This window comes from Ningiella ruwaisensis (assembly GCF_004798935.1).
Lineage (GTDB): Bacteria > Pseudomonadota > Gammaproteobacteria > Enterobacterales > Alteromonadaceae > Glaciecola > Glaciecola ruwaisensis.
In genome coordinates this window covers 346,029-461,371 of sequence record NZ_RAHT01000002.1, presented here as the reverse complement: position 1 = coordinate 461,371, position 115,343 = coordinate 346,029, and the positions used below count along the sequence as shown (strand labels likewise).

The following is a 115,343-nucleotide window of genomic DNA, read 5'->3' as shown; positions in this document are numbered from 1 at the left end:
CCAAGGAGATTGACTGACATAGGCAAAAGAAACCGCGCCTAAAGAAAGTGAAACCCACGCCAAAAGAACGGAGAAATACCAGTTTGGCACATAAAACGCAGCAATAGCGCATAAAACTGATAGCAAGATGTAATACTTAATAATAAACACGAGTCTTGAGTCCTTTTTTACTTGTTATCAACAGCAGGTCTGAAGAAAGCCTGAATGTTTTTATTTGCGGTATTTATTGCAGGTCTTGCAAGTCTCGCTCCAAGTAAAAATCAAATTAATTACATAAAAATCATATAGATATTCAGTTAGTCGGTATCAATTGTGAGCTTTTTAAGAAGGATAGTGGCCGAGATGAGAAACTTTTACACACAAAGCTCACATAAACCCTCATTACTTGTATTAACATACTGTTAAAAGATTTTGCGTCCTGATTCTGCTAGACTCGCGCGCATCTTAAAAACAAGACAGAGAAAATATGTTTAATATTATCAATGGCACAGAGGGCAACATTAAAAACGATGTGCTTTCAGGAATTACCGTTGCTCTAGCCTTGGTGCCTGAAGCGGTTGCCTTTGCTTTTGTGGCAGGTGTTGAGCCTATGGTAGGCCTCTACGCGGCCTTTATGATGGGTCTTATTACCTCTGCCATTGGCGGACGTCCCGGCATGATTTCAGGCGCTACCGGTGCAATGGCAGTCGTAATGGTGGCACTTGTTGCGCAGTATGGCGTGCAGTATTTATTTGCAGCGGTAGTATTGGCTGGCGTGTTGCAAATACTTGCAGGCGTTTTTCGGTTAGGTAAATTTATTCGCCTGGTGCCGTATCCTGTCATGCTCGGATTTGTGAACGGCTTGGCAATCGTTATATTTTTAGCTCAATTGGGCCAATTTAAAGTTACCAATAGCTTTGGTGAGCTTACCTGGATGAGCGGCAGCATGCTTTACTGGATGCTGGGTTTGGTTTTGCTTACGATGGCCATCATTTATTTGCTGCCTAAATTAACCAAAGCGGTGCCAGCATCCCTCGTCGCCATCGTTACGGTAACCTTGCTTGTACACGGCTTGGATTTAGAAGCGCGCACCGTAATTGATTTTGTTAGGGATATGGTTCCAGAAACCGAAAAAGCGACGGTAACATTGGCCGGTGAATTACCATCTTTCGCGATCCCCATGGTGCCTTTCACGCTTGAAACGCTTTACATCATTCTGCCAACTGCCGTTATTCTCTGCTTGGTTGGATTAATCGAATCGCTACTCACCCTAAGCCTGATAGACGAAATGACTGACACTCGTGGTCGCGGAAACAAAGAGTGTGTGGGGCAGGGTGTTGCCAATACCGTTAATGGTTTTTTTGGTGGAATGGGCGGTTGTGCCATGATTGGTCAGAGCATGATCAACATTAACTCAGGCGGACGCGGAAGATTGTCTGGTATCACAGCGGCAATGGTGCTGCTTGGATTTATTCTGTTTGCAGCTCCTCTGATTGAAATGATCCCGCTTGCTGCGCTTGTTGGCGTAATGTTTGTGGTTGTGATTGGGACCTTTGAATGGGCCAGTTTTAGAATAATCCGCGGCGTAAATAAAGAAGATGCCTTTGTGCTTTTCCTCGTTACGGCGATTACCGTTATTGCGGATTTGGCTATAGCGGTGGTTGTGGGTGTTATCGTATCAGCGCTTGTGTTTGCATGGAAGCATGCCACTCATATTGCTGCTCGCACTCATACCGATGAAGATGGTTGGAAAGTTTATGATTTAGATGGCCCACTGTTTTTCGGCTCTGTTAGCCACTTTAAGGACATTTTTGACCCGCAAAATGATCCGGAAGACGTTGTTATTGACTTTAAAGATTCAAGAATTTGGGATTCTTCGGGCGTTGATGCACTCGATAGCTTGGCGGATAAATATAAAGAACAGGGAAAAACACTGCATATTCGCCATATTAGCAATGATTGTCGCGTTCTGCTGAAAAAGGCAGGTGAGTATGTCGAAATCAACGTAAATGAGGATCCGCGATACAAAATTGCCTCTGATGAACTAGGCTAAATTACCAAGCCTAAGAAATCAAAGCCAAGAAATTAAAGTTCAAAACTAAAGCTCAGCACCAGGTCTCTTATCCAGCGTTACTTGAGCATAAAAAAAACGGACAGGTCAATACACACTGTCCGTTTTTTCTTTCTGTTTGCTTATTTTTGCTCAGCCAGCCATGCGATAAGATCAACAATTTCATCCATCGTTTGCACACTGCCTAAATTGACTTGATATTTACCGTTGACAATAAAGTTTGGAACACCGCTCAAATGTTCGCGATATTCACTCACAGCGTTGTTATTTCGAGCTACAAGGCTATTGACACTAAAACTTTTCGCCTGCTTGTCAAAATCCTCAGCTTCTACACCATTGACGATAAACACTTTTCGTAGATCGTCTAAACCGGTCACCGTTGCTCGCTGTTCATGAATGTAGTTGAAAATAGCGCCTGCAAGTTGATCTTGCTTCTTGAGACTTTTTCCAATCATCATTGCTTTTGTTGCAGCATCCTGAACATCGGCTCCTGCAAAGCGCATGAAATTGACGTGAACTTTCTCAAACTTTACCCCTTCAGGTAACGCTTTTTTGATTTCAGGTACAACGGCCTCAAAGCGATAACATGCTGGGCACCAAAACGAAAAAAATTCTTTCACTTCAGGTTTTGCTGTGGCTTCTTCTGCAATCACTTCATAATGCTTACCTTCTTCCCACTGCATAACCTGAGCGAATGCATGAGCAGATAAACCAAGCGCCATAAGTGAGGCGAAAGTCATAGCGACCAAATACTTCTTCATTTTTAAGTTCCTTAACTAACGAGCCTTTAAGAGTTAATTTTTACACATAAGTTCATAAAAAGCATAGCATAAGCTTTAACCCAAGTAGATACCAGAATACTCGCTTATGCACACAGGTGATTCCTACCAGTCGTATCTTGCCCTGGCAAATATTCGCCGAGATTCTCCGCTAAAACCCACCACATCTTCATATTCGGTGTCTAGCGCATTGCTTACACGCAACGAAAAGGTCCATTGCATATTTGGTTTATATCGGTAGTTTGCGCTCAAAAGCCAGTAATTATCGAGATTAATTATTTGTGCGGCCTGCGGGAAAGGTGGGAAAAAGCGGTCTTTTCTTTCTCCTGTATAATCTGCCTGCAGGTATATTTGGTGCGTGGCAGTAATATTGTAGCTCAGCCACATTGAACCGCTGTGGCGCGCGCGTCTCAATTCGGTACTCGCTTGGCCTTCAGCGTTTTGCTCCGTTGCATCTAAATAGGCATATGAAAGCGCCCAATCAACATCCCCTGTGCTTAAGCTCATTTCCAATTCAATACCTTCCCGTTCGCTATCGTTCAATGCATTTAGAGCAGTAAACAGGCCGCTTTCTGGATCAAACTCAAAACCCAGTATTTCATCTTCCAGAATAGCCTGATACCAGGAAACCTGAATACTCCCTGATCTTAATTGCGCCCTTAACCCGGCCTCAAATGAGGTGGATGACTCTGGCGATAGCTCAGCATTGCCTAAAAAAGTGCCGGGGAAAAAGCCAAACCGTTCGGTAAAAGAAGGGTTTTTCACAGCTTTACCAACGCTAGTAAAAGTGTTGATATGCGAACTAAAACTATAATTAATCCCAAAGCGATAGCTACTTGCGTTATCAAAAATTTCGTTGTTGTCGTAGCGATAGCTTGCATTTAAGGCAAGTTGCTCAGTAAGTTGCTGTGCACTATCGGCTATAAACGAAAGACTTGTGTTGCTTTGATTTTGGTTAGGATCGCCAAAGCTTACTGGTCCGCTTTGGGAAAATTGCTCATCAACCCCCTCAAGGCCAAGGTTGAAGTGGCCATTAGAAAAGCCAAAGTGATGATAATAGATCATTCGCCATTTTTCACCGCTTGTGCTGCCGGTAAAACTATCATTGGCAAAATTGTCGTTGCTTTGCTGCGAATATTGAAATGATAGATTCTGAGACCAGAGAAAAGGAGCGTTTGCCTGATTTTGTTTTACTAAATTAAGATACCAATCCAAGCCAAAAGAAAGTTGTTCGCCACGACTGATGTTGTTGGCATCTGCAATTAAACCGCTACTAAAATCCGTCTCGTCAAAATCGCTTTTATAGTCAACGATACGCATGTTAGTACTTACTCGGTTATCAGGCGAGAAAGCATAATTAAGCTTTGCGAAAACACTGGCGTTTCGATAGCCATCTGCTTCATCGCCTTCACGCGCAATGTTTTCACCATCGGTATCAATAAGGTTTGCGCTTAGACTATAGGACAGTTTTTGTTGCGTGTTTGACATGCCAGCACTTATTTGGGTGCTCGCTGCGCTCCCTACGCTTCCCTCAAGGAAGGCATTGTTTTTATTTGCAGTTTTACTGGTAATACTGATGATGCCGCCGACAGCGGCGCTCCCCCATACGGCGCTTTGCGGACCCCTGAGAATTTCTACGCGTTCAATATTTGCCAGTAGAATGTGTGATAAATCGATTAAACCGCCTTGTCCCAAGTCGTTAATTTCGACCCCGTCTATTAGCACTAATACGTGATTGGATTCTGACCCTCGAAGTCTAAGCTCACTGAGCGTACCTAAGGGGCCCGATTTTGAAATGTTCACCGATGGAATGCTACGCAATAATTCGCTTAAGCTAATCGCGCCAGATGCTTTAATTTGCGCCTCATCAATGACGCTTATGGCACCGGCAACTTGATAGTGAGGTAATGCTGTTCTTGAACCGCTAATACTAATAATCTCGGTATCAACACTATTGTTTAGATTGGCGTATCCGCTTGATTGCAGAAAAATGGAACCTAGCGCCGCTGCTTTTGCCAAAAGCAGAGCGTTTTTGTTATTAAAAGTCATGATAATCCTTGTGATTGCTCCCGCCGAGCAAACTGACAATTTAAAGCCCCTTTCTTTTTCTCTGTATTTACAACAGGGTATAAAGAAGAGGCTCGCTTACAAGGCCGGTATCCGGACTCTTAACATTCATGCAAAACCTTCCCACGATCTTGACGCATTTAAAAAAGTCACAGCTGACTCAACGCGCGTAAGATCACAGTGGATGACCTATTGATTATTTTTACAATATATCTGCTGAACTGGCATTTCTGCCTGTTAATTACCGTTGCGGGGGCAGTACAGGTTTTTCACCTGTTTCCCGTTTACCTTTTGCTGACTGTTCATAACACTCAACAAAAGCACCTTGATGCTGCGCAATATAAAAGAATGCCTTAACAATTACAACGACAACGTTTTATCGCAAAGAATGACATTTGCAATACTTTCACAAGTTTAGGCTTAAATTTCATAGTATGACTGATTCTCGAAAAGAATGAGAAGCATAAGTTTCTGAAAAATATAAGTTATCTATATTCAGCCTTAGGAATATGTTTTGCTTATCGAAGACTAGTATCAGTTTTCTAACAAAGGACGCACATGCATAACTATAGATGCTTCAGCCACATCCTCATTTCTCTCACTTTGTTAATGGGTAGTCACAACCTTTATGCTCAGGACAGTCATCATAGGCAGGCTGTTTCTATTGACTATTTGGACGGTTCATCCAATCTTCAGGGAACGAGACTAGCCTACCGACCCTATACGACTGACGTTTTTGAAATTCCAATCATTGGACAATCCCGCCTGTATTGGGAGGCAAGTGTGAATTTTTGGAAAACAGAGAACAATTTTTTTGACGATGCGTCATGGGCGCTCGCGCTCTCTCCTGTATTTGTAAAAAAATTAACGGATATTGACCAGCGCTATCCGCTTTTTCTCGAATTTGGAATAGGCGTAAGTTATGTGCACGATGAGAAATTTGCCGGACGGGATATCGGTTCAAACTATCAGTTTGAAGATCGCATTGGCTTTATTTTAGGTCTGGATAAAGAGAATCGAAATCAAGTTTTTATTCGATACATGCATTATTCAAATGGCGGATTCAATACGAAAAACCCGGGCTTGGATTTTTTAAGTCTAGGCTATTCTTATCATTTTTGAGTGTTTCGCGATAAGCGACAAGCACAAGCAGCCAACAGAGAGGAAAGGTATGAGCGCTAAAATCAAGGACACAAGTCAATTACCTGACGAAGGCATATTTAAAGATATAAACGCCACGTTTCACGAGCAGTATGCTGTGATGAAAGAAAAGATTAAAAAGCGACTAATGACAGGTGAAGTGCTCATTATCATCAAAATGGATAGTAGACTAATCGCAAAATGTGGAGAAAAAGAGCATAGTTACGAAATAAATGGTCGCTATTATCATCACTTAAAAGCGCTAGCTCATCTTCCCATGGCCTGCTATTTCGCTTTAACGCAAAATCGGGCGGGCCAGGTCAAGTCGGCAGTTGACCTTTGGTCAAAGCAGGTTTTGGAGTTTATCGATAAGGGCTTACAAGCGCAGTTGCAAGAAGCGACCGCGAAATTTCTGGAAGAAAATGATAACAGCGATACGATTTGTCACAATTCGTTTTTAACCTACACGCGCTGCCTTGAGCCAATATTTGCGCGACTTCTATCCCTAAGTGCAGATGACGAAGTTGAGCGCCTGGTAAGTAGTTTGGATACCATTGATGCAACCTACAACAAAGCAAGTTCAGATATCTTCCTTATTGTGTTTGGCGCGCATCAACCGCGTTATAAAGAGCTTGCCAAGATGGTGTTTCGAAAGTGGTTTAGTGAACGCAACGATCATTTAATTGATTTAGAGCATCATGTTCGTTACAGCGAAACAGGACAATCCATTGATGATGCAATTGATTTGGTTGTAACGGCTGCAGCGGATAAGGAAATTGCTCAGATGTTTTTAGGTGACGCTAAGGGGCTGAATCAGGATGTGCTTGGCATTGTTGCTAAAGACGCTATAGCGCGATACTGGGAGAATAAATCTTCTGAATGAGCCGCTTGGACTGAATCAAATTGAGTGATAGATACCGTCATTCTGGCGTGCATCAATACCCAAGTTTTAAGACGGGCTCATTTAATGCGGCATACTGTTCTTTAAGCGCCAGGATTTGCCCTTCCCAATATTTATCTTCTCCAAACCAGGGAAATGCTTGGGGGAAGGCAGGATCTTGCCAGCGCACCGCTAACCATGCCATATAATGTACCATGCGCATTGCGCGCAAAGGTTCAATAAGGTGAAAAGAGGCGTAGTCAATATCATGAAATTCTTCGTAGGCTGAGATTAGCGTATCTAATTGAATGAGCTGTTGCTGTCTGTCGCCGCTTAACATCATCCATAAATCTTGAATGGCTGGACCATTTCTACAGTCATCAAAATCGACAAACATAGGCCCATCGCGCCAAAGTATATTTCCGGGATGCACATCACCATGTAATCTTATTTCATGCTCTAGCCTGGAGACCGCTTCGTTATAGCAGTGGCTGGTGCGGGTGATAAGCTGTTCAATAATCGTAAAAAAAGCCGTCTGCAAATGATGGGGAACAATATTGTAGGTTTTAAGTGTATTTAAGGGCTCTACTAAGTGAGTGTTTAAACTAAAAGCAGGACGATGTGTAAATGCTCTGGTGTGCGCCAGACGATGCATTTTACCGATACTTCTGCCTACCCATTCAAGCTGGTCCAGGTTATCCACTTCAAATTGTCGTCCACCGACCGATGGAAATAACGCAAAGCGATACTCATCCAGACTATGCAGGGAATTACCCTTGAAACTAAGTGGCGCAACAACTGGGATATCTTCATCTCTTAACAGTTGACTAAACTCGTGCTCTTCCAGAATTTGCTCATTGCTCCATCGCTTGGGGCGATAAAACTTGACTACAAAGCGCTGATTGTCCTCGTCTGTAAACTGGTAAACACGATTCTCATAGCTATTTAGGGCAAGCAAGCCTGAGGCGACACGCACTCCCAAGCTTTCTATCCCATCGAGAATCAGTTCGGGACTTAATTTAGTGAAATGAAATTCAGACACCGGTAAAAATAAACGTACTGGGTTCTTCGGTTTCCACTACATCTCCTTTTTCGTCAGCTGTGCTGACATGGAAATAGATTTTTTGCGTGCCTATTTCCAGATTTTCTGGCGCGGTTGCAACGCTAACGGGCAGGGTAAATACTTCACCGCCAGCAACATCCACGATCTCGTTGCCTATAAATCTGGCACCAACTAAACCTTTTACCTGAATAGCATAGCTTCGATCAATCTGGGATTTATTTAAAATTTTAAGGGTATACACATTTTCAATAAGGCCCTCGTTTGTCTCTCTAAACAAGGTGTTTCGGTCGCGGATGATATCAACTTCAAGCGGAACGCGCGTTGCGATATCCGCAATTAAAAGCCCGACCATTACGCAAAGTACCACCGCATACCCTAGCAACTTGGAGCGAAATATGTGCGTTTTTCCACCCTTAAGTTCATGTTCGGAGGTAAAGCTAATGAGATTTTTTTCATAGCCCATTTTCTCCATCACGCCGTTACAAGCGTCTACGCATGCGCCACAGTTGATACACTCGTATTGAAGACCGTTTCGAATATCTATGCCGGTGGGACAAACCTGCACACACAGGTTACAGTCAATACAATCGCCCAAGCCTTTCGCCTGAACCTGTTCAGGTGTCATTTTGCGGGTGCGTGGGCCGCGTTTTTCACCTCGCTGCGCATTATAGGCAACAGTATAGGTATCTTTGTCAAACATGGCTGACTGAAAACGCGCATAAGGACACATGTGCGTGCACATTATTTCTCGCATATAACCTGCATTGGCGTAAGTACAGAAGGTGAAAAAGAGCACCCAAAAACTCAACCAAAAACCGGCGTCGAAGGTGAAAAAGTTGACAAAAAGCGCATCAATTGGCGTGAAATAACCAACAAAGGTTAAAGCAGTAAGCAGGGCCACGCCCACCCAAGCAACATGTTTAGCAGTTTTACGTAAGAACTTGTCGGCGTCCATTTTCCGTTGATCCAGCTTCATACGCTTGTTTCGAGGACCCTCTATTTTTTCTTCAAACCAAATATAGATGAAGGTCCAAGTGGTTTGTGGACACATAAAGCCACACCATACGCGGCCTGCGAAGGTGGTAACAAAAAACAGTGCAAATGCACTTACAATAAGAATATAGGCAAGTATTGTCAGGTCTTGAGGCCAGAGCGTCATGGCAAAGAAGTTAAAACGCTGCTCTGCGATATCGAGTAATACAGCTTGCTGACCGTTATAGTTGAGCCAGGGAATAAGCGCGAATGCACCCAAAAAGATTAAACCGAAAAAACGTCGGATATTTTCAAAGGTGCCTTGAACTGCCCTTACATAAATTCGATTACGTGCCGAGTAATTGGGCTTGGTTAGCGCCTCGCTAGGCTTTTGAATTTTGACGGGCGTTACATCTTTCACGCGAATTTTTTCATTCATGCCCTTTGGCTCCAAACTAGACATACACATTGTCACCTGAAATTTGCGGGTTATTAAGATCATCAGACCCTAAGAAACAAACACGCTTGAGAATTACAGTATACCAAGATCAGTCACGCATTTCTTAATAGAGATCAATAAAGTATTCAACAGTGTCTATTTTTGCTGAAAAATTCAATTCAGAGGTATGGTTGTTTATACCCAAATAAGCATTTCTTCTTCAGTTTATAGCGTTATACTAAAATCAGATAAATTTTTAAGGTATGTATAAACATATGTGGCGTTGGATCGTTGCGATTGTAAGTGTTATTTGTTTAGCTCTATTACTCACAACAGACACATCAAAAACTTTTTTTGCAGGAGTGGGTGGAACTATTAACGGTTGGTATGATTCCTTAGCGAATGTGCCAGAGCGAAGACAACTCACACGACTACAAACTCGATTTTTACATAACAATATGTCGCTAAAGCCTCATCAAACAGACTATGTTTACGAGGTGACAAGCTCGCTTCAAAGCGTTAGAACCTTTTACGACTTATACTGTGTAAAAGGCGATAAAAACCCGTATTTGTTTGGTAACAATCTCATGAAGTTCTGCTCAGACATCGCGCAAGAACAAATCATTTCTGCCAATAAATAAATTCATCTGTTTTTCAATTGCTTTCATGCATGCGCCTATTTTAATACCACATGAACTTTTGCAGCTCCCTCACGTCTAATCTACAATTATTAAAGCAATGCTGGCTACTCGGGTTTGTTTGTCCGGGTAATTTAGCAAAGCTTATTTCACTGTGGAGGATGATATGAAATCCAAGCTGATCCCTTTAATTGGTATTGTTGCTTTGTCAAACGTAGCGTTTTCGGCCTTGGCGGGTGAAGACGATAAAAGCGACATACAGACGATTGAACAAAGTAGTGAAAAGTTAAATATTGCTTTTGTTGCACCAAAAAAATATACGGATATCAGGCCAAGTAATCAGACACGCTCAAAATTTAGAGAGCATGTGACAGATAGCTTTTATGAAATGTTCGATGATTTGGCGCAAACGCTCCCTGATGGACAAACTCTTGATGTTACCGTGACTGATATTGATTTGGCTGGAGACACCCGCAGTCCCAGAATTCCGATCAATATGTTACATAACGATATTCGCGTGTTGGAAGATATTTATTTTCCGCGTGTTAAGTTTAGTTATCAATTAAAAGACGCTTCAGGCGCGGTTCTTATGTCGGACGACGTTGAGCTTAAAGATATGAATTATTTAGACCGGGCAGGTTTTGTTCGACACCGATATGCGTTCCCTTATGAGCATCAAATGATTGAAGAGTGGTTTGACAAAACGTTTACGCAACAATCTCAAAGCTAGTAAAAGCTCGTTTTATATAAGATAAGCCCCCAGGAATTCAATTCCTGGGGGCTTTTATGTGAGCGAAGCGAAAAGAGGTAAGTTAGACGCTTAATTGCGCAACTTACTCTATCACACGGAAGCCAGTGCTTTTCGTTTTGCTCTCACAGTCGGCTTGTACACCGAATATTGATGCTTGCCTTTTTTCTTAGACGCAAAGGCTGCTTTGTCAGCAAAGCCAACTAGCGCTTTGTAATTCAGTTCAGGGCTCACTGTGCTTCCTTCTATTGCCACTATACCGATAGCAGTAGCAATATTGAGTTTATGGCCATTGATGGCATGCTGAATATTTAAAGCATCAAGTATTTTTTTCGCTTTTTTAACTGCGTCTAATTCGTAGGATTTAGGTAAAAGTAAACCAAATTCATCGCCGCCCAGTCGACCAAAGGTGTCCGTATCCCGTATGTTTTCCTCCACCGTGCGAACAAAGGTCTTAAGATACTCATCCCCGGTGTTGTGCCCATATTTATCATTGATCTCTTTAAATTTATCTAAATCAAAGTACATAAAGGCAAGTGCTTCATTTTGTCGACGAGCAGCCGCTAACGCTTGCTTTGCCCTGTCACTGAATAAATAGCGATTTGTTGCACCAGTGAGCGTGTCGTAGTGTGCAAGCCGCTTCAAGCGAATGTCTTTTTTAAAGTCACGCTTAAGGGTACTGAGCAGATATTTCAGTATTTGTGGCGTTAGCGCATGCGTGGGAAACGCATCAAGCGTAAAATGGCGGTAGCCACTAACGTCAAAGCTATCGAATGAATCAGACAGTATTAGAATAGGGCAAGGGAGCTCCTTAGCTGAGTAAAACTTTGATAACTGGCGGCGCAGCGCGGGAAACTGCTCTTGTGTGACGATAATAAACGCCGATGTAAAACTGGATTCCTCAACCTCGAGTTCGTATCCTCTCTCAAGGCAGATAATGTTATCGATTTGACTGGTCAACCTTAGCGCGGCGGTTAACCAATCGCGCTCTTTAGCGCTTTCGTTAATCAAGAAGATTTTCATAACGTCGCTCTTATTTGTCGTTGAACACGCCGTTCCGTCGACCTTATGTTATTATTATTTGCTGTTATGTTATACGTTATTTTTAATAACAAGATTATAGTACAAAAAATAAGCACAAAAAGTAAAGCGTTTATTTTATGTGCTCTGGCAAGTTAATAAGTACCCACACATAGTAAAAATTTAAAGTGAATGACTTTATCTCAGGAAAAAATGTAAATATGTCACAACATCCACTTTCGTTGATTTGTAAAAAAGTTGACTATACTCATTCGCAGCAAACGGCAGAGCTTCTCGATTTACTTCAGGCTTATGCACTTGACCCAATGGGAGGCGCCAAGGCGATCCCCGATGATGTCCTGCAGTCTTTGCCAAGTGCGCTTCAAAAGCGCTCTTTTATGTTCTCCATTATTGTTTATTTGACTTCGGATGACGCTAATACCGTTAGAACAGAAGCTAAGCAAAACCTGATACCTATTGCTTTTGCAAATTGTATTGAGAGCTTTTCTACGTTTAAAGCAAAAGCGGTGATTAACATTCATGATTTTGCTGTTTTAGAGGCTTACAGAGGCAAAGGCGTTAGTAAAGCATTAATTCGCGCGATTGAAGAAGAAGCAAGGCAACGCAACGCCTGCAAACTTACTTTGGAAGTATTAAGCAAAAATGACAGTGCGAAAAACGCCTATAAAAAAGCTGGGTTCGAAGCTTACGAACTGGATCCCGCTTCAGGTCAGGCGCTTTTCTGGGAAAAGCCGCTTTAATTTGCTCGTACGCATTTTACTTAACGTGATTGCATCGCGCGAATAAACTTCAGGCCGCCCGTAATCGCCGCGACTTGCGCCCGATTACATTGCTCTGGCGTGGCTCGCGGGCTGTCAGGATAGACCTCGGTTGTGGTGACAAACCTTGCCTGAGTAAAACCACCACATAAATACAAGCTAGCTTTATCATATTCAATGACACCAGGCTGAAGCATTTTACTGCCAATAAGCTTTCCATTTGCGTCTGGCTCGGCTATGTGTGTAACTTGCTCAACACTTTCAATAACCGCACCTTGAAAATCAAGCTCAAGACGCCTTGAATCGGCAACGGTGTAAAAGCCATCAGGAATGTCCCATTTGTCTTGCTCTATACCATCTCGTGCGGCAAGTGCTGGTCTAAACTCGCTATTGTCGGTATCGGTAGTCTCATGCAAATCAAAATGTGCAACAAGAGTAGACTGATACTTAGCCATGAAATTCATGATTGCATTGGCTTCTGGTGATGGGCCATCCGATTTAAAAGAACGGTTCGGATCAACTGCCTGTGGATTCCATCGGTTTATTGTTTCATAAGCCCATGGGTTAATGCAGGGAGCAACGATGAAGTTGAAAGCATCTGAATAATTACTTGCCTGGGTTTGAGCGAACAACAAAGCACCTTGCACTCCGCTCGTTTCATATCCGTGCACACCGCCAGTAATGAGCACGCTTGGCTTATCATTTCGCCAATTCTTCGATTTTAGTGCATACAAAGGATAGCGCGCGGTATTTTGGGGCAGTGCGCCATAATGAATGAGATCAAATCTGTCTTCTAGCGATAGCACTTTTGAGATGACTTCATCTCGATAGCTTCGCTTAATGCCTTGCTGCCTTCGCCATTGCTGTATTTCAGACTCTTTCCAGGCCTTGCCTGGCGTGCCTACGGGGTAGGGTTGATACGTCATATTTAACCTCATTTTTTAAAGCGTATTTATTCTTGTTCTTTATTTGTTTTACGGCAAGCTGGTTTCATGCTTTACCGTACCATATGCAAAACTGGTATCAATATGTGAAATATAACCTATAGGATGCAGATGCTTGCGGACAAATTCTTCGTAATGATGCAAATCGCGCACAACTACCTTTAACAAATAGTCAGAAGGCCCGGTCATCACAAAGCATTCCAGGACATTTGGCGCGTTCTTTATGGCTTCTTCGAACTTATTTACGACCTCTGTACTGTGTCTTTCCAATTGAACGCGAACAAATACTGTGATGGGCAGGCCGTAAGCTTCAGTGTCAACTTCGGCGGTGTATCCCTTAATGATGCCAGATGCTTCCAGCTGTTTTACCCGGCGTAAACAGGGGCTTGGTGACAAATTGACTCTTTCTGCCAGCTCTTGATTGGTGATCCTGCCGTTTCGCTGCAGCTCACGAATGATTTTTCTATCAATATTATCCATTTTCGGAATGTTTAGCATAATCTGCCAATATCTTTGTATATGTTGGTATATTTAGCAAGCACATTTTATAAATTGAGGCGTAAAGTAACACAATCTACAGATGTATCAAAGTATGGGAAGTAAGCTATGTCATCAAATCGTTCAAAGGTTGCATCTAACTCAACCAATGCGCCAACATCTTACGGTTTTGCTACTCAGGCCATTCATTTTGGCTATAACGCACAAGATGAGAATGGAGCCCTTAATCCCCCTTTGCATTTAAGCTCTACATTTACTTTTGATTCGGCAGAAAGCGGCGCCGAGCTTTTCTCGGGCGATAAAGCGGGCCATTTTTATTCACGCATATCCAATCCCACGCTCGAAATATTGGAAAAACGTATTGCTCAACTGGAAGGAGCACAAGCAGCACTAGCAACCGCCTCAGGTATGGGCGCGATTACCTCAACCTTATGGACCCTTTTAAAAGCAGGCGATACGCTTTTGGCAGATAAAACCTTGTATGGTTGCACCTATGCATTTATGCAGCATGGTCTAAGTAAATTTGGTGTGAAGATAAAGTATGTTGATATGAGCGACAAATCTGCTCTGGAACAGGCAATGCAGTGCAGGCCCTCAGTTGTGTATTTTGAAACTCCCGCAAATCCAAACATGCGTTTAGTCGATATAAAGGCTGTTTGTAAGCTTGCAAAAGCTCATCAAGCGATTACTGTAGTAGATAATACTTACGCGACGCCTTACCTCACGCAGCCAATCGCGCTAGGTGCGGATATTGTTATTCATTCTGCTACTAAATACCTTGGTGGTCATGGCGACCTGATTGCCGGCATCGTTGTTGGCTCAAACAACTTGATGCAGCAAATTCGCATGGAAGGTTTAAAAGACATGACTGGAGCCAGCATGTCGGCGTTTACAGCTATGTTGATTATGCGCGGACTTAAAACACTTGAGCTAAGAATGGACCGACACTGTCAATCGGCTCAAATTATCGCTCAACATTTACAAGAACATCCTCAAGTTGTCGATGTTTACTATCCAGGCTTGCCCAGACACGCTCAGCATGCGCTTGCAGCAAAGCAAATGAAACACTTTGGCGGGATGATCGCATTTGAAATTCATGGCGGCGTGGAGGCAGGTAAGCAAATGATGGATGCATTAAATCTTGTTCAACGGGCGGTTTCGTTAGGAGATGCGGAAAGTTTAATTCAGCATCCAGCGAGCATGACGCATTCTGCCTATACGCCAGAGGAGCGAGTTTCTCACGGCATATCAGACGGTTTGATTCGATTGTCGGTGGGTCTTGAGAACGTTGAGGATATCTGGAGTGACTTGAGTCAAGCTCTGGACTTTGTCTCACGCCTGAATGCCAAGGCCCGTGCCAACAAGGCAAATTCAGCGACGAATAGAAAACAGGTGGCATAGGCCACCTGTTGAAACCACTATTTATGTATTGCGCTTTTACATCTGCTCAGAAGTATTAACAGGCATATCTTAAATACCTTCAAGCATAATCAAATTCATTATCGCTAGGCGCTAGCAAATCATCTGCACTTTGATGCACTACGGCTTTATGCACGTCTTTTCGTGGCAGTAATCGTTTTATATAAAACGCACAGGTTTTTTGCTTGCCCTGTGAAATAAAATCATTGCTTGAGCCTTTAGCTGCGCTTGCCATGTCTAACCATAAAATCCCCAAAATCACGTAAGAGGCATAGTGTAAATAGTCAGTTGCGGCGCCCGCTATATCTTCAGGTGCTTTCCCTAGTAAGCCTTTTGATACTTCTTCAAACTCATTGAGGAGTTCACGGGCTTGCGATTGTTTGTCACCATCTTTTATGTCTGCAATTCGCGACCCCAGTAATTCACAGGTGGCCTCAAGCATTTGACCGCCATCGCGGGTGAGCTTGCGCCCAATAAGATCTGCCGCTTGAATCCCATTTGTACCCTCATAAAGTTGGGCAATTCTGGTATCTCTGACTAACTGCTCCATGCCCCACTCACGCACGTATCCATGTCCGCCGTAAACCTGAATCCCCAGATTGGTCACTTCTGTTGCAATATCGGTCATAAAGCCTTTGCAAATTGGGGTTAAAAAGGCAATGACTTGCTGTGCTTTGTTGTGCGTATCTCCTTGCGTATACTTCTCGACATCCATTTGCTGAGCATAAAGCAGGCTTAGCGCACGCAAACCTTCGGTAAATGCTTTTTGGGTGAGCAACATCTTTCGAACATCAGGTTGATGCATAAGCGAATCGGCCTTTGCATCTGGCTGTTTAGGACCACTCGGAGACCGAGATTGCAATCGCTCTCGTGCGTAACTTAAGGCGCCTTGGAATGACGCTTCGCAACTTCCCAAGCCCTGCAATCCAACCTGAAAGCGCGCGTCATTCATCATTGTAAACATGCATGCCAAGCCTTTATTCGCTTCTCCTACTAACCAGCCTTGAGCACCATCATAATTCATTACGCAAGTCGGACTTGCTTTTATCCCCATTTTCTTTTCAATGCTGCCCACGCTAAGCTTATTCGCTTCGCCGGGTTCACCGGATTCATTTAATAGGAACTTGGGCACTAAAAACAGACTAATACCTTTTACACCTGCCGGAGCATCGGGCAAACGGGCAAGAACAAGGTGAATAATGTTGCTGGTCCAGTCCTGGTCGCCTCCGGTGATAAAAATTTTATTGCCAGTAATCGAGTATGAACCATCCGCATTGGGTTCAGCTTTTGTGTTCAATAAAGCTAAGTCCGTTCCCGCGTGAGGCTCGGTAAGGTTCATCGTACCGGTCCATTCGCCACTTATCAGCTTTGCCAGATACTTATCTTTTAATTCCTGTGTAGCGTGTTTGTTAACAGCTAAAACAGCACTTTCAGTCAGCATGGTGGTAAGACGCCAGCTCAAGTTCGCGGAGTTAAGCATTTCGTGAACTGGCACGGCAGCTGAATAAGGCAAATCCTGCCCCTCATATTCTGGATTGCCCAGCATCGCATTCCAGCCATTGGCGATATACTCCTGATAAGCTTGCGCGAAGCCATCAGGCGTTTTTACCTGTCCGTCAATCAGTTTACAGCCTTGTTCATCACCTTCCCGATTGAGCGGAGCGACAACTTCCTCGGCAAACTTTGCGCCTTGATTCAGTATTTCAAGCACCAAGTCGCTATCCATGCCTTCAGCGCCAATAGATGCATAGTGCTCGTTAATGTGCAGCCATTCCTCAAGCAAAAACTGAAAGTCAGCAATTGGGGCTTTATATTGCGGCATAATAATTCTCCTCATCATTTATGCTTGTATTTTACGCGAAAGCGCTGAAATCGCTCAATCATTAGTATTTATTGGATCTATTCAAGAGATCTTGCGGATACTCGTTCAGTGAAAATTAGGCACAACTACTGCACTTGATGCTTAATTTTGTCTGCCACTTGCCACGTATGCATCTCGCATCGAAGTAAAATGATCCGGCTTTTGCCATTGATTAAGTTCAATGTCGAAGGGGTAAATAAATTCAAGGCTCTCCACTTCTTTGGGTTGCCAGGGCGGTGCAGGAATATCTGTCTCACTGCCATCAAAGCCAGCAGCGTCATTGGGTAAAGAACATGCAAATAAAATCGTTCCGTTTTTTTGCGTACTGAGTTTTTTACCCACTTCAACGTTCAAGCCTGTTTGTTCCCACATCGCTTGATGTGCTTTGCACTGACTAGAAATATTTAAATCAGGTTTTTCAGCCGACATTGAAATTTTTTCGGAATAGGGCAGGTCGTATAAACCGGAAGGACGCTTTATGACGAGTAACTGTTTGCCTATTCGTGTAATACAAGCTGCCTCCTGTTGATAAGTCAGACTTGAGACCGCTGCCCTGCATGCAGGTGCGGCATACTGTTGTTTTTGACAAGCTATTACAAAGAATAAATTAAACAAAAGTAGTAAAAGAACACGCAGTTTCAATCCACTTATCCTATAATGTGTTTACTGTTGCCGATCATCATTCAAGATAGATTACCGTTGTCTATCGTTAAACGCCACGACAAATACATTAATTCATCACATACGAATTACGAATTTTGGCGCTTGTAGGAGAAGTATGTCTAAGTTTATTAAATTCTCGCCACTTTTTGTTGGCGTACTCGCCCTTGTTGGATTTTTAATTTATATCAATTTGCCTCAAGGTGAAAAGCAGGCGGGTGGACCAAGAGGGTCAGGGCAAACGCCTGTTGTGGTAACTGCCGCTGAAAATCAGGCATTTCCGGTGATTGTAGAAGCTCTGGGTACTGCTGTGGCAAATGAGTCGGTAAACATCACAGCTCAACAGGCAGAAACAGTATTTAATATTAATTTTGACGATGGCGATATCGTTGAAGCAAACCAAATACTTGTTGAGTTGAACAATCGTGCAGAGCTTGCCAGATTAAGCGAGCTGGAAATTAACATCGCAGAAGCGAACCGACAACTTACACGGATAAAAAATCTTGCCAATCAAAGCGCAGCGTCCGAGCAGTTACTGGACGAGCAGGAAGCTCGGGTTAAAGCCCTTAAAGCGCAGCGCGATGTGGCTGAAGCTGACTTAAACGAACTTGTGATACGCGCTCCTTTTGGTGGCCGTTTGGGTACCAGAATGGTGAGCGTAGGATCGCTCGTGCGCCCGGGTGATCTTATTACGACTCTCGATGATTTAAGTGTTGTAAAAGTCGATTTTAGTGTATCTGAGGTGCATCTTGCCAGTGTAGCAAAAGGACAAACTATTTATGCCTCTTCAGTGGCGTATCCGGGCGAGCAATTTACCGGAAAAATTACCAATATTGATTCACGAATCGATCCAGTCACCCGTTCTGTTCAAGTTCGCGCTCAAATTCCCAATCCTGATTATAAAATGCGTCCGGGTATGCTCTTGCAAATTAACCTCGAAAAGCGCGTGTTAGATGCCTTGGTTATTCCTGAATCGGCGCTTGTTCCAGAAGGCGATTCCCAATTTGTATTTGTGGTAAACGGCGAAGAAAAAGCGATTAAGACGGAAGTTCAGGTGGGGGAACGTAAACCTGGATTGGTACAAATACTGGCAGGGCTCCAAGCCGGAGAAAAGGTTATTACAGAGGGTACTTTGCGCGTGCGCGACGGATCTTCCGTTCGCATTCTTGACATGTAGGAGCAGCAAGCATGCTTATTTCAGATTTATCGGTCAAACGCCCCGTATTTGCAAGTGTGGTTAACCTGCTTTTACTCGTGTTTGGTATTGTTGCTATCAGCTTTTTGTCTTTACGCGAATATCCTGATATCGACCCGCCAATTGTTTCAGTAAACACCAGCTACCCGGGCGCATCTGCCGAAATTGTAGAAACCCGCATAACGCAACTGATTGAAGATAGAATAAGTGGTATCGAAGGCATTAAAAACATTTCTTCCTCTTCTCGCAACGGTCGCTCTAGTGTAACCATCGAGTTTAATTTGTCTCGAGATATTGATGCAGCTTCGAATGATGTTCGTGAGCGTGTATCACGCGTGCTGAATGATTTACCCGACCAAGCCTTTCCGCCAGAAGTGGCCAAATCGAACTCTGACGAAGATGTGGTCGTTTGGTACAACCTGCGAAGCGATAATCTCAATGTCATGGAGCTAACCGATTATGCAGATCGCTTTATTGTCGATCGCTTATCTATTGCCGATGGCGTTGCTCGAGTTAATTTAGGTGGAGGCCGCACCTATGCAATGAAAGTATGGCTTGATAGAAATGCAATGGCCGCGCGCGGGATAACAGTCAGTGATATTGAACGCGTGATCCGCGCCGAAAACGTTGAGCTACCGGCAGGGCGCGTCGAGTCAGAAAACCGGGATTTTGACGTGCGAGTTGCGAGAAGCTTTCTTTCCCCTGAAGACTTTGCTCAGTTAACTGTTGCTGCTGGTGCAGATGGTTACTTAGTCAAACTCGGTGAAGTTGCCCATGTTGAGCTTACTGCTGAAGACGACGAAACAGATTTTCGTGGTGACGGTGTCAACATGATTGGTTTAGGTATTGTTAAACAGTCAAAGGCTAACACGCTCGAAGTTGCTCGTGCGGCGCGAGAAGCGATTGAACGTATTGAAGCAACACTGCCAGACAATATTTTTATTGTTCCCAGTTATGATTCTTCGGTATTTATCGAAGAATCAATAAATGAAGTATATAACACGCTGGCGATTGCGATGGTGATGGTCGTTATCGTCATTTACGTATTCTTGGGCAATGTTCGTGCAACGCTCATACCTGCAGTAACTGTCCCTGTATCGCTTGTTGCCGCCTTTATTGTAATGTTTGCTTTAGGCTTTTCGATAAATCTACTTACTTTGTTGGCCTTGGTGTTGGCGATTGGATTGGTGGTAGATGATGCCATTGTGGTACTTGAAAATATCTATCGTCGCATAGAAATGGGAGAGCCTCCGTTGCTTGCATCATTTAGAGGCGCAAGAGAGGTAGGTTTTGCTGTTATCGCCACCACGCTGGTGCTGATATCTGTGTTTGTACCTCTCGTATTTTTGGAAGGAAATATAGGTCGATTGTTTACCGAATTTGCTTTGGCCATTGCCGCAGCGGTCGCTTTTTCAAGCTTTACTGCCTTGACCTTATCACCAATGATGGCATCGAAATTACTGAAAAAACGCACGCGCAGTTCTGGCTTTGGCCTTTGGGTAGACAATACATTCAAAGTAATTGAACAAAAGTACTACATCTCACTTGGTGTCACCATGAAGCAACCTGTACTGATGCTGATTTTGATTATCGCGAGTATGGTGTTGATTTTTCAGCTACAAAGCAAAATTCCGGAAGAATTTGTACCCCGTGAAGATAGAGGGAATTTCTTCATCCTGATGCAGTCGCAGGAAGGAGCAAGTTACGAAAGTAATGCGCGTAATCTCAAAAAAATAGAAGAATTGTTGCTGCCTTACCGCGAAACAGGTGAGGTTGAAAGAGTGCTCGTTCGTACCCCTGGCTTTGGCGGTCAAGCAGGTATTGCCATTGTAGGGATGGGCGATTGGGAAACACGCGAGCGCTCAACCTTTGATTTGATGAATGAGGTGAGCGCTAAGCTTTCTGAAATACCAGACGTAAGGGCCTTTGCCATTATGCGAAGCGCCCTTGGCGGTGGTGGACTGGGGCGGCCTGTGCAGTTTGTTCTGCAAGGCAACACCTATGAAGATTTGGTACAGTGGCGTGACATCGTCATTGAGAAAGCGCAGGAAAATCCCAATTTATTGCGCCTTGATTCAGATTATAAAGAAACCTCTCCTCAACTGCTTATTAACATTGATCGGGACAGAGCAGCTGATTTAGGCGTGTCTATTTCCGAGATTGGTCGAACGCTTGAAACCATGCTCGGGCAGCGTCGTGTTTCGACCTTTTTGGATAGAGGGCAAGAATACGACGTTATTATGGAAGGTAACGAAGCAGATTACCGTAGCCCTAATAGCATTGACAATATTTACGTGCGCTCTGACCGAACCGGGCGACTTATTCCGATGGACAATTTGCTGAACGTAAAAGAGACCGCTACCTCTCAAGAACTTAACCGTTATAACCGTATGCGAGCAGTTACCATAAGCGCGAACCTGGCAGACGGCTATACGATAGGTCAAGCTTTAACTTATTTGGAAAACATCGTGGCAACCGAATTGCCCGCCGAAGTCTCAATTGATTACAAGGGCGAGTCGCAGCTGTATCAGGAATCAGGCTCTTCTTTCATCTTTATTTTCGCTTTGGCTTTGGCCGTGACTTATCTGGTATTGGCGGCTCAGTTTGAAAGCTGGATCCATCCTTTAGTCATTATGTTCACCGTCCCTCTAGCACTCGTTGGTGCCTACATAGGTTTGTATTTATCAGGCATGACCATCAACATTTATTCGCAAATCGGACTGGTCATGCTAATTGGGTTGGCGGCGAAAAACGGTATATTGATTGTTGAATTTGCTAATCAGTTACGTGATGCTGGTTTGGAGTTTGAAGAGGCGATCCGAAAGGCAGCGACACAGCGTTTACGGCCCATCGTGATGACCGGGTTTACGACGGTCTTTAGTGCGTTACCCTTAGTTTTGGCATCTGGCCCTGGCGCAGAATCAAGAATGGTTATTGGCATGGTGATTTTTGCAGGGGTCTTATTCTCGGCGTTTATGACTTTATTCATTGTGCCTACTGCCTATGCCTATTTAGCTCGCGGCACAGGCTCGCCTGAAAAACGCTCGAAAAAGCTTGAGACGCTACAAGAAGAAGTGCCTTACATTAAAGGTGATAACACACCTATTTAGCTCAGTGATTCCTTAATCAGAAAAAACGAGTATCTCATTACTCGTTTTTTTCATGAAAAAGCTATATGAAAAAGCTATGAGAGAATCCGATATTAGAAAAGAAGACTGAAAGGTTTTACAAGTGATCGTGAAAAATCGCGCTTCGATTGATTTCATTCTTGTTACTTTCTAAATGTCAGTTTGTATCATATTGATAATTCGACACATATTTTTACCCTATTTCGGCATTGAATATGCAACGCTCTATTTCTCACCACACCCGTTAATTAGCTATGGATTAAACTGGAGGAAGTATGAGCCGCGTTTCAAAAGTGCTGTATAACCTAGTCACTGTCGATTACGACGCTATTGAAGCGTATGAGCAAGCGATAAAAAGACTGGATTCGAGCAGACATCAAAATCAGCTTAAAGAATTTAAGCAAGATCACGAGCGTCATATAGAGAACCTTTCAGCTCTTTTGTCAGAATATGATAAAAAGGCCCCTACAGGTCCAGATCTAAAAGCGTTGTGCACGGAAGGCAAGGTTATGTTTGCCGATCTCATCGGTGATAAAGCCATTCTTCGTGCTATGAATATCAACGAAAAAGCGGCTAAAAAGGCATACGATAAGGCATTGGATACTGATGATATGCCAAGTTCAGTCAAACAAACCATCTTTTCAAACTTGTTAGATGAAGAGCGGCATCAAGCATGGATTGAAAAGCAAATCGCTGAGATGTAATGTCCAAAAGTGTTTGGCGTAAAGATGTAGCTTGTTACCTATGTGCTAATGCAATATATTCTGTTCTTAAGAAAAAACAGTAAATCGTAAGTCTCTGATTGAACAAACGATTGAGTACCATAGTAAATTACTGATGCAGTCAAATCATTATTCCAGTCATTATTACAATCAATCTTCCGATAGCGCGTTTAATGACGAGAGCGAACTATTCATTCTGCCGTTTGAGCCACATTTGGCAGTGCATTTTGAGCGAATTAATCGAATCTGGATTGAAGAGATGTTTGTGCTGGAAAAGATTGATGAGCGAGTCCTGCAAAATCCGCAGCGTTATATCATCGATAAGGGCGGTTATGTCTTTTTTGTCAGTCATAAACGCCTTGGCATTGTGGGAACCTGCGCGCTAATGCACACAGGTGATCAAAACTTCGAATTAACGAAAATGGGCGTATTGCCACAAGCGCGAGGACTAAAAGTGGGTGAACAGCTTCTTCAATTTGTTATTCAATATGCCAAGCAAATTCCCGCCAATATGCTGTATCTGCTGACCAATAAAAAGTGTGCCGCCGCAATTCATTTGTATGAAAAAAACGGGTTTCATCACGATGCAGGTATAATGGAGCGCTATGGTAAAGCCTATGAGCGCTGTAATGTCGCTATGCTTTATCGAAGATGCGCCATTGACATAAAGCAGAAATAAAAAAGGCTAGCGAATGCTAGCCTTCAAAAAAAATTGTAAGACACGTATTTTATTCGTCCAGGAAGCTTTTTAACTGCTCTGAGCGACTCGGGTGACGAAGCTTACGAAGCGCTTTGGCTTCTATTTGACGGATACGCTCGCGCGTCACATCAAACTGTTTGCCTACTTCTTCAAGTGTATGGTCGGTATTCATATCAATACCAAATCGCATGCGAAGTACCTTTGCTTCTCTTGCAGTTAGTCCGGCCAGAACCTCTTGCGTCGCATCCTTCAAGCTTCCGCCAGTGGCAGAATCCAGTGGCTGGGTAATGGATGTATCTTCGATAAAATCACCAAGATGCGAATCTTCATCATCGCCAATCGGTGTTTCCATTGAAATAGGCTCTTTGGCAATCTTCAATACCTTGCGAATTTTATCTTCAGGCATCACCATGCGTTCAGACAATTCTTCTGGTGTTGGTTCGCGACCCATTTCCTGCAACATCTGACGAGAAATTCGATTCAGCTTATTGATTGTTTCAATCATGTGCACCGGAATACGAATTGTTCGCGCCTGGTCAGCAATCGAGCGCGTGATCGCCTGACGTATCCACCACGTTGCATAAGTTGAAAACTTATAACCACGTCGATACTCGAACTTATCAACCGCTTTCATAAGACCGATATTTCCTTCCTGAATAAGATCTAGGAACTGAAGTCCTCGGTTTGTATACTTTTTCGCAATCGAAATAACAAGACGCAGGTTCGCCTCAACCATTTCTTTTTTCGCGCGTCGAGCTTTAGCTTCACCAATCGACATACGACGATTAATATCTTTTATATCAGGAATTATTAAGCCGGTTTCTTGCTCAACGGCGTTCATTTTACTGACGCAACGCTCTATCTCTTCTTTGTACTCTAAAAGCTTAGGCACATACGGTGCGTCGGTTTTAAGTACCTCGTATAACCACTGAGTAGACGTTTCGTTACCAGCAAACAATTTAATGAAATCTTTCTTGGGCATTTTTGCGTGCATCACGCAAAACTTCATTACCAGGCGCTCCTGAATACGCACTCTATCCATCATATCCCGCATGTTTCGAACCATGCGGTCAAACTGCTTGGGAACTAAACGAAATTCTTTAAAAACATCGCTTAGCGCAGCAATTTCTTTTTTCGCTGACTTGTGCGCTCGTCCTTTACTTTCAATAACGGTTCGCGCTTTATTGTACTGTTTTCTTAATTCTGAAAATTTCTCGCGAGCAAGTTCCGGATCAACGCTATTGTCATCTTCTTCAGCATCATCATCGTCATCGTCGCCATCATCATCTTCGTCGTCGAGCTCTTCTTCTGAGAGCTCAGAACCAACATGAGTGGCGGTAGGAGCAACGTCCTCTTCGTTCGGATCAACAAATCCAATAATAATATCGCTAAGACGTATTTCTTCTGCTTCGTACAAGTCCCATTGATCGAGCAGATAAGTAATAGCTTCAGGGTATTCGGCAACTGAACACTGAACTTGATTAATACCGTCTTCTATACGCTTGGCAATTTCGATTTCGCCTTCGCGAGTCAAAAGCTCAACTGTACCCATTTCACGCATATACATGCGCACAGGGTCGGTTGTTCTGCCGATTTCGCTTTCAACAGTCGCAAGCGCTTGTGCGGCAGCTTCTGCCACCTCTTCGTCGGTAGTCGTTTCTTGCATCAATAATTCATCAGAATCAGGTGCGGATTCAAACACCTGTATCCCCATGTCATTGATCATGCGGATGATGTCTTCAATCTGATCTGAATCTACAATATCAGCAGGAAGATGGTCATTAACTTCAGAAAACGTTAAATAACCTTGCTCTTTGCCTTTGGCAATGAGGAGTTTTATTTGGGACTGCTTACTCTGCACAATATACCTTACACGTTAATTGGGACTTAACTATGGCATCAAATAAGACAATTTCAAGAGTATGTCTTATGTTGAAATCTTCGCGCCTGTACTATTTACTGGATGTTCGGGATTTGACCCTACTGGTAGTACCAGTTGTCGGCGAATTTGTTAGTATAGCATACTAACAAGGTTTTTTTCCAGTATTTAGCGAAGCTGCGCGTTTTAACTGATACAACTTTATTTAATAATAGTTCATTAATTAGGCAGTAGACAGGTCGCTATGTTGTTTTCGCTTTTGTACAGCTTGGTGTACATGCTTTTTGATTTCAAGTTACTATTTTTTGCTCTGCTATTTTCGCTGCTATTTACGCTGCAAAAGCGTCGTTAATTCCTTTTGTTCTTCTGCTGTTAAACCTGCGGATGCATTGGCCTTTAGGGTGAGTTCGTCTAATCTCGCATCAAAGTGCATAGACAAAAGTTTTTTGAAGCAGGCAACATACTCTGCTGACTTATTCATTCTCGGATGCATTTCAGTTTCCAGTAACTTGATTAGGTGCCTGAAATGAGGATGTTCGCGAAATGATTCTAATACCGTAGACGTATTTGCGTTAGGGCGCGCAATACAATATCGATATACTTCAACCAGCATTGCAATTCCGTTGATCTTGGAACGAGACAGTGCAGCAATATTGATTTTTGGATGCTCGCTTGCCAGTGATGGCTCATCCATTAGCAGTCTAATCAACATACGAACCGGCGAAAGTGCCATTTGTGCCGGCCGATTGTAATCACTCTTAGGAGGCGCTTTCTGCTTGTTTGCATTTCGAATATTCTGCTCATGCTCATAAGCTTGTTGATTACCCATAAAACGATTAAGTTCAGCAAGCATCAAATCACGTTGGTTCTCACCTGCAATTTTTTCAATAAGCGGCATCGCTTCAGCTTTAAATGCGGCTTTCCCCTCTATGCTGCCCAAAGAATGATTTTGCAAAAGACTGTCAAAAAAGAAAGTCGATAGGGCAACGGCTTTATCAAGCTGCTCTTCAAATGCTTTCTTTCCAACTTTTCGCACCATCGTATCGGGATCCTCGCCATCAGGTAAAAAGAGAAACTTCATCATGACGCCGTCTTTTAAGTAAGGAAGCGCATTTTCCAATGCGCGCCATGCCGCATCGCGACCTGCCCGATCGCCATCGTAACAACAAACGATTTCGCTGGTTGCCTTAAACATGGCCTGAATGTGCTCAGGCGTGGTCGCCGTGCCAAGCGCAGCAACTGCGTAAGTGATGTCAAATTGCGAAAGCGCGACAACGTCCATGTATCCTTCAACCACCAAAATCCGACTTAGCTTTCTATTTTCTTTGCGAGCTTGATAAAGTCCATAAAGCTCATAGCCTTTATGAAAGATGCGGGTTTCAGGCGAGTTTAAATACTTCGGCCCATCCCCTTCAATTATGCGTCCTCCGAAAGCAACGACGCGGCCTCGTTTATCACGGATGGGAAACATAACGCGATCGCGAAAAAAATCGTATCGACGCTTATTATCATTTTGATTGATAAGCTTTAAGGCCAAAAGTCTTTGTTGCTTTGCTTCATCAGTGCCAAAGGTTGCAAGTACGCCGTCCCATTTATCTGGCGCATAACCAATATCCCACTTTTTGACGATATCACCGCTTAAACCACGTGATTTCAAATAATCAATTACCGATGCGGCCTTATCGGCATGTTTTAACTGGTGTTGAAAGTATCGCGTGACATCTTCCATCAGGTGATAGTCTTGTTCACGCTCATTCTTTTTTTGTGGACTGCCGCTTGGCTGGCTGCCGCCTTCTCGAGGAACCGTAAGGTTATACTGACTGGCGAGTTCTTCGACGGCTTCAACAAATTCTAGTCTGTCAAATTCCATTAAAAAACTGAGTACATTACCTTTCGCTCCGCAGCCAAAACAATAATAGAACTGTTTATCAGGCGCGACTGAAAATGACGGCGTTTTTTCATTGTGGAAGGGGCAGCAGGCCTGATAATTTCGACCTGCCTTTTTTAGGTTTACGCGGCTGTCAATAATGTCCACGATGTCCGCACGAGCGACAAGGTCTTCAATAAAATCCTGTGGAATACGACCAGCCAAACGAATAATCCTGTGTTGTTATTGAAAAGTGCTATCCAAAAAGCAATCAAAACAATTGTTGCTTGCTAAAGCAGGTGTCAGCCCAATTTTGCTTTTATCATTTTGCTAACCGCACCCATGTCAGCACGACCTTGTACTTTAGGTTTAAGGATACCCATAACCTTACCCATGTCTTTTATATCGCTTGCGCCACTGCTTTGAATGGCGTCGTCCACTAGCTGACTGACTTCTTCATCACTTAAGGGTTGTGGTAAAAAGCGCTTGATAACGGCAATCTCGGCTTCTTCTTTATCTGCCAAATCCTTTCGGTTGCCGTCAATAAATTGAGATGCCGCCTCTTGACGTTGTTTGACCATCTTGGTCAAAATTTGCAGTACGTCAGTATCCGTGAGCTCAATCCGTTCGTCAACTTCACGCTGCTTAACGGCGGCAAGCGCCATTCTGATCGTGCCCAAACTTAGCTTGTCTTTGCTACGCATCGCATCTTTTTGGGCGTCTTTTAATTGGCTGAGTAATGACATCTTTTTGTCCTTTTGATGTTTTGCTTTCAGGTGGGATAAAGTGTTTATATCATACGCGGTTTTTAAAAATCACGCACAAAAAAGGCGCGATTAAGCGCCTCTTCCTTGCACGGCCTCTTGCGAGGACGGTAAGCCTTTACCTTTAGTAAAGTTTTACGCGACGTGCATTTTCACGCGCCAATTTTTTCATGTGACGTTTTTTAGCTGCCGCTTTTTTGCGCTTGCGTTCCCAAGTCGGCTTTTCAAAAAACTCGCGACGACGTACTTCAGACAATACGCCTGCTTTTTCACATGAACGCTTGAATCGTCTTAGAGCGATATCAAACGGTTCGTTATCTCTTACTTTAACAATTGGCATTAAATACTCACCTCAGAAATTAAATCAACCGGGTACATTAGTAAATAGTATAGGCAATTTAAGCGTTAATTTAATTACCCGGGCTAAAAAATGGTGCGAAATTGTATTCTTTCTCGTAGCGCATGTAAAGGCTTAAGCTTAAATAAATACCAATAAGTTGCTGACAGACACTAAACAGGGACTTGATACGTCACAAGGTTAATTTTTAGTTAATGCCTGGTTAAAAAGTGAGCAATTATTTCAAAATTAGCGTAGAGTTATGTTGAAGTATTTAGTGCGGTTGCTTCAAACACATTTAATTTACTTTTTGATTTATACAAATGATGAAGGGATTTATACCATGAAGAAAATAGTAATAGGAGTGTTAGCCAGCGCTGTCTTTTGGCTTGCAAGTCCAGCTATGGCAGTACCGATAGTGAGCGGTCAAACCAACGTACAAGTCACTGCACCTTTGGCTGACTTGGGGATCACACCCGCCTTGCTTGGTGGTGATTTAGTCTCTGCTGATCCATTAACTCTGGGTTTTGGTGTTACAGGCGGTGATTTAGACTTCACAACACTGGCAGGAACGATTGAACACGTTGGCGCAAGCATAAGCTTAACGGGCGATTTAGGCACAGTCGATACAAGTGACGATGTCACGGTCATATTAAGTGACTTTTTAATCAACACAACGACTGCGATTTTGTCGGCTGACGTTAATGGAGGTGGAATGGTCGACATATTCAGTCTGGACTTTACCGGACTTGACGCTGCGGCTATCACCGACTTGGCTAATCCACAAATTTCGCTTACCTTTTTGGATGCGGCCAGTGCCTTGCTTGAAAGTACCTTTCAGTTAGCAACGGGTACGCTTACTGGCGCTCAGTTTGGTCTGGCGGCAACCGCACCCGTGCCTGCAGTGGTGTCCGAACCTACGATTTTCAGCCTGCTCGCAGCTGGAATGCTTGGTTTGGTTTTATACCGCAGCAGAAGCCGAACATAGTCTTTAAATTACATTAAGCCGGTAATGATATTTTAATATCGTTGCATACCGGCGTTATACTTTTCATAATTTTTCGTTTCGTACTTTTTTGTTTTTGTAATTAGAAGCAGTCTTCGCGCACACTTTAAATCAGCGCATAAACATAGAATGGAACACAACCATTGGCATTTGCGTGCTTTGTAGAGATAATACTCGAGCTCTAATGAATATCTACTATATATTCTTTTTCCCAGATAAATAAACGGCACGTATTGGAATTAGCATCTACATGAAAGTATTAGGCATAGAAACTTCCTGCGATGAAACGGGTATCGCGATTTATGATAGTGAGCATGGTCTGCTGGCGCACGAGCTTTATAGTCAAGTCAAGCTTCATGCAGATTACGGTGGTGTGGTGCCTGAGTTGGCATCACGTGATCATGTTCGCAAAATTATCCCTCTGGTGCAGCGAACCTTGAACAGCGCTCAGCTTGGTAAGTCTGACATTGATGGCATTGCGTATACTCGCGGCCCAGGCTTAATTGGCGCACTATTGGTTGGCTCTTCAATGGCCAGAGCCCTGGCATACGCATGGAATGTTCCCAGTATTGGTGTTCACCATATGGAAGGGCACTTGCTTGCCCCCATGCTTGACGCCCGCAAACCTGAATACCCTTTTGTTGCTCTTTTGGTTTCAGGTGGCCACAGTATGCTGGTTGATGTTAAGGGCATTGGGCAATATAAAGTGTTGGGGGAATCGGTAGATGATGCAGCGGGTGAAGCCTTTGATAAAACTGCCAAGCTGCTTGGTTTAGATTATCCAGGTGGCCCTTTACTCGCAAAATTAGCGGAAGAAGGCGAGTCTGGCCACTACCAATTTCCGCGCCCTATGTGCGACCGTCCTGGACTTGATTTTAGCTTTAGCGGCTTAAAAACTTTCGCTGCCAATACGATCCGCAGTAGTGATGGTCAGCATCAAACTCACGCAAATATTGCCCGGGCGTTTGAAGAGGCAATTGTCGATACCTTGTTAATTAAATGCCGAAGAGCACTGAAACATTCAGGACATAAACGATTAGTCATGGCAGGTGGTGTTGCTGCAAATAAACGCTTAAGAGCCAGTTTTGAAGAAGCAAGTCAAGTTGATGGCTTTGACGTATTTTATCCAAGCTTTGAATACTGTACTGACAATGGTGCCATGATAGCCTACGCAGGTTGCCAGCGTTTGCTGGCGGGGGAGCGCACTCTTTTGACGGAAAAAGCGATGCCTCGCTGGCCGCTGGAAAGCTTAAGCGCTGTTAATCTTCTTGCCGCGATTTAGCGCGATGCTTATTTGACAGGTTTTGTCCTACCTCACGTTCTTTTCGGTTTATCAGGCGTGATATATTACTGCGGTGTTTTACAATAATTAGCACCGATAGCATGGTAACTGAAAAGGTAAACTGAGGTTTATAAAAGTAGGTGAAAACAGGCGCAAGACTCACTGTCACAATGGCAGCTAAGGATGATAATTTGGAGATTGCAAACACCAATACCCAGGTTGATAACAAGCCTGCTGCCAGCGCCCAACCCATTGGCAGCATTGCCCCTAATGCGGTTGCAACGGCCTTGCCCCCTTTAAATTGAAAAAACACCGGATACATGTGCCCCAGACAGGCGCAAATGGCTACAAGCCCAATGGCAAATTCACTCAGTTGACTTAAGTATGCAAGGTAAGCGGGCACAGCGCCTTTTAAAATGTCAAACACAAGTACAAACACGCCAACTCGCTTACCTGCAATGCGCACAACATTTGTAGCGCCAGGGTTTAGTGAGCCCTGAGTGCGAGGATCGGGTAGCCCCAGAAGTTTACATAAAAGGATCGCGCTGGAGACTGAGCCTAGCAAATAGGCAGCCAGACAGTAAAAAACAATCCATGTTGTCATATACTTACCCCAGCGATTCGCGATACACTTTTAGTAAGAGTACGCGATCTACATAGTCTTTGTATATGGATAAAGTATTTATTGAGGGGCTAACGCTTTACACCCTCATCGGAGTATATGATTTTGAACGGCACGAAAAACAGCGAGTCGTAGTCGATTTGGAAATGTCCTATGATTTGAGCAGAGCCGCTAAAACAGACAGCGTAAATGACACGCTTGATTATGGAAAAGTGGCGCAGCGTCTTGGAGCAATTGCCGAAGAGGCGAGTTTTGAATTGCTTGAGGCCTTAGCGAATAACATGATTCAGGTGTTGTTTGAAGAGTTTGATGTGACAAAATTGAAATTGAAATTGAGCAAGCCAGATATTCTGAAACAGGCGAATAATGTCGGTATTCTTATTGAACGAGAGCGACCCATCAAGTCATGACTAAGCATAAAATTCTGGTCAGTGTGGGCTCCAACATTAATAAAGAAGAAAATACTCGCCTTGGATTAGATGGCATGTTCGAACAATTCGGCGCTCTTTCGCTGTCCAGAGTTTACGAAAGTGAGTCGGTAGGCTTTTCAGGAGATAATTTTTTCAATCTGGTGGTGATGGCGACCACAAGCAAAAGCATTCAGCAAGTGTGTGATGCCTTAAAACATATCGAAGCAGAATGTGGGCGGGCGCGAGAAGCTGAAAAGTTCTCACCGCGTACATTGGATTTAGATTTACTGACCTTTGATGATGTGGTTTGCGATAGCCCGGTCGCTTTGCCGCGCGATGAAATTACCTATAATGCGTTTGTATTGCAGCCAATGGCAGACCTTGTACCCCACGACATTCACCCTTGCGAACAAAAAACCTATCAGACGCTCTGGGAAGCGTTTGATAAAACCACACAAAAATTATGGCCAGTGCCTTTTACATGGAGCGCTACACAAGTATGACACTGTTTGAAATCATCATTCTGGCAATTATTCAAGGATTAACCGAATTTTTACCCATCTCAAGTTCAGCACATTTGATTCTACCTGCTGAACTCTTGGGTTGGCGAAATCAAGGCCTGGCTTTTGACGTGGCCGTGCATGTTGGCTCCCTATTGGCGGTCATGATTTATTTCAGAGCCGATGTAGCACGCTTGACTGCCGCCTGGTTTTCAAAAGGGTGGAGCAAAGAACAATCCACTGACAGCAAGCTCGCCTGGTGGGTAATCATCGGCACTATTCCGGCAGGTCTATTTGGGTTTTTGATGAAAGACTGGATAGAACTTTACGCGCGTTCAGCGCTGGTGATTGCAATAACAACGATTGTGTTCGGGCTTTTGCTTTGGTGGGCCGACGCCAAAGCTTCGCAACGCAAATCGATAACGCAACTTACCTTCAGAGACACGCTTTTTATCGGCGTAGCTCAGGCCATTGCGATTATTCCGGGTACTTCACGTTCGGGGATAACGATGACCGCAGGACTGATGCTGGGTTTAGATAGAGAAAGCGCCGCGCGTTTTTCGTTTTTGCTTTCAATGCCTATCATTCTCGCTGCTGGCTTGTTTTCTACACTAGACTTATTGGAAGCAAATCACGCAGTAGATTGGAAAGCACTTATTTACGGCGCTGGCTTTTCGTTTGTGGCAGCGTACTTGTGTATTCACCTGTTTTTAAGCTGGATTTCGCGCATCGGCATGTTGCCCTTCGTTATCTACCGGCTATTATTAGGTGTAATACTTCTAATTTTTGTTTTTGCCTAGCATGAGCTTTAGCCGTTTAAAGCACGAGTTGCTTTGAAGTAGAAAAGCATTGTTTTGCGTTGTTAAACACAGATAATCATCGGAGATAAAAATGTCAGAAACAATCTTCACAAAAATTATAAAAAAAGAAATTCCTGCCGATATATTATTTGAGGATGACAGAGTGCTCGCGTTTAATGATATTAATCCGCAAGCGCCTATTCATTTTTTGGTGATCCCTAAAAAACCGATAGCAACGACGAATGACATACAGCAAGAAGATGATGCGCTTGTTGGCTACATGCATCGGGTGGCTGCAAAAGTGGCGAGTGACTTAGGTGCAGCCGAATCGGGGTTTAGAACGGTTATGAACTGCAATAAGCATGGTGGTCAAACGGTCTATCACATTCACCTGCACGTGCTGGCGGGTAAAGCTTTAGGCTGGCCGCCATACCAAGAAAAGTTAAAGGTAGAATAATCAAGCTTTAAATGTGCTTGAATCTTTTGTTTTCCTCAAAAGAATATTGATTGTTGAACACCAGGGAAGTGTTTAGCATTGCTCTCGGTGTACAACAGCAAGCGAGTGCAAGGTGAAAGGGAAGCAATTTTCAACGATAGGAACAAGGCTGATACATGTCTACTCAAAATGCACTACTCACCATATTGGTTGAGAAAATCAACAACGATACTCTGGTACTGCCAACTTTGCCTGCGATTGCACTGAAAGTGCGAAAGGCGGCTGATGATCCTAATATCAATTTGAACAAGATGGCGGAAGTGGTAGGGCAAGACCCATCATTAAGCGCACGGATGATAAAAATCTCAAATTCTGCATACTTGGGACGTGAGGTCAAAGTTACTTCAACTGCACAGGCCGTGACAAGAATTGGCCTGGCCCAAGTAAAAAATATCGCAACAGCCTTAGCCATGGAGCAACTCTTCGTTTCAAAAAACGAAGTGGTTAAAAAATATATGGCAAAGCGCTGGACAGATATTATTGATATTGTTGGTAATGCAATGGCTACCCTGATGCTCTACAAAAAGCGAAACGGCGCTAAGCATTTAAGTATTGATACCATGACCCTTGCGGCGCTTGTGGCTGATATTGGTTCGCTACCAGTGTTAACTGAAGCTGAGCGCCACGACAGTGTATTTGCCAACCCCGCATTTTTAGATGTAGCCATTAATAAGCTTGCTGGCCGCATTGGTGGAAGCATCATGCGAGAATGGAAGTTTAACGAAGTCTTTATTGAGTGTGCAGAGCACTGGCGAAATCTTGAGTACGTTAAACCTCAGGTTGGTTACATTGATTTTGTCAGAGTGGGTGCTGCACTTTCTAATTTGATTGAAGATCCGCAGGAAACCTTAACGCGGGCTGGTCAACGTGGTGTATTTGAGGATATCGACGAATTGCAATCTGAAGAATTCATCGATCTTCGTGAAAATGCAAAGGGCTTATTCGTCTAGTTTGAATTTAGCTGCTTGATGTTCAAAAGCATTAAAAAAGCTTCAGGTTATTTTGTATAAGAATTGGCTGAATCCAAAAGAGTTCAGCGTTCAATTGACAAAATACTGAAGCTTTTTGCTATTTACGAAGTGACTCTATGCATCGCCTTCAAGCGAAAACATTTCATTTAAATCTTTCACAAAGGCATCGATTTCGCTTACAAATAAAGCAAAGTCAGCATCTAGCTTTGCAGCCATATCGTCTTTACTGATATCTTCGTTTTGTTCAACTACCATATCGGTAAATTTCAGGCGTTTAATCGATAAATCCTCCGCAATAATGCACGTTAAGCGCTCTTTGTAAGCGATTGCTAATTTTTGCACCCATTTGCCTGCCTGAATATGCGCAAGAATTTCTTCTGCATCTAAATCCTGTTTTTTACATCGGATAATTGCGCCATCGTCGGCAGGAGATTTAAACTCAGCCTCATCAAGTAATTCGATGCCTTGCGGAGCATCTTTTAACAACCAATTGGTAAGAATTTCTTGCTGTTGGGATTTTGCAAATGGCACAACAGGTAAAGAGTTGATGCATTTTCGAAGCGCCGCTAACAATACTTCAGCGCTGCCATCAGAGCTTGCATCCACCACTACCACCTGTGCATCCAGGCTGATGTAGGCATTTATAAAAGCATGCTTATTGAAGGCCCTTGGAAGCAAACGCTGAACAATTTCTTCTTTTAAATCTTTCTGTGCTTTTTTACCAACAGGCGAGCCGCTCTCCTGTTCAAGTTGCGCCACCTTTTCAGCCAGTTCTGCATTGACAACACTTGCAGGCAGAATTTTCTCTTCCCGTTTAAGTTTAAACCAAAATGCATTGCCTACCTGATGATAAAGTAAATCGCCTTTAGGTAATACAGGGACAAAACCCATACTGGAAATTTCTTGCGCACCAGCAGGTGCAAACGGCATGCTCTCAAGCATGGTCTGCAAGTTTTGAGTGTCTAATGAAAATTCTTGGGTAAAACGATAGAGCTTTAGATTTTTAAACCACATAGCGGCAATTTATTCCTGCTAAAATTTGAAGACGCGAGAGGTTAGCAAGCTTGCTTGTCTGGGTCAAAATGAACCTGAGGTTTATTTCAAAATACTCCTTTCAAGCTTACCTTACGTTTTATATTTACAAATAAATGTAGCGAATTTGAACAAAAGTGATTTAAATCTTGCGTTTGCTTGACATCTTTTATGCTTTGTTTCATAAAACTGTCACATGTCACTCTAATAATACGGTCAATTTTTATGACACGAGTGAAAAAAATGTCGCGCAGGATATTGTTAGTTGAAGATGAAGCGCCAATCAGAGACATGCTCAGTTTTGTACTGGAGCAGGCGGGCTTTACGGTGGACGAAGCTGAAGATTACGATGTTGGCTTAAATAAAATAAAAGAGCCTTATCCTGATTTAATCTTGCTTGATTGGATGCTTCCCGGCGGCAGTGGTGTGCAGTTAGCTAAAAAACTCAAAACGCATGAGTTTGCAAAAGATATTCCCGTGATCATGTTAACTGCTCGTGGCGAAGAGGACGACAAAATACGCGGTTTAGAAGCCGGTGCTGATGATTACGTCACCAAGCCTTTCTCTCCCAAAGAGTTAATTGCGCGAATAAAGGCAGTTATGCGTCGAGTTACGCCCACTTCAAAAGAAGAGCCAATAGAGTTTGATGGCTTAGTGTTAGAGCCCGTATCTCACAGAGTGACAGCAAATGGGGACGCCATTGATATGGGTCCAACGGAATTTAAGTTACTGCACTTTTTTATGACGCATCCTGAGCGAGTATACAGTCGAGAGTTACTGCTTGATAACGTTTGGGGAACCAATGTCTATGTAGAAGACAGAACCGTAGACGTACACATTCGACGCTTGCGTAAAGCCATTTCCAAACACGGTCACGACGCAATGATCCAAACGGTGCGAGGCTCTGGTTATCGATTTTCAAATAAAGCGTAAACGCTAAGGTCAGTTTAAGCACTTTTATGTATTATTATCAGTCATGGTCCAAAACCCTGATTCGCTTGTTTCTAGTGCTTTGCATTGGCGTAGTAGTGGGTATGTATATTGATAATATGCTGTTGGCGCTGACGTGTTTATTTGCGACCCTGTTGCTTTATAACTATGCGCACTTGTATCGCTTGACCCAGTGGTTATGGCATAGCCGCGCAATGTCTCCGCCTAGTGCCCCTGGCATTTGGCATCATATCTATGAAGGGGTTTACTATCTTCAGCGTCGAAATCGCAATAAGCGCAAAAGTTTAGGTGAACTGGTAAAACGCTTCAGAGAAGGTTCTGAGGCCTTGCCAGATGCAGTAGTAGTAATTGACAAGCAAGCCAGAATTCTGTGGTGTAATCGAAACGCTCGTATTGAGCTTGGTTTAAGATGGCCTGATGATAATGGCCGTCGAATTGATAATTTAATTCGCCACCCTAAATTTATTGAGTTTTTAGAGAGTAATGACGCCCATTATCCAATAGAGATACCCGCGCCGACTAATCCGCATAAGACCTTTGAATATCGGATGATGGAGTACGGAGATGACCAATTGCTTTTAATCGTGCGAGACGTATCGCGTGTTTCTCATCTGGAAGAAATGCGCAAGGACTTTGTTGCCAACGTTTCGCATGAATTAAAAACGCCGCTAACGGTGATAAATGGTTATTTGGAAGTACTCGACACCAGTACTGCAAACCTTGAGGGAGTGCCCCCGATCGTTGCCAAGGCGATCGAAGAAATGGGGACGCAAACAACCCGGATGCAAGCTTTGATTGATGATCTCCTCATACTGTCGCGCATTGAATCAAGCTCCGAGCGCATATTTGAAAATGTGATCGATGTTGACGCCATGCTAAAGCAAATTGAGTTAGAAGCGATGGCCTTAAACAAGGAAAAATCTCATAAAATAACTTTCAAGGTCGATGGCGAATTAAATGTGTTTGGTGTGGAAACTGAACTCAGAAGTGCTTGTTCAAACCTTATTTTCAATGCGATTCACTATACACCTGCCAATGGTCGAATCGAGGTTATTTGGAAGCGCAAAGCCAATGGCGCTTTTTTCGCGGTTAGAGACAATGGTGATGGAATTGAAGAAAAACATCTGCGCAGACTGACCGAACGCTTTTATCGGGTTGATAAAGCACGCTCTCGAAAAACGGGAGGCTCTGGTTTAGGTTTATCCATTGTCAAACATGTCCTTCATCATCATAATGCATCTTTAGAGATTGAAAGTAAGGTCGGAAAAGGAAGTGAATTTTCGTTTTTGTTACCGCCAGAGCTCATTGCACAGGAACTATCTGATTAGTTTTTTCAATACAAAAAGAAAAGCACGCAAAACTGTTTATTTGCTCACCTTGCTAGCGTTGGCTAGCTTTTCAAGCATTGGTTTTTCTCAAACAGAGGCTAACAGTCAAGATCCAGTAATGAATCTGGAGCCGCAGCAAACAGAAAGTCAAGAAAGGCTGTCTTTGGAAGGTCTTAATCTTGATAGTCAGCCAGAGGCTTTTGATTACCGAGCTGTGCCGGGCGTTTATGGCAGTATCACGTCAATTGGCTCAGACACCTTGGCAAATTTGATGTCGCTTTGGGCTGAACGATTTCAAACCCTTTATCCGCACGTAAAATTTCAAATTCAGGCAACTGGGTCTGCAACAGCGTCACAAGCGCTTACTCAGGGTACTGCCAGCATAGGCCCTATGTCACGAGCAATGACAGCCAGCGAAATTCAACGCTTTACTCGACGCTATGGCTACCCACCTACTTCATTAATTGTGGCAATTGATGCAATGGCAATTTATGTCGAAAAGAATAATCCTTTGCAGCAACTAAGCATACAGGAAGTGGATGCTATATTTTCAATGACCCGCTTTTGCGGCGCACCAAAAACCATTAATAAGTGGTCTCAACTAGGCGTTGAAAAATTTTCAGCCGAGCGCGAAATACAAGTCTTCGGAAGAAATTCCGCTTCCGGTACCTATGATTTATTTAAAAACATGGCGCTGTGCGACGGTGATTACGATGTGAGAGTCAATGAAATGCCAAGCTCTTCCTCAGTAGTGCAATCGGTAGCGAGCAGTATTGGTGGTATAGGCTACGCGGCACTTGGACACGGCAACACCGAGGTCAAAGCCGTTGCAGTGGGTGGCAAAGGAGATGCGTTTATTGCGCCTACCGCGGAATCCATCACACAAGGTCAATATCCTTTTACTCGCTACCTGTATATCGTTATCAACAAAGCACCTAATGAGCCCCTTCCTACCCTAGAGCGCGCTTTTTTAAATTTTATCCTTTCTGATGAAGGCCAGCAGATTGTTCAACAAAGCAATTATTACGCTGTGAGTGGACGCTTGCTTGATACACAAAGAAAGCTTCTAAATAAATAATTCCCATTAATATCAATATCTTAAATATATATTAAGTTTTTGTGACACCTTGATTATGTAACAAATCTGTCATTTAACTTAGCTATCCTCATTGCCGCTTACATTTAATACTTATTCGTCCTATTTTGGAGACACAAATGAAACTCAACGGAATTTTTAAGATCTCAGCAGTTGCCGCTGCTTTGTCTTTGGCAGCGTGTGGTGGGGATATTAATATCTCGGAAGGGGATATCGACAATAGCGTTGTCACAAATAATCCGCCAGCATCAGGTGGCGGTGGTGGCGAAAATCCACCCCCTTCAGATAACGAAATAGGCACAGCAGCGCCTGGTTTATCTGCTCAGGTTTCAGATGCCTTGGGGCAACAAGTTGAGGTTCGTACTTTAGGTGGTCGATTAACAGACGAAATAGCGACTAACGGCGTCATCACTTTAACATCTGATATTGTGTGGGCGCTAGATGGCCCAGTATTTGTAGGAAATGATAAAGCAGATTCAGTAGTGCTTGAAATTGAACCAGGCACGATTATTTTTGGTAGTCGCGGTGCTGATTATTTGGTAATTAGCCGTGACTCGCAAATTGAAGTCAACGGTACCGCAACCTCTCCCGTTATTATGACATCCTTTAATGATGTAGTTGGCCGCGAAGTGGGTGCTGGGCAGTGGGGAGGCTTGGTTATTTTAGGTAATGGCCAGTCTACCGATTGTCCTGAAACAGGTGATTGCGCCATTCAGGTTGAAGGTGTTGCAGAGGGCGCAGTATACGGAGGTACAGACGATACCGACAGCTCTGGTAACCTAAACTACCTTGTTGTTAAATATGCAGGTTTTGAAATTGCACCAGACAATGAGTTAAATGGTATTACCTTTGGTGGCGTAGGTTCTGGTACAGAGGTGAACTTTGTTCAGGTTCACGCAAACGCAGACGATGGCGTTGAATTTTTTGGCGGTGCTGTAAATGCCAAACACTTGGTGCTTACCGGTATTCAAGACGATTCAGTTGACTGGGATCGCGGTTACGACGGTAAGCTACAATATGTTTATATTGAGCATGCGCGCGACGGTTCGGATGCCAACCGCGGTATAGAAGGTGATGGGGATGGCGGCCCTAGCACCGAGTTTTCTCAGCCAATGGTTGCCAACATTACAATTATCGGCAACAGCTTTGATGGTGAAGATGATTCAGAGGGTGTTTTATTACGCGATCAAACCGGCGCTAATATCATGAATATGCTGATCACCGGCCCTGAAGAGATGGGCGAGTGTCTTGAAATGGATAACGACGATACCGTTCAGGCAAATTTGACCGACGGCGATATCACTATCACCAACAGTTTCATCGCCTGTTCTGAGCCATTCAACACTTTAGAGGGTGCAGTTGACCTCAACGCCTGGTTTACAGAAGAAGCTCGCAACAATACACTTCTTGCATTTGCAGATCGTGGTCAGCTTGGCTTAAATAATGACGGTACACTTACCAGTGAAAGCGCTTTGCTAACAGCCGGTGGTGATCCAGCGACGTTAGACACCTTCTTCGAAACAAATACCTTTGTTGGTGCGGTTGGTCCTACAGATTGGCGCCAGGGCTGGGCCTTTGGATTTGGCGGCGGAACCATCAACGTTGAAGAAAGCGTTTCTGGTTGTCCAGCAGGTACTACAACAATTGCTAATGTTGACGGTAGCACCACCACCTGTGAAATCAGCGGCCGTATCACTTCTGATCTTACTCTTACTGCCAGTAATCACTACGCGCTATCTGGTGCGGTATTTGTTGGCGGTGATAATGAAAATAGTGCGACCTTAACTGTTGAGCCAGGTGTTGTGGTATACGGCTCAAGCGGTAACGACTACCTGATCGTAAGCCGTGGTTCAAAAATTGAAGCAAACGGAACAGCGGCAGAGCCGATTACCTTTACGTCTCGCCAGCACGTTGCAAACGGCGTCGAAGCCGGTCTTGCAAATGGTGCAGCAGGTCAATGGGGTGGCATGATAATTCTAGGCAACGGTTATAACACCGATTGCCCAGCTACTGGCGATTGTGCTATTCAGGTTGAAGGTGCTCAGGAAGGCGCAGTATTTGGTAGCAACGTTTCTGATCCAACAGCTGCTAACAACACTGAAAGTTCAGGTACGCTTCGCTATGTGCGCGTTATGCACGGTGGATTTGAAATTGCACCCGATAATGAGTTAAACGGAATCACTTTTGGTGGCGTAGGTTCGGGTACAACAGTTGAGTACGTACAGGTACATAAAAACGCAGACGATGGTGTAGAGTTCTTCGGTGGATTTGTAAACTTACGTTACATCGTTCTAACCGGTATTCAAGATGACTCGGTTGATTGGGACAGAGGATATCGCGGTAAAATGCAGTACGTGCTGGTTAAGCATGCAGACGATAATTCTGATGCAAACCGCGGTATTGAAGGTGACGGCGACGGCGGTGCAGGCACCGAATTCTCAAGCCCGATGATTGCCAATATGACAATCATTGGAAACACGTTTGATGGAGAGGACGATTCAGAGGGCGTATTACTTCGCGACCAAACAAACGCTAAGCTATACAACTTTGTTGTAACCGGTCCAGCGGGAATGGGCGAATGTTTCGAAGCTGACTTATCTGCTGACAGCAGTGGTAATTTTGATACCACCTTGTTAGCAAACATGGAAGCTACTGACGATTCACGAATGATTTTTGAGTCTTCTGTTCTTGCCTGTGAAGAGCCAATTAATAATTCCGGCGCGTTCGACCAGCAAGCTTGGTTTGAAGGACAAACAGGTAATAGCATCCTAGATGAAACTGCAAGCGTGGTAGATGGCATTTTCACTACTTCTGATATTGCCCCAACGAATGTAAGTGAAGTTGATAGCTTCTTTATGGCGGTAGACTTCATAGGTGCTGTAAAAGATGCAGACAACAACTGGACTGCTGATTGGACTGTTGGCTTAGAGTAAGAGACTTGTCAGGTCACTTACAATAAGTATCAAACGGAACTACACGTGCGCTTTTAGTTAGAACTGAGGCGCACGTGCTTACAATGGTTGAATCAACCTTTTGGATAAACAGCAGGTAAAGAGGTTAGTCATGTTAAAACCTGAAAAAGGGTTTGTGTTGTCTGCAGTTTCGATGCTCGTCATTAGTGCGCTGTCTGCTCAGGTTCATGCTCAGACGAATGAAGACGAAGCAATTGAAGAAGTGGTCACCACAGGAACTCGATTAAAAGGAACGGCGACAGCGGTTCTGGAAGAGCGAAAAAATCAGGCGTTTGTGGCAGACATTCTTGGTGCAGAGCAGATTACCCGTACAGGTGACGGTGATGCTGCTTCAGCGCTTAGACGTGTGACTGGTCTTACGCTAGTAGATGGAAAATTTATATACGTTCGTGGTTTAGGTGAGCGTTATTCAAGTACTGCACTGAACAATTCGGCAGTTCCCTCGCCCGATCCGACTCGAAACGTTATCCCACTGGATTTATTTCCTTCAGACATTATTGAAAGTCTATCTGTTCAAAAATCGTATTCGCCTTCTATGCCAGCATCCTTTGGTGGTGGTAATGTGGACATACGCTTGAAATCAATCCCGACCGATAAAATCTTTAATGTGTCTGTAGGTTTAGGCTATAACACCGAAAACAGTGACAACGGTATTGATTACGCTGGCGGAAGCGATGACTGGCGTGGGCAGGATGATGGCAACAGAGCAGCGCCAGCGGCATTGGCGCGCATTTGGCAGGATAAATCGTTCTTTAACCAGATCCCACAGGAGCAGGCGGTAGACGTATTTTCTCAAATGAAGCGAGACTACGACCCAGTTGAAGAAAGCATTGGGCCAGATTCATCATTTAATTTTACAGTAGGGAACAGCTACGACCTGAGCAACGAACTGCGGCTGGGATTTCTTTGGGCTGCAGGATACGACAACTCTATAAGGGTTGCAGAAGAGTTTGAGCTCATTGAACCAGACTTTACAGTCAATCAGGAAACGCAGGAACTTGTCATTAGCCAAGCGGCATTTTTTGATGATATCCGCTCTACAGAAAGAACGGTTCAGTGGTCAAACTTGTTTACTTTAGGCTTAGACTATAATCGTAATCATCAAATTAATTACAGTTTAATTGTCCTCAACGACACGCGGGACGAATTACGAGAGTTGTTTGGAAACAACGAAAACGTTACTCAGGCAGATGGACAGCGAATTCGAGACGTTCAGGTTGAATATGAAGAAAGGCGCTTGTTCGCAAATCAATTTGAGGGCACGCATACTTTTCCGGAACTCGGGTTCTTAGGTTTTGACTGGCGTCACTCAGAGGGTCGTTCTTATCGGGATGCCCCCGGCAACTTTGATATGAGATTTTTGATCACAGACGAGAATGAAGACGGCATATTCGATCCAGTGAACGAATCAGCGCTTGCTCGCTCTCAAACTGCGGCAAATTATTCATTTCAAATTCTGCACGACAGACTCGACAACAGTGGCTTCAACTTTACTTTGCCCTACTCGATAAAAAATTGGGAAATGGAGTTTAAGTATGGAGCAGACTTTCTCACCAAAACAAGAACAGCAGACAATCGCCGTTTGGCAGTGGATGGAACTGAATTTGTTGACCCTGCACTTCAAGAAGGGAACTTATTTGCAGAGATATTCAACGAAACAGTGCTCACTCCCGCAAACTTTGGTTCTGAGCCATTAATTCGTAACACTACGATCGCTGGTGATGATTATGTTGCAGGGCAAAAAGTAGACGCACATTATTTCCAGGCAGATTTCTTTTATAAGAATATCTGGCGTTTTACTGGAGGCGTTCGTTGGGAAGACTTTCGTCAGGTGGTTGCGCCTCTAGACCCGGCTACTAATCAATTTGATTTAGAGCCTGACGATGATAGAAGCCAGTTAGCGTTCCAGGAAGATGATTTTTATCCGGCACTGGCGGTTACCTATATTCTGGATGACTCTATGCAGTTCAGAGCAAGTTACGGGAAAACGGTTGTCAGGCCTGATCTACGTGAGGTTGCAGCAGCGACTTACCTTGACCCGCTTACTGAGTTCCCCATCGGCGGTACACCAGGTTTGCGCACTTCAGCGATAGATAATTTTGATCTTCGTTGGGAGTGGTATAGAGACAATGGCAACAATCTGTCGATTGGTTTGTTCTACAAGGACATTGACTCACCGATAGACTCGGTTCAATCACCTTCTCAGGATGGTCCACCGCTAGTGAGAATTGCAAACGCTGAAACCGGTGAAGTTTACGGGGTAGAGTTTGAATTCTTGCAAGGTTTGGAGATATTCGGCGATGGTATTTGGGACAATCTCTTTGTATCAGGCAACGTGACCCTGAGTGACTCGGAGATCACGCTTGACCGACAAAATATTGTTGAGCAAACCGGCGTATCAGCTGCCATCACCAACCTTCAGCGTCGCCTTACTGGCCACTCTGAATATGTGTTGAATCTGCAGCTTGGCTTTGATTCTGACAACGGTGAGCATTCTGCTACGCTCGTATACAATGTATTTGGTGAGCGAATACTTATTCCGGGTATTGCGCCGTTCGATGATAGTTTTGAACAACCATTTCATTCAATCGATACGGTTTACAAGTACTATCCAGACTTTAATACGACGGTTACTGTTCAGCTTCAAAACCTTTTGGATGAGTCGAGAGAAATTGTGTTCAACGATACGCTTCTTCAATCACAAACTCGAGGTCGAACAATTAGCCTATCGGTTAAATATGATTTTTAATTAAACTATAAAATGCAAAAAGCAGCATAGGGAACTTCTCATTGCTGCTTTTTTTGTTTGCTTGGGCACAATAATGAGCGTTTAAGCTTACTCTTGGTCAACTACAATTAAAAATTCCAGCCAATGCGAAAGGATAAAGCGTGGTTTGGAGTAGAATCCGTCAATCCTGCCAAGTAGCGAGCATATAATTGTAAAGCGCCGAATTTTGCCATAACAGCAGGTCCTAGCTGATGACGTTGGTCATCATACGCAGCAATATTGGAAACCTCACCGTATTGATCGAATAACTCAATACCAAGCTGATAATTCGCGTTCGGTCTTCGGTAGTACGAGAAGCGTGTACCAATACGCCAATTCTTGGATTGTTCGCCGCTTAGATTTTTTCCAAAAAGGACAATCGCGCGGATATAATTTTTGGCATCAAGATTCAGTTGGTTTGTCCAATGGACAGCAATGTCATCCGGGCGTGAACCTTTTCGTGTACGCATATCAAATCGAATAGCGCTGGCATAATTATCCTGCTCGTTGAACTTATTGAAGTTGTAGAGTAATTCTATTTTGGCACTATCGTATTCCCAATCAGGCTGTTGCCGATATTGCCCAACCAATCGCACTTGAAATCTTTCATTTAAACTTTGTTGATAATGCAAGCGGCTAGCTTGAATATCGCTTGTGCCTGGTTCTTCTGACGAAACGTAAGTGTATCGCCAATCAAACTGACTGGAGTTTGCTTTAACCATCGGACCATGCACACCACCATTATTTGCATGTGACATATAAGACAGCAGAGCCAGACCAAAAATTAAAAATCGGTAGGTAGAAAGGGATGTAAAATGATACTTCATGCTTTAAGGCCTCATTTATAATAGCTTGTATTATATAGAAAAACACACAAATTTAAAACGAAGGCAGTGAGTCGCACAGCTTGCGGGCTTTTAAAAGAACGTGACTCATAAGGCACTTATTTGGAAAAAGCAGCATTTTGCACATGACACGTGGGAACAAAGATGAGAAAGGTATATATATGAACACCATACATATGTGGCACGGTTATTACAGAGCAAAAAGACTTATCTGAAAACCGCTTGTTTATATCGAGTATCGAATTCCAAAGAATCTAAGCAGCTTAAAACCCGCAACAGACACAATTATTACAGATTTATTAAAAGGAGATATATCCGCGCTTTTGTAATAAAACTGTCACAGACTATCCCTATTCTCTGCACCGATAAATTAGGGCATTTAATTTGTGAATTGCCCACACATCCACTAGCTCATTAGGATTTTGTATGAAGGTACTTTCTACCACCTTATCCACCCTATTTGCCGTGATTTTGGCAACGGTGGTGGCACAAAACGCGCAATCGCAAGAAGATCAATATTTAGATGAAGCAAAAGACAAAGCAACTGAAATTAATGAGTCTGCTGAGCAATCTCAGGATCGCATCGACAATATTGCAAACCAAATCGATAGTAAGCTTCAGCAATATAAAACCTTGTTAAAAGAGATAGAGGGCCTTGAAGTTTATAATAGTCAGCTTCGTAAACAGATTAATAATCAAGAAGAAGAAATGGCTGATTTAAATGCAGCAATTGATGAAGTAAGCGTAATTGAACGTCAAATTACACCGCTTATGATCAACATGATTGAAGGCTTGGAACAGTTTGTTGCGCTTGATATGCCATTTTTAGAGCAAGAGCGCTCAGATCGTATCGCAGATCTAAAGGCAATGATGGATAGAGCCAACGTTGCACCCTCCGAAAAATTTCGTCGTGTAATGGAAGCCTTCCAAGTAGAGATGGATTATGGCAGAACGATTGAAGCATATTCGGGCCTTCTCCCTATTGACGGTCAGGAAAGAGAAGTTGAGTTTTTACGCATAGGACGCACTGCGTTGCTTTATCAAACGCGCGATGCATCACGTCAAGGGATTTGGAATAAACAAACCCGTCAATTTGAGGAGCTTGATTCAAGCTATCGCACGCAAGTTACCAAGGGGCTTCGCATTGCGAAGAAACAGCTTGCACCTGATTTACTTATTGTGCCAGTGGCTATTACGGACTAAGGATTGTTAAATAATGAAAGCAATATTCAAATCATTGGTCACCAAGGCCGCTATAATCGCTATCGCGAGTACATTTTCAGTGTCTGCTTTAGCTCAGGAAAATGAGCGAGCTCTGGATTTAGATGCGCTATTAAAGCAGCTTGAAGAAGGTAAGTTCAGCCAGACGCAGCAAAATCAGGCGCGCGAGCAGGATTTTATCAATCAGCGAGCTGAACAGGACAGAATTCTTCAGGAAACGCGCGCGCGTCGAGATGCGCTTCTGCAGCAATCAGAGCAGCTTGAAACAAGCTTTGAAGAAAATGAATTCAAACTGGCTGATTTAAATGGCGCGCTGGATAATAGACTGGGCTCATTGAAAGAATTGTTCGGTGTACTTCAGCAAGTTGCCGGGGATACCAAAAATAAATTTTATAATTCTGTTATCTCTGCGCAAATCCCGAACCGAGCAGAGTTTTTAGATGAAATGGCTCAATCAATGGGCTCTTCTTCAAAGCTTGCCTCAATTGATGAAATTGAACGTGTTTGGTTTGAAATTCAGCGTGAGATGACTGAATCTGGAAAAGTAACCAAATTTACAACCGATGTGGTAGAAGCCGGTGGCGAAAAAGTCACAAAAGAAGTCACCCGGGTTGGTCCATTTGCCATCGTAGCGGATGGTAAATACCTTGAATACAACAGCACAACAGAGACAGTGTCTGAATTGACTCGTCAACCTGCCGACCGATTCCTCGAAAGTATTACTGAACTTGAAAACTCAAATGGTGAGCTAGTTGGCTTTGGTCTTGACCCTACGGGTGGTTCTATCCTTGGTTTGCTCGTACAAGCACCAAGCTTGTGGGAGCGCGTTGAGCAGGGCGGCTTGGTTGGCTATATCATTCTCATAGTAGGTGCTGTGGGTTTATTATTGGCATTAGAGCGCTTAATCAGTTTGTCGATAATTCGTACCAAGGTAAACAAGCAGCTTAAAAGTGATACGTTTAAGAACACGAATCCTCTTGGGCGTGTGATGCAAGTACGCGATAAATATCCGCATGCAGATGTTGAAGCGCTTGAACTGCACTTGACCGAGGCGATCCTGGGTGAAGTACCAAAATTGAGCCGCTTTTTGACTATTATAAAAATTATTTCGGTTGTGGCACCGCTTATGGGTCTCTTAGGAACGGTAACGGGTATGATCAACACCTTCCAGGCAATTACCCTGTTTGGTACGGGCGACCCTAAATTGATGGCAGGCGGGATTTCTCAGGCGCTTGTGACTACTGTATTAGGTTTGGTAGTAGCAATACCTACAACGCTTCTTTATGCCATTTTAAATACACGTAGCAAGAATATCGTTTACATCCTTCAAGAGCAGGCATCTGGCGTTATTGCCGAGCGTGCTGAGAAGGCAACTCAAGCTAGCCAGTCCAACTAAGCGTTGGGAGAGCAACATGACTGAGTTTTTCGAAGCGATTCGTGATTTTACAGAAACCGGTGGCCAGGTTCTCCTGGTCATTGGTTGCCTGATATTTGTAATGTGGTTACTTATTTTAGAGCGAGTGATCTACATTAACACGACGCATAAAAAGTTAAAAAAAGAGATTACCGCCAAATGGCAGGCTCGCAAAGACCGGACGTCATGGTTTGCTGAGCAAATCAGACAAGCGTACATATCGCGCTTGTCGATTAAATTGAACTCTTCAATTCCCATTATTCAAGCCCTTGTTGCGCTATGTCCACTGTTGGGCCTAATGGGTACGGTGACTGGAATGATTGAAGTGTTTGATGTTATGGCGATTTCAGGTTCAGGCAACGCACGCTCGATGGCCTCTGGCGTGTCGAAAGCGACCATTCCGACCATGGCAGGAATGGTGGGTGCGCTCTCTGGTGTATTTGCATCGGCTTATCTAACGCGCACATCAAAAGCAGAGAGAACACATTTAGAAGACGCTTTGCGATTGCAGCGAAATATTTAGCTCACGGGCGATTTGAGGAACAAGTATGAAACAGCATTTTCAAAATTTAGTCGATGAAGAAGAAGCGAATATCGATATGACGCCCATGCTAGACGTTGTATTCATTATGCTTATCTTTTTTATCGTTACCGCGTCGTTTGTTAAAGAGGCCGGTATAGATGTCAATCGACCAGATGCAGCAACGGCTGTGAAAAAAGATCGCGCCAGTATTTTAGTCGCAATCAGTGACACGGGTGAAGTATGGATCAATAAACGTCGTGTAGACATCAGAGCGGTTCAGGCGAACATTGAGCGTCTTCATGCTGAAAATCCACAAGGAACAGTAGTGATTCAAGCTGATAAAAAAGCCACGACTGAAACGCTTATAAAAGTAATGGATGCGTCTCGTGCAGCAGGCATTATGGATGTTTCAATTGCGGCGCAAGAACCATAATGAAGGCAGAGTAAAATGCTTAGATTTTTAATCGCACTGCTTTTAGCTGCCGCAATCACGCTAGGATTGTTCTTCTTGATGCAATCGCTTATTCAAAGCGGCGGGAGTGCACTAACCGATCCACCTAGAGGCAGCGTGCTTGATTTTGTGCGCGTCAAACAGGACGAGCAGGTTGAGCAAAAAGACCGCAAACCCCAAAAGCCACCAAAGCCTCAAGAGCCGCCACCGCCAATGGAGGCACCACAAATGGAGTCGTCTTCGCCTGATGGCTCAAGCGCGGGAATTGATTTTGCTGCTGACATAAGTAACGACGTTGCACTAGACGGTGGTCTTGCGCTCGAGTCGGGCGATGGTGAATATGTGCCAATTACCAAGGTGGCCGCAGTTTATCCTCGAAGAGCACTTCAGCGTGGTATTCAAGGTTACGTGATTGTCGAGTTCACTGTAACTAAAACCGGTGCCGTAAGAGACCCTGTTGTAGTGGAGGCAGAGCCCGAGGGCATATTTGAACAAGCCGCCTTGGATGCCGTTTTAAAATTTAAATACAAACCACGCGTTATAAATGGAGAACCTACAGAAGTAGGTGGAGTCCAAAACCGTGTAACCTTCCAAATAGATGGTTAAGAGATGCAAGGCATGATGAAAACAAACAGTCAATATTACGTATCCAAGGGTATTTTCACGCTCTGTGCTATCGTAATGCTCTCTGCAATCGGTAGCATAGGCGTTGTTGGTTCGATATTTTATTCACCTGTCGCCAATGCGCAGGCTGAGGTGAAATTGGGTGAGCGTGAAACGCGCCGCACGCCTGCACTTCGCTCGCGCGTATATGAACAACTTGCACGTGCACAATCCGCCGGTGATGCAGGCAACGTTGAGGAGGCTATTTCCATCCTTGATGAAGTAAAAGATAAAGCCGACAGCATGAACAGCTATGAGCGCGCCATGATGTATAATTTTTACGGCTTTATTTACTACAATGAAGAGCGCTACGATGAGACGATCGAGTCCTTCAAAGCGGCTATTTCAGAGTCACCCATTCCGGTGAGTTTTGAACAAACCACCGTTTTTAGTCTGGCTCAGCTAAGCATGATGCAAGGCAATTACGATGAAGTGGTTGAATATCTTGAGCGCTGGGAGGCGCTGAATGACGGTAAAATCCCACCCAAAAATTACATACTGAAAGCACAGGCGCTTTATCAGAAAAAAGACTACGAAGCAGCAATTGACTACATTGAACAGGCAATCGAAAATCATGAAGCGGAGGGCTACCTGCCTGATGAAAACTGGTTGGTCTTACAACGTGCGATTTATTATGAGTTAAAGCAGCCAGAAAAAGTAAAAGAAGTCATTGCAAAACTTATCCGTTTGTACGACCAACCTAAATACTGGATTCAGCTGGCTGGGATGTATGGCGAGCTCGAGCGAGAAGAAGAGCAGCTTGCAACAATGGAAATTGCCTACCAGCGTGGATTTATAACGTCTGCCTCAGATACCTTCAATTTAGCACAGCTTTATTACTATCATGGCGTGCCTTATAAAGGGGCAAAGCTTATGGAGGTTGCAATCGCATCGGGCGTACTGGAAGAAAACCTGCGTAATCTTAAATTCCTTGCGCAGTCATGGCAGCTTGCCAAAGAAGATGAAAAAGCGATTCCAGTTTTGATGCAAGCCGCGCAAATGTCGGATGATGGCGAGTTAGATGCACAGCTTGCTTTGTTGTACTTCAATACAGAGAGCTATGATAAAGCCATAGCGTCTGCAAAAGCCGCAATTGAAAAAGGTGACTTAGATAATCCTGGCAATACGCATATGGTGCTCGGGCTTGCGCTTTACAACCAGCGGCAATTCTCTCAAGCCTTAGATGAGCTTGCTAAAGCTGAAGAATTTGCAGGTAGCCGCGGAGCCGCTCGTCAATGGTCACAATATGTAGAACGAGAGAAAAATGACTTTGAAGCGCGCTTAGCGATTGAGAACGCGTCGTAAGCTTTATTGACTGAATTAAAAAAGGGAAAGACATAAAAAGGGCTAAGCTTCGGTTTAGCCCTTTTTATATTTGGTTATTTGTCTATTTGTTGATTCTGGCTTTAAAGCTCTCGCTTACACGTATAAAAGTTTTCGCTTTTTATGCACTTGTCACAGGGGGTGAGACATCGCATTACTATTTTGTACACATCCAATATGCTTTACATTTCCTATCAATTAACAGTACAGTGATGATATTTAATGAAAAGTACTTTTCGCAGTCCGAAGGTGTGCCCCAGAAATAGCTGTCACCCTTGAGGTTTTGGTTGTGAATAAGATGGAATTAAAACAACCGGAAGACAAATTGCAATATGGCTTTTTTAAAGGAAGTGAAACGCCGCAACGTGATTCGAGTCGCGGGCGTCTATTTGGTCACCGCCTGGTTGATCCTGCAGGTTATCTCGGTTATATCGCCCTATCTTAAACTGCCAGATATGCTTGGCACAGTCGTGACAGTGTTACTTATCATAGGCCTTCCCTTGGTATGTATTTTCGCCTGGGCATTTGAGTTAACGCCCGAAGGTATAAAACCCACCCGTACGGTCGATGAAGACGCGTCAATTGCGCCGCAAACCGGTCAGAAGATGAACCGAATTCTGCTTGCGCTTATTGCGCTTCTGATTACCTATGTCGCCATCGATAAACTGTGGCTGACACAACCGTCATCGGCGAGTATTGTCACAGAAACTGAGCCAGATACAGAAATACAGAATGAAGCAGAGGTCCTCGCGGTACTCCCTTTTTTAAATTTGAGTACCGACCCGGATCAGGAAATATTTGTCGATGGACTTACCGAAGAGCTGCTTAATACACTGGTCCGCATCCGCGAATTAAAAGTGCTTGGCCGTACCAGTAGTTTCGCCTATAAAGACGTGCAGAAAGACCTAACCGTGATTGCCAGTGAACTCAACGCAGACTATCTGATTGAAGGCAGCGTTCGCAAAAGTGGTGACGACCTGCGCATTACTGTGCAGTTGATAGAGGCGTCATCAGGTGCGCATCTGTTTTCAGATACCTTTGACCGCAAACTGGAGGACGTTTTTGCGGTTCAGGAGGAAGTGAGCGACCAGGTCGCCTCAGCGCTCAAACTCAATCTGATCCATCAGGATGATCGCTATGCCGCGGCACTGGACAAGCTCGATTACAAAGCCGTAGAGCAATTGGTGGTTGCGCGGGCGCTAGCAAGTCGCCGTACGACCAACAGCGTGAACCAAGCAAAATTGATTCTTGATGAACTGCTTAACCAATATCCTGATACAGCGGCGATTTTAGGGCTGGCGGCCTATGTCGGGGTCGAGGATGTATCTTCAACTGAAAATGATGATGTCAGTATTAAGCACATTATCAAACTGGCCGAGCGCGCGCTGGAGCTTGATCCTGTTAACCGTGATGCCCTTTTGTCGCTGGCTGTAGTCTATGACGACTTCGACCAGTTAACTGACGAGGCATTGCAATTGTACGAGCAGGCAGTGGCCACTTACCCCCATGATTATGAATTTTGGTTTCAATACTTTGGAGTGCTTGTTTCGCGACTCGCTCCCTGCGAGGATATTGCTGACTTGGTCGCCCGTATTCCCTCTCAAGCCACCACTGCGACATTTCGCAATCGGCTCGACTATTTTGTGTTGGCTTGTCTGGCTCCCGAAGAGGCTGAAGACCTTAAAGCCCGCGCAAAAACAGAAGATATTGAGCGCTACACTCGATATCGCCCCATTGGTGAAGCGCAAATCGGCAACATTCTTTACCTGGAAAGCCAAAATGAACGTAACACCGCACTTCAATTTTACGCTCTAAGCAGGTTGGGGGCGAAAGACAGGGCTATCAAGGTGCTTAACAGACTGGACATGCAGAGCGATGGCCTTTGGGCCACTCTTGCCTATACATCGGGCTATTTAAATGGCTATCCACTGCCGGATAAAACCTTTGACAAACTATGGCACGCTATTATACAGAATGAGTTTTTCTGGCTTTCGACAACTGAAGCGATTGTTTTGGTAGATTTAGCTAGACGCAGCGAACAGATTTCTGAATTGCGCCAACGGGTACGTCAATTGGTTCCGCCGACGCTCAACCGTCAGCAGCTCTACACCAGTTTTAATTACCTGTTTATGCTTCGATTGCTTGGCGACAATGAGCAGTCAATCGCCGTTGCAAACCAATTGCTGGATATGTTAACCAACTACCAGAAAGCCTATCCAGAATCTTTTGCATTTTACCAGTTACATGCAGTAACCCTATTTACCGCTATGGCAGTTGGCAATATGGCACATGCCGAGTCAATGCTCGAGGAATTACCTCAAAGCTCTGCTATTGCGCTATTTGGATTGGAAGAAACCCGCTATCTGTTTCGCGACCTTGGCGATCATCCGCTACTCGAGAAGGTACTGACTGCGATAGATAATAACCGCCAGTATTTGCGTAATAAATATGAACTCGATTAATGTGACATGCGTTTGTTGATAAAGCACACTCAGATTTCTCACTTATAATTAGTCCACAAAGTTTCAGCAAAAATGCGGGAGGCCAGTAGGATGAGGACTCAATACACGTTCTTGTTTGATTCCGCACAATCAGATGGCATGAGCAACTGTATTATGTTTTGACAGGCAGTAATAGACAATCAGCGGACAAAATGAACTAAACTACGAAGAATCGTCATACCGTGCTGCGACACGGTACCTCCTTAGTTAACTTGTGGAGCAAAAACGATCTCTTGCGTATTTCACTGGAGCTCGTGTTGCGTTTGCCAATGCTTATTGGAGGTTGCAACTTTCGTTGCAATGACGCGACTCTTCGCTCAAACCCAGCAACCGTTTCATGTACCAAACAGTCGGTCAACAACAATTTGCTCAGCATTTCTTTTCCGTGCCGCTTTTTATTCTAAACCACCAATTTGGCGTCCGACTTTAGCGTTAGATCAATAATTTTTGGGCGATTGCTTGATATGCTGTATGTCAATCGCTAAGCCGAAAAGTCAAATACACATGCAATCTGTCAAATCTCAATTCAATAATGCCGTTGATTGGCATAGCTTAATTCGCTCTGGCGATAGGTTGTTTTTAGGCTCTAACGCAGCTGTGCCCAATGCACTTGTCGATAGCCTTATTCATGATGCAAAAGACATCAAGGATTTGGAAATGGTTCATATTGTGACTATTTCTGACAATAAGTGGGCACTTCCAGAATACAAACATCGTTTTAAGGTAAACACCTTTTTTATCCATGGTGATGTTGTGCGCACAGCCGTAGATGAGGGAAGGGCGGATTATACCCCTTGCTTTTTATCTGAAATATCCAGCTTGTTTAGTAACGAAACACTGCCTTTAAAAGCAGCGCTTATTATGGTCTCTCCACCTGACGAGCTAGGTTACTGTTCCCTGGGAGTGTCGGTTGATATTGTGATGTCGGCATCGCGAAGCGCAGAGCACATTATTGCGCAAATTAATCCCAACATGCCTCGCACAGCAGGCCACTCGTTTTTGCATATCAGTGAGTTCAGCGCCTGTATTGAACATGAAGAACCCATACCAGAAGTGAATGTGGCTGAGAAATCATCTATTACCGAACGCATTGGGCAGTATGTGTCGATGCTGGTGGAGGATGGCGCTACCCTGCAGCTGGGCATAGGTAAAGTGCCTGATGCAGTTACGCGATATTTGCATCAACATAAAAACCTTGGCATACATTCCGAGATGATAAGTGACGGTGTAATGGAATTGATGCAGCGAGGCGTTGTCAATAATCGAGCCAAGACCTTCCACCCTGGTAAAACAGTCACCAGTTTCTGTTTAGGCACAAGCCGCTTATATGATTTTGTTCACAACAATCCACACGTGGAATTTTATCCAAGCGCTTACGTAAATAAACCGGCAAATATTGCTAAAAACGCAAAGATGGTGTCAATTAATAGCGCACTGCAAGTCGATTTAAGCGGCCAGGTGGTGTCTGATTCAATTGGCCATAAATTTTATAGTGGGATAGGCGGTCAGGTGGACTTTGTATCAGGCGCATCTAAAAGTAAGGGCGGGAAGCCTATTATCGCTTTACCTTCTACCGCTCAAAACGGAAGCGTCTCGCGCATTGTGGCAAATTTAAGCCAGGGCGCAGGGGTGGTGACTTCGCGTGGTAATGTGCACTATGTAGTCACAGAGTTTGGTATCGCAAGTTTAAAAGGTAAAAGCATCCGAGAACGGGCGCTTGAGCTTATTCGCGTTGCGCATCCTAAGTTTAGAGAGCAGTTACTGACCCAAATACGGGAAAATGTTTGGGTTCCCGATTATCAAAAACAATATCCGACTGACATTCCCGAATTTGGTGATATGCAAATTAAGCGCATGGATATAAAGGGCGACACCTATTATTTACGCCCACTTAATCCAGCCGATGAGCGTAAATTGCAGGAGTTTTTTTACTCTCATACCAAAGAAACAATACGCCTGCGTTACAACTACATTCCTCAGGGCATGACGCGAGAAAAGTCCTGTGATTTGGTTAGCGTTGATCAAAGTAAAGATATCGCGTTGACCATAGTCAAGCAGGAGGGCTCGCGGACTAAAATTGAAGCGGTTGGCCGTTATTATCTTTATCCCGAAGAAAAAGCATGTGAGGTTGCCTTTGTAACCCGTGAGAACCAGCAAGGTAAGGGCATGGCCAAAATGTTACTTGAAAACATGATCACTATTGCCAAAGCGAGAGGTTTAACAAAAATGTTTGCAATGGTGAAGTCCGAAAACAAGCCAATGATATCAGTCTTCGAGCAATTCGAATTTAAGCGAGTATTTAACCCTGACCCAGGCGAAGTAGAATTGGTTAAGCATCTTAAGGAGCCTGCATGAGCATAACGATTATTAGCAGTCCAAGCTGTGCGCTTCACAATATGGATGATGAGCATCCTGAACATCCCTCACGCATGCATGCCATAAACGATCAAATACTGTCATCAGGCTTGGAGCTAGTGGTGCGATTTGCAGACGCGCATCCAGCGCACTTTGATGAATTACTTGTTGCTCATGATACAGCCTTTGTACAAAACATTTTTGATAAAGCGCCGGTTGAGCCAGAAGATCGTGTGTGGATTGATGATGACACAATTATGATGCATCAAAGTTTAAACGCAGCCTTGCATGCCGCCGGTTCAGGAATCATGGCTGTTGACATGGTTTTGAGTAACGAAACCAGAGCGGCCTTTTGTTTAGTGAGGCCTCCGGGGCATCATGCGGGCTATGCTTCTTCTTCAGGCTTTTGCCTGTTTAATAATGTGGCGATTGCGGCCTTACATGCGTTAGAGCATCGCGGTTTGGAGCGTGTGGCGATTGTGGATTTTGATGTACATCATGGAAACGGCACAGAAGATATCTTCAAAACTGACGAGCGAGTGATGTTTTGCTCGTCTTTTCAGCATCCGTTTTATCCGTTTTCAGGCGATGCGCCCACACGGGAAGGAATATTGAACGTTCCTGTCCCCGCAGGCACAAAAGGTGCGGAATATCGGGAAATGGTCAATCATTGGTGGCAGGCTTTGGATAATTTTGCACCGCAACTCATTTTTGTATCGGCGGGTTTTGATGCGCACGCTGAGGATGATCTCGGCCATCTTCGTTTAGTTGAAGACGACTATATTTGGTTAACAGAGCAAATTAAATTGATAGCAGATAAACATTGTGGTGGAAAGATTGTTTCTCTGCTAGAAGGTGGATATGCTTTAAGCGCTTTAGGACGCAGCGTTGTATCGCATATCAAAGCTTTGATTTAACTATTTTAGCGCGAAGTCTGGAAAAGTATTTAAAATAAAGAACCGCGATTACGAAGATTCGTTATCGCGATAAAGATCACGACTACGAAGATTCGTCATTGTGATGAAAATCACGACTACGAAGATTCGTCATTGTGATGAAAATCACGACCTCCTTATTTTACACCCAAGTACAACGAGGCAGCTCAAGACCTACGCCCGAGCGGCCAGGATGGCGCAAAGCGACTTTGAAACGAGCAAAGGTCCCTCGCTATATTCATCGCTTAAACGAACAGGTTTTTGCTTCCGAATCGATAACAAATCTTCGTTCTTTTTCTCAAAATATTCGTATTGAAAATCATTGTTTAAAATAGCTGTGTTAAGCTTGGTGGTTAATATTAATTAATCCACTGATTTAAATAGGATAATTATGAAATACGCAAGTTTGGGCCGGTCCGGGCTCTCAGTCTCCAGAGTGTGTTTGGGAAGCATGACCTGGGGAATTCAGAACACTCAAAAAGATGCGGATGAGCAAATTGCTTATGCCATGGATCGTGGTATTAATTTTATTGATACCGCCGAAATGTATCCTGTGCCTCCCTCCGATAAAACGTACGGAGATACCGAGCGAGTGATTGGTGACTGGCTTAGTCGCCATCCCGAAAAACGGGAAGAACTGATTATTGCGACAAAAATTACCGGCCCGGGTTTTCCTTATATTCGCAATGCGTCTTTCATTTCTCAAGATAGCATCCCGGTAGCGATAGAAGGGTCATTGGAACGCTTACAAACCGATTACATCGACGTTTATCAGCTTCATTGGCCAAATCGAACGTCTCCGCATTTTGGAAAGCATTGGCCAAATCAGGTCAAGCCAAGTAAAACCGATGTAGAAAAGGAACGGGAACGCAAACGAGGGATCGTTTCAGCCTTAGGTGAAGCTATCGCGGCTGGAAAAATAAGACACTGGGGCTTATCCGACGATACGCCATGGGGAATTCAGACTTACATCAATTTGTGTGATGAGATGAATGTTCCTCGTCCTGTATCAATTCAAAATGAATTTAATCTGCTTCACCTTAAAGACTGGCCCTTTGTAATTGAAACCTGCGTTTTTGAAGATGTGGCTTACTTGCCATGGTCTCCGTTAGCTGGAGGAATGCTCTCAGGCAAATATTTAGGTGGTGCGCGGCCTGAAGGGAGTCGCTGGACAATGGTGCAGCGTCAGGGACTATTCAGAGATACTGAATCGTCACAAAAGGCGGTTGCTGCCTATGTTGATATTGCGAAACGCTTTGATATAACGGCGTCTCAACTTGCTCTTGCATGGTGTGATCAGGTAGATGGCATCACATCGACTATTATCGGCGCCACCACTATGGCGCAGCTCAAAGAAAACATAGACGCGTTTGATATGACACTTTCAAAAGACTGTATCACGGAGGTAAATGACATTATAAAACGCTATCCAATGCCGTTTTAATAAGGTAATAGCGTTTTTTAAATTAAAAAAATTGATGTGCAAATTCATGACACTTTCATAAAAACGTCATAATTCGCTTTCATACTATGCAGGCCAAAAGCTTCAAACGAATAGAAGGTTAAGATGAATCAGGAAATGCCAACCGTAGCAGTGACAAACGCGCTTGATGTCTGGCCTAAACCGCTTAGATGGGCAGTATTGCTTGTTCTTGTTTTTGCAATGCTTGCAGCTGTAAGCCTGATTGGTGGCGGGTTTAAAACAGCCACACAAGATCACGCAACCGCTCTATTTGAATTTGCTGCCAACCCGATTATGGGTCTCATTATTGGGATGGTGGCTACTGCCCTTATTCAGTCTTCCAGTACCGTATCCTCAATCATTGTTGCCTTGGTAGCGGGCGGTTTGCCGATTCATATAGCCATTCCTATGATGATGGGTGCCAATATTGGAACGAGCATTACCAATACGATCGTGAGCTTGGGTCATATCGGCAATAAACAAGAGTTTCAGAGAGCTTTTAACGCGGCTACAGTGCACGATTTCTTTAACATTTTTGCTGTTTGCATATTTCTTCCACTGGAAATGGCCTTTGGCTTTTTAGAAAGCTTAAGCGCAGCAATGGTGTCATTATTTACGCTTGGAAGCGCTGCTGAAGTGGGAAGTTTTAACCCGGTTAAGTTTGTGATCAGTCCCTTCGTTGATTCAATTAAAGCACTCACTGGCGCATTGCCTTACATGTACGATGGTTTAGCGCGCATTGTTTTAGGCCTGGGATTGATTATCCTGTCCATTACATGGATGGGAAGGGTGATGAAATCACTCATGGTCGGGCGCGCTCGTCTGATTCTTGAGCGTAGCCTTGGAGCAGGCTCCGTTGCGGGAATTGCATCTGGAACGGCAGTGACCGTTTTGGTCCAATCCAGTTCAACAACCACCTCATTAATGGTTCCTTTAGTGGGCAACGGGATTGTAACAGCTCGCGCTATCTATCCGTTTACTCTCGGCGCAAATATCGGTACTTGTATTACAGCAATCATTGCGGCTTTGGCAGTAGAAGGTGTGAACGCGATATTTGCATTACAAATTGCCTTTGTGCATTTTTGTTTTAATGTGCTGGCAGTTGCGCTTATTTACGGTCTGGCTTTTCTGAGAGAGTTGCCACCAAAGCTTTCTTATCAGTTATCTTTAAAGGTTGCTGAGCAAAAACTATACGGTGTGGGTTATATTGTCGGTGTGTTTTTTATAGTGCCATTGATGGCCATATTGGTTTTACGCTAGCACTATAAGCACAATTTGATATTCTAATAGACACAAAAAAGCTGGCCGAAGCCAGCTAAAGTTGGGTTGGAAGAGGTGGTAGATTAACTACCGAAGGTCATTAAAAAACATACTTCAGTGAAAATTGAAGGCGATTCATATCACCATCTTCCCCAGACTCAAGTTCACGTTTAGCAAAGGCATATTCGCCTCCCACCGTGATTTTTGCAGTAGGTTGATAAAGCAAATTCGCACGAATACTGTAAGTGGTATCCGTTGAGGTAAGGGCCATCAGTTCAAGATCATTATCTGCATCAAAGGTTGCATAAACAAAGTTGCTTCTGAATTGATTGTTCCAAACACGTCTGTAAGCAATGCTGTAGCCAAGTGAGTCTATCGCTTCTAACTCATTATCAGCAGTAACTACTGCGCCATTCGCCGCATTGAGCGCCATGTAGCGACCCAGGCCAGCACCCGTTACAAATGACAATCGGATATCGTCAGTTTCACCTACCTTAATTTTTGAGGTGATGTTGACACCATATGACACAATTGAATCGTCAATATCAGCACCATCTTCATAAACCAGTTGACGCACTAAGCCTGCCACCGAAACGTGTCCCCAGTCAGCGTTATGTGTATAGCGCACAACGGCGTCAGGAAGCGCATTATCGTCTGCTGTTATGCGTCCCGCCCCCGATTGTGGCGTGACGGTGGTTTCTGGATTTTCGAGCGCAAATTCCCATGCGCCCATGGTGTAGCGTACTAAGGGTTGGCGATCGAATATAACCCCATCAGTATTCCCGATAAAATCCAATGTTTCAGGTAAAATTTTGACGTCCATGAACGTTGACCATGTTTGCCCTACTGTCCAGTTTTTATAGGTCAAAAAAGCATGTCGAATACGTGGTGTGTAAGAATTACTTATTCTATCGTCCCCGCTCGGTGTGGCTAACATATCGAATTCTAATACACCGGTTATCGTATCTCCCTCTTCAGTTGGCGTTACGGTTTTAAACTGAAAGCGAGACTGACGAATATGAGCATCTAACTGCGATCCTTCATCGCTCTGTCCAACGGGTGTAAGACTGGGGATGTAAAAGTCACGACCGATACTCCCTGATGCAAGTGTGCCATCAGAGTAATTACTTGCGATAGCGTCTACTTTTACATAACCGGAGAAGCTGACCGAGGTATCACCAATGGTGGCTGCATGGCTTGATAGCGAGACTGCGCCTAAGCATAAACTTAAGGAAATCGCTTGTGCTGTTTTTGTCATATTCATTTTCATAGGTGTATCCATTTTCGTTAATAGTGTGTGAAGACCTAGTTAATCGCGATACATTTTTATGTAAAAATCATGGCTTTCAAATTAGCGCATGGTCTATGAGACTATGGTTGTATTTTATTAACGTTTACATAGGATTAGCGTAAGGGGCGATAAGGTGTGCAGGCCGCAATATATATGGTAATACCAAAGTCTCATTTTGGTTTTTACCAAGAGGTCTATTGTTAACCTTGTACTTACAAGCATTTTACGGAGGCAGAAACATGAGTGCCAAAACATATCCAGTGCCAGAGTCACTGTTAAAAAACGCTCACTTTGGTGATGAAGACTACAAAGCGATGTATCAGCAGTCGGTAAGTGACCCTGAGGGCTTCTGGCGTGAGCAACTTAATGAGCTGGACTGGTATAAAAAGCCTACCAAAATCAAGAATACCGATTTTAGCCAGGAAAGCTGCGAGATTAAGTGGTTTGAAGATGGAGAGCTCAACGCAAGCTATAACTGTATTGATCGTCATCTAGAGAAAAACGCGAAAAAGGTGGCGATACTTTGGGAAGGTGATTCACCTGAAAACTCAGAAAAAGTCACTTATCAGCAGTTGCACTATGAAGTATGTAAGTTGGCAAATGGTCTTAAGAAGCTAGGCGTTGAGAAAGGTGATCGTGTGGCGATTTATATGCCGATGGTTCCACATGCTGCTTATGCTATGTTGGCTTGTGCTCGCATTGGCGCGGTGCATTCAGTTATTTTTGGTGGTTTTTCGCCTAATGCGATTGCAGACAGAATCAATAACAGTGACGCAAAAGTCGTCATTACGGCTGATCAAGGGCGCCGCGCAGGAAGAAGCGTTGCGCTTAAAGCAAATGTTGATGAAGCTATTGCAAATGGCGCATGTCCATCAATTAAGGCGGTTGTAACGCATAAACTTACTGGTGGTGATATCAACTGGAATAGCGATGTTGATGTGTGGTGGCATGAATTGATTGGCGATTGTTCTGCTCAATGCGAGCCGGAAGTCATGAATGCTGAAGATCCTTTATTCATTCTTTACACCTCAGGTTCAACGGGTCAGCCAAAAGGTGTAGTGCATACCACTGGTGGCTATCTTCTTTATACATCAATGACTTTCCGCTATGCATTTGATTATAAAGAGGATGATATTTACTGGTGTACAGCCGATGTGGGCTGGATCACAGGTCACAGCTACATGACTTATGGACCACTTGCCTGTGGCGCAACGCAGGTATTTTTTGAGGGCGTTCCCACTTATCCTGATGTTCGCCGTATTGCTCAGGTGGTAGAAAAATACAAGGTGAACAGCTTATATACCGCACCCACCGCCATTCGAGCGCTTATGGCTCACGGTGAAAAGCCGGTAGAAGGCTGTGATTTATCCTCACTTAGAGTTTTAGGCTCTGTAGGTGAACCAATTAATCCAGAAGCTTGGGAGTGGTATCACAAGGTCATCGGTCAGGGTCGTTGCCCAATTATTGATTCTTGGTGGCAAACTGAAACCGGCGGTATGATGATTGCTCCTCTGCCCGCGGCGACCGAACTTAAACCTGGCTCTGCAACGCGACCTCTGTTTGGCATTCAGCCTGCTTTATTTGACGCTGATGGTAATGAACTGGAGGGCGCTACAGAGGGTAATTTAGTTATTAAAGATAGCTGGCCCTCACAAGCCCGCACTGTTTACGGTGACCATAAACGTTTTATAGAAACTTACTTTAGCGCATATAACGGCGTGTACTTTACCGGTGATGGGGCGCGTCGTGACGAGGACGGTTATTATTGGATAACCGGCAGAGTAGATGATGTGCTCAATGTGTCTGGACACCGCTTAGGTACAGCCGAAATTGAGTCTGCACTGGTTGCTCATGCTGTGATTGCAGAGGCGGCAGTGGTAGGTTATCCGCACGACATCAAAGGCCAGGGTATTTATGTTTATGTGACGCCCAACGAAGGGGTAGAGGCTAACGAAGAGCTCACTAAAGAGATAAGAGCCTGGGTTCGAAAAGAGCTAAGCCCAATTGCTACACCTGATCTCATTCAATGGACGACAGGCTTACCTAAAACGCGCTCTGGCAAAATTATGCGAAGAATACTGCGCAAAATAGCCGCTAATGAGTATGAACAATTAGGTGATACCTCAACGCTTGCAGACCCGTCAGTAGTTGATTCGCTGATAGACAAACGCTTGAATCGTTAAACTAATGCAATGATTGAACTAAAGGCTGCTTTTGAGCAGCCTTTTATTTAACTTAAATTTACTGACAAGAGAGCTTCCAAACTAATAACGCCATATTGTCTTCTGCCAATTTTCGTATCTTTTCGATTAATTAGAAAGATTTAGTGAAGATATCGCGATAATCTTTGTTCGATTTTGGACGTATATTATTTAGGTTTATTAATAACGAGCTCATCGAATGCGTGTTCTACTTACCTCTTTTTCAGCCCTAAGCGCTTGCGTTTTATTGAGTGCTTTGTTGCTAGCAAACTCAGCTTCTGCCAACTCTGCAAACCCGGTTCCGGTTTTTGTTGCACAAGCAGTCAACCAGAATTTAAACGATGAAATCGAAGCCTTGGGTTCATTACAAGCAAACGAAAACGTCAATCTTACTTCCACCGTGACAGAAAGAGTGATTCAGGTAAATTTTGATGATAATCAGTCGGTAAAAAAGGGAGATTTACTGGCCGTAATGGATTTTGCTCAAGAAGAGGCCGAATTGGCTGAAGAGCAGTCACGCCTTGATGAAGCTAAACGACAAATCAACCGATTGCGCCCATTGGTTGAAGAAGGCGTGGCCTCGTCTTCCGCTCTAGACGTTCAGGAGCGTGAAGTAAATACAGCAAGAGCCAGAATTAAAGCGATTGAATCGCGTATCAACGAGCGACGAATAATTGCACCTTTTGACGGCGTAGTGGGGATTAGAAACATTAGCGTCGGAGCGCTTGTTCAGCCAGGAACCTTGATTACTACCATTGATGATATAAGCGTCATGAAACTGGATTTTTCGATACCCGAAGTGTATTTAAGTGCGCTGGAGAGAGGTATTTCAGTAAGGGCAACCAGTAGCGCTTATCCGGGGAGAGTTTTTACAGGTACCATAACCAGCATTGATAGTCGCGTGGATCCTGTGACAAGAGCGGTATTATCCAGAGCACTTATTGACAATGAAGAGGGCTTGTTAAAAGCGGGAATGCTGATGCAGGTCGTATTGAAAGCAAACCCTAGAAAGGCGCTTGTCGTTCCCGAAGAAGCCCTAATCGTTTTAGGGAATAAAAAATATGTCATGCGCGTTGAGGAAGATGCAAACGGAGAAGTTATCGCCAAACGGACGCAGGTCGAATTAGGACTCAGACTTAAAGGTGAAATAGAAATAATTAGTGGACTCGAAGAGGGCGAACGTGTTGTTACGCATGGAACGCTAAGAATCAGCGACGGCGCAAAGGTAAGCGTTAGAGCCATTGAAGATAATAATCAGAGCTTACAGGAAATGCTGGCGCAATCCCAAATGGGAGCAGAGTCATGATTTTATCCGACTTATCTGTTAAACGTCCGGTCTTCGCCAGCGTTATTTCACTTTTGCTCGTGGCTTTTGGTTTAGTCAGTTATGAGCGATTAAGCCTTCGAGAGTACCCTGATATTGACCCGCCAGTAGTGACAGTTGAAGTCACTTACCCCGGCGCGCCTGCAAATATTGTTGAAACTCGCATTACTGAAATTATCGAAGAGCGTATTGCGGGTATTGAAGGAATTGAGTTTATACAATCATCATCTCAGGATGGAGAATCGAATGTCAGTATAGAGTTCTCGATTAATCGGGACATTGATGCTGCTGCTAATGACGTACGGGATCGCATAGCCGGTATCACAGATAACCTGCCGGAAGAAGCTGACCCACCCGAAGTTCAAAAGGTAGACAGCAATGATGACGTGATCATCTGGCAAAATCTTGTCAGTGAGCAAATGACTTCACCCGAACTCACTGACTATGCAGAGCGATTTTTGGTGGATCAATACTCGACGCTAGATGGCGTTGCTCGCGTAATAATTGGTGGGGCGCAAAACTACGCAATGCGAATTTGGTTAAATCGTCAGGAAATGGCAGCTCGAAATATAAGCGTCAGTGATGTTGAGCGAGCACTTCGGGCTGAAAACGTCGAGTTGCCTGCTGGTGTATTAGAATCTGACGAGCGACTTTTTAGAGCGCGCGTTGACCGAAATTTTAAGCAAGCTGATGATTTTAATCGCTTAGTTATTGCGCAAGGCGAGGATGGCTACTTAATTCGACTTTCTGATATTGCGACAGTTGCCTTAGGTGTTGTTGAAGACAGAGTACAATTTAGAGGAAACGAAGTTCCCATGATAGGGATTGGCATCATCCGGCAGTCCACTGCAAATACGATTGATGTGGCTAATGGGGTGATTGCAACGTCGGAACGTTTAAACAAAAGCTTGCCTAATGGGATGGAGATCAAGCAAAGCTATAACGCTGCCGTGTTTGTTCAGGCGTCTATTGCCGAAGTGTACACCACACTGTTTATTGCCATTGCTTGTGTTATTTTGGTGATTTATCTGTTTTTGGGTACCTTCAGAGCGATGTTGGTGCCCGCGGTAACTGTGCCTGTTTCTCTTGTTGCTACCTTCATTGTTATTTATGCATTAGGGTTTTCAATAAACTTATTGACCTTATTAGCTTTAGTCTTGGCTATCGGTTTAGTGGTGGATGATGCGATTGTCATGCTTGAAAACATAGTAAGGCGCATGCAGGATAAGCGGGAAAGTCCTTTGATTGCCGCCTACAAGGGAGCGCGACAAGTGGGTTTTGCTATTATAGCTACAACACTTGTGCTTGTTGCGGTTTTTGTTCCAATTACTTTTTTACAGGGCGATATTGGCAGGCTCTTCACAGAGTTTGCTCTGACTATTGCAGCAGCAGTTGCCTTTTCTTCACTTATTGCACTTACCCTTTCGCCAATGTTAGCTTCAAAAATTTTAAAGGAAAAAGCGCCCCGAAGTAATTTTCTTATCAATTCCATAGATAAGGGGATTAGTTGGCTCAGACATAAATATATGCGCTCCGTCGCCTTTGGTATCCGCAGGCCCATCGTCATTGTGATAGGTTTTTTTGCAGTACTAGGCGCCACGGTTTTTCTTTATCCAAAAATTCAGCAGGAATTTACTCCCCAAGAGGATAGAGGTGCATTTTTTGTAATTGTGAATGGACCTGAAGGTGCAAGCTACAGCTACATGCGAGAGTACATGGATGAAATAGAGCGAAGACTGATGCCCTTGGTGGAAACGGGTGAAATTAACAGGCTATTGGTGCGTTCACCGCGCTCTTTTGGAAATGTGGAAAATTTTAATACCGGAATTGCCATTGTTATATTGAATGATTGGGCTGTTCGACGTCCTGCTGCAGAAATAATGCAGGAGGTGAGAACAAAGCTGGGTGAACTACCTGGAGTAAGGGCCTTTCCCATTATGCGACAAGGTTTAGGCGGAGGAACCCAAAAGCCGGTGCAGTTTGTGCTAGGCGGTTCAACTTACGAAGAGCTGGCCAAGTGGCGAGATATTTTGCTGGCAAAAATAGATGAAAACAATCCAGGCCTTGAAGGTATCGATAACGACTACAAGGAAACGCGGCCTCAAATTGATTTTAATATCAACTATGAGCGCGCGGCCGACTTGGGGGTCAATATTGCTGAAATTGGTCGCACCCTGGAAACTATGATGGGCGGCAGAAATGTCACTACCTTCCTTGACCGTGGAGAAGAGTATGATGTGATCTTGGAGGGGGAAAGAGATGCCCAACGTTCTTTCAGCGATATTAAAAATATTTATGTAGAATCTGCAAGAAGCGGTCAATTAGTACCCATTTCTAACTTGTTAACCATAGATGAATATGGTGCTGCCGAAACGCTCTCCCGTTTTAATCGAATACGCTCTATCACCATTGAAGCTAATCTGGCAGAGGGCTATAGCCTGGGTGAGGCTCTTGACTATTTGGAGAATTTAACCCGAGAACATTTGCCACCAGAAGCAATCATTGACTTTAAAGGGCAGAGCCGAGACTATCAGAGCTCTGGCAGTTCGATGATGTTCGTTTTTGCGTTGGGCGTGTTAGTAGTATTTCTGGTTCTGGCTGCGCAATTTGAAAGCTGGGTACACCCTTTTGTTATCATGCTAACCGTTCCGCTTTCTATTGGCGGCGGATTGCTTGGTTTATATTTGACCGGCAATTCACTGAATATTTACTCACAGATTGGCTTGATTATGCTGGTGGGTTTAGCGGCTAAAAACGGGATACTTATAGTAGAGTTTGCGAATCAATTACGTGACGAAGGCGCTGGCTTCAATCGCGCTATAATGCAGGCATCTCATACCCGCTTCAGGCCCATCATCATGACTGGACTGACGACAATTGCCGGTACAATTCCCCTGGTGCTATCAAGCGGTGCCGGAGCAGAGACGAGGATGGTCATTGGCATTGTAGTGCTTTTTGGAGTGCTGGCAGCAACCGTATTTACTTTGGTTTTAGTGCCGGTTATGTATAGCATGCTCGCCAGAAAAACAACCTCTCCAGAGGCTATTTCCAAGCAAATTAAGGCAGAGTTGAAACCGGTTAATTAAGCGAGAAAAAGGTCTGAAAGATAAATAGTCAGCTTTGGTGGATCAACGGATAAGTTCCAGACTTTCTATTATACTTTTGTATGAGACCAAATCGCTTTCTTATTTGTTAACATCTTGTTAAGCTGATAATAAGCGAGTACGCTACTCTTCACGTGGCGTGCGTAAATCGCTAACATTGCAAACAAGCAAGCACATTACGATATGCAACACATCAAGGACACACTGAATATGGTCACCTTACTGATTGCTGACGATCACCCCTTGTACCGAGATGCACTTAAGGGTGCGCTTAAAATGGCCTTCACTGATTTGACGATATTGGAGTCTGGCGATCTGAATGCCACGGTTGCCAAACTGGAAAGTCACGATGTTGACTTACTCTTACTTGATTTGCACATGCCGGGTAGTAGCGACCTGTTTGGCTTTTTACATATTCAGAAAACCTTTCCTGACATCCCCATTGCGGTTGTATCTGGCACAGAAGACGCTGCCCTGATTTCAAAAATTGTTGGTTTAGGCGCGATGGGTTTTATTCCCAAGACCGCTAGCGCTCAGGAGATAAGTGAGGCTGTAACCAATATGTTAGACGGTGACGTTTGGGTACCTGAGCGAGTAAGGCAACAAATTGAAGACGTGGATGAAACATTCTCTGCACTTGCTGAAAACGTTGCGAGTCTTACGCCTTCTCAATATAAGGTATTGTGTTATATGCGTGATGGTCTGCTAAATAAGCAAATTGGTTACAATCTCGATATTGCTGAAGCAACCGTGAAAGCGCACGTTACCGCGATCTTTAGAAAGCTCGGTATTAACAATCGAACACAGGCGGTGTTAATTGCTTCGCAATTGCAACTAGAGCCGCCAGCCAAAGAAGAAGTGTAACGTTAATCGTTTGCTTTATCCTCAACTTCAACATGTCGGATGAACTTGCTCATACTTTGTATGAGAGTTCGTAGCTTCGCAGGCTTTAAAGGTTTGGCCAAATAATTCACGCCATGATCGCTGCAACCTTTCATTAACTCATCACCCCGCTGTGCAGTGACCAGACATGCGGGCAAAATGGTGTTATTTTGATGACGAATCATGTCTATGAGTTCAAGTCCGTCTGGTCCTCGGCCTAACTGGTAGTCAACAAATAAAATGTGCGGTTCGAAAGACTTAGCTATTTCCAGCGCTTTCTCGTAGTTTTGAGCGGTTTGCACATCGATTCCCCATTTTCCGAGTAGTGCTTCCATGGCATCGAGATTTTCTCGCTGATCATCTATACACAGCACTTTAAGTTTACTAAATACTGATTTAGAAGGAGAGCGAACGATCTTGGCTGCTTCGGGCGGCGGCACCTGTTTAAATTCGATAGAAAAGCACGAGCCTACCTCTTCTTTTGAATACACTCTTACCTGACAGTCAAGTTGTTGGGTAAGGCGCTTTACTACTCCCAGTCCCAGGCCGATACCCTGTTCTTGTGAGTTCTCCACTCGGTAAAAGTCGCTAAAAATAGCGGCTTGTTGAAGCTCGGGGATCCCGATGCCAGTGTCGCGCACTTCTATTTTAACGCGCTCCTTATGTACTCTTACCGTTAGCAATACTTTACCCGTTTGCGTATATTTCACGGCATTTGAAGCCAAGTTCTGAACAATTCGATACAAATAGGTTTTATCAGCGCTTATAAAGCAATCTTGTATGCGGCTTCTAAAGCCAAGGCCTTTTTCTTTTGCTTTCATGCTCATTTCGTTAATAATCGGCGTTAGTATTTCACGCACATTTAAGGTTTCGATAAATGGCTTTAATTCACCCTGGTCAAGGCGAGAAATATCTAAAATTGTGCTAATGAGCGTTTCGCTTGAGACAACCGAATCGCTTAATTTGCGAATCGTGGCTTTCAAATCTTCCGCAATATCGGCTTCTTCTAAAATCGTCAAATACAGTTTTGCAGCGTTTAGAGGCTGTAAAACATCGTGGCTCGCCAGTGCCAAAAAACGGGTTTTACTTGCATTTGCATCTTCCGCTTCTTTGCGCGCTCTGATGAGTTTTTTCTCAAGATGATTTCGCCGCTCAATTTCCAGTCTTAATTCGGCGTTAATCGAGTGCACTTCTTCAGTGCGCTTTGCCACGCGTGCAGCCAAATCGATATTTGATTCTTTTAAGGCCTGTTGGATTTCAACATGTCCTGTAATGTCATGGAAACTCGTCACAAAGCCCCCACCGGGCAATGGGTTACCGACCATTTCAATCACGTGTCCATCATCGCGCTGTCGGGTAAAACGATGCGGTGTCCCGTTTTTCAAATGCTCCAGACGCTTTTGAACCTGAATTTCAATCTCACCAGGACCACAGTCACCTCTTAAAACATTGTGGCGAATGAGCGGCTCAATGGGCGCCCCAACTTGTACGAGCGATTCGGGATAGGAAAACAAATCGATATAGCGTTTGTTCCAGGCGACGAGGTTTAGATTTTTATCGACTACGCTTATACCTTGATCAATATTTTCCAAAGAGGTCAGAAGCGCACTCATATTAAATTGCATTGCTTGTGTGGTGTCGTCAAAGAAGTTCACGACTTCAGTGATATCGAGCTTTTTCCCGCGCACTACGCTGTCGATAAGTGCTTTAGCGCTGGATGAACCTACCACGCCACCCAAGGCTCTTTCACAAAACTCTAATAGGCGTTCACTGGCTTTATCTTCATCCAAAAGTTTTAAGCCGTTTTGTTTTTCATAATCCCGAAAGAGTTGTTGACAGCGCTGGTCACCTGAAAAGCGGGCAATCAGGGTTTTTAAATCAGACACTCTTACTTCAAACACGGTATCGGATTTAAAATTGTTGTTTAAAGCTGCGGGAGACACAAACGCACTCGCTTGAATGCGATCGATCAAACGCGGCGTCGAAATCATTGAGAATCCCACATAAGCGAGCGTGTTAGCAATGAGGCTTAACAGCGCGCCTTGCGCAACAATATCGCTTTGGTAGGCGCTGCTGTCTGGTTCGATAAGTGGAAAGAGCAAAAACATCAGCCAAACAGCAAAACCGCTTAACAGGCCTGCGTACACCCCATGCGCATGTCCTCGTTGCCAATAAAGTCCGCCAACTATTGCCGGTAAGAGCTGAATAACCAATGAAAAGGCGAGCAAGCCAATGGAAGCAAGCGGTGCCTGATATGCCATTTGCTGCTGATAAGCAAAGGCCAATAGCAATATAGAAAATATTACAAAGCGGCGAATCTTTTTTATCCGCTGTACTTTATCTACGCCTTCTGGAATACCTTTATCCATTAGCTTAGGTAAAATCACATCGTTTGTAAGCATTGTGCTTAAAGTAAGGGTAGCGACGATAATCATGGCCGTGGCCGCTGATAGTCCGCCAACAAACACAATCATTTGTAACCAAATAGATTCTGAGAAAAGGGCAATACCCATGACGTATTCATCGCCTGCTATCGTTTTTTCAGCGAATATCGCATTACCAGCGGCTGCAATAATTGGAATGGTTAAGGCAATTAAGGCCAGATAGAGCGGAAAATACCAGCGGGCGCTGCGAACGTGCTCCAAATGCAAATTGTCAATAACGGTAATATGGAATTGTCTTGGTAAGCAAATAATAGCGGCTGCAGCCATTAGAGTTTGTGTCCAAAAACCCAATGAGGAAAAGGCCGATAGCGACTCTGAGCTTGTATAGGCAGCCAGGATGTTGCCGGAGGCCTCAGCATGCCAATACTGATATCCAATAAATGCCACTAATATAAGCGCTAATAGTTTAACGCATGATTCAAAGGCAATGGCGAGCATTAAGCCTCTTCGATATTGCGTCACATCGGTATTACGAGTGCCGAAATACATGGCAAATACTGCCATAAATAAACTGGCAATAATGATAATTACCTGGGTGTCACCTTGTTCAGTAATCATTTGAAAGGTTGTACCGATGGCTTTTAACTGTAGCGCTATGTAGGGAATAGTAGCCATTAAGGCGATAATGGTTACGAGCAGCGCAACAACTTGTCGCTTACCATATCGAGAGGAAATAAAATCCGCGATAGTACTAATATGCTGTTTTTTACTAACAAAAATAAGCTTATAAATAAAAGAGTTAAATACTACATAAACAATAATGGGCCCTAGCAAAATGGGCAGATACATCCAGCCTTGTGTACTTGACTGACCTACAGCACCAAAGAAGGTCCATGCGGTACAATAAATACCTAATGCTAGACAGTAGACTAAAGGATGAGATGTAATCCATCGAGCAGTTGGGGAGTTTTTATCGCCCCATTTGGCGATCCAGAATAAAAGTAGTAAATACGCTAGAGCTAGCGCCAGCCAACCGATCGACATGTAAATTCCTATACAAGCTTTTAACAATTGTCACTTTAACACATAACAATCTAATACTAACACCGTAAGACCAATGTCGCATTTCGCCTATTTCTCAAGCTCTCTATTGTAAACATCAAGCTAGTAATGACAGGTTTTACAAGCGAGTTTATGCGTTCGTACAAACATCAAAAGCGCCTATAAAACCTCTCGTTACTAAAATGTAAAAAGCAACACACTAACTTAACCTAGTAGAGGACTTAAAGATGGGATTCAAAAACGAAAACGATCAAAAAGCCTACTGGAAAGAGAATCTCTCAATCCTGTTTAAGCTTTTAGTTGTCTGGTTTGTCGTCTCGTTCGGCGCAGGCATTTTATTTGTTGAGCAGCTTAATCAAATTCAATTTTTTGGATTTAAATTAGGCTTTTGGTTTGCTCAGCAAGGGGCAATTTATGTATTTGTAGCACTTATTTTCATTTACATGAAATTGATGAATTCATTAGATAAAAAATACGGCGTAGACGAGGAATAACGATGGACGTTCAAGTACTTACATTTTTGATCGTAGGGGCATCATTTCTCCTCTACATAGGCATAGCAATTTGGGCCCGAGCTGGCTCTACTACAGACTTTTATGTTGCCGGTGGCGGTGTGCCGCCCGTGATGAACGGAATGGCAACTGCCGCAGACTGGATGTCGGCAGCTTCTTTTATCTCCATGGCGGGTCTGATTTCATTCATGGGTTACGATGGTGCAGTATACCTGCTTGGTTGGACCGGTGGCTACGTACTCTTAGCGCTTTGTCTGGCTCCGTACCTGCGTAAATTTGGTAAATTTACGGTTCCTGATTTTATTGGCGACCGCTACTACTCGCAAACCGCTCGAACTGTTGCTGTGTTCTGCGCCATTTTTGTTTGCTTTACTTACGTTGCCGGTCAGATGCGTGGCGTGGGCGTTGTATTCTCGCGCTTCCTTGAAGTCGACATTGTTATGGGCGTTGTCATCGGTATGGCGATTGTATTCTTTTACACCGTACTTGGCGGTATGAAAGGCATTACCTATACACAGGTTGCACAGTATTGTGTATTGATTTTCGCTTACCTTGTACCGGCTGTTTTCATCTCAATGATGCTAACAGGTCATATTCTGCCTCAAACAGGATTTGGTGCAACTTTGGCCGATGGTTCCGGCGTGTATCTCTTGGATAAACTGGACGGACTATCAACTGAGCTTGGATTTAATGAGTATACCGACGGTAGCAAAAGCATGATTGATGTCTTTTGTATCACTTTTGCATTGATGGTAGGAACGGCAGGCTTGCCTCACGTTATTGTACGTTTCTTTACGGTACCTAAGGTGGCTGATGCTCGCAAGAGTGCTGGTTGGGCGTTACTGTTCATCGCAATTTTGTACACCACAGCACCTGCATTATCTGCATTCGCTCGTGTCAATATGATTGAGACCATCAACGGCCCTGAAATGACAGGAACGGCTTATTCTGAAGCGCCTTCGTGGATTAAAAACTGGGAAGAAACCAAACTTATCAAATTTAACGATAAGAACAACGATGGCAAAATGTTTTACTCTGCAGGCAGCTACGATGACCCTGCAAGTGCCAACGAAATGCTGATTGACCGCGATATTATGGTTTTAGCTAACCCTGAAATCGCAGACTTACCCGCCTGGGTGATAGCATTGGTCGCAGCAGGAGGGGTGGCAGCAGCGCTTTCAACGTCAGCGGGTTTATTGTTGGTTATTTCAACCTCGGTGTCGCACGATTTGCTCAAACGTACCTTTGCGCCAAATATTTCCGACAAGGGTGAGCTACGCGCTGCGCGAATAGCAGCTGGGGTGGCGATACTTATTGCAGGATACTTTGGGGTAAATCCGCCTGGATTTGTGGGGCAGGTGGTGGCCTTTGCCTTCGGTCTGGCAGCGTCAAGCTTCTTCCCGGCAATCATTATGGGTATCTTCAGTAAGCGCATGAATGATAAAGGTGCAATCTCGGGCATGGTAGCAGGTATTGCCTTTACCGCAGCCTACATTGTGTACTTTAAGTTCATTAGCCCTGAGTTAAATACACCGGATAATTGGTTCTTGGGAATCTCACCTGAAGGCATCGGTTCAATCGGTATGTGTGTAAACTTCATTGTTGCGTTTGTTGTGTTCAAAATGACGAAGGAAGCACCAAAAGAAATTCAGGACCTGGTGGAAAGCATTCGCTTCCCGAAAGGTGCAGGTGAAGCGTCGGCTCACTAATCCTGAACTAGGAAAACTACTAGGAACTGCAAAAGCCCGGCAATCTGCTGGGCTTTTTTATCAAAAAAATACGTAAGTGATGAACAGTTATTTGCAAAAACTTGCTTTACCAAAAGAGAGAGGCTTCACAATATCAAAGCCGCTTTTCGTCATCCATGACCACTTCACCAAAACCATCCATGGTTTTGGAGACTTTGATATTGTGAAGCCTTTCTCTTTTGGTACAAATTTGTGGTGCAAACTGTTGAAATTAATAAAAATCGTTATTTTGAATAAGAGACAAACACATGACGGCTACGGCTCAACAAATCATTGATTTTTTACAAAACGAAGGGCCTTTTGATGAGCTTGATTCTGAGCTTCAGCAGGAGATAGCACAACACAGTCAGTTGATTTATCTGGCGGCTGAAAATCAAAAGGAGCTCATCGCACAGCATAAAGATGCACTGTTTGTAATTCAGTCGGGTCAATTTGCTGTGAAAGATTGTGATGGTCCTATTAAGCATTTAAGTGACGGTGACTACTTCGGATTTGCGCGCCTGCTCGACAAGGTGGATTACAACATCAATGTTGTTGTAGACAGTCCGGGAATAGTGCTTTGTATTGCAAAAGCATATTTTTTTAAAGCGATGGACAACCCGGCGTTTGCCCAGTTCTTCACCGCCTCTAAAAACGACGCGCTTCAGAATAAAGCGGTATCTGATTCAAACTCCATGTGGCTGTACAAACCGCTACATGAAGTTGTTCATCATACGCCCGTGTCTGTTGCGCCAAATGATAGTATTCAGCTTGCGGCTAAACGCATGAGTGAGCAGAAAGTTTCTTCGGTGCTGGTGATAGATAATAATGACTTGCTAGGTATAGCGACAGACAGAGATTTGCGTAATCGTGTTGTAGCAGTGGGCTTAAATACGCAATTACCCATCAAGCAAATCATGACAGAAAACCCGGCCTACTTAACCAAAAATAAAACAATATTTGACGCCATTTGCATCATGTCACAGTATGGCATTAATCACTTGCCCGTTTTGGACGCAGTAACAAAAACCCCGGTGGGCATGATCACAAACACCGATGTATCAAAGCAGCAGCGCGCAAATGTGCTCTTTGTTATAAGTGATTTAAGTAAAGCTGAAACCGTAGATGAACTGGTGTCAAAAGCCTGGCAAATACCGCAGTATTTAGCCTCTTCTGCCAAGCGAGCCGGAGACTTTGACATTGCCGGTAAAGTGCTCTCGCAAGCGACAGATATTATGACGCGTAAGCTTATTACCTTCTTTCAACAAGCGCATGGTCAGGCGCCCATGAATTATTGCTGGCTGGTGTATGGCTCTCAAGCCAGAGAAGATCAAACCATGGGCTCTGACCAAGACAATGCATTGTTGCTTGAACGAGAGCCGTCGCAACAAGAGGGCGAGTACTTTGAAAAGTTAGCTGATTTTGTTTGCGTAAACTTGGCGAAATGCGGAATTAAGCTATGTGATGGTAACATTATGGCCAGTAACCCTGCTTTGCGATTGTCTTTAGATGCAGCGGTAAAAGAGGCAAAGGCATGGGTAAAAAGCCCAACCAATCAGGCCATACTGGATTTTAATATTTTTTTGGATGCGCGCTCAGCAGCAGGTGACACTCGATTATTCGAAAAGTTACAGGCGCAGCGCAAGCCCCTGTTAAAGCAGTCCATGTTCCTCGCAGCACTGGCGAGAGCGGCAAACGAAACCAGTGTGCCCTTGTCTATGTTTCAAAAGTTCGTATATGCGAAAAATGCGGATTATAAAGACAGTATTGATCTTAAAAAGTCGGCCGTGGCCATTATTAATAATCTGGTAAGACTCTATGCATTAAGTGCGGGTCTGACCATGCCGGGCACGGTCGCCCGCCTCAAAAACCTCACGCCCGAATGCGGTCTATCAGAAAAAGATCGTAAAAACCTCATTGATATCTGGCTCTTTTTAAATCGTTTGCGCTGGCGACATCAGCTCACCAATAACGTACAAGACAACCTGGTTAGAGTAAGTGACCTATCTTCTATAGAAAAGCATCAACTTAAAGCGGCCTTTCAGGCTATTCATCGCGCTCAACAGGCGGCGGTGCTTAAATTCTCTGGAGGCATTGGCTGATGTTTGAATTTATCAAAAAGGTCGTGTTTGGTCAGTTTCCTATTCATGAAAAGTTTAAACATCAGTGTTATCCACAATTGCCGCTACTGGCATTAGACTTAGAACTAACCGACCTTAATACAGACATCGCTAAAGTCACATCCATCGGTTGGGTGTTTGGACAAAACTATCAAGTCGACCTGGCCAGTGCGGAATATGATGTTGTGCGAGCCAGTGGTGATTTGAAACAAAGCCCGGTAATCCATGGGCTCACCGCAAAAGACATAGCGCAAGGATGTCACGTTCGAGAGAAGGTCAAATTATTAGAGCAATACGTTGATAGTCACGTTTGGGTATTGCATAACGCAACGCTGGACATGCGCGTATTAAACCGGCTGTGGCAGGCATTGTCGCTGGAACAAACAAGCGTAACGACTATCGATACTATGTTGCTTGAAGTCTACGTCTGTGAGAAAACACATGGTTTTGTGCCAAGCTCAGGTGTAACGCTTAAAAGCGCAAGAAAGCGCTACGGCCTCTCCGATGCGCCTTTACACAATGCGCTGGACGATGCGCTCTCCACCTTAACCTTGCTAAATGCCCAATTGTACGCCCTAAACAAGCAGGGGCATATGAATCTGCAAGAACTTTCCCACACCCGCGCTATCAAATCGTATAAGCTTGGTTAAGGCTTGCTTGGCGTATTCTCTATTACTTCTGCCAACCTTGGATTATTATTGGTTTTTGCCAGCTCAACCAAATATTGCTGCTGAAGATTGTCAAGCTGTTGCTGCGCCAGCATCTCTTTTACTTTGTGTTCTTCATTATTGACGATAGCGGTTTTAAGCGCCGACATATCCAATATTGGACTATTACTGTCAGTTGTATCGTAGGATTTGGTCATAGTGTTTATTTCCTTTAAATATATTGAAGGCTTCTTAACAGAAACGCACATCTCTTAGATTGCTTTCTCATTAAAACCTTGTGTCGAAGGCGAAATTTTCAAGCCATAAGCAAACCATAGTTCATAATTGCAATACTGCCATCGATTCGCTTCTCATTTGTAAAAGACTTGCCAAAGCAAAAGTAAGCGTTTTGTTGAAAAGTTGTTAACAAAAGACTACGATTAACGGATAGCCGTAAGCTGGAGTAAATAGGTGAAACTTAGCAATCGGTACCCAATTTTTGCAACAATTCTGTGTGTTTTTTTAAGCGCATGTTCTTCCACATCGCGCACCGCTTCAGATATTCGATATCATGAATTACTTCATGATGAGTATTTTCCCGCATCCGACAGCGTAGAGATTGAGTCGCAAGATGCAATTTTTGCCCTTAGCCCAGAAGCCAAGTCCTTTGTTAATAATGTTGTTCTGCCTCGAAAGAGTCAAAAAGAGCAAGTGCATGCGCTAGTGAGCGCTATTTTTGATCATTCAAGCTTCGATTTGCTCTATAGTGCTGAAGCAAACAATACGGCCTCCCAAACGTTTAGTGAACGCGCTGCCAATTGTTTATCACTCACCATAATGACTTATGCAATGAGCAAGCATGTGGGCTTAAACTCATCGTTTCAGAAAATACTGATTCCTGAATTTTGGACCCTGCGAGAAGGGGTGACCATTCTCAATGGGCATGTAAATTTAAGAGTGAAGCCTGAAAGCCGATTTGGCAAAACCGTATGGGGGCAAAGTGACTTGGTAATTGACTTTGACCCTCAACAAGATACCGATTTATTTGCAGCAAAAGAGCTCTCAAAAGCGCAAATAAGCGCTATGTTTTACAATAACAAGGCGGCTGAATATATTCTTCAAAGAAACTACGATTTTGCTTATGCCTATCTCAAGCGTGCGCTCGAATACGACCCTTATTTTAAAGATGCCATGTTAAATTTAGGCTTTATTTACCGAAAAATAGACGCATTAGAAGAAGCTGAACAAGCATATCTGGCAGCAATAGCGGTTGATGAAGACTATCTTACAGCGTGGGATAATTTATCAACCCTTTATAAACATACAGATCGTCTGGAGCAAGCACAGCAAATAGAGCAGCGGCTTGTACGCATACGTGAAAATAACCCCTATTACCATTTTATGTTAGCCGAGATTGCTTATAATCGTGGTCAGTATGCGAGTAGCGCCAAGCATTACAAAAATGCTATTAAACTGGATAATAAGCTTCACCAGTTCTATTTCGGCCTGGCTCAAGCTTATTTTCAAATGAATGAGTTAGATCTGGCAAAACGCAATCTGACTTTGGCAAAGCGTAAATCAGGTAATAGCGAGCACACAGAGCGTTACGAAAGAAAAATAGACATGCTCAGCCAACTAAGCGCTCGAAATCATTCCAATTAGGCTTTATGCTATAGCGGCCGATAAGATAATTATTCTTCTGAAAAATCAGCATTATATTTCACACTTAAATCGCTTGGAGCCGCTATGGAAATTAAGAACGTTAGCTCTCGCACAACGTCGCAAAAAGCTTTACGAATCAATCTCGATGAAAAAAAATACGGTACGATTGTTGAGATTGGTGCAGGGCAGGAAGTCGCGAGACAGTTTTTTCTGGCAGGAGCCGCGGCTGGTACCATAGCGAAAACAATGTCAGCCTATGATATGAAGTTCTCGGATGCCATCTACGGCGTCCAGGACGATGGGCGCTATGTGAGTAAATCTCGTGTCAAAGCGATGATGGCACAAGAACTTGACTTGGTTCTTGAACGTGTAAGTGAAGTCCGCTCAAAATCTTCGCGATATTTTGCCTATGCAGCAACGGTGGCAGCAAAAAGTTTCAACCGACAAAATGAATGCCATGCCTGGTGCGGCATCCGCTTGCAAATGTATCCGGGAGCAGAACCTTCAAATATTAAAATTCACGTACGTATGCATGATGATAACGCAGAAGCGCAGCAGCAAGCGCTTGGCGTATTGGGCGTCAACCTCATTTATGCCGCGTTCTATTACTTCGAAAATCCAAAGATGATTATCGACTCGCTAACAGATAGCATCAAACCAGGCCGTATTGAAATTGATTCAATAGAGTTTGTTGGCCCATATTTTGAAGATATTGATAACAGAGCCATTAATTTACATCTCATCCGGAGCTGGAAAACCCGCGCCATCATGTTTAAGCCTGACGGCAGCATTTGTGTGCCAGCAGACATGCTATATAAGAAAAACGTCATAACTATTCGTGGATCTTTTCGTCCAGTGACCAATCTCAACGTGGATATGATTGAGCAGGGTAAAAAAGCGTTTTTTGAGCAAGATGGCGTTGATGAATCCAATACCGTCGCTATTGCTGAAATTTCACTAAATGATGCCAGAGGTAACGACAATCATGTGCCAGAAGAAGATTTAGTGCAGCGTGTGCAATTACTCAATGCATTGGGTTACAACGTGATGATTTCAGACTACACGCGTTATTTCAAATTGCGTGAATACTTCCGCCAGTACACCAAAATGGAAATTGGTATTGTTGTTGGCATGGTGAATTTAAAACAGATTTTTGATGAAGAATCCTATCGAGGCGTAGAAGGCGGCATTCTGGAAGGCTTTGGCAAGCTGTTTCCTGACAATACGCGCATGTTCATTTATCCTGAGTTAAACGCAGAGGGCGAAATACGCGATTTTTCAGAAGTGAAAGTGCCTAATCACCTGCGTTTTTTATATCGGCATTTGCTTGAAAATGACTTTTTAACTGCGCTTGAAACCAGTGACACTGAACTATTTAAAATTTACTCCCGTGAAGTCCTCAAACAGCTAAAAAATGGTCGGGGAAAATGGGAAAAACAGGTTCCAAAATTGGTCGCCGAGCAAATTATGGAGCGCGGCTTCTTTGGTTTTAAAAAGTCGCGCAGGTAGGAAAACAATTAAGATGAATTTCGCCATTTTCACATCCTTAAACTTGCCGTTTATAGGTTAGCCCTGTGAAGCTATGGTCTGCTCCTTTTACAGAACTTTCGATAGAACATAAGGGCTACTGGCGCGCGCGCTTGGTCTCCTGTATTTTGCTTATTGCGTGCGCTTTGTTTTTTGTTCTTTTTTGTATCAATGCGCTGTATTTCAAGGATCTTGACGTATCGATTATTGACGGCATTGGTTTTATTGCAGCTTCTGGCATTTATGTTCTGTTCAGACGTAAGCCAAATATAGAGTATGCATGTTGGGCGACCACGCTTATGGTAGTTGTGCTACTGATGTCCTTTGTGGTGCTAGTGGGTGGCTATTCACACTCGTTGTTTTGGGCAACGCTTATTCCACCGATCGCGTTTTTTTTGGTTGGCAGCAAATGGGGTACGCTCATAAGTGTTATTTGCTTTAGTATTTGCATATTTGTTGTGTATCAGCAAGTTGAGTCTCAGCAAACGGCTACATTTAAAACAGGTGCATTGTTAAATGTTATAGAAGTATGCATTGCTCATATATTCCTGTTTAGGTTCTACGAGCACTCCAGAGCATCAGCATACAAGCAACTACGCGACCGTAATGAAGAAATCAGTGCCTTGGCTGAAATTGATAAACTCACGCAGCTTTACAACCGTGAAAAACTTGACTCAGCTTTGAACGCACTTGCGAAACACAGCGCTAAACATCGACAGCCTTTGTCTTTGATGATTTTGGATATTGATCATTTTAAGAAAATTAACGACGAACATGGCCACTTGGAAGGGGACAAAGTTTTAAGTGAACTCGCTCTTAAATTGAAAGCAAAAATGCGACAAGATGACTTACTCGCGCGATGGGGCGGAGAAGAGTTTGTTATTCTGCTTAAGAACACACCACTTAATATTGCAAGCGAGCTGGCCGAGAGGCTTCGCGTGGAAACATCGGCGCAAGCAATTGTCAGCAAAAAACTGACTTTGAGTATTGGTGTAGGGGAATTTAATCCCCCTGAGTCTACTGAACAGTTTTTATCAAGAGTGGATGGCGCCCTTTATAAAGCTAAAGAACAAGGGCGCGATAGGGTAGTTACTGCATCAAAAAAAGAGTAGTACGCTAGACGCTTTACACAACTCCTAATTCTCGTAAACGTTCTTGCAAATAGCTTTCTGCCGTATAGTTATCGGATAAAACAACGTCAGGTCGGGGATGCAAAAACAAGGGCAGTGAAATACGGGCTCGACTGGTATCGGATCCTTCTGGATTAACCACACGATGCGTGGTTGAAGGAAAATGATGGCCAGATGCCTCTTGCAGCATATCACCGATATTCACAATCAAATTACCAAAATCACAGGGTACATCGAGCCAGGAGCCATCTTTTAATTTGACCTGTAAACCCGGTTCATTTGCAGAAGGTAAAATAGTTATCAAGTTAATATCTTCATGCGCGGCAGCTCGAATAGCGTCAGGCTCTTCATCACCCTGTAAAGGTGGGTAATGCAGTATGCGTAGTAAGGTTTGTTCACTATTTTTTATCATATTGGAAAGCGGTTCGCGATAATGTTTGCTGACATCATCAGGAGACTCTTGTTCTATCCAGTTAAGAAGTTCACTGGCCAATTCCAAAGTGCTTTCATAATAGGCATGGATTTCAGCTTTAAGATGGTCTGGGCACTGGCCCCAAGGATAATAGTGATAATACTCTTTGATGTCTTTTTTCTTAAAGCCTTTAGCCACCTCGGAAACGCGTTTAGGAAAAAATCCGTCTTGCGTACCTTTATTGTACAAATAGTCTTCCTTTTCATTGGAATTAAAAAACGCTTCCCAGTGCTTATAAATATCACTCACGCGCTCTTGCGAAATAGGATGGTTTTTTAATACGCCAAATCCTGTTTGGCGAAGCGACTCAACGAAGTCTTTAGCCGCTGTGGGCGATTGATAATCTACCGCTTCTAATTTCATGTTTGAGTGTCCGTTGTTAAATCAAAATTTGTTTATTGCATTGAGTGAAGTGTATCTAGATAAGGGAGAGGGGAGTCCAAATTATGAGCGTCACACGCCAAGGATGGCGTGTGTCGAGCGCCCAGGGATGGGTTTACAGCGTCTCATAATTTGGACTCCCCTCTCCCTTATCTAGATGCTTTCAATCTGCAAATGAGTGAGTTCACTCATGCCAAGGAAATAAAAATTCCTGCCAAGGCTGCGCTCATCAGGTTTGCCAAGGTTGCGGCCAATACCGCTTTTAAGCCTAAGCGCGCAATGTCTTTACGTCTGTTTGGTGCAATTGCTCCAATGCCACCTAGCAAAATGGCAATTGAGCTTAAATTTGCAAAACCGCACAATGCAAAAGTCACGATTGCTTTTGTTTGCTCAGAAAGCTGGTCGAAGTAAGTAACAAAGTTGGCATATGCTACAAACTCATTAACTACAACTTTCTGACCAATAAAGCTACCTGCCAGTTGCGCTTCGTTCCAGGGAACGCCGATAAGCCAAGCAATTGGCTGAAAAATAATTCCCAAAATGTATTCTATGGTTAAATTCTCAATGCCTACGTAGCCACCCAGTGCGCCTAAAATGCCGTTGAGCATGGCAATTAATGCAATAAAAGCCAACAGCATGGCACCTACATTAACAGCAAGGTTTAGCCCCGACGTCGCTCCGCTTGCCGCAGCGTCAAGCACATTAGCATATTCTTCAGTATCTGATTTGACGTCGGTCAAGGTTTGGTTGGGCGTGCTCGTTTCTGGCTCAATCAGCTTTGCCATTAGCAAGCCGCCGGGTGCGGCCATAAAGCTTGCCGCCAATAAATATTTAAGCTCAACACCAAGCTGTACATAACCCGCCATGATTGACCCTGCCACAGTGGCTAATCCGCCTACCATCACCGCGAATAATTCTGAGCGTGTCATTTGTGGCAGAAAGGGTTTGATTATCAATGGAGCTTCGGTTTGGCCTACAAAAATATTGGCTGCGGCTGACATGGACTCTGGATTACTTGTTCCCAATAGCTTATGAAGTGCACCGCCTATTATTCTGATGATCACTGACATGATTTTGAGATGGTATAGAACAGCGATTAAAGAAGAGAAAAAGATAATTACTGGCAGCACGTTGAATGCAAAAATGAAGCCCAGTGAATTATTACTTAAAGGGCCGAATAAAAACTCAATACCTGATTGAGAGTAGTCAATAATTCCTTGAATAAACATAGTGGCTTCGTTCAAAGCAACCACGCCAATATCGGTATAAAGAATAAATGCGCCAATGAGTACCTGCAGGCCAAAAGCGCCACCTACTGTTCGTAAATTAATGCTTTTTCTGGACTTACTGACTAACACCGCAACGGCTAATAAAAACAATACGCCTAAAATACTAACCATTATGGGTGTTTTCCTGTTTGTAGTTGGATAAATAACTGCTGACGACATCAACTGCCAGGTAATTTTCACCGCCGTGAGGCACGATCAAATCAGCGAATGTTTTAGAAGGTTCAATAAATTTGTGATACATGGGTTTAACGGTTGTTTCATATTGATGCGCCACGGATACCATGGATCGCCCGCGTTCTTGAGTGTCTCTGAGCATGCGTCGCATCAAACATACATCCAAGGCGGTATCCACAAACACTTTTATATCGAAGTGATCAAATAGCTGAATTTGCGTCAAAAGCATAATGCCTTCAATGACGATGATAGGAGCAGGTTTTATAATTTGAGTCTCAGCCAAGCGAGTATGCGTTTTATAACAATATGCAGGGTAGTCGATATTCTCACCCGCTTTTAAGGCGGCAAGGTGATGCCCCAGCAAATCATGCTCAAAGGCATCAGGATGGTCGTAGTTTGTTTCACTTCGCTTTTCAAGTGGAATATGATCTTGAGACTTGTAGTAGTGATCTTCTTGCAAAACCAATACCTCTTGGTCTTGCTGGCTAAGTTTAAGCGATAAATTTTGGGTAAATAGCGACTTTCCAGAGCCTGAAGCACCAGATATCGCAATTACGATTGGCTGATTCATTGGTAACGTAATGCATTGTATTTTTCGCAACTTTACCTTGTGAACCTGGCGGATTCAATTAAAACCCTAGTTTAAACACGTGCTGCTTATTTATTGCGCAATAAAACCGAGGATAATATCGAGAATAAAATCCAAGAATTACCAAGGTAAATCATAAAAGATTACTCACTAGCAATATGAGAAAAGTCGGGAAAAATGAAATATTAAACATTCATGAAGATTACAAACTGTAATAAAAGTGTCATAATTGGAACGGACAATGCCCCCGTCAAAATTAATTCAAAAAATTTTAAAAAAAACACATAGGGAAACAAAAATGTTTGCAAAGACTAAACTGAATAAAATCGCAGTTGCAGTCGCTATGTCCGTTGGTTTATCTACCGCGGCTATGGCACAGGAGACATCATCAGCCATGCAGGGGCGTATTACGACACCTGCCGGTACACCTGCTGCTGGAACTACAATTACGGTTATTCACGTACCTTCAGGCACTTCAAGAGAAGTGGTGGTTAACGAAGCTGGTAACTTTACGCTACGTGGTTTGCGCGTAGGTGGTCCATACAGAATTATCATCGATTCTGACGCTTATCAGGATACGACTGTTGACGGCGTTTTCATTAGCTTAGGTGAAGCGTTTGATGTCAACCTTCAATTAGAAGCAGATTCAGATGTAGAGACCATTGCTGTTAGTGCTTCTGCAATAAGCACCGGCTACTTTGGAGCAACAGGCCCAACAAGCATCTTCACACTTGATGACTTGGAAAATATGCCGGCTATCAACCGTGACATCAATGACATTATTCGTGCTGACCCAAGAATCTATATCGATGAAAGTTTCAACGATGCTATTCGATGCGGTGGCGCAAGCCCACGTTTTAACAGTTTGACACTTGACGGTGTGCGTCTAAACGATAACTTTGGATTAAACAGCAATGGTTACCCGACAGAGCGTATGCCGTTCTCTTTCGATGCAATCCAGGAAGTTGCCGTAGAACTGGCACCTTTTGACGTTCAATATGGTGGTTTTACTGCATGTAACATTAACGCAGTAACAAAATCAGGTACGAACGAAATCAAAGGCGGTGCGTTCTTTGACTTTACCAGTGATTCTTTCCGTGGTGACACTGTAAATGGTGAAGAGCAAGATAACGGAAACTACACTGAAAGACGCTACGGTGTAAATATTGGCGCGCCGTTAATCAAAGATACGTTATTCATTTATGGTGCGTATGAGAAAGTTGAGGGTGTTCAGTTATTTGATTATGCGATTGGAAGTAACATTTCTGCTCAAGATGTCGCTGACGTCCAACGTATTGCTCAAGAAGTATACGGCTATGATGCTGGTGGTATGCCAGGAAGTGCACCTATTGAAGATGAAAAAATCTTTTTGAAACTGGATTGGAACATTAACGATAACCATCGTGCATCGCTTGCCTATAACTACAATGATGGTTTTAGTATTAGTCAATCCGACAGTGGATCAAGAGCATTGTCTTTGTCGAATCACTTTTATGAGCGCGGTGCCGAGCTGGATTCAACCGTCCTTTCAGTATACTCAGATTGGTCAGAAAACTTTTCGACTGAACTTCGAGTAGGTCGCACCAACTTAGATAACCGTCAGATCTCGCTTGATGCTGCTTCTGGTTTTGGCGAAGTCCAAGTAAATACCGCTGGTGGCGGAACAATTTATATTGGTCCTGATGATTCACGTCAATCGAATGACCTGGATTGGGAAAATACCACCTTCAAGCTGGCTGGTACTTATTTCTGGGGCGACCATGAGATAACAGCAGGTATTGAGCGCGAAAGTCTAGACGTGTTCAACCTATTTATGCAGCACACTCAAGGTGAATATCGTTTTAATAGCATTGCTGACTTTGAAGCTGGCGACGTCTTTAGAATTTACTATAATAACTCGGCAGGTTCCAACGATCCAAACGATGCTGCTGCGTCTTTCAGCTATGATGTAACGACACTTTACATTCAAGATGAGTTTTACGTCACTGATGATATTCAGTTGATGGTAGGTCTTCGTTATGACGAGTGGTCATCTGACGATGTTCCGCGTTTGAACCAAAATTTCACCGACCGTTATGGCTTCCCTAATACACAAAATGTGGATGGTATTTCATTATTACAACCGCGCGTTGGAATGAACTGGGCCGTAGCCGACAACTTGGAGCTTCGAGCTGGTTTTGGTCGATACTCAGGCGGTAACCCTAATGTCTGGATATCTAACGCTTACTCTAACGATGGCGTGACGAATATTGGAACTTTCCAACAGGCTGGACGTTCTGGTGATATACCGGGCTTCACTGGAAATCTGTTTGATCTTGCATATACCGGCGAAGGTCGTCCAATTTTTGATATTCCGCAAGCATTGTTTGATGAAGTAGCGAACACTAGCACTACAACGGGTGATGGTGGGGTTGTCGCAACCGACCCTGATTTCGATATCCCTTCAGAGTGGAAATATGCAGTTGGCTTAACTTATATTGCTCCTCAGGATTACGTTATTACGGCGGACTACATCTATACCAACAAAGAAAACTCAGCCATTTATCGCGATGCGAATTTAACAGCCGTTGGTGCAGGGACGACCCTTGGAGGCCGTACTGATTATGCTTTGGTAGATCCATCACGACGTGAAGGCCAAGATTTTGTGCTTGGTAATGTTGCACAAGGCGACGGTGAATCAAGCATATTATCGGTCAGTGTGTCTAAAGACTGGGAAAATGGGTTTGACGCAGTATTAGGTTACGCTTATGTCGATTCTAAAGATGCTAACCCGATGACGAGTTCTGTCGCGTTTTCAAACTACGTGAACTTTGCGACAATTGATCCTAATAACCCTCAAGCAGCGACGTCGGACTATGAGATTCCACATCGCTTTACGCTTAGCTTAAGCTACGCTCAAGAATTTATCGATGGATATGAGACGCGTATCAGCTTATTCGGTACAGCAAGCGATGGTGAGACCACGTCGTATACTATGAATACATCAAATGTTGACGATGACAATGGTTTTACACAGGCCTTTGCTTATGACGCTTCAACATCTCGTCAATTGCTTTACGTTCCAGAATTGAACGATGCAAATGTGATTTTTGATGATGCTGCGACTGAAGCTGCTTTCAATGCATTTGTGGAAGCTGAAGGGTTAGAACGTGGAGCAAACGTAAATCGTAACTCAGTAAATGCAGATTGGTGGATTAAAGCCGATTTACGCATTTCACAGCAGTTGCCGGGCTTTATGGAAGGCCACAAAGCAAGCGCTTTCTTCGTAATTGAAAACTTGACCAATATGTTAAACGATGAATGGGGCGACTATCGTCAATTCTCATTTGTTGGAGAAAATGTAATTGATGTTCAAGTTAATCCAGAAGGTCAGTTTGTTTACAGCAACTTCTCAGCGCCAGAGCAGTCCATCAGCCGTGGACCTTCTCTTTGGGAAGTGCGTGTAGGTGTAAACTACCGCTTCTAATCTGAAGTGCATTTAATCAAACCCGGTAGCGAGAGTTATCGGGTTTTTTTATGCTTACTAGCTAGTCAAATTTAATCTAATTACTGCATCCAGTCTATCTGTGTATTGGAACAACTACTAACATCAAAGCATAAGAGCATTGCACTTTTAAGGTGCATGCACTAATTTTATAGTGCAATCCTTGTCAAATGAGCATTCAAAAGTTTAATTTTTTTCTAAAAAATTAACATAAGAAACAATAACATAAGGCTCATCTGGGTTGCGCTACAGGTAGGAATATAAATTGCTACCTTTTTATGATTACACACTTGTAGGACAACCAATGAAAACAAACACACTCAAATTCACACGTTCAGGTGTCAGTATTGCGCTTGCTTGCGCTTTATCTGCATCACCATCACTTGTACTTTCTCAAGAACAATCACAAGAACAAGACGAACAGCAAGTTGAGAAAATCATCGTAACAGGCTCTCGCGTATCGCAAGACTACACGCTTAAATCCGCAAGTCCTATATTATCAATTGGGGCGGATGATATTAAAACATCTGGTCAGGTCGACCTTGGTGCCTTACTCAGAGAGTCTCCACAACTACAAGCGTCACTTCCCGGTTCATTTTCTGCATTCAATGGTTCACCGCTTGGAGCAAGTTTGCTGGATTTACGTAACTTGGGCTCAGAGAGAACACTCGTTTTGGAAAATGGTCGCAGACACGTAGCTGGCATAGAAGGGGAAGGCTCTGTTGATGTAAACACCATTTCTACAGCTTTATTGAGGAATGTAGAAGTACTCACTGGAGGTGCTTCGGCTGTATATGGTGCTGACGCAGTAACAGGCGTTGTTAACTTTAACATGCGCGACGGCAGCAGCTTTGATGGCTTGGAACTAAGAGCGCAAGCAGGTGTTTCAGATCGTAATGATGCAAATGAATTTTTCATATCGCTGGCAAACGGATTTACCAGTAATGATGGTAAAGGTGATTTGGTTTTTGCAATCGAACATACACAGACAAGCCCTGTTTTTGCTCGTGATAGAGACTTTGCTGGTTCAGGGCGCGCGCAAAGAATACCAAATAGCGAGGATGTTATAAATCAGTTAGGAGTGGATCCACGCTTTAAGAGTGCCTATGTCAGTGACCAACGTTTACCAATATCTAGCGACAGAGGCGTGATTTCTCTTTCAGGAAGCGCATTTGGCGATGTGGCGGGCTCTGGAGGCCAAGTTGGATGTAACTTCTTAGGTGCTTCTCAAATTCCATCGTGCCAAGTGGTTGATGATGCGGGTAGTCTTCGCGCCTACAATCCTGGCGATATTTATTCAAACGCCTTTAATGCAAGTGGCGGCGATGCAGTTCCTGTTCTACCTGACAATCAGCTTATATTACCCGATACCAAGCGTACGCTTTTTCAGGCGGTAAGTAATTATGACGTAACGGATTTTTTAAGTTTGTTTATCGATGCGAAATATGTAACCAGTGATACTCAGGAAACAGACCAGGTAAATGGATTTAATGATGATATTCCTATCTCTTTAGATAATCCCTTCATACCCGCAGCGTTGCTATCGCAGATTCGGGCGCTGGAGTCGGAAGGTGTACCTGTAGATCTTGTTATGTCTCGTGACGCGCTTGATGTTTCTGCGCAGTCTAACCCTTTGGCTGAGCGCGATACGATGAGAGTTGTTATAGGTGTTGAAGGCTACATTCCTTCCACTTCCCTTGAGTACGAGTTGTCTTATAATTATGGCAAAACAGATGCAAATGTGACAACCAGAGAGCGGCTTGAAGATAGGTACTTTTCAGCTATTGATGCGGTTATTGATCCAGCAACGGGAGATATTGTTTGCAGATCTGATTTAGACAGTTCAGCAGTTCCGCCAACTTCCCCTTTCCCTGCGGCGAATGATAATTTTGGCTTTTTGACCTTTCAAGCTGGAGATGGTCAATGTGTGCCTATTAGCCTTTTTGGCAAGGATTCGATTAGCCAAGAAGGCGCTGATTTTATTTTCAGGCCTGATACGGAACAGACCGATATTAAGCAGGAAAATATATTAGCGCTTATTTCGGGCGATACCTCTGAATTATTTCAGTTACCCGCTGGACCTGTGCGCTTTGCTTTGGGTTATGAGTGGCGCCGAGAAACAAGTGAATACACACCTGGTAATTTTGCCGCATCGGGTTTTACTTTTACTACACAAGATTCTGATGCAGGTCCTACAAATCCTTCCTTTGGAGAATACGAGGTATCTGAATATTTTGTAGAAGCCTTCGTACCAATTATTGAAGGCGCATACCTTGCAGAGTTGATAGAGTTGCGCACCGCTTATCGATACTCTGATTATGACCCTTATGGAAGCACCGATGCTTGGACGGTTGGTTTCGTTTGGGAGCCGATAGATTCCCTCGCAATACGAAGTACCTTATCAGAAGCCGTTCGTGTGCCGAACATAGGCGAGGCGTTTGCGCCAACATTTTCAGCTACGCTTGGTGCCAGTTCAGATCCATGTAATCAGGCTGAAATAGGCGCAGGGTCACAATTCAGAGAAGCAAATTGTATCGCGTTGATTGGCAGTACAGTCGCTGATGGCACCTACGATTCTACCAATTTCGTGTCAGCGCGTATTTCAGGAACAACAGGTGGTAACCCGGATTTAGACCCTGAAGAGGCTGAAACATTGACCTTGGGAGTCGTCTGGACTCCCTCATCTGAGCTTGGTGTAGCACTTGATGGTCTGGTTGTAACCCTTGATTATTATGATATTCAAATTGACGGGCTTATTGATTCTTTAACAGGTTTTGATATCGCATCTAATTGTGTAGATGCACCTACTATTAACAATCAGTTTTGCGAAGCAATTGACAGGGATCCCACCAACGGTTTCATTACTGATTTTCGTTCAGGCTTCATTAATCTTGCCGCAGTAGAAACCAGCGGTATCGATTTCAGAGTTGATTATGACTATTCTCTAAACGAGGCTGGGTTGTTACAAATGACCCTGAACGGAACTCACTTTCTAAAAAATGAAGAAGTGCGTGATGTCTCCGCGCCGGACGAAGTAACTGATGTGCTTGGTACTTTTACTCGCCCAGAATGGATTATAAATTTCAACGCTGACTACATTTACGATAAATTTACCTTTGGTTATCGATTGAGATATGAGTCTGATCAGCTTTTACCGGGCTTAGAGCTTGAGGACGTACAAAATGATCCGGATTTTGTGAATATTACTCACACTGGTACAGCTTTTGTACATGACGTTTCACTTTCGTACGATTACGATGAAACTATTGAAATTTACGGAGGTGTCAACAATGCACTTGATGAAGAGCCATTCTTGTCGTCCTTATCAAGACCAGCCGGCCCACGAGGACGTTTTTACTATCTCGGTCTAAATTACACCTTGTAAGAACGGTTTTTCGACTTGAAAGGGCAAAAAAAGGGCGCTGAATGAATACAGCGCCCTGTTTCAATTTTTGAAAGATAGGATCAAGACAAACGTCCTTTAAAATCTTCGTAGCTAAACTGTCTGACTAAATCAAAGTCGCCATTTTTGCGTAAAATGCCAATACCAGGATGCTCAACACCATTGAAGAAGGTCGTTTTTACCATGGTGTAATGCAACATATCTTCAAATATCAGCCGCGTACCTGGCTTAAGTGGCTCGTCAAAGCTATACACTTCAATGACATCACCTGCCAAACAGGAATTACCACCAAAGCGATAATTGTATGCTTTTTCATTTTCTTTTCCGGCACCGGTAATGGTAGGACGATAAGGCATCTCAAGTACGTCAGGCATGTGAGCCGTAGCGGATATATCTAATATTGCGATCTTGTCTTCATTCTCAACAATATCTACCACTTCGGCTATAAGTGGTCCAGCTTGCCAGGCAACGGCAGAGCCAGGCTCCATAATAATGCGCAAGTTAGGATATTTAGCCTTGAAACGTTTAAGCGTTTGTATGAGGTGTTCAACGTCATATCCCTCACGGGTCATTAAATGTCCACCGCCAATGTTTAACCAGTGCAGTTGTGGTAGATACTGACCAAACTTTTTCTCAATCGCATCAAGCGTGCGTTCAGCCGCGTATGAATCACACTCACATAAATTATGCACATGGAAACCGTTGATATGTGATAAATCGGCACCTTCCAAATCGCGCGCCAAAATACCAAGGCGAGAACCCGGTGCACATGGGTCGTAAAGCGGTGTTTCGGCTTCCTGATTTTCTGGATTGACGCGCAATCCAGCTGAAATATCGCTATTTACAATAGCGTCTTTATGCTGATGCCATTGCGCTAGACTATTAAAGGATATGTGATTAACTAATCCCGTCAATTGCGCGATGTCTTTTGATTTATAAGCCGGCGAAAATACATGCACTTCACCGCCCATTTCTTCGCGCGCGAGGCGAGCTTCCCATACGCCGCTGGAAGTTGCCCCTTTAAGATATTGTTTAATGAGCCCAAAGGTTGACCACATAGAAAAACCTTTAAGCGCGAGAATAATATCCACGTCTGCCTCGCGCTGCACGCGCGCCATGATTTGCAAGTTTTGCTCTAATTTTTCTTCGTCACAAACATAACAGGGACTGGGAATATCGTCTCTTAAATATTTTTCCATTTTATTTCCTTCACCATTGAAACGGGCTCAAGATAAGTGCGACAGGGGACAGAAATTAAACTAAGTTTGCGCACAGTTTAAATGCAAGCGAGTTTAAACACAAAGAGGGAGGGGTCTAAGTAAATAAAGCGTCACATGCCATGGATGGCATGTGTCGAGCGACCATGGATGGTGCACAGCGTCTTTATTTACTTAGGCCCCTCCCTCTATTTAAACTCGCTGACCCTTTCAGGTATTTATTTACTGAAAGGACTGCTTTCGCATTCTATAACATGCCAGGGGAGGCCATGTTCATTTAGCATTTCCATAAACGGATCCGGGTCAAATTGCTCCATATTCCAAACACCCGGCTTATGCCATTTTTTGTTAAGCATTAACACTGAGCCAATCATGGCGGGTACGCCAGTAGTATAAGAAACTGCTTGAGCACCCACCTCCTCAAAACACTTGGCGTGATCGCAATTATTGTAGATAAATATCGTTTTCTCTTTACCGTCTTTTATGCCGGTAATATAGGTGCCAATGCAGGTCATTCCCGTATAACCATCTGCAAGTGAACCAGGGTTAGGAAGAACGGCTTTTAAAAACTCCAGCGGCACAATTTGTTGGCCCTGAAACTCAACCGGCTCAATGCTTGTCATGCCAATGCCTTCTAGCACGCGTAAATGCGTTAAATAAGCATCGCCAAAGGTCATCCAAAAACGGGCGCGCTTTAGTGTTGGGAAGTGTTTAACCAATGATTCCAATTCTTCATGGAACATCAAATAAGAAGCGCGCACGCCAATATTCTGATAATTCAGGTCTTCCCTCACGCTTAATGGATCTGTTTCTTTCCACTCGCCGTTCTCATAAAAGCGACCGCGCTGAGTGATTTCACGAATATTGATTTCAGGATTAAAATTAGTTGCAAAGGCCTGTCCGTGATCACCGCCATTACAATCCACAATATCCAGATAATGAATTTCATCAAAGTAGTGTTTAGCTGCGTATGCGGTATAAACATTGGTTACACCCGGGTCAAAGCCACTACCAAGCAGTGCCATAATCCCAGCATCTTTAAATTTGTCCTGATATGCCCACTGCCACGAGTATTCAAATTTTGCCTCGTCTTTTGGCTCGTAGTTTGCGGTGTCCAAATAGTCGGTTTTTGTTGCCAAACAGGCATCCATTATTGGCAAGTCTTGGTAGGGAAGCGCCAGGTTAATAACCAAATCAGGATTCACTTTGTTTATTAGCGCTTCAACTTCTTCTGCTTTATCAGCATCAAGCGCAAATACGCCCTTTACTCTATCTTCACCCACTTCATTTTGCAGAGCTTCACACTTGGCTACGGTGCGTGACGCCAGGTAAATTTCATCAAAAAATTGCGGCAGTCGCGCACACTTTTTTATGGTGACAGATGCAACACCGCCGGCGCCAATGATTAACACTCGAGACATAATAAGACCTCTATAAAACCTGATTGAAATTTTTGCGCATGATAACAGTGTGGCGCACAATCACAACTTTTTAAAGCAATAAACCAAACGATTAGCGCAGCTAGCAAAGGCAAAAAAATCTGAATCAAATATTATAAATAAGAGAATTAAAATTATTTAAAAATTACACGTAAATGGAGTGCCCAATCGAATGGTGTTTTTTTGTTGGATATATGGGTACAGGGTGACTGTATTTTCGCCATTTGAATCCGTAATATTGAACACAATCGCTTCACTTTCTGTAGCCTTTTGCGTGGTGATGGTCGCTGCATACACTAAAACGCTGATGGCGTTTTCAGCAATAATGCGATGCTCTGCAAGGCGTTCTTCCAAGACCTCAATCATGCCGCTTTGAGCATGTTCGTCTTTAGTATCGGTAAATACGCATTGAATATCGTTTTCGATGGACACAACAGCAAAGGGGTAAAGTGTGGAGGAACGAGCCAGCATGAGTTCACACACATCAAGCGCAGAATAAATCAATGCGGCATAAGGTATGTTTTGTTTTAAAATCATATTTGGCTTCAAAAGATATCCTCTAAATTTTACTTTAATAAGCAAGTTCTCTTATTTTTATTAACGGCTGGCTTATCAAAACAGTTCAGTAAAATAAGGGATAAACAGCTCGAATTTTCTTGATATTTAAGTGAAATTGATAAAAAAAGCGTAAAAATTTTTGTCTTATGACTTTATCTAAAAAATCACTTAAAACTTTCCTGCCAATCAACCGATCCTAATCTTCTGCAATTAAAGCGCAGTTTTTCTGTTACCTTGAAGTCCGCCAGTTTGGAGAATGAGGATTTTTTTGTTGCGAAAGCGCGCTTGCTGAAGCAGCATCTTTAAGGCGAAGAAGCTTTTCGTATTGTACACGCGATCTAATGTAAAATGAGTTTTACTAAATTGCTCACCAAATGCTTCAAGCTCCTTGGACAATTTTGCATATCCACCACATACGACTGATGCTTCATAAAATATTTCCCAGTTATGATAACTTGCGTCAGTATTTGGCAAAAGGCTTTCAACCGAGTCGGTTAGATACGCTTTTCCTTTGAGTACGGCGATGCCAAGCACCTGAGTCGCCAGCTTTGCCTTTCTTACGCCGCTGATAAGGCCGGCAAGCGTGCCGCCGCTTGCAACAGGAGCAAGGATGTAATCAAAGACTTGAGTGTGTTGCTTGTTAAGTTCTTCAATAATGTCTTCTACACCATGAATGCATGCTTCATTGGAACCACCTTCTGGGATCACATAGTCAACTTGCAATTCCTGTTTCAATTGCTCGATGTAGGCTTCATCGTTACGAAGGCGATATTCGTCACGGGATACAAAATGAATGCGACTTCCCCAATTTTTTATGTCAGATAGGGTGGGAGTCAAGGGGCTTTGAGGGTGCGCGCGAACAACAGCATGAAACTGGATATTGAGTACTTTGCACACATAGGCTAAAGCATGCAAATGGTTGGAATAGGCTCCACCAAAGCTTGCAAGAGCAGGTATGTTCTCCTTCACTAGCCAATAAGCTGTCGCTTTGAGCTTTCGCCATTTATTTCCGCTAATCACAGGATGAATAAGATCGTCCCGTTTGCACCAAATGTCTCGTCCCTCCATTTGAAATGTTTCAAGCGGAGAAGGCAGTTGAATACTCAACTTTTTTTCAAGTTCGCTTATCGGCGAATAAGGTAAAGGTGCAGAAATTGTAGGGCTCTCTGTATGAGCAATTAAATAACTAGAGTTTACGATGCCTTATGCATAATTAACAAATCTTAATGATCTAAAGGGCCGTGTTTGTGCGTTAATAGGGGCATATGCAAGTGAGGTTAGACTAATGAAATACGCAATTTCCCTTATCTTCGGAATGTTTCTGCTGATGAGTAATACCGCATACGGTGTGAAAACATACATAAGCAATCCAAAGCCTGTGGGCGAGGCTCGACTTGAAGTGTTATTTTGGGACATTTACGACGCAAAGCTTATTGCACCAGATGGCGAGTTTGATCGCAGCAAGCCTTTCGCTTTATCGCTGACTTACCTACGCGATTTTGAGGGCGAAAATATTGCCAGCCGTAGCGTTGACGAAATGCGAAAGCAAGGCATGAAAAACGAAGTCAAGCTTGCTAAGTGGTTTGAAAAAATGCGTCAGGTTTTTCCTAATGTTAATGAAGGCGAAACGCTTACTGGCGTTGTAGACGCAAACAGGCATAGCCATTTTTATTTTAACGACGAGAAACTGGGCACAATTGAGGATGAAGAGTTTACCCAATGGTTTTTTGATATTTGGCTTTCAGAACAAACGTCAGAACCAAAAATGCGTGAGCAATTGCTTGGTCTTCGAAATTAAATCTATATAAACTGAGTCATAGGGGCGCTTGATTATTGCGCCCTTTCTCTATCCAATGCTTTTCTTTTAATTGAACTACAACCGGAGTTGTTTATGAACATCCATCATCTGTTCTCAAATTTTTTAAAAACGCTAGGTGTGATTGCTGCTCTGCTTACTTTAAGCGCTTGTTCAATTTCGATTGACGGCGAATCTTACCGAGACGTTGAGCCGGAGTTTGATATTGATGAGTTTTTTGACGGAAAAGTAAAGGCGTGGGGTATTGTTCAAAATCGAAGCGGTGAAGTGGTACAGCGCTTTATCGTAGACATTGATGCCTACAAAGAAAACGGCAATCTAATCCTTGATGAAACCTTTGAATATGGTGTGGGCGATGGTGTTAAAAAGCGTGTATGGACCATTAGCAAAAACCCAGATGGCACATATACGGGCAATGCTGGCGATATTGCCGGTCCTGCTACGGGTATTTCTTACGGTAATGCGTTTAATTTTGCCTATGAAATGGATTTAGAGGTTGATGGCTCTACTTATCGTGTAAATTTCGATGATTGGTTTTGGGCCTTTAATTCCGACACGATGATGAATCGTTCATATATCAAAAAATTTGGTATCGTAATGGCGGAAGTAACCATTTTCATGCAAAAACAATAATTAAACATAAACGGTAATTTATTCTTTTGTTTCTGGCAGTTCTATTCGACAGCTTAAACCCGATGCGCGATTTAATCGGGTTTTGCCAAACTTAATTTCGCCTTTGTGCAAACTTACGATGGCAGCCACCAGTGATAGGCCCAAGCCATTCCCGCTTTGCGTTCGGCTTTTATCTTCTCTGAAGAAGCGCTGTGTCAGCTTATCTACCACTTCATCACTTACGCCTATTCCACTATCATCCACCTGAAAAACAAGCGCATTTTTGCGTTTTTCTCTAAGGAATGTAATTGAAATATCACCGCCTTCAGGTGTAAATTTTACGGCGTTATCAATGACATTTGCAAACGCTTGAAAGAGCAGGTTTTTATCGCAGTACAAAGTTAAATCAGACGCAACATTCATTCCCAGCGTGATGGATTTTTCTTCAATGACAGGCTGATAAAGATCAATTGCGTCTTCTGCGACTGCGCTGACATTCTCATGTGCAAACCCGGCGCGTTTAGCACTGGTTTCAATATCTGTGATTCTGAGTAAAGAATTGAAAATCGCCAGAATATTATCGCATTCAGCAATGAGTGCACCTTTCTCGTCATGCTCTATTTGCTCAATGTGAGATTTCAGTCTTGTAAGGGGCGTTCGTAAATCATGAGCGATGCTGTCTGACACACTTTGAATGCTGTTAACCGACTGCTCTATTTTGTCGAGCATTTGATTAAGCGCCAAGGTTAATTTACTTAAATCATCCCAGTTACTTTCAACATAAAGTCTGTCGCTTAAATTCCCAGTACTGATAATCTCATCAGCTGTATCAGAGATAAGATTGATTCGACTCACCACGTAATAGGCCACAACAATACTTAAGACTGAAATTATGCTTACAATCACAATCAACACGATTGATGATATTTGCGCCAGCTTGTGAGAAAACTCAATATCTTTAACGCTTCGGGCAACCATCAAAGAGTCTTTGTTGCCAAACTCGACAATCATGGCAATAGCCGTTTCCTTTTGGCCTCTTACGCCGACTTTATCATCGTTTTTGCGCAAGCGAACCTGAATTTCAAGTAAACCATTTTTAATAGGAATAGCATCTGACGCGGGCCACTTACTTAAATTACCAGCAATATATTCATCGTTTCCGTTTTTAAGGTAATACAAAAAATCGTTGCTTAAATTGTTGGTGCGATCCTGAAGGGCTTTGACTACAGCAGGGCGGCCTGCTGCATTGTATAAGCTTCTAAATCCGCCGATATCGGCCAGTATAGCAGCTTGTGTTTCGCGTATGAGCAGGTCGTCGCTGGTGACGGTTTGGACATAAGTATTAAACGACACGCCAATAAATAGCAATATGATGAAAATAAAGCTGACAATAAAGCTTGAGCTTTTGCTGTAGGCTTGAATGGCGCGCATTTATATGACTCCTGCTTGCCCATATAAAAGGCGTATCAGCGAAAAAACAAATTTCATTTTATGTTTATCTGCATTTAACCCGCACTGATCTTATAACCTGCGCCGCGAATAGTTTCGATCATAGGAAATTCAAACCCTTTATCGATTTTATTGCGAAGCCGACTGATATGAACATCAATGACGTTTGTTTGCGGATCAAAGTTATATTCCCAAACTTTTTCTAAAAGCATGGTCCGAGTGACGATTTTTCCCTCGTTCAACATTAAGTATTCAAGTAACTTAAATTCTTTGGACTGCAAATCTATCTCTCTGCCTTCTCTTAATACCTTGCGATTTATCAAATCCAGTTTAAGTTCCCCTAACACAAGCTCCGTTCTGCTCTTCACAGATGGGCTTGCGCGACTGGCAAGTATTTCAACGCGGGCCAACAGTTCTTCAAAGGCAAAAGGCTTAGTTAAATAATCGTCTGCGCCAGCTCTAAGGCCGGTTACTTTGTCTTCTACTTTGTTTTTGGCACTTAAAAAAAGTGTTGGGGTGCTTATGTCTAATTCCCGTAGCTTTTCTAGAAGCGCCAATCCATCTAGTTTAGGCAGCATTCTGTCAAGAACAATGACATCAAATCTTGAAGCATTAGCATCGCCAGAGCTTGCCAATGCCAGGCCTTTCTCGCCATCTTCTGCGATCACGCATTCGTGACCAGACTGTGTTAGTCCCTGCTCAATATATTTTGCGACGGTGGGTTCGTCTTCGACAATGAGTATTTTCATACCAAAAGAATAACTGATAACCTATTATTTGTGTATGTAAGATACTCTTTTAATTATAAAAAGGAACATTAAGTGTTTGTCATTATTATATGTATGGCTATTGTGCTGTTTATGCCGATGCTCGCTAAAGTCCCGCTGGCTTACCTGATGCACAAAGAGGGGAAGTACGATAATCGTCATCCGCGTTCACAGCAAAATCGTCTGGAAGGCTTAGGCGCTCGGGCAAAAGCGGCGCACGACAACTGTTTTGAAGCCATCTGTTTTTTTGCTCCCACCGTCTTGCTAGTGTTGGCGTTGGACGCGCACACAGTGTACACGGCGCAATTATGCATTGCCTTTGTACTGCTTCGGCTTATTTACTTGATTTGTTATTGGTGTAATTGGCACATTGCAAGAAGTACGGTTTGGGTCATTGCCATGGGCACGATCGTGGCGCACTTTGTTTTATTGTTAAAATAAGCGACGTGCGTTTAAACCTGGCGACGAAAACGAATATGTTCAGGGTAGGGCGTGAAGTTCTGGATAATGCCTTTTGCAGCTATAGCTTGAAGTTCACGCCAATATTGAGGCGTGAACAGGTCGCCGTGGTATTCCTTAAGCATATCTTTTAAGTGTTTTTTACCCACAATGAAGTGCTCAAACTGCTGTGGAAAAACATCGTCAGGCGCAACAGAAAGGGTATCGAGGGCATAAGGGTCGTCTGATTGTGGTAACTCTCTGAAATTGCGTTCGTTCATGTAGCAAATTTCATCATAATCATAAAAAATGACGCGCCCCGTTTTAGTAATACCAAAGTTCTTATGCAGCATATCGCCGGGGAAAATGTTGGCATAGGCAATTTGCTTGATACATAAACCTAAATCTTTGATTGCCGCGCGCTGTTTGTCTTCATCTGTTTCTTGCTGTAAATATAAATTGAGCGGGGTCATTTTCCGCTCGCAATATAGGTGTTTAATGATCACCTCGTCCTCTTTTAATATCACACTGCTTGCGCAGGTTTGGAGCAAGTGGCTCAGCAGGGTTTGAGAAAAGCGCGCGCGAGGAAAGCTGAAATTAACATATTCATGGGTATCAGCCATTCGGCCAACTCTGTCGGTCATTTTTACCAAGCGATAGCGATCTTTAACATGCTCACGGGTAATTTTTTTACTTTCAGCAAATTCATCACGAATGACCTTAAACACGACACCGTAGGAAGGCAGGTGAAACACCGCCATTACCAAGCCTTTAATGCCAGGTGCCAGTTCGAAATGATCCTCACTACTATCGAGATGTTGCAGAAAATTTCGGTAAAAAACGGTTTTTCCGTGTTTATAAAAACCTAAAGACGTATAGAGCTCAAAATGCTTTTTGTGTGGCAAAAGCTCTTGCAAAAAGGCGACAACTTCAGCGGGATGCTGTGTTTCTGCCATAAAATAGGAGCGTGCAAAACCAAAAATGACGCTCATGTGCGCACGTTCTGTTAAAAGCGCATCGACCATCAAGGTACCCATGTCGGTCATTTGAAGCGCAATAACAAAAGGCAGGGTTTCATCAGGCATGCAAATTCTGCCCACTAAATACGCGGCCTTGCCTCGATAAAAAACCGATTTCAATACCTCAACCGTGTGCACAGATGCAAGCTGTTCCCGATTTAAACGCTTTCTGAGCGCTTGATCCAGATTTTCCAAATCCAGGTCAAAGTTATCGTAGTCGACTTTAAAGCGATAGGTATCAAAAATTGCCTCGTACATGGCACGCACAGTGCCAGAGGTATCAAAACTGTTTACCACTTTGTGTCTGTCTTGCCCGGGCAAATAACACCGTGATGGCAGAACAAACATGATTTTATTATCTATGCGCCCGTGACGATAAATTCGGCCGATGACCGAGTTATAAAAGGTTTCCGCAAGCTCAAACTGCGGATGGTCGCTAAGTAATTTTGTGTAATGCTCTTTGGTCTGTTGCCAGAAGGTATCGGGGAGTTGCTGCGGGTGAATAGACTGATAAATTTCAGTCACAATTTCAGACAGGCTTTGATGATAAATGGTAATCCGTTCTTTTATAGCAATGCTTGAGGCACGCCACTGACAATTTTCAAAGCGCTCTTGCGCACCCGAGGTAATCCTGCTGTAGAGTCGATACGACTTATCGAAGCCGCTTAATATCTGATAAGCAAGCTTTTGTGGCTCTTGAGTGACATTGCCTGGTTGCGTGGCTAGCACAATCTGCTCGCTAAAAGTTAGGCTTATAACTGTAGCCGTCCATTGCTCCTTCATGTTTGAAGTTATCCAGCTTTTGTTTTCGAGCAAAAAATGCATTGACGAGATTGTAAGGCACCATTTCGATGGAATTATTGAAGTGCTCAACGGCTCGGTTAAATATAGTGATCGCGGCAGCGACATTTTCATTTTTATCGCTGATTTCTTCCATTAGCTTTTCAATGATATCTGTTGAACCCAATTCTGGATAATTTTCGGCGGTCGCTTTAAAAGAAGAAAATAAGGCATTTGATCTGGCTTCTACCTGTGCAAGCGCGTCAACGTCAATTTTATCTTCATCAAGTTGCCCGATTGACTCCCTCAAGGCAGTGACCTTCGCAAAAAAATCACTTTCAAACTCTTTAAATTCTTCGGCAACTTTGGTGAGGTCGGGAATAACATCCTGTTTCAATTTTTCATAGGTGATCACATCAGACCATGCGCGTTTTGCCCGGTTCTGATTGGCAATAATCTGATTATAAAGCACGATGATTGCGATGATGAGCAACACAACAACAACAGATAATACGATCATACAGCTTGTCCTTTTTGTCCTTGTTTTTAATAGCGCTTTCGTTAATAACAACTTAGGCTTGCGCCCTATTAAACGCTATTTGTTTTCATTAATAAAATGAATTAATGCTTTTGCTCGTTCCAGCAATACCAACTTACTGGGGGCGACCAGCCTTGCAAGATAAGTGTCGGGCTCTCTAAGCGAGGGTGTACTTACCTTTGTTGGCATAACTTCATGTGAAAGCTCAATGCAAACTCGCGACATTGGCGTTACGTCTAATGACTTTATGAAAGCAAATTGGTCAGTAAACGCCAATACGACCTTTGGGTCAAAGAATTTAGCGGCCTTTATCTCGCTTGCACAGCGTACTTTAAATTTACTATTAAAGCTGTGACTTGCAGAATCCCAGGCTTGCGAAAATCGAGGCACGTTAATACTCAAGAAATTAAATTCAGACATTTGCACAAGCATTGCGTATTTATACTTGGTGGTTTTTTGCGTTTTTGTGCGGGTTCTGCCTTTGCCATCAGTTGTGGTGTAACGCCTTACATCGACATAGCGAAACTCCACCAGTTCGAAGTCAATGCCTTGATCATTACCCGTGTAGCGTGTACTGATTTTCTGGCCTTCGTCGCCATCATTGAACATATGAAACCGATCTTTCAATTCGTACCAAAGCGCCTTTGGATCATAGGAATAATCGCGGGTAACGCCGGCAGCGATTGCCACTGCGCGTATGTATAGCTTATCCCCAGCTTGTTTAACCTTCGCATAACGCCAGTAAATACCAAAGGCGCAGCCAAGTGCGGTAAAACCACCAATAATCTTCAAAATCAATCGAGTATCTGGACTGACATGAAATTGTGGCCAAAAGCCAAGGAGACAAACAATGCTCCCTAAAACGGTAAAAAACCATAGAAATAAATTGTTGTGAACGTAGCGCTGAGAACGAGCAAAGCGCCTTATGCGCTCAGCCGTTTCTTGTATATCGTTGAGGTTTTTTGCAGCCAGCGCCCAGGCATTTAACTCACCTAAGTGAGCATTTAAGCGCGCATTTCTGTTCTTGTGCATTCCGTTTTTTAAAAATTTCAAGCGTGTTGGGTTGTAGCATACCGCGTTTTTTAGTTCAGAGTGACTTTTTGTAAATTAAACCGATACGGACCGGTAGGTATGCATGAGTAGAGCAAGTAAAAACTTTTACCGTCTTCGCTTATCCATTTAGCTGGAATGCGGGGTGAAAAACGATTTTCAGGTGCGCCCCAATTTTCCTCCAAAACAATGGTTTTCCATGGGCCCCAGGGATTGTCCGCTTCAAAAATACCCATATGCGGCTGACGCTCAGGATTATCATTTACCCACCACATCCACTCGCCATAGGGCGATGCAATGGACAACATGTATTTTTTAAGTCCGGGGTTGTATACAATTTCGGGTCTGAAAGTGCCCCTTGCATGCTCAAATATGGGTTTTCGCTTTTCAAATGCATCCCATATGGCTTGTTCATTTGCATCCAGACCTGCAAAAAAACGATAGGCATCTTGTTCCAGAATTTTATCTTTGTGCACGCGCCCTAAAATAATGCCTTCGTAATCTGCATATGCACTCTCACCATTTGGCGATATAAAGTAGGCATAATCGTCTTGTGCGTCTGCATAATTTTGACCTGCATTCATCCATACCGGATAGCCAATCTGAGGAAAATTCCAGTCAACATAAGTCCAGGTTTTGGCGTAATCCTTTGAATATTTTAATACTGAGCCTGTGCCTTTAGGCATATCCGGAAGGTTAAGATTACGTACCCATGCATAAAGCACAGACTCAATCATGACTAATCCACTCACTTTTGCAGAGTCGCTACCACCCTCCAGGAAGGGCAGTGTTCCGCTTTCTGATGGAATATCCTTACCTGTCACGTTAGGGGGTGTTCCGATTATCATCGTAGGTGAAATACTGACATCTTCTGGATGCACACCAAAGCCTTTCCCATCTGTAAAAAATGAATATTGATGCCCATCATCTGCCCAGGTGATTGCCCAGTTGTCGCCATGGCCGATCGATACGGTACGAGGATGAATTTTCACATTTTTGGCAAGCGGGCTAGCTGGGTAAGGAAGATCCTCTGGAAGAGACTGTGCAGAGGAATCGAAAGCGTGTGTAAATAGGTAAATGGTAAGAAAAATTAATTGTAACAGCGTTTTCAACATGGCGATTCCTTAAAAAAGTGACAAGGTAAAAAAGTGAAAAGGTAAATATTCAAATAACCATCACAACACGCTAGCATTACTTTTTAGCCTTCACTATATTTAAAATTAACTTTTCTGTTACAAATATTAATTACATTTCCAATGAAATAGATGTTAAATCTGTGAAAATAGTAAATTTCGTTAACGACATGTGACGAAGCGGTATTGCACGACCTTAAAAACCGAATTAACGTCAAACAAATATTCATCAGAATTAGGTAAAAGCATGCGGTTAATTTCAGGCGTATTATTTACAATCATTGCAAGTGTTGTTCTTTGTTTTGCGAGCAACGCTTTCTCAAGCGTTGAACAAAACGAACAGAGCACTCAGCATAAAAAGCAAAACGTCATATTTATTCTTACAGACGACCAGCGCTATGACTTAATGGGATTTATGAATCCGGAGGTCAGTACGCCTAATATCAATACCTTGGCAAACCAGGGCGTACATTTTAAAAATGCCTTTGTTACCACCTCTTTATGTTCGCCAAGTCGAGCGTCTATTTTAACCAGTCAATATATGCATAATCACGGAGTAGTAGATAACAATTCATCTGCCGATGAGGCTTCTCGATTTTTTCCTGAATACCTTCAAAAGGCGGGTTATAAAACCGCGTTTGTTGGTAAGTGGCACATGGGCGGCACAGGGGGAGATGCGCATTACACAGACGACCCTCAACCGGGCTTCGATTATTGGTTGAGCTTCCCCGGGCAGGGTAATTATTTTCCGGTTGAAGATGCACAGGGCAATGTGAACACCTTTAATATTAATGGAGAGCGTGTACCACAAATAGGCTACATTACCGACGAGTTAACCGATTATTCCCTTGAATGGATAAAGGCGCATCTTAACGATAGCAGTACTTCATCAGATGCAGACAAGCCTTTCTTTTTGTATCTTTCTCACAAGGCAGTACATGCAGACTTTTCACCCGCACCACGCCATGAGAATCTATATGCAGAGGTTGAAATAGCCCTTCCCGATTCCATGGCAGATACGCCTGAGAATTACGCCGGAAAACCCATGTGGGTGAAAAACCAGCGTAATAGCTGGCACGGAGTGGACTTCCCTTATCACAGCACCCTCGATGTAGCAGAATATAAACGTCAGTATTATCGTGCAATTGCAGCAGTTGATGACAGCATAGGCCGAATTTTAGCGTATTTGGATGAAAATGGACTTAAGGAAAATACCACCGTTTTTTTGATGGGCGACAACGGCTTTTTATTTGGTGAACATGGGTTGATTGATAAGCGCAATGCCTACGAAGAGTCTATTCGCGTGCCGCTTTTAATGTGGTCACCCACCAAAGTAGCGCCAAAGCAAAGCATTGAGAAAATGGCGCTGGGAATTGATATTGGTCCTACAGTGCTCGACATTGCTGGCGCTAAATCGCCCGAGCAGTTTGAAGGTGACAGCTTAGTAAGCATCATCGATTCCGAATTTAAAAGTGTTGCAGGGAAAAAGCCCGAGCAGTGGCGAGACGCCTTTTTATATGAATATTACTGGGAGTTTAATTATCCTCATACGCCAACAACCTTTGCGCTTCGCACCGACAAGTATAAGCTGATTCAATATCATGGGGTGTGGGACACTGAAGAACTATATGATTTGGAAAATGACCCGAATGAAATGAATAATCTTATTGAAGACCCAGATTTGCTGCGCGTGAAAGTAGAAATGCGGGAAAAGCTCTTTGATATGCTTGCAGACAAAAATGGAAATCACAGCGTGCCCTATACTGAAAAATTTAATCAAGGTGCGGTGCTAAGAAATAAAGACGGTTCAAAAGCCGCAGAGTTTCCTGATAAATGGTTAAGGGGTGACAATGCACCTGATAGAACGCAGTACTTTAAACCCGACAGACAATTGCTCAATGAGCGCGAAAATCAGTAAAGTAGACTGCTGAGAAAGACCTAAGAGAAACGCATATGCAATCTGAGCGCCTTAGTTATCGCTTGTTTGAAATAGATGATGTAGACAAGCAAAGCGAAAACATAAAAAAAGACATAGAGGAAATTTGGCAAATCGATCAAGACCCAGAGGTCATGCGCTATTTAACCGGAGGCAAGATAACTTCGCGTGAAGATTTGCATCAGATTTTTTTACCACGCATTAGATCCTATACCAACGTAGGTAAGGGGTATGGAATGTGGCGAGTGGCGCTAAAAGATACTGATGAGTGCATTGGTGAGATTATCGCTCGTCCAATGTATTTTTTTAGTCAGGCTCCTCACTTTCACGACATAGAGTTAGGCTGGCGCTTTACTCGTAAATATTGGGGCAAAGGCTACGCCTATGAAGCGGCAAAGCGGATTATGGATAGGCTTGTCCAGCGCCAGGAGGTGACTCAGTTTACTGCCATTGCTGACACAAATAATATCGCTTCGATTAGCATCATGAAAAAATTGGGCATGCGCTTTGTAGAGCATCGTATCCACTCAGATCCACTTGGAGAGACTGAAGTGGATGTGTATCGGGTGTGTAAATCTGTCTTTAATACCTAAACTTTAACTATCTCCTATAGCGGTTTCAGTTCACTGCTATTGCGATGGATGCGGAAGCGTTCCCGCGCTAAGGAATGTGTCTATCGAAAACTCCGAATTCAATGAAGTATCATGAGCGCAATAATACAGCAGTCGTTCAGGCGTCTGCTTTATTTGCCAATGGCGCATATCTTCTGGCGATCCTGTAATGATATCAAGATAAAAAATGCCAACATGCTTATCCCCCTCCTCGCGAGCAGAATAATAGGAAAAAGCGTCTACGCCCTCTTTGCGCATATAGGTTCCGACTCTTTGCGAACAAGTGTAATCAGACTTATGCTGCAATCCTCGCTGTAGTTCAGGGTCTTCAATTAAACACAAATCAACAAAGTTTTTGGTGCTGATATCAACAGCGAATGATGTTTTTTTATTCGTTATGACGCCTTTAAAGGGTGTTTCGCTTCGACTCATAAAATAGAAGCTGTAAAAGGCAGACTCGCACAGCGCACCTTTTATAGTATGGCTCGCGTAAAAAAGAGAGGGCTCGAATCGGCGACCAAAGCGAGACCCGTATTTTAATGGTGGGTATCGAAAGGGTGTTTTTAGTAAATAATGCCGGTCTGAACTATCTGCTTTACTGTCAAGGGGCGGTTTTGATGACTCGATAATATCTTCCAACAAAGATTGCTCTTCAAGCGTGTCAACAATTTGCATTGTCGCGGCACTTTCCTGTGATTCTACAACTCGATGAAAACGACCTTTACACTCTCTCGTAATAGAAGGTAGTGATATCACGCGTGTCCTCGCATAGCATCGAGATATTCGACTGTATTCACTAAACCTACTATCGTTTTCATCTTATCTAGAGGTTTTTGCTGGTCGAAGTCGACATTATTTGTGGTCAACCAATGCTGCATTGCTTCAGTTGAACCACCTAAGATGGTATATAGCGAACGATAAACACGTATCATCAACACGCTGGCCTCGAAGACTTTGTTTTCTTTCATATCCATTTTTTTGCGCATGCGCGAGACAGTCGCGGGGTCTGCACCAATTATTTGCCCGACAACATCATTGGATAAATCAAGCTCATCCTTAATATTGAATAAGGCTTTAGCAACTACTTCTGTTCGACTTACATTAGTTCTTTCTAAGAGCGCTTCCATATATTTCTCCTGCTACCTAAACCAGTATAGATTATTGATGATGATTGTGCAAAAGCATTAAAATTTACATTTTAATGCGTGTGCATTGATTTCAACGAGCTTTAGTAAAACAACAAAATAATCTGGTCGTCCTGTTGACATTTAGACGTCTATACGGCAAATTGACTTTATGAAAACAATTCTAAAAACTAACGACATGATGCGTATTATGACCATTACCACCTTTTTTGAGGGCGGTCGTTAGCTTGTGCCAGTAAAATAGTTAACGAAAGCCCGCATTAAGCGGGCTTTTTTGTTTACAAATTGTATGAGATAGGAGTCTCGAATGAAGGTCTTAAAGTTTGGTGGTTCGTCGTTGGCTGATGCAGCTCGTTACCTGCGAGTGTTTGAAATTAGTCAAGCCACCCACGATGCTGAAGGCGCGGCCGTGGTGCTTTCGGCTCCAAAAGGGGTGACTAACGCGCTATCGCTTTTGTGCGAGCAGGCGCAAAGTGGGAAAGACTACGGCGAATTGCTTGCAAAACTGAATATGACGCTAACCGGCATTGCAACAGAACTCAACGAAACCCTCCCAAATCTCAATTATCAAGACCTTTCAGCATTTATCAGTGACAAACTTGATTTACTTTCTCAGCAATTACAAGGTATTAAACTGCTTCGAAGTTGCCCCGATCAAGTTACCGCCAGCATTTTAAGCATGGGTGAATATGTCAGTGTGCGCATTTTCAGCGAAATTCTCAATGCACACGAAATCAACAATCAAATCCTTGATCCTGTGAAGTATGTGCAGGCCTCGGGCGACTATCTGGATAGTCTTGCGGAGTTAGATATTAGCCGAGCGAAATTTTCAGATGTTGATGTTTCTGGTAAGCAATTTTTGATCATGCCAGGTTTTGTTGCAGCCAATGAAGATGGTGAAAAAGTCACCCTTGGCCGAAACGGGTCTGATTACTCTGCTGCTATTTTAGCTGCTTGCATAAACGCTTCTTGCTGCGAAATATGGACCGATGTCGACGGCGTATACAATGCCGATCCTAATCAGGTAGAAGGCGCGGTTCTACTGGATAAACTGACCTATCAAGAAGCCATGGAGCTATCGTATTTTGGCGCAAAAGTCTTACATCCGAAAACCATTGGCCCAATTGCACAATTTGGTATTCCCTGTTTAATTCGAAACACGCTCAATCCAGCCGCTCCCGGTACCTTGATCAGCAATGAGAAAAGCGAACTATGGACGTCAGTCAAGGGAATATCTCATCTTGAAAACATTGTAATGTTTAATGTGTCAGGTCCAGGAATGAAGGGCATGGTAGGCATGGCAAGCCGCATATTTGACGTGATTTCCAAAGGAAATATCTCAATTTCACTTATTACGCAAAGCTCCTCGGAATACAGCATTAGCTTTTGCGTCGCGCAAAAAGATGCGCAGCGCGCCTTAGAGCTACTTGAAGAGAACTTTGCGCTTGAGCTCAGCAATCAGCTACTGGAGCCTATCGAAATGCGAGAGAACCTTGCCATTGTGACCTTAGTTGGGGACGGAATGCGCCAGTCTACGGGTATGGCGGCAAAGTTTTTTAATGCATTAGCACAGGCAAGGGTAAATAACGTGGCGATCGCACAAGGCAGTTCAGAACGCTCTATTTCAACCGTCATTGAAAATAGCAAAGCAAAAAAAGCAGTCAAAGTCATTCACCAGAACTTTTTCGCCAATCTCAACACGATTGATGCGATTTTTATCGGATGCGGGCTGGTGGGCAAGGAGCTGTTAGCGCAAATCGCGCAACAGCAAAACATATTGTTGGATAAAAATATTAAATTAACCGTATACGGTATTGCTAACAGCAAGGGCTGCCTGCTTGATGCAAGCGGAATTGGTGTGAATAATGATTGGGTAGAGCGCTTGGCAAACACCAGCGAGCCTCTGAGTCTAGAGCGTTTAACCCACTTTGTTGCCACTAACAGCCTAACTAATCCGGTAATTGTTGATTGTACCAGTTCGCAAACCATTGCCGATATGTACCTTGACTTTATGGAAGCCGGTTTTCATGTGGTAACGCCCAATAAAAAAGCCAATACGTCCTCTTATGAGCGCTATCAGGCGCTACATCGCACTGCGCTTGATAACAGCCGCCAATATCTTTACGAAACCACCGTAGGAGCGGGCTTACCGGTTATCGATAACTTGCAAAAGCTGGTTATTGCCGGGGATGAGCTTAAGAAGTTTGAGGGCATACTCTCCGGATCGCTTTCCTTTGTGTTTGGAAAACTTGAAGAAGGATTAACCCTCTCGCAAGCCACGCAAACAGCCAAAGACAACGGTTTTACTGAACCTGACCCAAGAGATGATTTAAGTGGAATGGACGTTGCGCGTAAACTGCTGATTATGGCGCGCGAATCGGGTATGGCACTAGAGTTAAGCGACATCGAAATTGAATCTGTATTGCCTCCTGACTTTGACGATAGCGGTGATATTGAAACCTTTATGAAGAATTTGCCGGCGTTAGATGCGCAAATTCAAAAGCGCGTTGAGCAGGCGAAAGAAAATAATGAAGTATTGCGTTATGTCGGCGCTATTGAGAATGGCAAATGCACAGTGAGTATTCAGTCTGTACCCTTGTCGCATCCCCTCGCTGCGGTTAAAGATGGTGAAAATGCCCTTGCGATTCATTCACGTTACTATCAACCCATCCCTTATGTGATTCGAGGTTATGGTGCAGGTGCAACAGTGACCGCAGCTGGCGTATTTGCAGATTTACTGCGAACCATGCCAACTCAGCAGGAATATCGCTAATGTCTGTGAAAGCGTTTGCACCAGCATCGATTGGAAATGTAAGCCTCGGTTTTGATTTACTGGGCGCAGCGCTAGCGCCGCTTGATGGGAGCCTATTGGGTGACTGGGTTGACGTGCGCGCAAGCAATTCATTTGAACTTAGCGTAGATGGGCGATTTGCTTCGCGTTTGCCAACCGGCACACAAAATAACATTGTCACCAAGTGTTATGAGTTTTATCAGCAAGCGCTAATTAGCCACAATAAAGCACCGTTATCTGTGGCGATGCACTTACATAAAGCGCTTCCTATTGGCAGTGGATTGGGCTCAAGCGCATCCTCCATTGTAGCAGCCTTTTACGCACTTAACGCTTACGCAGGTGAACCTTTCGACAAAGACACACTTTTGCTAATGATGGGTGAGTTAGAAGGGCAGATCAGCGGCAGCATTCATTATGATAATGTTGCACCGAGCTACCTTGGCGGTATGACCTTAATGACGGGCTTAGAGCGCCCCGTATGCAGTCACTTGCCTGTATTTGATGATTGGTATTGGGTAGCGTGTTATTCAGGGCTGTCGGTGTCGACAGCTGCGGCTCGCAATATCCTCCCCCGACAGTACGACCTTTCGACAACACTCGCATTTGGTCGACAGCTAGCGGTATTTGTGCATGCTTTGCATTGCGGTGACAGAGCGCTTGCAGCATCCACCATGAACGATGTCATTGCCGAGCAGCATCGCAAAACCCTGTTACCTAATTTTGATGCCGCACGGGACTATGCCGGGCAACAAGCTGCTTTAGCTTTTGGAATTTCAGGATCCGGGCCAACCGTTTTTGCAGTTGCAGATAAATACGAAAACGCGCAACATATTCAAACCTGGTTAGAAGAACATTACATTCAAAATGAAGATGGCTTTAGCCATATTTGCAAGATAGATACTGCGGGCACACGCATTTTGCCCGCGTAAAGGACATCAATGTGGAATTAGAAAATTTAAAAGATGCGAGTGATAAAGCCTCATTTGCACAAGCGGTAAAAAAAGGACTGGGAAAACATCAGGGCCTTTATTTTCCAACAAACATTCAGCCAATAGATAATATTGATGCATTACTCGAAATGCCGCTGGTTGCTCGTAGCCAGCTCATTATTAAACACTTAATTGGTGATGAACTAGCGTCGGAGCTTGTCGACTCAATGATTGCGCAAGCCTTTAACTTTGACGCGCCGTTGGTAAAGGTGACCGATAATATTTATTGTCTTGAGTTGTTCCATGGTCCAACCCTTGCGTTTAAGGATTTTGGCGGACGCTTTATGGCGCAATGCCTGTCGCATATCAGTAAAGGCGAAAAAGTCACAATATTAACCGCAACCTCTGGAGACACTGGCGCAGCAGTTGCGCATGCTTTTCACGGTATAGAAAACATTGACGTTGTTATACTTTTCCCTAAAGGCAAGATAAGCCCGCTTCAGGAAAAACTGTTCACAACACTTGGCGATAACATTCACACGCTTGCTGTGAATGGGGATTTTGATGCTTGCCAACAGCTAGTTAAAACGGCATTTGATGATGCTCAAGTGCGAGATGGTATGCATTTAAACTCTGCAAACAGTATTAACATCAGCCGTTTGCTAGCACAGGTGTGTTATTACTTTGAAGCTGTTGCTCAGTTGCCTGAAGACGATAGGCAAAAAGCTGTTTTTGCCGTCCCTAGCGGGAATTTTGGTAATTTGACCGCTGGAATTATCGCCAAGATTTTAGGTTTACCGATAAAACGCTTTATAGCGGCAACCAACTTAAACGATACTGTGCCGCGATATTTAGTCACAGGCGAATGGGCCCCAAAAGCTACCATCGCCACCATGTCTAATGCGATGGATGTAAGTCAGCCCAACAATTGGCCGCGTATTGAGGCATTAATAGAAAAAGGCTTGTTTGATAAAACTCTGCTAAGCGGCGAAGCGATTGATGAAGATTACACGCAAGTGGCTATGCGAAAGTTGCAAACTTTAGGCTATGTGTCTGAGCCGCATGCCGCAATTAGTTACCGTGCGCTTACAAAGAGCCTGCAGGCAAATGAAGTCGGGATATTTTTAGGCACCGCGCACCCTGCCAAATTTCGTGAAACGGTGGAAAACGTTCTTGGTCAACCGATCCAACTGCCTAAAGCATTAGTCGATGTAGCTGGTAAAGCATCTTTAGCAGGTGAAATAGACGCCGACTATGCCAGCTTAAAATCGTATCTTTTTGAAACGCTTGGCGATTAAAACATGAATTTATCGTTCGTTGTTAGTATCAAAAAAAGAAGAAGCTGGTATGCCCGATAGCTTGTCACCTGCTAAACCTACGTGGTCTGATTTACTTGGCGCTGAGAAACAAAAGGATTACTTCAGGCAGTTGATGCAATTTGTAGCAAATGAGCGCGCCGAGGGCTATGTGATTTATCCTCCCGAGAAAGATGTGTTTAATGCCTTTACGTTTTGTGAGGCTCATGAGGTAAAAGTCGTCATTATTGGACAAGACCCGTATCATGGTCCTCAACAAGCACATGGCTTATGCTTTTCAGTATTAAAGGGCAACAAAATCCCGCCTTCGCTTCGCAATATCTATAAAGAGTTAGCAAATGATATTCCTGACTTTAAGATACCTCAACACGGCGAGCTAAGTGCATGGGCAGAGCAGGGCGTTTTGTTGCTAAATACAGTGTTAACGGTGCGCGACGCGCAAGCACATTCCCACAAGAATAAAGGATGGGAGCAATTTACAGATACCGTAATTGCCAAAGTCAGTGACGCTTTGGATGGCCTTGTATTTCTACTGTGGGGTGCGCCTGCACAAAAAAAAGCAAGTCTGATTGATACAAGCAAACACAGTATTCTGAAGGCGGCTCACCCATCGCCACTTTCAGCGCACCGAGGCTTTTTGGGTTGCAAACACTTTAGCCAAGTTAACGCTATTCTTGCCCAGCAAGGCAAGCAAGCGATTAATTGGCAAGTGTGAATAGGTGCCTAGTTCTTCCCCTCATTCAATATCCATGTTGCGCGAATGGGGTATCTCACACCGGTTTTTGTCGAAACAGATTCAAATAAATGCATGTGTGAGAACTGACACCGAAAGCTTGGGCTAATAAGTGCATTGGGTGGATTGTCTTTTACCTTTCTCACTAAAGTAAGATGAGGAATATAGATGCCTTGCCGCACATTTAGGCCCGATCCATTTGCAGCCGTACCTAATTGATTGGCTAATTGGATAAGTCCTTGAGAAGTCGCAGTTGCGCCTAAAAACAATATTTTGGGTTTAGACCAATAGCCAAGCGAATCTAAGTGCAAGTCTATTTTTGGTTTTGCGATTTCATCTATGCGCGCAGTTAAATCTTCAAGCTGATGCGCCTGAACCTGTCCTAAAAAGACAAGCGTAATGTGAAAGTTGGCAGCAGGTACACTGCCAACAAAATGTGGAAGCGCCTTATTGCGCCATTGCTCAATGGCTAATTTTGATTTGGCATCAATATCCAGCCCAAGAAAATAGCGCAACGTCAGCAACCGTTTTTATGTATTGCGTTTTAATGTATCGGGTTTATCTGCTGAGTTGTTCAAGTTCTAGCTCAAGACCTACATCCATCTCACTAAGCTCTTTCTTTAAACGATATTTTTCCTTGATTGCTTCAATTTCGCGCCACTTGCGCTTTTTGGCTTTGGTTTTAGCGGGACGCGTTTCACTGTCGATTACGGAAAGAATTTCTACTGAATCCATGATGGATGCTCCTGTCAGCTACTTCGAAAGTCGGCGTTTGTATTGTGCGCAGTGCATACTTTAGCAAACGCCTAGTGGTCTTTTTACAAGGTTTTATTAAAAGCACCGATTAAGGCATTACTTTAAACCTGTATTTTAGCAATAGTGGCAATTAAAACCATTCGCACAACAAAGACGCTATAGTTTTACCACAAAGGTGAGAAAAGTGGAATAAATTAGGTTAAGCTTTTGTTAAATTTATATGACACACATTTTCTATTGGTCTGGAATGCACTGAGAGGCTTTGCGTGGTCTGACCTTCAAGCCAGACCATCTTATACAATAAATTTACTGTTTGTTAACAAAATGTTTAATGAGCTGTGCAGTGGAAGCATCAACATTATCGAGGCTCATGTCGCCCTCAATCATGTCGTATACATCGTTTCCGAGCACTTTTCCTAACTCTACACCCCATTGATCAAACGAATTTAAACCCCAAATGCATCCCTGTACCAACACCTTGTGTTCATACAGAGCAATAAGTGCGCCAAGGGTTTTAGGATCCATCTCATCAAAGAGCAACATATTGCTAGGATGGTTGCCAGGCATGGTTTTGTGGGCAGCAAGTTTAAGTTTTTCAGCCTCTGGCAGAGACGAATCACTTAAGTCTTCCAGACATTCTTCAAAGGTTTTGCCCTGCATTAGTGCTTGTGCCTGTCCAAAACAGTTCGACGCAAGCATATTATGGTGCGTTTCATTTTGGTTCGGTACTTTAAGGGGAAATAAAAAATCCACCGGTATTGGCATGTTACTCTGATGGATTAATTGATAAAAAGAATGCTGTCCATTGGTGCCTTCGCTTCCCCATATTATTGGTCCGGTACCGTAATCAACCGTGCGACCATCAAGCGTGGTCGATTTACCGTTGCTTTCCATATCCAGTTGCTGAACATATGCAGGAAAGCCGCGCAAATAATGATAGTACGGCAACAGTGCGTGAGATTGAGCGCCAATAAAGTTTCGGTACCAAACGCCAAGCATCGCCAAAATGATGGGCATGTTTTTTTCAAAGGGAGCATCCTGAAAATGGCAATCCATCTCGTAAGCCCCCTCAAGCAAGCCTTTGAAGTTGTTGTATCCAACAGCAAGGCTAATAGGAAGACCAATTGCAGACCAAAGCGAATAGCGTCCGCCTACCCAATCTGCCATTGGGAAGACATTTTCTTTGGCCATGCCAAAATCAACTGCCGCT

94 protein-coding genes and 1 riboswitch (2 of these 95 cut by a window edge) are annotated in these 115,343 nt (G+C 43.6%); of the genes, 56 read left to right on the top strand and 38 right to left on the bottom strand.

Going from position 1 to position 115,343, the window contains the following annotated elements; translation table 11 throughout:
* On the bottom strand, positions 1–150 hold the 5' portion of the coding sequence (locus tag D6V41_RS05440; protein ID WP_136250458.1) for a diacylglycerol kinase family protein. It extends 1,485 nt beyond the left edge of the window; the window shows 150 of its 1,635 coding nt (coding positions 1–150); its start codon is at positions 148–150; its stop codon lies beyond the left edge, outside the window.
* 316 nt (positions 151–466) lie between these two features.
* On the opposite strand from D6V41_RS05440, the gene D6V41_RS05435 reads away from it, so the two are divergent.
* On the top strand, positions 467–2,032 hold the full coding sequence (locus D6V41_RS05435) for a SulP family inorganic anion transporter (RefSeq protein WP_136250457.1): 1,566 nt from the start codon (positions 467–469) through the stop codon (positions 2,030–2,032).
* A 140-nt stretch (positions 2,033–2,172) separates the two neighbouring features.
* On the opposite strand, the gene D6V41_RS05430 is transcribed toward D6V41_RS05435, so the two are convergent.
* Positions 2,173–2,811 (bottom strand): thiol:disulfide interchange protein DsbA/DsbL, encoded by a 639-nt coding sequence (locus D6V41_RS05430; protein ID WP_136250456.1) that lies wholly within the window; start codon positions 2,809–2,811, stop codon positions 2,173–2,175.
* 123 nt (positions 2,812–2,934) lie between these two features.
* A complete protein-coding gene (locus D6V41_RS05425; protein ID WP_136250455.1) occupies positions 2,935–4,878 on the bottom strand; it encodes a TonB-dependent receptor plug domain-containing protein in 1,944 nt (647 codons plus the stop codon).
* 85 nt (positions 4,879–4,963) lie between these two features.
* A riboswitch (cobalamin riboswitch) is annotated at positions 4,964–5,239 on the bottom strand.
* A 215-nt stretch (positions 5,240–5,454) separates the two neighbouring features.
* Here D6V41_RS05425 and D6V41_RS05420 point away from each other — a divergent pair.
* A complete protein-coding gene (locus tag D6V41_RS05420; RefSeq protein ID WP_136250454.1) occupies positions 5,455–6,018 on the top strand; it encodes an acyloxyacyl hydrolase in 564 nt (187 codons plus the stop codon).
* Positions 6,019–6,067: 49 nt separating this feature from the next.
* Entirely contained in the window at positions 6,068–6,919 is an 852-nt protein-coding gene (locus D6V41_RS05415) for a hypothetical protein (RefSeq protein WP_136250453.1), read from the top strand.
* Between the two features lie 52 nt (positions 6,920–6,971).
* Here the strand turns inward: D6V41_RS05415 and D6V41_RS05410 are convergent, their stop codons facing one another.
* Together D6V41_RS05410 and ccoG are read right to left on the bottom strand one after the other, a co-directional pair.
* The gene (locus D6V41_RS05410) at positions 6,972–7,958 is read right to left on the bottom strand and encodes a serine/threonine protein kinase (protein WP_136250452.1); all 987 of its coding nucleotides are present in this window, start codon (positions 7,956–7,958) and stop codon (positions 6,972–6,974) included.
* Positions 7,951–9,390 carry a cytochrome c oxidase accessory protein CcoG gene (gene ccoG, locus D6V41_RS05405; protein ID WP_136250651.1) on the bottom strand — a complete coding sequence of 480 codons (1,440 nt, stop codon included), beginning with the start codon at positions 9,388–9,390 and terminating at the stop codon, positions 7,951–7,953. The genes D6V41_RS05410 and ccoG overlap by 8 nt, the downstream gene beginning before the upstream one ends.
* A gap of 275 nt (positions 9,391–9,665) precedes the next feature.
* On the opposite strand from ccoG, the gene D6V41_RS05400 reads away from it, so the two are divergent.
* Positions 9,666–10,031 (top strand): hypothetical protein, encoded by a 366-nt coding sequence (locus D6V41_RS05400; RefSeq protein WP_136250451.1) that lies wholly within the window; start codon positions 9,666–9,668, stop codon positions 10,029–10,031.
* Between the two features lie 163 nt (positions 10,032–10,194).
* On the top strand, positions 10,195–10,758 hold the full coding sequence (locus D6V41_RS05395; protein WP_136250450.1) for a DUF3016 domain-containing protein: 564 nt from the start codon (positions 10,195–10,197) through the stop codon (positions 10,756–10,758).
* Between the two features lie 111 nt (positions 10,759–10,869).
* Here D6V41_RS05395 and D6V41_RS05390 read toward each other — a convergent pair whose 3' ends face one another.
* Entirely contained in the window at positions 10,870–11,799 is a 930-nt protein-coding gene (locus D6V41_RS05390) for a GGDEF domain-containing protein (protein ID WP_136250449.1), read from the bottom strand.
* A gap of 218 nt (positions 11,800–12,017) precedes the next feature.
* On the opposite strand from D6V41_RS05390, the gene D6V41_RS05385 reads away from it, so the two are divergent.
* On the top strand, positions 12,018–12,557 hold the full coding sequence (locus D6V41_RS05385) for a GNAT family N-acetyltransferase (protein WP_136250448.1): 540 nt from the start codon (positions 12,018–12,020) through the stop codon (positions 12,555–12,557).
* 20 nt (positions 12,558–12,577) lie between these two features.
* On the opposite strand, the gene D6V41_RS05380 is transcribed toward D6V41_RS05385, so the two are convergent.
* Together D6V41_RS05380 and D6V41_RS05375 are read right to left on the bottom strand one after the other, a co-directional pair.
* Positions 12,578–13,501, bottom strand: a complete 924-nt coding sequence (locus D6V41_RS05380) for a M14 family metallopeptidase (protein ID WP_136250447.1) — start codon at positions 13,499–13,501, stop codon at positions 12,578–12,580.
* A gap of 48 nt (positions 13,502–13,549) precedes the next feature.
* Positions 13,550–14,017, bottom strand: a complete 468-nt coding sequence (locus D6V41_RS05375) for an Lrp/AsnC family transcriptional regulator (protein WP_241664431.1) — start codon at positions 14,015–14,017, stop codon at positions 13,550–13,552.
* A gap of 108 nt (positions 14,018–14,125) precedes the next feature.
* On the opposite strand from D6V41_RS05375, the gene D6V41_RS05370 reads away from it, so the two are divergent.
* A complete protein-coding gene (locus D6V41_RS05370) occupies positions 14,126–15,418 on the top strand; it encodes a methionine gamma-lyase (RefSeq protein ID WP_136250446.1) in 1,293 nt (430 codons plus the stop codon).
* Between the two features lie 79 nt (positions 15,419–15,497).
* On the opposite strand, the gene D6V41_RS05365 is transcribed toward D6V41_RS05370, so the two are convergent.
* The gene (locus D6V41_RS05365) at positions 15,498–17,258 is read right to left on the bottom strand and encodes an acyl-CoA dehydrogenase family protein (protein ID WP_136250445.1); all 1,761 of its coding nucleotides are present in this window, start codon (positions 17,256–17,258) and stop codon (positions 15,498–15,500) included.
* A 141-nt stretch (positions 17,259–17,399) separates the two neighbouring features.
* Positions 17,400–17,939, bottom strand: a complete 540-nt coding sequence (locus tag D6V41_RS05360; protein ID WP_136250444.1) for a hypothetical protein — start codon at positions 17,937–17,939, stop codon at positions 17,400–17,402.
* A gap of 136 nt (positions 17,940–18,075) precedes the next feature.
* On the opposite strand from D6V41_RS05360, the gene D6V41_RS05355 reads away from it, so the two are divergent.
* From D6V41_RS05355 to D6V41_RS05340, 4 genes are all read left to right on the top strand, one after another.
* Positions 18,076–19,134, top strand: a complete 1,059-nt coding sequence (locus tag D6V41_RS05355; protein ID WP_136250443.1) for an efflux RND transporter periplasmic adaptor subunit — start codon at positions 18,076–18,078, stop codon at positions 19,132–19,134.
* A gap of 11 nt (positions 19,135–19,145) precedes the next feature.
* Positions 19,146–22,262, top strand: a complete 3,117-nt coding sequence (locus D6V41_RS05350) for an efflux RND transporter permease subunit (RefSeq protein ID WP_136250442.1) — start codon at positions 19,146–19,148, stop codon at positions 22,260–22,262.
* A gap of 293 nt (positions 22,263–22,555) precedes the next feature.
* Complete coding sequence (locus D6V41_RS05345) at positions 22,556–22,984, top strand: DUF2383 domain-containing protein (protein ID WP_136250441.1); 429 nt, start codon at positions 22,556–22,558, stop codon at positions 22,982–22,984.
* 133 nt (positions 22,985–23,117) lie between these two features.
* Positions 23,118–23,681: a GNAT family N-acetyltransferase gene (locus D6V41_RS05340; protein ID WP_136250440.1), complete on the top strand. Its 564-nt coding sequence runs from the start codon at positions 23,118–23,120 to the stop codon at positions 23,679–23,681.
* Positions 23,682–23,730: 49 nt separating this feature from the next.
* Here D6V41_RS05340 and rpoD read toward each other — a convergent pair whose 3' ends face one another.
* The 4 genes from rpoD to rpsU all read right to left on the bottom strand — a co-directional run bounded on the left by rpoD (position 23,731) and on the right by rpsU (position 28,552).
* A complete protein-coding gene (gene rpoD / locus D6V41_RS05335; RefSeq protein ID WP_179952542.1) occupies positions 23,731–25,566 on the bottom strand; it encodes an RNA polymerase sigma factor RpoD in 1,836 nt (611 codons plus the stop codon).
* Positions 25,567–25,906: 340 nt separating this feature from the next.
* Complete coding sequence (dnaG, locus tag D6V41_RS05330) at positions 25,907–27,673, bottom strand: DNA primase (RefSeq protein ID WP_136250438.1); 1,767 nt, start codon at positions 27,671–27,673, stop codon at positions 25,907–25,909.
* A 77-nt stretch (positions 27,674–27,750) separates the two neighbouring features.
* Positions 27,751–28,194 (bottom strand): GatB/YqeY domain-containing protein, encoded by a 444-nt coding sequence (locus D6V41_RS05325; protein ID WP_136250437.1) that lies wholly within the window; start codon positions 28,192–28,194, stop codon positions 27,751–27,753.
* Positions 28,195–28,336: 142 nt separating this feature from the next.
* Positions 28,337–28,552, bottom strand: coding sequence for a 30S ribosomal protein S21 (gene rpsU / locus D6V41_RS05320; protein ID WP_110430302.1), 216 nt, complete (start codon positions 28,550–28,552; stop codon positions 28,337–28,339).
* A 340-nt stretch (positions 28,553–28,892) separates the two neighbouring features.
* Between rpsU and D6V41_RS05315 the strand changes: the two genes are divergently transcribed.
* Complete coding sequence (locus tag D6V41_RS05315; protein ID WP_136250436.1) at positions 28,893–29,537, top strand: hypothetical protein; 645 nt, start codon at positions 28,893–28,895, stop codon at positions 29,535–29,537.
* A gap of 268 nt (positions 29,538–29,805) precedes the next feature.
* Entirely contained in the window at positions 29,806–30,837 is a 1,032-nt protein-coding gene (gene tsaD, locus D6V41_RS05310) for a tRNA (adenosine(37)-N6)-threonylcarbamoyltransferase complex transferase subunit TsaD (protein ID WP_136250435.1), read from the top strand.
* On the opposite strand, the gene plsY is transcribed toward tsaD, so the two are convergent.
* Positions 30,815–31,441 carry a glycerol-3-phosphate 1-O-acyltransferase PlsY gene (gene plsY / locus D6V41_RS05305; protein ID WP_136250434.1) on the bottom strand — a complete coding sequence of 209 codons (627 nt, stop codon included), beginning with the start codon at positions 31,439–31,441 and terminating at the stop codon, positions 30,815–30,817. The genes tsaD and plsY overlap by 23 nt on opposite strands.
* Before the next feature lie 65 nt (positions 31,442–31,506).
* On the opposite strand from plsY, the gene folB reads away from it, so the two are divergent.
* The 5 genes from folB (at position 31,507) to D6V41_RS05280 (ending at position 34,615) form a co-directional block, all read left to right on the top strand.
* The gene (gene folB / locus D6V41_RS05300; protein ID WP_136250433.1) at positions 31,507–31,869 is read left to right on the top strand and encodes a dihydroneopterin aldolase; all 363 of its coding nucleotides are present in this window, start codon (positions 31,507–31,509) and stop codon (positions 31,867–31,869) included.
* Positions 31,866–32,372: a 2-amino-4-hydroxy-6-hydroxymethyldihydropteridine diphosphokinase gene (folK, locus tag D6V41_RS05295; RefSeq protein WP_136250432.1), complete on the top strand. Its 507-nt coding sequence runs from the start codon at positions 31,866–31,868 to the stop codon at positions 32,370–32,372. Before folB ends, folK begins: the two co-directional genes overlap by 4 nt.
* Positions 32,369–33,169, top strand: a complete 801-nt coding sequence (locus D6V41_RS05290) for an undecaprenyl-diphosphate phosphatase (RefSeq protein WP_136250431.1) — start codon at positions 32,369–32,371, stop codon at positions 33,167–33,169. The genes folK and D6V41_RS05290 overlap by 4 nt, the downstream gene beginning before the upstream one ends.
* Before the next feature lie 91 nt (positions 33,170–33,260).
* Entirely contained in the window at positions 33,261–33,626 is a 366-nt protein-coding gene (locus tag D6V41_RS05285) for a histidine triad nucleotide-binding protein (RefSeq protein WP_136250430.1), read from the top strand.
* A gap of 155 nt (positions 33,627–33,781) precedes the next feature.
* Positions 33,782–34,615 carry an HDOD domain-containing protein gene (locus D6V41_RS05280; RefSeq protein ID WP_136250429.1) on the top strand — a complete coding sequence of 278 codons (834 nt, stop codon included), beginning with the start codon at positions 33,782–33,784 and terminating at the stop codon, positions 34,613–34,615.
* A 135-nt stretch (positions 34,616–34,750) separates the two neighbouring features.
* On the opposite strand, the gene rdgC is transcribed toward D6V41_RS05280, so the two are convergent.
* Positions 34,751–35,650 (bottom strand): recombination-associated protein RdgC, encoded by a 900-nt coding sequence (rdgC, locus tag D6V41_RS05275; RefSeq protein ID WP_136250428.1) that lies wholly within the window; start codon positions 35,648–35,650, stop codon positions 34,751–34,753.
* 261 nt (positions 35,651–35,911) lie between these two features.
* Here rdgC and phoB point away from each other — a divergent pair, with 261 nt between their 5' ends.
* From phoB to D6V41_RS05250, 5 genes are all read left to right on the top strand, one after another.
* Positions 35,912–36,601, top strand: coding sequence for a phosphate regulon transcriptional regulator PhoB (gene phoB, locus D6V41_RS05270; RefSeq protein ID WP_136250649.1), 690 nt, complete (start codon positions 35,912–35,914; stop codon positions 36,599–36,601).
* Between the two features lie 26 nt (positions 36,602–36,627).
* Complete coding sequence (phoR, locus tag D6V41_RS05265) at positions 36,628–37,947, top strand: phosphate regulon sensor histidine kinase PhoR (RefSeq protein ID WP_136250427.1); 1,320 nt, start codon at positions 36,628–36,630, stop codon at positions 37,945–37,947.
* Positions 37,948–37,987: 40 nt separating this feature from the next.
* Positions 37,988–39,025, top strand: a complete 1,038-nt coding sequence (locus D6V41_RS05260) for a PstS family phosphate ABC transporter substrate-binding protein (RefSeq protein ID WP_241664430.1) — start codon at positions 37,988–37,990, stop codon at positions 39,023–39,025.
* 137 nt (positions 39,026–39,162) lie between these two features.
* Complete coding sequence (locus D6V41_RS18140) at positions 39,163–41,976, top strand: hypothetical protein (RefSeq protein WP_168710968.1); 2,814 nt, start codon at positions 39,163–39,165, stop codon at positions 41,974–41,976.
* A gap of 130 nt (positions 41,977–42,106) precedes the next feature.
* The gene (locus tag D6V41_RS05250; RefSeq protein WP_136250425.1) at positions 42,107–44,764 is read left to right on the top strand and encodes a TonB-dependent receptor domain-containing protein; all 2,658 of its coding nucleotides are present in this window, start codon (positions 42,107–42,109) and stop codon (positions 44,762–44,764) included.
* Between the two features lie 107 nt (positions 44,765–44,871).
* Here D6V41_RS05250 and D6V41_RS05245 read toward each other — a convergent pair whose 3' ends face one another.
* Complete coding sequence (locus D6V41_RS05245; RefSeq protein WP_136250424.1) at positions 44,872–45,609, bottom strand: hypothetical protein; 738 nt, start codon at positions 45,607–45,609, stop codon at positions 44,872–44,874.
* Positions 45,610–46,053: 444 nt separating this feature from the next.
* Here D6V41_RS05245 and D6V41_RS05240 point away from each other — a divergent pair, with 444 nt between their 5' ends.
* From D6V41_RS05240 to D6V41_RS05190, 11 genes are all read left to right on the top strand, one after another.
* On the top strand, positions 46,054–46,830 hold the full coding sequence (locus tag D6V41_RS05240) for a DUF3450 domain-containing protein (RefSeq protein ID WP_136250423.1): 777 nt from the start codon (positions 46,054–46,056) through the stop codon (positions 46,828–46,830).
* A 13-nt stretch (positions 46,831–46,843) separates the two neighbouring features.
* Positions 46,844–48,244, top strand: coding sequence for a MotA/TolQ/ExbB proton channel family protein (locus D6V41_RS05235; RefSeq protein WP_136250422.1), 1,401 nt, complete (start codon positions 46,844–46,846; stop codon positions 48,242–48,244).
* A 16-nt stretch (positions 48,245–48,260) separates the two neighbouring features.
* Positions 48,261–48,785 (top strand): MotA/TolQ/ExbB proton channel family protein, encoded by a 525-nt coding sequence (locus tag D6V41_RS05230; protein WP_136250421.1) that lies wholly within the window; start codon positions 48,261–48,263, stop codon positions 48,783–48,785.
* Between the two features lie 25 nt (positions 48,786–48,810).
* The gene (locus tag D6V41_RS05225; protein WP_136250420.1) at positions 48,811–49,218 is read left to right on the top strand and encodes an ExbD/TolR family protein; all 408 of its coding nucleotides are present in this window, start codon (positions 48,811–48,813) and stop codon (positions 49,216–49,218) included.
* A gap of 15 nt (positions 49,219–49,233) precedes the next feature.
* Positions 49,234–49,842 carry an energy transducer TonB gene (locus D6V41_RS05220; RefSeq protein ID WP_136250419.1) on the top strand — a complete coding sequence of 203 codons (609 nt, stop codon included), beginning with the start codon at positions 49,234–49,236 and terminating at the stop codon, positions 49,840–49,842.
* 12 nt (positions 49,843–49,854) lie between these two features.
* Entirely contained in the window at positions 49,855–51,204 is a 1,350-nt protein-coding gene (locus D6V41_RS05215) for a tetratricopeptide repeat protein (RefSeq protein WP_421907575.1), read from the top strand.
* A 350-nt stretch (positions 51,205–51,554) separates the two neighbouring features.
* Positions 51,555–53,684 (top strand): tetratricopeptide repeat protein, encoded by a 2,130-nt coding sequence (locus tag D6V41_RS05210; RefSeq protein ID WP_136250418.1) that lies wholly within the window; start codon positions 51,555–51,557, stop codon positions 53,682–53,684.
* Positions 53,685–54,227: 543 nt separating this feature from the next.
* Entirely contained in the window at positions 54,228–56,078 is a 1,851-nt protein-coding gene (locus D6V41_RS05205) for a bifunctional acetyl-CoA hydrolase/transferase family protein/GNAT family N-acetyltransferase (RefSeq protein ID WP_136250417.1), read from the top strand.
* Positions 56,075–56,995 carry a histone deacetylase family protein gene (locus D6V41_RS05200; RefSeq protein WP_136250416.1) on the top strand — a complete coding sequence of 307 codons (921 nt, stop codon included), beginning with the start codon at positions 56,075–56,077 and terminating at the stop codon, positions 56,993–56,995. The genes D6V41_RS05205 and D6V41_RS05200 overlap by 4 nt, the downstream gene beginning before the upstream one ends.
* Before the next feature lie 409 nt (positions 56,996–57,404).
* Positions 57,405–58,457 carry an aldo/keto reductase gene (locus tag D6V41_RS05195; RefSeq protein WP_136250415.1) on the top strand — a complete coding sequence of 351 codons (1,053 nt, stop codon included), beginning with the start codon at positions 57,405–57,407 and terminating at the stop codon, positions 58,455–58,457.
* Positions 58,458–58,580: 123 nt separating this feature from the next.
* Positions 58,581–59,735 carry a Na/Pi symporter gene (locus D6V41_RS05190; protein ID WP_206663235.1) on the top strand — a complete coding sequence of 385 codons (1,155 nt, stop codon included), beginning with the start codon at positions 58,581–58,583 and terminating at the stop codon, positions 59,733–59,735.
* Positions 59,736–59,835: 100 nt separating this feature from the next.
* On the opposite strand, the gene D6V41_RS05185 is transcribed toward D6V41_RS05190, so the two are convergent.
* The gene (locus D6V41_RS05185) at positions 59,836–61,005 is read right to left on the bottom strand and encodes a DcaP family trimeric outer membrane transporter (protein WP_136250414.1); all 1,170 of its coding nucleotides are present in this window, start codon (positions 61,003–61,005) and stop codon (positions 59,836–59,838) included.
* Positions 61,006–61,265: 260 nt separating this feature from the next.
* Here D6V41_RS05185 and acs point away from each other — a divergent pair, with 260 nt between their 5' ends.
* The 4 genes from acs to D6V41_RS05165 all read left to right on the top strand — a co-directional run bounded on the left by acs (position 61,266) and on the right by D6V41_RS05165 (position 68,519).
* Positions 61,266–63,209: an acetate--CoA ligase gene (gene acs, locus D6V41_RS05180; RefSeq protein WP_136250413.1), complete on the top strand. Its 1,944-nt coding sequence runs from the start codon at positions 61,266–61,268 to the stop codon at positions 63,207–63,209.
* Between the two features lie 217 nt (positions 63,210–63,426).
* Positions 63,427–64,533 carry an efflux RND transporter periplasmic adaptor subunit gene (locus D6V41_RS05175; protein ID WP_136250412.1) on the top strand — a complete coding sequence of 369 codons (1,107 nt, stop codon included), beginning with the start codon at positions 63,427–63,429 and terminating at the stop codon, positions 64,531–64,533.
* Complete coding sequence (locus tag D6V41_RS05170) at positions 64,530–67,637, top strand: efflux RND transporter permease subunit (RefSeq protein ID WP_136250411.1); 3,108 nt, start codon at positions 64,530–64,532, stop codon at positions 67,635–67,637. Before D6V41_RS05175 ends, D6V41_RS05170 begins: the two co-directional genes overlap by 4 nt.
* A gap of 228 nt (positions 67,638–67,865) precedes the next feature.
* Positions 67,866–68,519, top strand: a complete 654-nt coding sequence (locus D6V41_RS05165; protein WP_136250645.1) for a response regulator transcription factor — start codon at positions 67,866–67,868, stop codon at positions 68,517–68,519.
* Positions 68,520–68,521: 2 nt separating this feature from the next.
* On the opposite strand, the gene D6V41_RS05160 is transcribed toward D6V41_RS05165, so the two are convergent.
* Positions 68,522–71,965, bottom strand: a complete 3,444-nt coding sequence (locus D6V41_RS05160; RefSeq protein ID WP_136250410.1) for a PAS domain-containing hybrid sensor histidine kinase/response regulator — start codon at positions 71,963–71,965, stop codon at positions 68,522–68,524.
* A 245-nt stretch (positions 71,966–72,210) separates the two neighbouring features.
* On the opposite strand from D6V41_RS05160, the gene D6V41_RS05155 reads away from it, so the two are divergent.
* The 4 genes from D6V41_RS05155 to D6V41_RS05140 all read left to right on the top strand — a co-directional run bounded on the left by D6V41_RS05155 (position 72,211) and on the right by D6V41_RS05140 (position 76,992).
* The gene (locus D6V41_RS05155; RefSeq protein WP_136250409.1) at positions 72,211–72,477 is read left to right on the top strand and encodes a DUF4212 domain-containing protein; all 267 of its coding nucleotides are present in this window, start codon (positions 72,211–72,213) and stop codon (positions 72,475–72,477) included.
* Positions 72,478–72,479: 2 nt separating this feature from the next.
* Positions 72,480–74,204, top strand: coding sequence for a sodium:solute symporter family protein (locus D6V41_RS05150; RefSeq protein ID WP_136250408.1), 1,725 nt, complete (start codon positions 72,480–72,482; stop codon positions 74,202–74,204).
* Between the two features lie 287 nt (positions 74,205–74,491).
* Complete coding sequence (locus tag D6V41_RS05145) at positions 74,492–76,324, top strand: DUF294 nucleotidyltransferase-like domain-containing protein (protein ID WP_136250407.1); 1,833 nt, start codon at positions 74,492–74,494, stop codon at positions 76,322–76,324.
* Positions 76,324–76,992: a 3'-5' exonuclease gene (locus D6V41_RS05140; RefSeq protein WP_136250406.1), complete on the top strand. Its 669-nt coding sequence runs from the start codon at positions 76,324–76,326 to the stop codon at positions 76,990–76,992. The genes D6V41_RS05145 and D6V41_RS05140 overlap by 1 nt, the downstream gene beginning before the upstream one ends.
* Here D6V41_RS05140 and D6V41_RS05135 read toward each other — a convergent pair.
* Positions 76,989–77,207: a hypothetical protein gene (locus D6V41_RS05135; RefSeq protein WP_136250405.1), complete on the bottom strand. Its 219-nt coding sequence runs from the start codon at positions 77,205–77,207 to the stop codon at positions 76,989–76,991. The two genes, D6V41_RS05140 and D6V41_RS05135, sit on opposite strands and share 4 nt — an antisense overlap.
* Before the next feature lie 253 nt (positions 77,208–77,460).
* Here D6V41_RS05135 and D6V41_RS05130 point away from each other — a divergent pair, with 253 nt between their 5' ends.
* The 3 genes from D6V41_RS05130 to D6V41_RS05120 all read left to right on the top strand — a co-directional run bounded on the left by D6V41_RS05130 (position 77,461) and on the right by D6V41_RS05120 (position 81,290).
* The gene (locus D6V41_RS05130; RefSeq protein WP_136250404.1) at positions 77,461–78,651 is read left to right on the top strand and encodes a tetratricopeptide repeat protein; all 1,191 of its coding nucleotides are present in this window, start codon (positions 77,461–77,463) and stop codon (positions 78,649–78,651) included.
* 84 nt (positions 78,652–78,735) lie between these two features.
* Positions 78,736–80,160 (top strand): TonB-dependent receptor, encoded by a 1,425-nt coding sequence (locus D6V41_RS05125; RefSeq protein WP_136250403.1) that lies wholly within the window; start codon positions 78,736–78,738, stop codon positions 80,158–80,160.
* A 65-nt stretch (positions 80,161–80,225) separates the two neighbouring features.
* Entirely contained in the window at positions 80,226–81,290 is a 1,065-nt protein-coding gene (locus tag D6V41_RS05120; RefSeq protein ID WP_136250402.1) for a GGDEF domain-containing protein, read from the top strand.
* A gap of 13 nt (positions 81,291–81,303) precedes the next feature.
* Here the strand turns inward: D6V41_RS05120 and D6V41_RS05115 are convergent, their stop codons facing one another.
* The 3 genes from D6V41_RS05115 to udk all read right to left on the bottom strand — a co-directional run bounded on the left by D6V41_RS05115 (position 81,304) and on the right by udk (position 84,195).
* Positions 81,304–82,143: a 2OG-Fe(II) oxygenase family protein gene (locus D6V41_RS05115; protein WP_136250401.1), complete on the bottom strand. Its 840-nt coding sequence runs from the start codon at positions 82,141–82,143 to the stop codon at positions 81,304–81,306.
* A gap of 206 nt (positions 82,144–82,349) precedes the next feature.
* The gene (locus tag D6V41_RS05110; RefSeq protein WP_136250400.1) at positions 82,350–83,561 is read right to left on the bottom strand and encodes a NupC/NupG family nucleoside CNT transporter; all 1,212 of its coding nucleotides are present in this window, start codon (positions 83,559–83,561) and stop codon (positions 82,350–82,352) included.
* Positions 83,554–84,195: a uridine kinase gene (gene udk, locus D6V41_RS05105; RefSeq protein ID WP_136250399.1), complete on the bottom strand. Its 642-nt coding sequence runs from the start codon at positions 84,193–84,195 to the stop codon at positions 83,554–83,556. The genes D6V41_RS05110 and udk overlap by 8 nt, the downstream gene beginning before the upstream one ends.
* 316 nt (positions 84,196–84,511) lie before the next feature.
* Here udk and D6V41_RS05100 point away from each other — a divergent pair, with 316 nt between their 5' ends.
* Positions 84,512–87,679 carry a TonB-dependent receptor gene (locus D6V41_RS05100; RefSeq protein WP_136250398.1) on the top strand — a complete coding sequence of 1,056 codons (3,168 nt, stop codon included), beginning with the start codon at positions 84,512–84,514 and terminating at the stop codon, positions 87,677–87,679.
* A 322-nt stretch (positions 87,680–88,001) separates the two neighbouring features.
* A complete protein-coding gene (locus tag D6V41_RS05095; RefSeq protein ID WP_136250397.1) occupies positions 88,002–91,082 on the top strand; it encodes a TonB-dependent receptor domain-containing protein in 3,081 nt (1,026 codons plus the stop codon).
* Positions 91,083–91,162: 80 nt separating this feature from the next.
* Here D6V41_RS05095 and nspC read toward each other — a convergent pair whose 3' ends face one another.
* From nspC to D6V41_RS05075, 4 genes are all read right to left on the bottom strand, one after another.
* Positions 91,163–92,299: a carboxynorspermidine decarboxylase gene (nspC, locus tag D6V41_RS05090; RefSeq protein WP_136250396.1), complete on the bottom strand. Its 1,137-nt coding sequence runs from the start codon at positions 92,297–92,299 to the stop codon at positions 91,163–91,165.
* Positions 92,300–92,535: 236 nt separating this feature from the next.
* Positions 92,536–93,738 carry a saccharopine dehydrogenase family protein gene (locus tag D6V41_RS05085; protein WP_136250395.1) on the bottom strand — a complete coding sequence of 401 codons (1,203 nt, stop codon included), beginning with the start codon at positions 93,736–93,738 and terminating at the stop codon, positions 92,536–92,538.
* Positions 93,739–93,894: 156 nt separating this feature from the next.
* On the bottom strand, positions 93,895–94,305 hold the full coding sequence (locus tag D6V41_RS05080; protein WP_241664429.1) for a hypothetical protein: 411 nt from the start codon (positions 94,303–94,305) through the stop codon (positions 93,895–93,897).
* A gap of 219 nt (positions 94,306–94,524) precedes the next feature.
* Positions 94,525–95,421: a 1-aminocyclopropane-1-carboxylate deaminase/D-cysteine desulfhydrase gene (locus tag D6V41_RS05075; RefSeq protein WP_136250394.1), complete on the bottom strand. Its 897-nt coding sequence runs from the start codon at positions 95,419–95,421 to the stop codon at positions 94,525–94,527.
* 178 nt (positions 95,422–95,599) lie between these two features.
* Here D6V41_RS05075 and D6V41_RS05070 point away from each other — a divergent pair, with 178 nt between their 5' ends.
* Positions 95,600–96,112, top strand: a complete 513-nt coding sequence (locus D6V41_RS05070; RefSeq protein WP_241664428.1) for a chalcone isomerase family protein — start codon at positions 95,600–95,602, stop codon at positions 96,110–96,112.
* Positions 96,113–96,205: 93 nt separating this feature from the next.
* Positions 96,206–96,763 carry a DUF3833 domain-containing protein gene (locus tag D6V41_RS05065; protein WP_179952539.1) on the top strand — a complete coding sequence of 186 codons (558 nt, stop codon included), beginning with the start codon at positions 96,206–96,208 and terminating at the stop codon, positions 96,761–96,763.
* 18 nt (positions 96,764–96,781) lie between these two features.
* On the opposite strand, the gene D6V41_RS05060 is transcribed toward D6V41_RS05065, so the two are convergent.
* The gene (locus D6V41_RS05060; RefSeq protein ID WP_136250393.1) at positions 96,782–98,173 is read right to left on the bottom strand and encodes a sensor histidine kinase; all 1,392 of its coding nucleotides are present in this window, start codon (positions 98,171–98,173) and stop codon (positions 96,782–96,784) included.
* 74 nt (positions 98,174–98,247) lie between these two features.
* Positions 98,248–98,940, bottom strand: coding sequence for a response regulator transcription factor (locus D6V41_RS05055; protein ID WP_136250392.1), 693 nt, complete (start codon positions 98,938–98,940; stop codon positions 98,248–98,250).
* A 72-nt stretch (positions 98,941–99,012) separates the two neighbouring features.
* Here D6V41_RS05055 and D6V41_RS05050 point away from each other — a divergent pair, with 72 nt between their 5' ends.
* The gene (locus D6V41_RS05050) at positions 99,013–99,399 is read left to right on the top strand and encodes an MAPEG family protein (RefSeq protein ID WP_136250391.1); all 387 of its coding nucleotides are present in this window, start codon (positions 99,013–99,015) and stop codon (positions 99,397–99,399) included.
* Positions 99,400–99,410: 11 nt separating this feature from the next.
* Here D6V41_RS05050 and aceK read toward each other — a convergent pair whose 3' ends face one another.
* The 4 genes from aceK to D6V41_RS05030 all read right to left on the bottom strand — a co-directional run bounded on the left by aceK (position 99,411) and on the right by D6V41_RS05030 (position 103,898).
* Positions 99,411–101,198 (bottom strand): bifunctional isocitrate dehydrogenase kinase/phosphatase, encoded by a 1,788-nt coding sequence (gene aceK, locus D6V41_RS05045; protein ID WP_136250390.1) that lies wholly within the window; start codon positions 101,196–101,198, stop codon positions 99,411–99,413.
* The gene (locus tag D6V41_RS05040) at positions 101,155–101,715 is read right to left on the bottom strand and encodes a LemA family protein (RefSeq protein WP_136250389.1); all 561 of its coding nucleotides are present in this window, start codon (positions 101,713–101,715) and stop codon (positions 101,155–101,157) included. Before D6V41_RS05040 ends, aceK begins: the two co-directional genes overlap by 44 nt.
* Before the next feature lie 75 nt (positions 101,716–101,790).
* On the bottom strand, positions 101,791–102,765 hold the full coding sequence (locus tag D6V41_RS05035) for a hypothetical protein (protein ID WP_136250388.1): 975 nt from the start codon (positions 102,763–102,765) through the stop codon (positions 101,791–101,793).
* Between the two features lie 50 nt (positions 102,766–102,815).
* Positions 102,816–103,898 (bottom strand): DUF4185 domain-containing protein, encoded by a 1,083-nt coding sequence (locus D6V41_RS05030; protein ID WP_136250387.1) that lies wholly within the window; start codon positions 103,896–103,898, stop codon positions 102,816–102,818.
* A gap of 265 nt (positions 103,899–104,163) precedes the next feature.
* On the opposite strand from D6V41_RS05030, the gene D6V41_RS05025 reads away from it, so the two are divergent.
* Complete coding sequence (locus D6V41_RS05025) at positions 104,164–105,834, top strand: sulfatase family protein (protein ID WP_136250386.1); 1,671 nt, start codon at positions 104,164–104,166, stop codon at positions 105,832–105,834.
* Positions 105,835–105,869: 35 nt separating this feature from the next.
* Positions 105,870–106,445: a GNAT family N-acetyltransferase gene (locus D6V41_RS05020; protein ID WP_136250385.1), complete on the top strand. Its 576-nt coding sequence runs from the start codon at positions 105,870–105,872 to the stop codon at positions 106,443–106,445.
* A gap of 36 nt (positions 106,446–106,481) precedes the next feature.
* Here the strand turns inward: D6V41_RS05020 and D6V41_RS05015 are convergent, their stop codons facing one another.
* A complete protein-coding gene (locus D6V41_RS05015) occupies positions 106,482–107,138 on the bottom strand; it encodes an RES family NAD+ phosphorylase (protein WP_136250384.1) in 657 nt (218 codons plus the stop codon).
* 77 nt (positions 107,139–107,215) lie between these two features.
* The gene (locus D6V41_RS05010) at positions 107,216–107,590 is read right to left on the bottom strand and encodes an MbcA/ParS/Xre antitoxin family protein (RefSeq protein ID WP_136250383.1); all 375 of its coding nucleotides are present in this window, start codon (positions 107,588–107,590) and stop codon (positions 107,216–107,218) included.
* Positions 107,591–107,915: 325 nt separating this feature from the next.
* Here D6V41_RS05010 and thrA point away from each other — a divergent pair, with 325 nt between their 5' ends.
* The 4 genes from thrA to ung are packed head-to-tail and all read left to right on the top strand — an operon-like array spanning position 107,916 to position 113,359.
* The gene (thrA, locus tag D6V41_RS05005; RefSeq protein ID WP_136250382.1) at positions 107,916–110,381 is read left to right on the top strand and encodes a bifunctional aspartate kinase/homoserine dehydrogenase I; all 2,466 of its coding nucleotides are present in this window, start codon (positions 107,916–107,918) and stop codon (positions 110,379–110,381) included.
* Entirely contained in the window at positions 110,381–111,328 is a 948-nt protein-coding gene (thrB, locus tag D6V41_RS05000) for a homoserine kinase (protein WP_136250381.1), read from the top strand. The genes thrA and thrB overlap by 1 nt, the downstream gene beginning before the upstream one ends.
* 11 nt (positions 111,329–111,339) lie before the next feature.
* Complete coding sequence (gene thrC / locus D6V41_RS04995) at positions 111,340–112,626, top strand: threonine synthase (RefSeq protein ID WP_136250380.1); 1,287 nt, start codon at positions 111,340–111,342, stop codon at positions 112,624–112,626.
* 49 nt (positions 112,627–112,675) lie between these two features.
* Entirely contained in the window at positions 112,676–113,359 is a 684-nt protein-coding gene (gene ung / locus D6V41_RS04990) for a uracil-DNA glycosylase (RefSeq protein WP_136250641.1), read from the top strand.
* An 8-nt stretch (positions 113,360–113,367) separates the two neighbouring features.
* Here ung and thpR read toward each other — a convergent pair whose 3' ends face one another.
* The 3 genes from thpR to pgi form a co-directional block, all read right to left on the bottom strand.
* Positions 113,368–113,892 carry an RNA 2',3'-cyclic phosphodiesterase gene (gene thpR, locus D6V41_RS04985; RefSeq protein WP_136250379.1) on the bottom strand — a complete coding sequence of 175 codons (525 nt, stop codon included), beginning with the start codon at positions 113,890–113,892 and terminating at the stop codon, positions 113,368–113,370.
* A gap of 43 nt (positions 113,893–113,935) precedes the next feature.
* Positions 113,936–114,112 (bottom strand): DUF3545 family protein, encoded by a 177-nt coding sequence (locus tag D6V41_RS04980; protein WP_136250378.1) that lies wholly within the window; start codon positions 114,110–114,112, stop codon positions 113,936–113,938.
* A gap of 327 nt (positions 114,113–114,439) precedes the next feature.
* On the bottom strand, positions 114,440–115,343 hold the 3' portion of the coding sequence (gene pgi / locus D6V41_RS04975) for a glucose-6-phosphate isomerase (protein ID WP_136250377.1). It continues 737 nt past the right edge of the window; 904 of the gene's 1,641 nt are visible here — the last part of the coding sequence; the start codon falls outside the window, past its right edge; its stop codon occupies positions 114,440–114,442.

Excerpts from the sequence above, each read along its gene's own strand:
- D6V41_RS05435 (WP_136250457.1), top strand. The coding sequence starts at position 467 with ATGTTTAATATTATCAATGGCACAGAGGGCAACATTAAAAACGATGTG.
- D6V41_RS05430 (WP_136250456.1), bottom strand. The coding sequence starts at position 2,811 with ATGAAGAAGTATTTGGTCGCTATGACTTTCGCCTCACTTATGGCGCTT.
- D6V41_RS05425 (WP_136250455.1), bottom strand. The coding sequence starts at position 4,878 with ATGACTTTTAATAACAAAAACGCTCTGCTTTTGGCAAAAGCAGCGGCG.
- D6V41_RS05420 (WP_136250454.1), top strand. The coding sequence starts at position 5,455 with ATGCATAACTATAGATGCTTCAGCCACATCCTCATTTCTCTCACTTTG.
- D6V41_RS05415 (WP_136250453.1), top strand. The coding sequence starts at position 6,068 with ATGAGCGCTAAAATCAAGGACACAAGTCAATTACCTGACGAAGGCATA.
- ccoG (WP_136250651.1), bottom strand. The coding sequence starts at position 9,390 with ATGAATGAAAAAATTCGCGTGAAAGATGTAACGCCCGTCAAAATTCAA.
- D6V41_RS05400 (WP_136250451.1), top strand. The coding sequence starts at position 9,666 with ATGTGGCGTTGGATCGTTGCGATTGTAAGTGTTATTTGTTTAGCTCTA.
- D6V41_RS05395 (WP_136250450.1), top strand. The coding sequence starts at position 10,195 with ATGAAATCCAAGCTGATCCCTTTAATTGGTATTGTTGCTTTGTCAAAC.
- D6V41_RS05390 (WP_136250449.1), bottom strand. The coding sequence starts at position 11,799 with ATGAAAATCTTCTTGATTAACGAAAGCGCTAAAGAGCGCGATTGGTTA.
- D6V41_RS05385 (WP_136250448.1), top strand. The coding sequence starts at position 12,018 with ATGTCACAACATCCACTTTCGTTGATTTGTAAAAAAGTTGACTATACT.
- D6V41_RS05380 (WP_136250447.1), bottom strand. The coding sequence starts at position 13,501 with ATGACGTATCAACCCTACCCCGTAGGCACGCCAGGCAAGGCCTGGAAA.
- D6V41_RS05375 (WP_241664431.1), bottom strand. The coding sequence starts at position 14,017 with ATGCTAAACATTCCGAAAATGGATAATATTGATAGAAAAATCATTCGT.
- D6V41_RS05370 (WP_136250446.1), top strand. The coding sequence starts at position 14,126 with ATGTCATCAAATCGTTCAAAGGTTGCATCTAACTCAACCAATGCGCCA.
- D6V41_RS05365 (WP_136250445.1), bottom strand. The coding sequence starts at position 17,258 with ATGCCGCAATATAAAGCCCCAATTGCTGACTTTCAGTTTTTGCTTGAG.
- D6V41_RS05355 (WP_136250443.1), top strand. The coding sequence starts at position 18,076 with ATGTCTAAGTTTATTAAATTCTCGCCACTTTTTGTTGGCGTACTCGCC.
- D6V41_RS05350 (WP_136250442.1), top strand. The coding sequence starts at position 19,146 with ATGCTTATTTCAGATTTATCGGTCAAACGCCCCGTATTTGCAAGTGTG.
- D6V41_RS05345 (WP_136250441.1), top strand. The coding sequence starts at position 22,556 with ATGAGCCGCGTTTCAAAAGTGCTGTATAACCTAGTCACTGTCGATTAC.
- D6V41_RS05340 (WP_136250440.1), top strand. The coding sequence starts at position 23,118 with ATGCAGTCAAATCATTATTCCAGTCATTATTACAATCAATCTTCCGAT.
- D6V41_RS05325 (WP_136250437.1), bottom strand. The coding sequence starts at position 28,194 with ATGTCATTACTCAGCCAATTAAAAGACGCCCAAAAAGATGCGATGCGT.
- rpsU (WP_110430302.1), bottom strand. The coding sequence starts at position 28,552 with ATGCCAATTGTTAAAGTAAGAGATAACGAACCGTTTGATATCGCTCTA.
- D6V41_RS05315 (WP_136250436.1), top strand. The coding sequence starts at position 28,893 with ATGAAGAAAATAGTAATAGGAGTGTTAGCCAGCGCTGTCTTTTGGCTT.
- tsaD (WP_136250435.1), top strand. The coding sequence starts at position 29,806 with ATGAAAGTATTAGGCATAGAAACTTCCTGCGATGAAACGGGTATCGCG.
- plsY (WP_136250434.1), bottom strand. The coding sequence starts at position 31,441 with ATGACAACATGGATTGTTTTTTACTGTCTGGCTGCCTATTTGCTAGGC.
- folB (WP_136250433.1), top strand. The coding sequence starts at position 31,507 with ATGGATAAAGTATTTATTGAGGGGCTAACGCTTTACACCCTCATCGGA.
- folK (WP_136250432.1), top strand. The coding sequence starts at position 31,866 with ATGACTAAGCATAAAATTCTGGTCAGTGTGGGCTCCAACATTAATAAA.
- D6V41_RS05290 (WP_136250431.1), top strand. The coding sequence starts at position 32,369 with ATGACACTGTTTGAAATCATCATTCTGGCAATTATTCAAGGATTAACC.
- D6V41_RS05285 (WP_136250430.1), top strand. The coding sequence starts at position 33,261 with ATGTCAGAAACAATCTTCACAAAAATTATAAAAAAAGAAATTCCTGCC.
- D6V41_RS05280 (WP_136250429.1), top strand. The coding sequence starts at position 33,782 with ATGTCTACTCAAAATGCACTACTCACCATATTGGTTGAGAAAATCAAC.
- rdgC (WP_136250428.1), bottom strand. The coding sequence starts at position 35,650 with ATGTGGTTTAAAAATCTAAAGCTCTATCGTTTTACCCAAGAATTTTCA.
- phoB (WP_136250649.1), top strand. The coding sequence starts at position 35,912 with ATGTCGCGCAGGATATTGTTAGTTGAAGATGAAGCGCCAATCAGAGAC.
- phoR (WP_136250427.1), top strand. The coding sequence starts at position 36,628 with ATGTATTATTATCAGTCATGGTCCAAAACCCTGATTCGCTTGTTTCTA.
- D6V41_RS18140 (WP_168710968.1), top strand. The coding sequence starts at position 39,163 with ATGAAACTCAACGGAATTTTTAAGATCTCAGCAGTTGCCGCTGCTTTG.
- D6V41_RS05250 (WP_136250425.1), top strand. The coding sequence starts at position 42,107 with ATGTTAAAACCTGAAAAAGGGTTTGTGTTGTCTGCAGTTTCGATGCTC.
- D6V41_RS05245 (WP_136250424.1), bottom strand. The coding sequence starts at position 45,609 with ATGAAGTATCATTTTACATCCCTTTCTACCTACCGATTTTTAATTTTT.
- D6V41_RS05240 (WP_136250423.1), top strand. The coding sequence starts at position 46,054 with ATGAAGGTACTTTCTACCACCTTATCCACCCTATTTGCCGTGATTTTG.
- D6V41_RS05235 (WP_136250422.1), top strand. The coding sequence starts at position 46,844 with ATGAAAGCAATATTCAAATCATTGGTCACCAAGGCCGCTATAATCGCT.
- D6V41_RS05230 (WP_136250421.1), top strand. The coding sequence starts at position 48,261 with ATGACTGAGTTTTTCGAAGCGATTCGTGATTTTACAGAAACCGGTGGC.
- D6V41_RS05225 (WP_136250420.1), top strand. The coding sequence starts at position 48,811 with ATGAAACAGCATTTTCAAAATTTAGTCGATGAAGAAGAAGCGAATATC.
- D6V41_RS05220 (WP_136250419.1), top strand. The coding sequence starts at position 49,234 with ATGCTTAGATTTTTAATCGCACTGCTTTTAGCTGCCGCAATCACGCTA.
- D6V41_RS05215 (WP_421907575.1), top strand. The coding sequence starts at position 49,855 with ATGATGAAAACAAACAGTCAATATTACGTATCCAAGGGTATTTTCACG.
- D6V41_RS05210 (WP_136250418.1), top strand. The coding sequence starts at position 51,555 with ATGGCTTTTTTAAAGGAAGTGAAACGCCGCAACGTGATTCGAGTCGCG.
- D6V41_RS05205 (WP_136250417.1), top strand. The coding sequence starts at position 54,228 with ATGCAATCTGTCAAATCTCAATTCAATAATGCCGTTGATTGGCATAGC.
- D6V41_RS05200 (WP_136250416.1), top strand. The coding sequence starts at position 56,075 with ATGAGCATAACGATTATTAGCAGTCCAAGCTGTGCGCTTCACAATATG.
- D6V41_RS05195 (WP_136250415.1), top strand. The coding sequence starts at position 57,405 with ATGAAATACGCAAGTTTGGGCCGGTCCGGGCTCTCAGTCTCCAGAGTG.
- D6V41_RS05190 (WP_206663235.1), top strand. The coding sequence starts at position 58,581 with ATGAATCAGGAAATGCCAACCGTAGCAGTGACAAACGCGCTTGATGTC.
- D6V41_RS05185 (WP_136250414.1), bottom strand. The coding sequence starts at position 61,005 with ATGAAAATGAATATGACAAAAACAGCACAAGCGATTTCCTTAAGTTTA.
- acs (WP_136250413.1), top strand. The coding sequence starts at position 61,266 with ATGAGTGCCAAAACATATCCAGTGCCAGAGTCACTGTTAAAAAACGCT.
- D6V41_RS05175 (WP_136250412.1), top strand. The coding sequence starts at position 63,427 with ATGCGTGTTCTACTTACCTCTTTTTCAGCCCTAAGCGCTTGCGTTTTA.
- D6V41_RS05170 (WP_136250411.1), top strand. The coding sequence starts at position 64,530 with ATGATTTTATCCGACTTATCTGTTAAACGTCCGGTCTTCGCCAGCGTT.
- D6V41_RS05165 (WP_136250645.1), top strand. The coding sequence starts at position 67,866 with ATGGTCACCTTACTGATTGCTGACGATCACCCCTTGTACCGAGATGCA.
- D6V41_RS05160 (WP_136250410.1), bottom strand. The coding sequence starts at position 71,965 with ATGTCGATCGGTTGGCTGGCGCTAGCTCTAGCGTATTTACTACTTTTA.
- D6V41_RS05155 (WP_136250409.1), top strand. The coding sequence starts at position 72,211 with ATGGGATTCAAAAACGAAAACGATCAAAAAGCCTACTGGAAAGAGAAT.
- D6V41_RS05150 (WP_136250408.1), top strand. The coding sequence starts at position 72,480 with ATGGACGTTCAAGTACTTACATTTTTGATCGTAGGGGCATCATTTCTC.
- D6V41_RS05145 (WP_136250407.1), top strand. The coding sequence starts at position 74,492 with ATGACGGCTACGGCTCAACAAATCATTGATTTTTTACAAAACGAAGGG.
- D6V41_RS05140 (WP_136250406.1), top strand. The coding sequence starts at position 76,324 with ATGTTTGAATTTATCAAAAAGGTCGTGTTTGGTCAGTTTCCTATTCAT.
- D6V41_RS05135 (WP_136250405.1), bottom strand. The coding sequence starts at position 77,207 with ATGACCAAATCCTACGATACAACTGACAGTAATAGTCCAATATTGGAT.
- D6V41_RS05125 (WP_136250403.1), top strand. The coding sequence starts at position 78,736 with ATGGAAATTAAGAACGTTAGCTCTCGCACAACGTCGCAAAAAGCTTTA.
- D6V41_RS05115 (WP_136250401.1), bottom strand. The coding sequence starts at position 82,143 with ATGAAATTAGAAGCGGTAGATTATCAATCGCCCACAGCGGCTAAAGAC.
- D6V41_RS05110 (WP_136250400.1), bottom strand. The coding sequence starts at position 83,561 with ATGGTTAGTATTTTAGGCGTATTGTTTTTATTAGCCGTTGCGGTGTTA.
- udk (WP_136250399.1), bottom strand. The coding sequence starts at position 84,195 with ATGAATCAGCCAATCGTAATTGCGATATCTGGTGCTTCAGGCTCTGGA.
- D6V41_RS05100 (WP_136250398.1), top strand. The coding sequence starts at position 84,512 with ATGTTTGCAAAGACTAAACTGAATAAAATCGCAGTTGCAGTCGCTATG.
- D6V41_RS05095 (WP_136250397.1), top strand. The coding sequence starts at position 88,002 with ATGAAAACAAACACACTCAAATTCACACGTTCAGGTGTCAGTATTGCG.
- nspC (WP_136250396.1), bottom strand. The coding sequence starts at position 92,299 with ATGGAAAAATATTTAAGAGACGATATTCCCAGTCCCTGTTATGTTTGT.
- D6V41_RS05085 (WP_136250395.1), bottom strand. The coding sequence starts at position 93,738 with ATGTCTCGAGTGTTAATCATTGGCGCCGGCGGTGTTGCATCTGTCACC.
- D6V41_RS05070 (WP_241664428.1), top strand. The coding sequence starts at position 95,600 with ATGAAATACGCAATTTCCCTTATCTTCGGAATGTTTCTGCTGATGAGT.
- D6V41_RS05065 (WP_179952539.1), top strand. The coding sequence starts at position 96,206 with ATGAACATCCATCATCTGTTCTCAAATTTTTTAAAAACGCTAGGTGTG.
- D6V41_RS05060 (WP_136250393.1), bottom strand. The coding sequence starts at position 98,173 with ATGCGCGCCATTCAAGCCTACAGCAAAAGCTCAAGCTTTATTGTCAGC.
- D6V41_RS05055 (WP_136250392.1), bottom strand. The coding sequence starts at position 98,940 with ATGAAAATACTCATTGTCGAAGACGAACCCACCGTCGCAAAATATATT.
- aceK (WP_136250390.1), bottom strand. The coding sequence starts at position 101,198 with ATGAAGGAGCAATGGACGGCTACAGTTATAAGCCTAACTTTTAGCGAG.
- D6V41_RS05040 (WP_136250389.1), bottom strand. The coding sequence starts at position 101,715 with ATGATCGTATTATCTGTTGTTGTTGTGTTGCTCATCATCGCAATCATC.
- D6V41_RS05035 (WP_136250388.1), bottom strand. The coding sequence starts at position 102,765 with ATGCACAAGAACAGAAATGCGCGCTTAAATGCTCACTTAGGTGAGTTA.
- D6V41_RS05030 (WP_136250387.1), bottom strand. The coding sequence starts at position 103,898 with ATGTTGAAAACGCTGTTACAATTAATTTTTCTTACCATTTACCTATTT.
- D6V41_RS05025 (WP_136250386.1), top strand. The coding sequence starts at position 104,164 with ATGCGGTTAATTTCAGGCGTATTATTTACAATCATTGCAAGTGTTGTT.
- D6V41_RS05020 (WP_136250385.1), top strand. The coding sequence starts at position 105,870 with ATGCAATCTGAGCGCCTTAGTTATCGCTTGTTTGAAATAGATGATGTA.
- D6V41_RS05015 (WP_136250384.1), bottom strand. The coding sequence starts at position 107,138 with ATGCAAATTGTTGACACGCTTGAAGAGCAATCTTTGTTGGAAGATATT.
- D6V41_RS05010 (WP_136250383.1), bottom strand. The coding sequence starts at position 107,590 with ATGGAAGCGCTCTTAGAAAGAACTAATGTAAGTCGAACAGAAGTAGTT.
- thrA (WP_136250382.1), top strand. The coding sequence starts at position 107,916 with ATGAAGGTCTTAAAGTTTGGTGGTTCGTCGTTGGCTGATGCAGCTCGT.
- thrB (WP_136250381.1), top strand. The coding sequence starts at position 110,381 with ATGTCTGTGAAAGCGTTTGCACCAGCATCGATTGGAAATGTAAGCCTC.
- ung (WP_136250641.1), top strand. The coding sequence starts at position 112,676 with ATGCCCGATAGCTTGTCACCTGCTAAACCTACGTGGTCTGATTTACTT.
- D6V41_RS04980 (WP_136250378.1), bottom strand. The coding sequence starts at position 114,112 with ATGGATTCAGTAGAAATTCTTTCCGTAATCGACAGTGAAACGCGTCCC.